The organism is Undibacterium sp. TJN19, assembly GCF_049339485.1.
Classification (GTDB): domain Bacteria; phylum Pseudomonadota; class Gammaproteobacteria; order Burkholderiales; family Burkholderiaceae_D; genus Undibacterium.
Window position 1 is genome coordinate 1 of sequence record NZ_JBMPPL010000005.1, and the last position, 115,343, is coordinate 115,343.

The 115,343-nt window shown below is 50.1% G+C and carries 93 protein-coding genes and 2 pseudogenes (1 of these 95 running past the window's edge); 49 read left to right on the forward strand and 46 right to left on the reverse strand.

What is annotated here, in order from left to right; translation table 11 throughout:
• The first annotated feature begins 833 nt into the window (after positions 1 to 833).
• The gene (locus ACO0LH_RS15235) at positions 834 to 2,444 is read left to right on the forward strand and encodes an NAD(P)/FAD-dependent oxidoreductase (protein WP_422941964.1); all 1,611 of its coding nucleotides are present in this window, start codon (positions 834 to 836) and stop codon (positions 2,442 to 2,444) included.
• A gap of 77 nt (positions 2,445 to 2,521) precedes the next feature.
• Here ACO0LH_RS15235 and ACO0LH_RS15240 read toward each other — a convergent pair whose 3' ends face one another.
• Both ACO0LH_RS15240 and ACO0LH_RS15245 read right to left on the reverse strand, forming a co-directional pair.
• Positions 2,522 to 3,349: an HDOD domain-containing protein gene (locus ACO0LH_RS15240; RefSeq protein ID WP_422941965.1), complete on the reverse strand. Its 828-nt coding sequence runs from the start codon at positions 3,347 to 3,349 to the stop codon at positions 2,522 to 2,524.
• 283 nt (positions 3,350 to 3,632) lie between these two features.
• The gene (locus ACO0LH_RS15245) at positions 3,633 to 3,779 is read right to left on the reverse strand and encodes a hypothetical protein (protein WP_422941966.1); all 147 of its coding nucleotides are present in this window, start codon (positions 3,777 to 3,779) and stop codon (positions 3,633 to 3,635) included.
• Positions 3,780 to 3,864: 85 nt separating this feature from the next.
• Here ACO0LH_RS15245 and ACO0LH_RS15250 point away from each other — a divergent pair, with 85 nt between their 5' ends.
• The 4 genes from ACO0LH_RS15250 to ACO0LH_RS15265 all read left to right on the forward strand — a co-directional run bounded on the left by ACO0LH_RS15250 (position 3,865) and on the right by ACO0LH_RS15265 (position 7,158).
• Positions 3,865 to 4,350 (forward strand): CinA family protein, encoded by a 486-nt coding sequence (locus ACO0LH_RS15250; protein WP_422941968.1) that lies wholly within the window; start codon positions 3,865 to 3,867, stop codon positions 4,348 to 4,350.
• Between the two features lies 1 nt (position 4,351).
• Complete coding sequence (locus ACO0LH_RS15255) at positions 4,352 to 5,083, forward strand: response regulator (RefSeq protein ID WP_422941969.1); 732 nt, start codon at positions 4,352 to 4,354, stop codon at positions 5,081 to 5,083.
• Complete coding sequence (locus tag ACO0LH_RS15260; RefSeq protein WP_422941970.1) at positions 5,080 to 6,123, forward strand: ATP-binding protein; 1,044 nt, start codon at positions 5,080 to 5,082, stop codon at positions 6,121 to 6,123. Before ACO0LH_RS15255 ends, ACO0LH_RS15260 begins: the two co-directional genes overlap by 4 nt.
• A gap of 135 nt (positions 6,124 to 6,258) precedes the next feature.
• Positions 6,259 to 7,158 carry an EF-hand domain-containing protein gene (locus ACO0LH_RS15265; RefSeq protein WP_422941971.1) on the forward strand — a complete coding sequence of 300 codons (900 nt, stop codon included), beginning with the start codon at positions 6,259 to 6,261 and terminating at the stop codon, positions 7,156 to 7,158.
• An 87-nt stretch (positions 7,159 to 7,245) separates the two neighbouring features.
• On the opposite strand, the gene ACO0LH_RS15270 is transcribed toward ACO0LH_RS15265, so the two are convergent.
• The gene (locus tag ACO0LH_RS15270) at positions 7,246 to 7,935 is read right to left on the reverse strand and encodes a flagellar basal body-associated FliL family protein (RefSeq protein WP_422941972.1); all 690 of its coding nucleotides are present in this window, start codon (positions 7,933 to 7,935) and stop codon (positions 7,246 to 7,248) included.
• Positions 7,936 to 8,247: 312 nt separating this feature from the next.
• Here ACO0LH_RS15270 and ACO0LH_RS15275 point away from each other — a divergent pair, with 312 nt between their 5' ends.
• Positions 8,248 to 9,330: an acyltransferase family protein gene (locus ACO0LH_RS15275; protein ID WP_422941973.1), complete on the forward strand. Its 1,083-nt coding sequence runs from the start codon at positions 8,248 to 8,250 to the stop codon at positions 9,328 to 9,330.
• A 36-nt stretch (positions 9,331 to 9,366) separates the two neighbouring features.
• On the opposite strand, the gene ACO0LH_RS15280 is transcribed toward ACO0LH_RS15275, so the two are convergent.
• From ACO0LH_RS15280 to ACO0LH_RS15300, 5 genes are all read right to left on the reverse strand, one after another.
• Positions 9,367 to 9,975: a lysophospholipid acyltransferase family protein gene (locus ACO0LH_RS15280; protein WP_422941974.1), complete on the reverse strand. Its 609-nt coding sequence runs from the start codon at positions 9,973 to 9,975 to the stop codon at positions 9,367 to 9,369.
• Between the two features lie 172 nt (positions 9,976 to 10,147).
• A complete protein-coding gene (locus tag ACO0LH_RS15285) occupies positions 10,148 to 10,759 on the reverse strand; it encodes a ParA family protein (protein WP_422941975.1) in 612 nt (203 codons plus the stop codon).
• A gap of 128 nt (positions 10,760 to 10,887) precedes the next feature.
• A complete protein-coding gene (locus tag ACO0LH_RS15290; protein WP_422941976.1) occupies positions 10,888 to 11,601 on the reverse strand; it encodes a pseudouridine synthase in 714 nt (237 codons plus the stop codon).
• Positions 11,602 to 11,651: 50 nt separating this feature from the next.
• The gene (locus tag ACO0LH_RS15295; RefSeq protein WP_422941977.1) at positions 11,652 to 13,589 is read right to left on the reverse strand and encodes an ATP-binding protein; all 1,938 of its coding nucleotides are present in this window, start codon (positions 13,587 to 13,589) and stop codon (positions 11,652 to 11,654) included.
• A gap of 81 nt (positions 13,590 to 13,670) precedes the next feature.
• Entirely contained in the window at positions 13,671 to 14,507 is an 837-nt protein-coding gene (locus ACO0LH_RS15300) for a substrate-binding periplasmic protein (RefSeq protein WP_422941978.1), read from the reverse strand.
• Between ACO0LH_RS15300 and ACO0LH_RS15305 the strand changes: the two genes are divergently transcribed.
• Entirely contained in the window at positions 14,488 to 14,670 is a 183-nt protein-coding gene (locus ACO0LH_RS15305; protein ID WP_422941979.1) for a hypothetical protein, read from the forward strand. The two genes, ACO0LH_RS15300 and ACO0LH_RS15305, sit on opposite strands and share 20 nt — an antisense overlap.
• 181 nt (positions 14,671 to 14,851) lie before the next feature.
• On the opposite strand, the gene ACO0LH_RS15310 is transcribed toward ACO0LH_RS15305, so the two are convergent.
• The 4 genes from ACO0LH_RS15310 to ACO0LH_RS15325 form a co-directional block, all read right to left on the reverse strand.
• Positions 14,852 to 16,045, reverse strand: coding sequence for a PLP-dependent aminotransferase family protein (locus tag ACO0LH_RS15310; protein WP_422941980.1), 1,194 nt, complete (start codon positions 16,043 to 16,045; stop codon positions 14,852 to 14,854).
• A gap of 54 nt (positions 16,046 to 16,099) precedes the next feature.
• Positions 16,100 to 16,558, reverse strand: coding sequence for a RidA family protein (locus tag ACO0LH_RS15315; RefSeq protein WP_422941981.1), 459 nt, complete (start codon positions 16,556 to 16,558; stop codon positions 16,100 to 16,102).
• A gap of 202 nt (positions 16,559 to 16,760) precedes the next feature.
• Positions 16,761 to 17,630: a DMT family transporter gene (locus tag ACO0LH_RS15320; protein WP_422941982.1), complete on the reverse strand. Its 870-nt coding sequence runs from the start codon at positions 17,628 to 17,630 to the stop codon at positions 16,761 to 16,763.
• A gap of 86 nt (positions 17,631 to 17,716) precedes the next feature.
• Positions 17,717 to 18,328 carry a LysE family translocator gene (locus ACO0LH_RS15325; protein ID WP_422941983.1) on the reverse strand — a complete coding sequence of 204 codons (612 nt, stop codon included), beginning with the start codon at positions 18,326 to 18,328 and terminating at the stop codon, positions 17,717 to 17,719.
• A gap of 251 nt (positions 18,329 to 18,579) precedes the next feature.
• Between ACO0LH_RS15325 and ACO0LH_RS15330 the strand changes: the two genes are divergently transcribed.
• On the forward strand, positions 18,580 to 20,001 hold the full coding sequence (locus ACO0LH_RS15330; RefSeq protein ID WP_422941984.1) for a PLP-dependent aminotransferase family protein: 1,422 nt from the start codon (positions 18,580 to 18,582) through the stop codon (positions 19,999 to 20,001).
• Positions 20,002 to 20,022: 21 nt separating this feature from the next.
• On the opposite strand, the gene leuE is transcribed toward ACO0LH_RS15330, so the two are convergent.
• Positions 20,023 to 20,679 (reverse strand): leucine efflux protein LeuE, encoded by a 657-nt coding sequence (gene leuE, locus ACO0LH_RS15335; protein ID WP_422941985.1) that lies wholly within the window; start codon positions 20,677 to 20,679, stop codon positions 20,023 to 20,025.
• 61 nt (positions 20,680 to 20,740) lie between these two features.
• The gene (locus tag ACO0LH_RS15340; protein ID WP_422941986.1) at positions 20,741 to 21,832 is read right to left on the reverse strand and encodes a GGDEF domain-containing protein; all 1,092 of its coding nucleotides are present in this window, start codon (positions 21,830 to 21,832) and stop codon (positions 20,741 to 20,743) included.
• Between the two features lie 361 nt (positions 21,833 to 22,193).
• On the opposite strand from ACO0LH_RS15340, the gene cysS reads away from it, so the two are divergent.
• Positions 22,194 to 23,567: a cysteine--tRNA ligase gene (gene cysS, locus ACO0LH_RS15345; RefSeq protein WP_422941987.1), complete on the forward strand. Its 1,374-nt coding sequence runs from the start codon at positions 22,194 to 22,196 to the stop codon at positions 23,565 to 23,567.
• A 98-nt stretch (positions 23,568 to 23,665) separates the two neighbouring features.
• Positions 23,666 to 24,295 carry a hypothetical protein gene (locus ACO0LH_RS15350; RefSeq protein ID WP_422941988.1) on the forward strand — a complete coding sequence of 210 codons (630 nt, stop codon included), beginning with the start codon at positions 23,666 to 23,668 and terminating at the stop codon, positions 24,293 to 24,295.
• Positions 24,296 to 24,318: 23 nt separating this feature from the next.
• On the opposite strand, the gene ACO0LH_RS15355 is transcribed toward ACO0LH_RS15350, so the two are convergent.
• Both ACO0LH_RS15355 and ACO0LH_RS15360 read right to left on the reverse strand, forming a co-directional pair.
• A complete protein-coding gene (locus ACO0LH_RS15355) occupies positions 24,319 to 26,493 on the reverse strand; it encodes a TonB-dependent receptor plug domain-containing protein (RefSeq protein WP_422941989.1) in 2,175 nt (724 codons plus the stop codon).
• 267 nt (positions 26,494 to 26,760) lie between these two features.
• Positions 26,761 to 27,522 carry a transporter substrate-binding domain-containing protein gene (locus tag ACO0LH_RS15360; protein ID WP_422941990.1) on the reverse strand — a complete coding sequence of 254 codons (762 nt, stop codon included), beginning with the start codon at positions 27,520 to 27,522 and terminating at the stop codon, positions 26,761 to 26,763.
• 327 nt (positions 27,523 to 27,849) lie between these two features.
• Here ACO0LH_RS15360 and htpG point away from each other — a divergent pair, with 327 nt between their 5' ends.
• Positions 27,850 to 29,757, forward strand: coding sequence for a molecular chaperone HtpG (gene htpG, locus ACO0LH_RS15365; protein ID WP_422941991.1), 1,908 nt, complete (start codon positions 27,850 to 27,852; stop codon positions 29,755 to 29,757).
• Positions 29,758 to 29,825: 68 nt separating this feature from the next.
• Here htpG and ACO0LH_RS15370 read toward each other — a convergent pair whose 3' ends face one another.
• Together ACO0LH_RS15370 and ACO0LH_RS15375 are read right to left on the reverse strand one after the other, a co-directional pair.
• The gene (locus ACO0LH_RS15370) at positions 29,826 to 30,332 is read right to left on the reverse strand and encodes a DUF3016 domain-containing protein (protein WP_422941992.1); all 507 of its coding nucleotides are present in this window, start codon (positions 30,330 to 30,332) and stop codon (positions 29,826 to 29,828) included.
• Between the two features lie 227 nt (positions 30,333 to 30,559).
• Positions 30,560 to 31,012: a glycine zipper domain-containing protein gene (locus ACO0LH_RS15375; protein WP_422941993.1), complete on the reverse strand. Its 453-nt coding sequence runs from the start codon at positions 31,010 to 31,012 to the stop codon at positions 30,560 to 30,562.
• A 238-nt stretch (positions 31,013 to 31,250) separates the two neighbouring features.
• Here ACO0LH_RS15375 and ACO0LH_RS15380 point away from each other — a divergent pair, with 238 nt between their 5' ends.
• Positions 31,251 to 31,736 (forward strand): DNA-deoxyinosine glycosylase, encoded by a 486-nt coding sequence (locus tag ACO0LH_RS15380; protein WP_422942250.1) that lies wholly within the window; start codon positions 31,251 to 31,253, stop codon positions 31,734 to 31,736.
• 69 nt (positions 31,737 to 31,805) lie between these two features.
• On the opposite strand, the gene ACO0LH_RS15385 is transcribed toward ACO0LH_RS15380, so the two are convergent.
• On the reverse strand, positions 31,806 to 32,753 hold the full coding sequence (locus tag ACO0LH_RS15385; RefSeq protein WP_422941994.1) for a hypothetical protein: 948 nt from the start codon (positions 32,751 to 32,753) through the stop codon (positions 31,806 to 31,808).
• 232 nt (positions 32,754 to 32,985) lie between these two features.
• On the opposite strand from ACO0LH_RS15385, the gene ACO0LH_RS15390 reads away from it, so the two are divergent.
• The 5 genes and pseudogenes from ACO0LH_RS15390 to ACO0LH_RS15410 all read left to right on the forward strand — a co-directional run bounded on the left by ACO0LH_RS15390 (position 32,986) and on the right by ACO0LH_RS15410 (position 38,453).
• Entirely contained in the window at positions 32,986 to 33,804 is an 819-nt protein-coding gene (locus ACO0LH_RS15390) for a spermidine synthase (protein WP_422941995.1), read from the forward strand.
• Between the two features lie 20 nt (positions 33,805 to 33,824).
• Positions 33,825 to 35,606, forward strand: coding sequence for a GspE/PulE family protein (locus tag ACO0LH_RS15395; protein WP_422941996.1), 1,782 nt, complete (start codon positions 33,825 to 33,827; stop codon positions 35,604 to 35,606).
• A gap of 153 nt (positions 35,607 to 35,759) precedes the next feature.
• Positions 35,760 to 37,049: pseudogene (locus ACO0LH_RS15400) on the forward strand (CHASE domain-containing protein); the annotation flags it as partial.
• A gap of 168 nt (positions 37,050 to 37,217) precedes the next feature.
• Positions 37,218 to 37,919, forward strand: a pseudogene (locus tag ACO0LH_RS15405) (histidine kinase dimerization/phospho-acceptor domain-containing protein); the annotation flags it as partial.
• Positions 37,920 to 37,934: 15 nt separating this feature from the next.
• A complete protein-coding gene (locus ACO0LH_RS15410) occupies positions 37,935 to 38,453 on the forward strand; it encodes a sensor histidine kinase (RefSeq protein WP_422942251.1) in 519 nt (172 codons plus the stop codon).
• Here the strand turns inward: ACO0LH_RS15410 and ACO0LH_RS15415 are convergent.
• A complete protein-coding gene (locus tag ACO0LH_RS15415) occupies positions 38,369 to 39,295 on the reverse strand; it encodes an NAD-dependent epimerase/dehydratase family protein (RefSeq protein ID WP_422941997.1) in 927 nt (308 codons plus the stop codon). The genes ACO0LH_RS15410 and ACO0LH_RS15415 overlap by 85 nt on opposite strands.
• A 12-nt stretch (positions 39,296 to 39,307) precedes the next feature.
• On the opposite strand from ACO0LH_RS15415, the gene ACO0LH_RS15420 reads away from it, so the two are divergent.
• Complete coding sequence (locus ACO0LH_RS15420; protein ID WP_422941998.1) at positions 39,308 to 40,333, forward strand: CDP-6-deoxy-delta-3,4-glucoseen reductase; 1,026 nt, start codon at positions 39,308 to 39,310, stop codon at positions 40,331 to 40,333.
• 303 nt (positions 40,334 to 40,636) lie between these two features.
• Positions 40,637 to 41,833 (forward strand): acetylornithine transaminase, encoded by a 1,197-nt coding sequence (locus ACO0LH_RS15425; RefSeq protein ID WP_422941999.1) that lies wholly within the window; start codon positions 40,637 to 40,639, stop codon positions 41,831 to 41,833.
• A 5-nt stretch (positions 41,834 to 41,838) separates the two neighbouring features.
• Here ACO0LH_RS15425 and ACO0LH_RS15430 read toward each other — a convergent pair whose 3' ends face one another.
• A complete protein-coding gene (locus ACO0LH_RS15430) occupies positions 41,839 to 42,732 on the reverse strand; it encodes a LysR family transcriptional regulator (protein WP_422942000.1) in 894 nt (297 codons plus the stop codon).
• Between the two features lie 170 nt (positions 42,733 to 42,902).
• Between ACO0LH_RS15430 and ACO0LH_RS15435 the strand changes: the two genes are divergently transcribed.
• Positions 42,903 to 43,916 carry an NADP-dependent oxidoreductase gene (locus tag ACO0LH_RS15435; RefSeq protein WP_422942001.1) on the forward strand — a complete coding sequence of 338 codons (1,014 nt, stop codon included), beginning with the start codon at positions 42,903 to 42,905 and terminating at the stop codon, positions 43,914 to 43,916.
• Positions 43,917 to 43,980: 64 nt separating this feature from the next.
• On the opposite strand, the gene ACO0LH_RS15440 is transcribed toward ACO0LH_RS15435, so the two are convergent.
• On the reverse strand, positions 43,981 to 45,684 hold the full coding sequence (locus tag ACO0LH_RS15440) for a glycoside hydrolase family 44 protein (RefSeq protein ID WP_422942002.1): 1,704 nt from the start codon (positions 45,682 to 45,684) through the stop codon (positions 43,981 to 43,983).
• Between the two features lie 343 nt (positions 45,685 to 46,027).
• Here ACO0LH_RS15440 and ACO0LH_RS15445 point away from each other — a divergent pair, with 343 nt between their 5' ends.
• Both ACO0LH_RS15445 and ACO0LH_RS15450 read left to right on the forward strand, forming a co-directional pair.
• Positions 46,028 to 49,510, forward strand: a complete 3,483-nt coding sequence (locus ACO0LH_RS15445) for a S41 family peptidase (RefSeq protein ID WP_422942003.1) — start codon at positions 46,028 to 46,030, stop codon at positions 49,508 to 49,510.
• 211 nt (positions 49,511 to 49,721) lie between these two features.
• The gene (locus ACO0LH_RS15450) at positions 49,722 to 51,830 is read left to right on the forward strand and encodes a hypothetical protein (protein ID WP_422942004.1); all 2,109 of its coding nucleotides are present in this window, start codon (positions 49,722 to 49,724) and stop codon (positions 51,828 to 51,830) included.
• On the opposite strand, the gene ACO0LH_RS15455 is transcribed toward ACO0LH_RS15450, so the two are convergent.
• The 3 genes from ACO0LH_RS15455 to ACO0LH_RS15465 all read right to left on the reverse strand — a co-directional run bounded on the left by ACO0LH_RS15455 (position 51,820) and on the right by ACO0LH_RS15465 (position 54,118).
• The gene (locus ACO0LH_RS15455) at positions 51,820 to 52,806 is read right to left on the reverse strand and encodes an alpha/beta hydrolase family protein (protein ID WP_422942005.1); all 987 of its coding nucleotides are present in this window, start codon (positions 52,804 to 52,806) and stop codon (positions 51,820 to 51,822) included. The two genes, ACO0LH_RS15450 and ACO0LH_RS15455, sit on opposite strands and share 11 nt — an antisense overlap.
• A 71-nt stretch (positions 52,807 to 52,877) precedes the next feature.
• Positions 52,878 to 53,462, reverse strand: coding sequence for a TMEM175 family protein (locus tag ACO0LH_RS15460; protein ID WP_422942006.1), 585 nt, complete (start codon positions 53,460 to 53,462; stop codon positions 52,878 to 52,880).
• A gap of 275 nt (positions 53,463 to 53,737) precedes the next feature.
• On the reverse strand, positions 53,738 to 54,118 hold the full coding sequence (locus tag ACO0LH_RS15465) for a tautomerase family protein (protein ID WP_422942007.1): 381 nt from the start codon (positions 54,116 to 54,118) through the stop codon (positions 53,738 to 53,740).
• 441 nt (positions 54,119 to 54,559) lie between these two features.
• On the opposite strand from ACO0LH_RS15465, the gene ACO0LH_RS15470 reads away from it, so the two are divergent.
• Positions 54,560 to 55,285, forward strand: coding sequence for a substrate-binding periplasmic protein (locus tag ACO0LH_RS15470; protein WP_422942008.1), 726 nt, complete (start codon positions 54,560 to 54,562; stop codon positions 55,283 to 55,285).
• Between the two features lie 6 nt (positions 55,286 to 55,291).
• Here the strand turns inward: ACO0LH_RS15470 and ACO0LH_RS15475 are convergent, their stop codons facing one another.
• Positions 55,292 to 56,404, reverse strand: coding sequence for a DUF2855 family protein (locus ACO0LH_RS15475; RefSeq protein ID WP_422942009.1), 1,113 nt, complete (start codon positions 56,402 to 56,404; stop codon positions 55,292 to 55,294).
• Between the two features lie 266 nt (positions 56,405 to 56,670).
• Between ACO0LH_RS15475 and ACO0LH_RS15480 the strand changes: the two genes are divergently transcribed.
• From ACO0LH_RS15480 to ACO0LH_RS15505, 6 genes are all read left to right on the forward strand, one after another.
• Complete coding sequence (locus ACO0LH_RS15480; RefSeq protein ID WP_422942010.1) at positions 56,671 to 57,327, forward strand: hypothetical protein; 657 nt, start codon at positions 56,671 to 56,673, stop codon at positions 57,325 to 57,327.
• A complete protein-coding gene (locus ACO0LH_RS15485) occupies positions 57,324 to 58,001 on the forward strand; it encodes an ABC transporter ATP-binding protein (protein ID WP_422942011.1) in 678 nt (225 codons plus the stop codon). The genes ACO0LH_RS15480 and ACO0LH_RS15485 overlap by 4 nt, the downstream gene beginning before the upstream one ends.
• Positions 57,998 to 59,215, forward strand: a complete 1,218-nt coding sequence (locus ACO0LH_RS15490; RefSeq protein WP_422942012.1) for an ABC transporter permease — start codon at positions 57,998 to 58,000, stop codon at positions 59,213 to 59,215. The genes ACO0LH_RS15485 and ACO0LH_RS15490 overlap by 4 nt, the downstream gene beginning before the upstream one ends.
• A 16-nt stretch (positions 59,216 to 59,231) precedes the next feature.
• The gene (locus ACO0LH_RS15495) at positions 59,232 to 59,972 is read left to right on the forward strand and encodes an outer membrane lipoprotein-sorting protein (protein WP_422942013.1); all 741 of its coding nucleotides are present in this window, start codon (positions 59,232 to 59,234) and stop codon (positions 59,970 to 59,972) included.
• Between the two features lie 2 nt (positions 59,973 to 59,974).
• Positions 59,975 to 61,243 carry a hypothetical protein gene (locus ACO0LH_RS15500; RefSeq protein ID WP_422942014.1) on the forward strand — a complete coding sequence of 423 codons (1,269 nt, stop codon included), beginning with the start codon at positions 59,975 to 59,977 and terminating at the stop codon, positions 61,241 to 61,243.
• A 63-nt stretch (positions 61,244 to 61,306) separates the two neighbouring features.
• Positions 61,307 to 61,906 (forward strand): hypothetical protein, encoded by a 600-nt coding sequence (locus ACO0LH_RS15505; protein ID WP_422942015.1) that lies wholly within the window; start codon positions 61,307 to 61,309, stop codon positions 61,904 to 61,906.
• Between the two features lie 4 nt (positions 61,907 to 61,910).
• Here ACO0LH_RS15505 and ACO0LH_RS15510 read toward each other — a convergent pair whose 3' ends face one another.
• The 4 genes from ACO0LH_RS15510 to ACO0LH_RS15525 form a co-directional block, all read right to left on the reverse strand.
• Complete coding sequence (locus ACO0LH_RS15510; protein WP_422942016.1) at positions 61,911 to 62,894, reverse strand: GGDEF domain-containing protein; 984 nt, start codon at positions 62,892 to 62,894, stop codon at positions 61,911 to 61,913.
• A gap of 185 nt (positions 62,895 to 63,079) precedes the next feature.
• Positions 63,080 to 63,628 (reverse strand): GNAT family N-acetyltransferase, encoded by a 549-nt coding sequence (locus ACO0LH_RS15515; RefSeq protein WP_422942017.1) that lies wholly within the window; start codon positions 63,626 to 63,628, stop codon positions 63,080 to 63,082.
• A 54-nt stretch (positions 63,629 to 63,682) separates the two neighbouring features.
• Positions 63,683 to 64,789 carry an HD-GYP domain-containing protein gene (locus ACO0LH_RS15520; RefSeq protein WP_422942018.1) on the reverse strand — a complete coding sequence of 369 codons (1,107 nt, stop codon included), beginning with the start codon at positions 64,787 to 64,789 and terminating at the stop codon, positions 63,683 to 63,685.
• An 84-nt stretch (positions 64,790 to 64,873) separates the two neighbouring features.
• The gene (locus tag ACO0LH_RS15525) at positions 64,874 to 65,962 is read right to left on the reverse strand and encodes a DKNYY domain-containing protein (RefSeq protein ID WP_422942019.1); all 1,089 of its coding nucleotides are present in this window, start codon (positions 65,960 to 65,962) and stop codon (positions 64,874 to 64,876) included.
• Between the two features lie 366 nt (positions 65,963 to 66,328).
• Here ACO0LH_RS15525 and ACO0LH_RS15530 point away from each other — a divergent pair, with 366 nt between their 5' ends.
• On the forward strand, positions 66,329 to 67,393 hold the full coding sequence (locus tag ACO0LH_RS15530; RefSeq protein WP_422942020.1) for an SAM-dependent methyltransferase: 1,065 nt from the start codon (positions 66,329 to 66,331) through the stop codon (positions 67,391 to 67,393).
• Between the two features lie 82 nt (positions 67,394 to 67,475).
• Here ACO0LH_RS15530 and ACO0LH_RS15535 read toward each other — a convergent pair whose 3' ends face one another.
• From ACO0LH_RS15535 to ACO0LH_RS15565, 7 genes are all read right to left on the reverse strand, one after another.
• Positions 67,476 to 70,337 (reverse strand): M16 family metallopeptidase, encoded by a 2,862-nt coding sequence (locus ACO0LH_RS15535; protein WP_422942021.1) that lies wholly within the window; start codon positions 70,335 to 70,337, stop codon positions 67,476 to 67,478.
• Between the two features lie 175 nt (positions 70,338 to 70,512).
• On the reverse strand, positions 70,513 to 72,618 hold the full coding sequence (gene lpdA / locus ACO0LH_RS15540; protein WP_422942022.1) for a dihydrolipoyl dehydrogenase: 2,106 nt from the start codon (positions 72,616 to 72,618) through the stop codon (positions 70,513 to 70,515).
• A 14-nt stretch (positions 72,619 to 72,632) separates the two neighbouring features.
• Positions 72,633 to 73,973, reverse strand: coding sequence for a dihydrolipoyllysine-residue acetyltransferase (aceF, locus tag ACO0LH_RS15545; RefSeq protein WP_422942023.1), 1,341 nt, complete (start codon positions 73,971 to 73,973; stop codon positions 72,633 to 72,635).
• A gap of 123 nt (positions 73,974 to 74,096) precedes the next feature.
• Positions 74,097 to 76,793 (reverse strand): pyruvate dehydrogenase (acetyl-transferring), homodimeric type, encoded by a 2,697-nt coding sequence (gene aceE, locus ACO0LH_RS15550; protein ID WP_422942024.1) that lies wholly within the window; start codon positions 76,791 to 76,793, stop codon positions 74,097 to 74,099.
• Positions 76,794 to 77,115: 322 nt separating this feature from the next.
• The gene (locus ACO0LH_RS15555; protein ID WP_422942025.1) at positions 77,116 to 79,131 is read right to left on the reverse strand and encodes a PQQ-binding-like beta-propeller repeat protein; all 2,016 of its coding nucleotides are present in this window, start codon (positions 79,129 to 79,131) and stop codon (positions 77,116 to 77,118) included.
• Between the two features lie 141 nt (positions 79,132 to 79,272).
• Entirely contained in the window at positions 79,273 to 79,593 is a 321-nt protein-coding gene (locus tag ACO0LH_RS15560) for a DUF2322 family protein (protein WP_422942026.1), read from the reverse strand.
• Between the two features lie 272 nt (positions 79,594 to 79,865).
• Positions 79,866 to 82,655, reverse strand: a complete 2,790-nt coding sequence (locus ACO0LH_RS15565; RefSeq protein ID WP_422942027.1) for a TonB-dependent receptor — start codon at positions 82,653 to 82,655, stop codon at positions 79,866 to 79,868.
• A 473-nt stretch (positions 82,656 to 83,128) separates the two neighbouring features.
• Between ACO0LH_RS15565 and folD the strand changes: the two genes are divergently transcribed.
• The 6 genes from folD (at position 83,129) to ACO0LH_RS15595 (ending at position 89,050) form a co-directional block, all read left to right on the forward strand.
• Entirely contained in the window at positions 83,129 to 83,974 is an 846-nt protein-coding gene (folD, locus tag ACO0LH_RS15570; RefSeq protein WP_422942028.1) for a bifunctional methylenetetrahydrofolate dehydrogenase/methenyltetrahydrofolate cyclohydrolase FolD, read from the forward strand.
• 1 nt (position 83,975) lies between these two features.
• Complete coding sequence (locus ACO0LH_RS15575; protein ID WP_422942029.1) at positions 83,976 to 86,033, forward strand: M3 family metallopeptidase; 2,058 nt, start codon at positions 83,976 to 83,978, stop codon at positions 86,031 to 86,033.
• Between the two features lie 34 nt (positions 86,034 to 86,067).
• Positions 86,068 to 86,682 carry a glutaredoxin family protein gene (locus ACO0LH_RS15580; RefSeq protein ID WP_422942030.1) on the forward strand — a complete coding sequence of 205 codons (615 nt, stop codon included), beginning with the start codon at positions 86,068 to 86,070 and terminating at the stop codon, positions 86,680 to 86,682.
• A gap of 5 nt (positions 86,683 to 86,687) precedes the next feature.
• The gene (locus ACO0LH_RS15585) at positions 86,688 to 87,107 is read left to right on the forward strand and encodes a DNA polymerase III subunit chi (protein WP_422942031.1); all 420 of its coding nucleotides are present in this window, start codon (positions 86,688 to 86,690) and stop codon (positions 87,105 to 87,107) included.
• 1 nt (position 87,108) lies between these two features.
• Positions 87,109 to 87,594 (forward strand): hypothetical protein, encoded by a 486-nt coding sequence (locus ACO0LH_RS15590; RefSeq protein ID WP_422942032.1) that lies wholly within the window; start codon positions 87,109 to 87,111, stop codon positions 87,592 to 87,594.
• Positions 87,595 to 87,748: 154 nt separating this feature from the next.
• The gene (locus ACO0LH_RS15595; RefSeq protein ID WP_422942033.1) at positions 87,749 to 89,050 is read left to right on the forward strand and encodes a D-amino acid dehydrogenase; all 1,302 of its coding nucleotides are present in this window, start codon (positions 87,749 to 87,751) and stop codon (positions 89,048 to 89,050) included.
• Between the two features lie 170 nt (positions 89,051 to 89,220).
• On the opposite strand, the gene ACO0LH_RS15600 is transcribed toward ACO0LH_RS15595, so the two are convergent.
• Positions 89,221 to 89,730, reverse strand: a complete 510-nt coding sequence (locus ACO0LH_RS15600) for an Lrp/AsnC family transcriptional regulator (protein WP_422942034.1) — start codon at positions 89,728 to 89,730, stop codon at positions 89,221 to 89,223.
• Positions 89,731 to 89,876: 146 nt separating this feature from the next.
• Between ACO0LH_RS15600 and ACO0LH_RS15605 the strand changes: the two genes are divergently transcribed.
• Positions 89,877 to 91,022, forward strand: coding sequence for a branched-chain amino acid ABC transporter substrate-binding protein (locus ACO0LH_RS15605; RefSeq protein ID WP_422942035.1), 1,146 nt, complete (start codon positions 89,877 to 89,879; stop codon positions 91,020 to 91,022).
• A 168-nt stretch (positions 91,023 to 91,190) separates the two neighbouring features.
• Here the strand turns inward: ACO0LH_RS15605 and ACO0LH_RS15610 are convergent, their stop codons facing one another.
• Positions 91,191 to 91,499: a c-type cytochrome gene (locus ACO0LH_RS15610; RefSeq protein ID WP_422942036.1), complete on the reverse strand. Its 309-nt coding sequence runs from the start codon at positions 91,497 to 91,499 to the stop codon at positions 91,191 to 91,193.
• 133 nt (positions 91,500 to 91,632) lie between these two features.
• Between ACO0LH_RS15610 and ACO0LH_RS15615 the strand changes: the two genes are divergently transcribed.
• The 4 genes from ACO0LH_RS15615 (at position 91,633) to leuA (ending at position 96,084) form a co-directional block, all read left to right on the forward strand.
• A complete protein-coding gene (locus ACO0LH_RS15615; protein ID WP_422942037.1) occupies positions 91,633 to 91,866 on the forward strand; it encodes a TIGR04438 family Trp-rich protein in 234 nt (77 codons plus the stop codon).
• A gap of 97 nt (positions 91,867 to 91,963) precedes the next feature.
• Positions 91,964 to 92,866 carry a LysR family transcriptional regulator gene (locus ACO0LH_RS15620; protein WP_422942038.1) on the forward strand — a complete coding sequence of 301 codons (903 nt, stop codon included), beginning with the start codon at positions 91,964 to 91,966 and terminating at the stop codon, positions 92,864 to 92,866.
• Positions 92,867 to 92,874: 8 nt separating this feature from the next.
• On the forward strand, positions 92,875 to 93,681 hold the full coding sequence (gene lgt, locus ACO0LH_RS15625) for a prolipoprotein diacylglyceryl transferase (protein WP_422942039.1): 807 nt from the start codon (positions 92,875 to 92,877) through the stop codon (positions 93,679 to 93,681).
• Between the two features lie 645 nt (positions 93,682 to 94,326).
• Positions 94,327 to 96,084 (forward strand): 2-isopropylmalate synthase, encoded by a 1,758-nt coding sequence (gene leuA, locus ACO0LH_RS15630; RefSeq protein WP_422942040.1) that lies wholly within the window; start codon positions 94,327 to 94,329, stop codon positions 96,082 to 96,084.
• A gap of 35 nt (positions 96,085 to 96,119) precedes the next feature.
• Here leuA and ACO0LH_RS15635 read toward each other — a convergent pair whose 3' ends face one another.
• Positions 96,120 to 97,631: a PLP-dependent aminotransferase family protein gene (locus tag ACO0LH_RS15635; protein ID WP_422942041.1), complete on the reverse strand. Its 1,512-nt coding sequence runs from the start codon at positions 97,629 to 97,631 to the stop codon at positions 96,120 to 96,122.
• Between the two features lie 98 nt (positions 97,632 to 97,729).
• Between ACO0LH_RS15635 and ACO0LH_RS15640 the strand changes: the two genes are divergently transcribed.
• From ACO0LH_RS15640 to ACO0LH_RS15665, 6 genes are all read left to right on the forward strand, one after another.
• Positions 97,730 to 98,191, forward strand: coding sequence for an OsmC family protein (locus tag ACO0LH_RS15640; protein ID WP_422942042.1), 462 nt, complete (start codon positions 97,730 to 97,732; stop codon positions 98,189 to 98,191).
• Positions 98,192 to 98,195: 4 nt separating this feature from the next.
• Positions 98,196 to 98,840 (forward strand): FMN-binding negative transcriptional regulator, encoded by a 645-nt coding sequence (locus tag ACO0LH_RS15645; protein WP_422942043.1) that lies wholly within the window; start codon positions 98,196 to 98,198, stop codon positions 98,838 to 98,840.
• A 19-nt stretch (positions 98,841 to 98,859) separates the two neighbouring features.
• Positions 98,860 to 99,327 (forward strand): GNAT family N-acetyltransferase, encoded by a 468-nt coding sequence (locus tag ACO0LH_RS15650; protein WP_422942044.1) that lies wholly within the window; start codon positions 98,860 to 98,862, stop codon positions 99,325 to 99,327.
• 74 nt (positions 99,328 to 99,401) lie between these two features.
• On the forward strand, positions 99,402 to 99,773 hold the full coding sequence (locus ACO0LH_RS15655; RefSeq protein WP_422942045.1) for a hypothetical protein: 372 nt from the start codon (positions 99,402 to 99,404) through the stop codon (positions 99,771 to 99,773).
• Between the two features lie 117 nt (positions 99,774 to 99,890).
• Positions 99,891 to 101,951 (forward strand): M13 family metallopeptidase, encoded by a 2,061-nt coding sequence (locus ACO0LH_RS15660; protein ID WP_422942046.1) that lies wholly within the window; start codon positions 99,891 to 99,893, stop codon positions 101,949 to 101,951.
• 252 nt (positions 101,952 to 102,203) lie between these two features.
• Entirely contained in the window at positions 102,204 to 103,499 is a 1,296-nt protein-coding gene (locus tag ACO0LH_RS15665; RefSeq protein WP_422942047.1) for a GAF domain-containing protein, read from the forward strand.
• A gap of 56 nt (positions 103,500 to 103,555) precedes the next feature.
• On the opposite strand, the gene ACO0LH_RS15670 is transcribed toward ACO0LH_RS15665, so the two are convergent.
• The 5 genes from ACO0LH_RS15670 to ACO0LH_RS15690 are packed head-to-tail and all read right to left on the reverse strand — an operon-like array spanning position 103,556 to position 113,533.
• Entirely contained in the window at positions 103,556 to 104,446 is an 891-nt protein-coding gene (locus ACO0LH_RS15670; protein WP_422942048.1) for a hypothetical protein, read from the reverse strand.
• A 42-nt stretch (positions 104,447 to 104,488) separates the two neighbouring features.
• Positions 104,489 to 106,327 (reverse strand): adenylate/guanylate cyclase domain-containing protein, encoded by a 1,839-nt coding sequence (locus ACO0LH_RS15675; RefSeq protein ID WP_422942049.1) that lies wholly within the window; start codon positions 106,325 to 106,327, stop codon positions 104,489 to 104,491.
• A 14-nt stretch (positions 106,328 to 106,341) separates the two neighbouring features.
• Positions 106,342 to 109,506: a filamentous hemagglutinin N-terminal domain-containing protein gene (locus ACO0LH_RS15680; protein ID WP_422942050.1), complete on the reverse strand. Its 3,165-nt coding sequence runs from the start codon at positions 109,504 to 109,506 to the stop codon at positions 106,342 to 106,344.
• Positions 109,507 to 109,550: 44 nt separating this feature from the next.
• Complete coding sequence (locus ACO0LH_RS15685; protein WP_422942051.1) at positions 109,551 to 111,896, reverse strand: CHAT domain-containing protein; 2,346 nt, start codon at positions 111,894 to 111,896, stop codon at positions 109,551 to 109,553.
• Between the two features lie 11 nt (positions 111,897 to 111,907).
• Positions 111,908 to 113,533 carry a ShlB/FhaC/HecB family hemolysin secretion/activation protein gene (locus ACO0LH_RS15690; RefSeq protein WP_422942052.1) on the reverse strand — a complete coding sequence of 542 codons (1,626 nt, stop codon included), beginning with the start codon at positions 113,531 to 113,533 and terminating at the stop codon, positions 111,908 to 111,910.
• Between the two features lie 347 nt (positions 113,534 to 113,880).
• Here ACO0LH_RS15690 and ACO0LH_RS15695 point away from each other — a divergent pair, with 347 nt between their 5' ends.
• Both ACO0LH_RS15695 and ACO0LH_RS15700 read left to right on the forward strand, forming a co-directional pair.
• The gene (locus ACO0LH_RS15695) at positions 113,881 to 114,258 is read left to right on the forward strand and encodes a GFA family protein (protein ID WP_422942053.1); all 378 of its coding nucleotides are present in this window, start codon (positions 113,881 to 113,883) and stop codon (positions 114,256 to 114,258) included.
• A 21-nt stretch (positions 114,259 to 114,279) separates the two neighbouring features.
• Complete coding sequence (locus ACO0LH_RS15700) at positions 114,280 to 114,921, forward strand: LysE family translocator (protein WP_422942054.1); 642 nt, start codon at positions 114,280 to 114,282, stop codon at positions 114,919 to 114,921.
• 5 nt (positions 114,922 to 114,926) lie between these two features.
• Here the strand turns inward: ACO0LH_RS15700 and ACO0LH_RS15705 are convergent, their stop codons facing one another.
• Positions 114,927 to 115,343 carry the 3' portion of a GNAT family N-acetyltransferase gene (locus ACO0LH_RS15705; protein ID WP_422942055.1) on the reverse strand. It continues 45 nt past the right edge of the window, so the window shows 417 of its 462 coding nt (coding positions 46–462); its start codon lies beyond the right edge, outside the window — the gene reads right to left on this strand; its stop codon occupies positions 114,927 to 114,929.

Below are 115,343 nucleotides of genomic sequence, written 5' to 3' on the forward strand. Positions count from 1 at the left end.
ACATTTATTGACTGTTAATTGTTAAAGAACCAAAATCTTTTCTACTCAACCGGACTACTTATTTACCCAGTTTTGCGTCGCAGCGTTGTGTGCGTCAGCAGCAGAGAAACGAGATTATGAAGCACTTCTTTTCCGCTGTCAACACCTGCAACTCTTTTCGTTTATCCCGTTCTTTCGAACCAGCCAAACCGTTGCAATCTATTCACAGCTTCCAGCCTTCCGCAGTTCTTAACTCCCCCGCTCAGACTCCAGCTTTACTTCACTTCCCAACCCCGCTCTTCAGCGGGAGGCGAACTATAGCAAACTACTACCCTGCTTTGCAAGTGGTTCGGGGAAATTATTTAGCTTGTTTTTAGTTTGTTTATTGAAAGACAAATATTTGTCTGTACAGCGCACTGCTGCTTCTAGATGGGTGTCGTGTGGCTCTCTTGCTAGCTTCCCGGCTCATCCGCGGACGACGCCAGGCTCCGGCCTGCGCAGGAGCGACAATTTGCGGGGCCATCTATATTGATCCTATTTCGCTTATCGGCCGAAAACCATCCCCATCCCTACGTTCCCCTTAAAGGGGAAGGAGTTTCACGGCTTTGCGAAACCCCGACGACATCCCCCTGAAAGGGAGCGAATTTTACGGCTTGGTGAAACTCATGCGGCATTAAAGAACGTAGATCACATATCTGGTTCTGATCCATTTTCTGCGTAAGGAAATCCTTACATCAAAGCACATGCGGGTAAAATAGCGGATTCATCAAATCACTAATCAAAACATCTGCCTATATATTGATGTAAGTGATGTAAGCAGTTTATTTGCGATTAGTGTTATCCGGACCGAATTTATGTTGCGCATTACCGATTTACAACTCCCACTGGACCATGCAGAAGATGCGCTGAAAACAGCCATCCTGAAGGAATTGGGGATAACAGAAAAAGAATTGATCAACTTTACGGTTTTTCGCCGTAGCTATGATGCGCGTAAAAAGACGGCCATCATCCTGATCCATACGATAGATGTGGAAACGACGAATGAGCCAGCCTTGTTGGCCAGCCACAGAAACCGCACAAAATTATGCGAAACACCAGATACCTCGTATAAGTTTGTTACGCATGCGGACAGCAAACCCTTCAAACGTCCGGTGGTCATAGGTTTTGGTCCTTGTGGCCTGTTTGTGGCCTTGCTGCTGGCAGAGATGGGCTTTTGCCCTATCGTGCTGGAACGGGGTAAGAATGTCAGGGAGCGCACTAAAGATACCTGGGGCCTGTGGCGCAAACGTGAACTGCAACCGGAATCAAATGTGCAATTTGGCGAAGGTGGCGCCGGTACTTTTTCAGATGGCAAGCTATATAGCCAGATCAAAGACCCAAAACACTATGGTCGCAAGGTATTGATGGAATTCGTCAAAGCCGGTGCACCCGAAGAAATCATGTATGTCAGCAAACCACATATAGGCACCTTCCGTCTGGTGAAGATGATAGAGGAGATGCGCGGCAATATAGAAGCTTTGGGTGGCGAGATACGTTTCCAGCAAAAAGTGACGGATATCGATATTGTCGATGGCAAAGTCAAAGGTGTGCGTTTGAACGATGATGCTTATCTTGAGACTGAGCATGTCGTGCTGGCGATCGGGCATAGCGCGCGTGATACCTTCCAGATGATTGCTGATCGCGGTGTCTATATAGAGGCAAAACCGTTTTCGATTGGTTTCCGGGTAGAGCATCCGCAATCGATTATCGATAAAGCGCGCTTTGGACCGAATGCAGGCAACAAAATTCTTGGCGCAGCCGACTATAAACTGGTGCATCACGCAAAAAATGGCCGCTCTGTCTATAGTTTCTGTATGTGCCCTGGCGGTACAGTCGTGGCAGCAGCATCTGAGCCGGGCCGGGTTGTGACAAATGGCATGAGCCAGTATTCACGCAATGAACGCAACGCCAATAGCGCTATCGTGGTGGGTATTACACCGGCAGATTACCCTGGCAACCCACTGGCAGGCATAGACTTGCAAAGAAAACTCGAAGAAGCAGCGTATGAAGTAGGCGGCGGAAATTACAACGCGCCAGGACAGCTGATAGGTGATTTTCTGGCGGCGCGCCCGTCTACTGCACTGGGCAGCGTGGAACCCTCGTACAAACCGGGCATTACCTTGTGTGACCTCGCAAAAGTCTTGCCTGAATATGCCATTACAGCAATACGTGAAGCTCTGCCGGAGTTTGACAAGAAGATCAAAGGCTTTGCCATGAACGATGCGATATTGACCGGCGTCGAAACGCGTACTTCGTCACCAATACGTATCAAACGCAATGACGACGATCTGCAAAGTTTGAATACGCGGGGATTATTTCCGGCGGGTGAAGGTGCAGGCTATGCGGGCGGGATATTGTCTGCTGCGGTGGATGGGATCAAGGTTGCCGAAGCAGTAGCACTGGATATTCAGGCAGCAGGCAGATAAACAGGCAGTACCGGCATCAAAACTTAAGGGCAAGCAGTGCTGCGTTCGTAAAATGCAGCGCTGCTTGCCTGAATCAATTATCCGAGCAAATCTTCGAGACCTGCCGCCAACTCACTTAAAGGCGGCATTTCTTTCAAAACGACTTCAGGCTTCAGACCCAGTTTCTGAGCTACTTCTGTTGGGAAAGTGGCTTCTTGTTCTTCCGGCGTATAGTGGCTCTCATGTCCCCTCGCACACCACGCGGCAATATGGACGACAGCGCCAATCTGGTCAAATTCTGCCTGTTGCAAAGGAGCGCCACAAGCTTTGATGGCACTGGAAAACGCGTCTGGAAATCTCCAGCGTTTTGCCAGCTCTGCACCAACATCATAAAAATCATAGCCAAAGGATGTTTGCTCAACATCCGGCCTGCGCACATCCAGTGCCGCAGCGATCTTGTCAACTTGCAGCATTTGCTCAGGCATGCCGGCATGCATGACCAGTTGCCCAATAGCGTGCATCAAACCAGTGGTGAAGGCAAAATCGGAATTACCATGTACTTTCTTGGCCAGCCATTTCGACACGACTGCAGTATGCAGGCTATAACGCCAGAACTGCTTGAGATCGACACCCGGCATGGATTTAAAGCCGCTGGTCAGTCCACTGCTGACCACCAGGGTGCGGACGGTCATGAAGCCCAGCATCAATACCGCATCATCGACAGAACCCACGGTTCTTGAAGCATGGTAGTAGGAGGAATTCGCCAGGCGCAATAATTTTGCACTCAAAACCTGGTCTGCCGAAAGCTTTCTGGCTATCTCATCAATAGAAACGTCGTCGTTATTAAAGCTGTCGATGACTTCTTGTACGACTTTGGGAATCGACGGCAAAGCATTTTGTTGCTGAAACAGGGCGTCGATTTTCATAGGGCATCTCCTTTAGTGATGAAGGCACGAAAGATACAGGTGCTTGTTAAGACGTTTGTTGGTTTGTGTTTGTTGGTTTGATGATTTGTTATAGGGCTTATGTTCGCTATGTTGCTTAATGTTGCCTTATATTTGGCTGCGCATAAAAATTGATAAACAGCTCAATCAATTCACTTCCAGGGTGAAAAGGATTTGCTGCTCTGTAAAAAATCATACTCTGATATTGGTTTTTCAGAAATGGTTTTTTGAGACAGGTACAGCCTTCAAAATACAAATCCAGGATTTACGCGCCAAAATACACCGTGCGGGCATACTTTGCCTGCACGGATGCGGTAAAGTCAGCCATATGCCCCCTGCGCAAACGAGAAATGCCAAGGCAGTTTGCCTTGAGGTAATTGGCGACAATATTGCCTATTCGCTTTCGCAGCAACTTCTTTGCTTCACTTCCGGGCTGACATGATGGTAAAGTAAGTTTACAGAGATTTATGTCAGAGTAAGCAGACGGGAGACACATCATGCAAAATGCGATAGAACTTGCAGCACAAGTCGGTGAAGAACTGAAATCCAGAAAATTAATACTGACCATTGCAGAATCCTGTACCGGGGGTGGCGTTTCTCATGCCATCACAGAAATCGCTGGCTCATCAGAATGGTTTGACTGCGCCTTTGTGACCTATTCCAATTCATCCAAGACAGAATTGCTGGATATCCCGGCAGCGCTGATTGCCCAGCATGGCGCCGTCAGTGAAGAAATTGCTGCAGCGATGGCACAGGGTGCGCTGGCAAATTCCGAAGCACATATTTCCATATCAACCACTGGCATTGCCGGCCCGACGGGTGCCGTGCCTGGCAAACCTGTAGGCACTATCTGTTTTGGCTGGCATGTCGGTGGCATTACCCATACAGAGCGCCGTGTATTTACAGGCGACAGACAGTCAGTTCGCGAACAGACCGTGGTGCACGCACTGGACAGGCTATTAAGGTACGTCAAGGAGCTGTAAATTGTCCGACAATGCCAGCCGCATTCATGTTTTATTGGTCGATGATGACGAAGAAATATGTGCTTTACTGTGCACTTATCTTAAAAAATTCGGTATAAGCTGTAGTGCTACCCATAATGGGGTGGCGATGCGTGCAGCACTTGAACAACATCATTTTGATGTTATTCTGCTTGATTTGATGCTGCCAGATGAAGATGGGCTTTCATTGCTGCGACAACTACGTCGCCAGGCAAAAACCCCTGTCATCATGCTGACTGCCAGGGGTGAATTTTCTGACAAAATCCTGGGGCTGGAGTCTGGTGCAGACGACTATCTGATCAAGCCTGTCGACACACGCGAACTGGTGGCACGCATACAAAGTGTGCTTAGACGTAGCGCAACTTCATCACGCCAGTTGCATGATCAGCCAGTGCATCAAACTACCGAGCTGCATTTTGGATCATGGACTTTGACCTTGGCGACACGCCATTTGTGCAGCCCGGATAAAATGGTGATCCCTCTTTCAAATGCTGAATTCCGGCTCTTGTATGCCTTTGTCCACAGGCCGGGACAAATACTCAGCCGCGATCAGTTGCTGGATTTTGCCCGCAACAAATCCAGCGAAGTGTTTGACCGTAGCATAGATCTGCTGGTATCCAGACTGCGTCAAAAACTGGGGGATGACCCGCGTCATCCCACGTTATTGAAAACCGTACGCGGTGAAGGCTATATGTTTACTGCCAGCAGCAAATGAAGCGACTACAAAAATTCAGACAACTGTATAGAGATACCATCTTCAGCCGCCTGTTTGGCCTGGCCATGGCAGCAGTCATTCTCAGTCATGTCGCGACTTTCATACTTTTATTCGTATTTTTGGGGGATCACCGCCCTCCCCCACGCCCGAACGCGCATTTGCTTCACCATTCCCCCCACGATTTTTTGCACAGTCCTTATCTTGGCTTTACGCTGAGCATGTTATTGCAATTATTTTTGCTCGCCCTTGCCGCCTGGCTTGGCTCACGCAGCCTTGCCAGACCCATGCAAAAACTGGCCGCGGCGGCCAGCACACTGGGTGACCATCACGAACCCACCCCCATACCTGAAACCGGCCCCGAAGAAGCGCGTCAAAGTGCCATCGTATTTAACCAGATGCAAAAAAGGCTGCATCTGCAAATGGAAGAAAGAGCGCGTTTTCTGGCAGCGGTATCACATGATCTGAGAACCCCGCTGACCCGGATGAAACTGCGTACAGAACAATTAGATCAACAGGAAGGTGCTGAAAAGCTGTTGCAAGACATAGAAGAAATGCGCCTGATGCTCGATGCCACTCTGGATTATTTAAGGGGCAGTGAAGAACAGATGCAACTGCTTGACATGACATCACTGATTGCTGCCATCGTCGACAATATGCAGGACGAAGGCAAGGCTGTCAGCATGCTTGGCCAGGCCCGCCCCATACTGGCGATGTCAAATGAATTGCGGCGTTGCATCAGTAATCTTTTGGAAAATGCTGTCTTTTACGGTAAATCTGCTCAAATCAGCCTGGCTGACAGTGATACCGAATTGCAAATCACTGTCACCGACGAGGGGCCGGGCATTCCTGAGAAAGATCTGGAAAAGGTATTCGCCCCCTTTTTTCGTCTGGCCGCGTCCAGAAGCAAGAATACCGGTGGTGTTGGCCTGGGTTTAAGCATCGCACGTGAAGTCGCCAGAAGGCACCAGGGCAGCCTGATATTGAGAAACAACCCCGCCGTCCCTGGGTTGATCGCTGAATTAAGATTGCCGCGAACATAAACTTGCTACACTGATTGCAAAAGATTGCAAATTACCAGTTTTGTGTCAATGTCGATACAAAGCAGACACAAGCAGGCAACATCGAACTGTGACACTGAAGATCAGCTTCATGTTTTTGATTTTCAGGGGAACGCGATGAGTGGCATAAACAGCATAGGTAGCAGTAGTTCATATTCATACACCGGTAACGTGCAAAGGCAGGGTCGCGACCAGTCCAAAATCGCAGACAGCGTTTTTTCAAAGCTGGATACAAAGAACCAGGGCTATCTTGAAGTGTCAGACCTGGAAGCAGCATTCAGCAATATCGGCTCGTCGGCGTCATCATCAACTACAGGCACTAGCAATGCTACCAACACTGGTAGTACTACTGGTACGACGGCTACCGGTAGTGCCAGTGGCAACAGCGCCAGTATTGACGATCTATTCAAAAAACTAGATAGCGATGGTGACGGAAAAATCACCAAGGATGAATTTAGCGCTGGCATCAAGAATTTAAGCAGTGCGCTGGACAACCAGTTCCATGCACGCCGTGCAGGCGGCGGCCATCGCCCACCGCCACCACAAGATGGTGGTGGTGGCGATAGCGGTGGGCTGGATAAGACACAACTCGGCGACCTGGCAACAACGGTAGGTAAATCAAATAGCGCCGCAGGGGCCGCACTGACACAAGTAGCGCAAAATTTTGATGCGGCAGACACCAATCAGGATGGCAAGGTCAGTTTCGCCGAAACCCTGGCGTATCTGGAAAAAACCGTGACAAATACACAAACCGCTGCGTCCACTGCCAGCGGTTCCACTAGTACTGCCAGCAGCGCCAGCACTACTGCTACCAACAGCATTGCCAGCCTGACATCACCAACAAGTGCGACCACCTCTGCTACGGCAAACAGTTCCAGTAGCAGTAATAGCGATAGCGGTAGCAATAGCAATAGCAGTACGGATGCTGCACTATTCAAAAAAACCCTGCAATTATTGCGCGCATACAGCGCACCACCAGAAGCAAGCAACGGCCAGGGAATTTCTGTCAGCGCATAGAAGTGGAGATCTCTGGCATTCTCGCCAGCTCGGGCAGGCCCATGATTTTCATGTGCCTCCTGATGAACTGATCGTCGGACAAGGGTTTTATTCGCTGCGATTTTGCATGAGTAATTCGTTAATCAGTACAGATTCTATTTTGTCTGTCTGCATGGATTTGTTCAGCCCTGCTTTCAACTGTGCCCTGACCAGTTCAAATCCTGTCTCGGAATGCAAATCATCCGGATTGACTTTGCCAAGCTCAATTTGAAACAGGTTGGCCAGGGATTTTTTGTTTTCCGATAGCCATTCACTGTCTTCATCCCTTACCTGGATAGTGATCTGCATGCGCACAACCTGCCCATCAACATTGGCAACTTGCTGCGGCAACGTAGCATAGGCAAGCCCTGCAGCGTTGTAATTCACCGTCCTGACATAAAAAAACAATGCCAGCATAATCGCGAGACCCAACAATACGATAATTGCTGCGTAAATACCAAAACGGTCGCGTGCCTGGACACCTTTCCTGGCGGATGTTTTTGTTACCGAGGCAGTTTTTTTGGCAGGTGCAGACTTGACGGCAGGACGCGATGTCCTGGTACTGGTGCCGGACCCCGATGTTGACGCTAATGATGTATTAGCAGGCTTATTCATTGTCGCGGCAGTAGAAGCTCCAGCAGACGTCTCTGTCTCAAAATTCAAAGCAGCGCTATCTGGCACCTTGGGATTGCTGCCATCAACGCCTTCAAAATCCAGTTGCTCGCTTAATATGCTCGCCCTTGAGCGGTCTTTCGGCATAACTACCTCTTCACCTAAGCAGTGTAGGCTTAGATTTTATATTAAAAATTGCCACGGGGAAATTTTAAACCTGCGTGCTAACCTCCCTATTCTACTAAAAATCAAGTGTTCAGAATATAAGGCAGCATACTCAATGCAGCATCGATGCCAGACAGGCATTTCCTTTTGGCAACTTCATTATTTTCTTATACGCTAACCATCAAATTCTGGGAGTGTAATAAGGACAGATCTAAGTTTCGTTACAAACAAAGGGTATAAAAGCCTGAGCGATTTCGCTATCATGACGACATTTCAAGTATCCATAATTGCGGCATGTCCAATCCCACCACTCCCTCAGTCAGAAATCCAAGCATAGACAATATCAAGGCGATCTTGATATTTTTTGTGGTTTTCGGGCATCTGATCGAAATTTATGTCGGTGAAGACCATGTGCTGCGCTCCATCTGGCTTTTTGTCTACGCCTTCCACATGCCCATGTTTGCGCTGATCTCAGGCATGTTTTCCAAGGCGCACTGGAATGATAAAAATGCCACGCAATTGATCTCTACCGTGTTGGTTCCCCTGATCGCTTTTGAAATTATCTACGAGGCGACAGAATTTTTCTTGAAAGGCAATCTCAGCGTGTATGGCAATATGATTGCGCCTTACTGGATGCTTTGGTATTTGCTGAGCCTGCTGTGCTGGCGTTTATTGTTGCCTTTGTTTGCGCGCATGCAATTTGCAGTAGCGCTGGCACTGGGAGTATCGCTGATTGCCAGTTATTCAGAGCATGCCGGCTATTTCCTCAGTATATCCAGGACACTGGTATTTTTCCCGTATTTCTTGCTTGGCTGGCAATTAGGGCAAAGGCCCTTCGCGGACAAGAAACAGGGTAAAGTGGTTCTCAGCGCCCTGATCGTGCTGGCTGCCCTGATAGGCGTGTTTTTCCTTAAAACAGATTTTGACTATCGCTGGCTGTATGGCAGTTATTCCCTGCACCGACTGGAAATGGCTAATCTGACAGGTACGTTCTACCAATTATTGCAGTATGCAGCGTCCACGATTATCGGGCTGGCAATCTTGTATTTGCTGGCACAAAAAGACTTGCGCCTGGCCCACATAGGCCAACGCTCCATCTATGTGCTGGTATGGCATGGGATGGCGCTGATCATCTTGCAGGAAACGGGTGTATTGCGCCATATCTTCAAGTTTGACAATGTCACGGCCTTACTGATTTCTGCGCTGGTGTCTGCCGCTATCGTCTGGCTATGTTCACATGAAAAATGTGAGCGCTTTACCAAACGTTATCTTTTGGCGCCGGTAACCTGGTTGCTGGTTTCGCAATTGGGAACCAGACAGGCAGAGCTGCCTGTACCGGCAAAATCAGTGGAAGCAAGGGTTCAGCAAGAACCCTGAATAGAAGATCTTGCCCTTTGCTAACGAAGGTAAAACCTAGTCTTTACGGTTGACCTGTATTTTTTCTTCATCAAAATGCTGAGGGTTCTTACCGGATACGCCACAATAAAATTGGCGTATCGCGGCCATATCTGCCTCGATCTCACCTGTCAATTCAAACATCTTGCCTATGCCACCGGCCTTGCGCTTAAAATCCAGGTAGCCCAGGGCAATCGGCACCTTTGCACCAAGCGCAATGTAATAAAAACCGGTTTTCCAATGGCTGACCTTACCGCGTGTTCCTTCCGGGGGAACAATAACCGTTAGTCGCTGATTGGCTTGAAAGGCATCGACTGTACCCTGAACCAGATTGCCAGATTTGCTACGGTCAACGGGTATGCCGCCTAACCAGCGCATGATGCCACCAAGAAGCGGTGGAAAAAGGCTGGACTTGCCCATCCAATAAACCCGGAGGCGCAACGCAAAGCAGATCATCAAAGTGAAAGGGAAATCCCAGTTACTGGTATGTGGCGCAGCAATCAATACATATTTTTGCTCTACAGGAGTAATCCCTTCGACCTTCCAGCCTGCCAGTCGCAAACACAAGACCGACAACCAGCGCATGAGTGTATTAATGACAGGGGTTTCAAAAATGGTAAGATGCATGCCGTAAGTATTTGATAACAAAAGAGAATTTTGCATCTCTTCAAGCAAGCGGCATTATAGTGATGTAGCTTAAATCTGGGGGTCAAATATCCTTAATTTTCGAAATTTAACGAAGATTCTGATTATTTTCGATTATTTTTCTTTATTTCTCTTTATTTCTCTTTATCTCTGATCATTTCGCTATCCAGGTCAGTAGCTCTTCCCATTGGGGCAAATCTTTTTCCACCTTCGAAGGGGCGACATCCCATAAGGTTGCCCCGTGTGCAGCCAGTTGTATGTAATTTTGCGTGTCACGCAAAAAACCCAGTACCGGCAAACCCAGCTGCCCGACATAATGCCCCAACTGATCAGCTGCACGGCTGCGCGTATTCACGCGCATGCCCAATACGCCAATCCGACCATTCAGCTTCAATTTGGCCAGTGATTTCAAAAATTCTTCGGTTGCCAGGATATCGAAAATGGAAGCTTGCAAGGGAACAATCACTTTGTCAGCCAACTTAAGAACGGCTTCAAGCTTGTTGCCTTTCAATCCGGCGGGCGTGTCCAGCACGACATGGGTCGTACCCTTGGGTGGTTTCAATACATTGCCATCTGCAATATCCCAGGCATGTATCTGTGGCAGATTGGCCGGCCGCAATGACAGCCAGGTACGGGACGACTGCTGGATATCGGTGTCCCCCAGCATGACTTTATGCCCTTGCGATGCAAAATAACCAGCCAGGTTGGTGGCAACGGTACTTTTACCCACACCACCTTTGGGATTGACTATGGCAATGACCGGCATGTCTGCTCCTTTTATCCAATTCGCGCAAGCCGAACAAGATCAGAGGATCATGAAGGCTTAGGTATTCCATGTACAAAAATGAAAAGCAACGGGTACATCAAAGCATATCAACATAAAGACAGTCACAATCAGGGTACCAGCAAGCCTAATTGTTCAGGTGCCAGGTAGCACCAGTCACCCTCTTCCAAAGCCAGCGAAGCCAGCGTCAACCGGCCTATTGCCGTCCTTTGCAAGGCGGCACAATGATTGCCGGCAGCGGCAAGCATGCGCTTGACCTGATGGTATTTGCCCTGTTCCAACACGATTTCAAGAAGGTTTTCATCAAGTTTCTGGCAAAAAATGGCTGCCAGGGGCGCAGGTTCATCATGCAGCTTGACACCTTTTAGCAAGGTGTCAACCAATTCCGCAGTCACCGGGTCTGCGGTACGGGCCTGGTAAACTTTGGGTACATGCCGCTTTGGTGACGATTGAGCGTGAATAAACGGCCCGTCGTCAGACATCAGCAACATGCCTGTCGTATCATGGTCAAGACGCCCTACTGGTTGCACATCGCGCCAGCTGAATTGCTCAGGCAACAAGGTCAGCACGCCAGGGTGATGGCTGGGCTTGCGTGAGCATTCAAAATTCGCTGGCTTGTTGAGTACGATGTACACACGCTCGCGGTAATCCCAGTCTTCATCGAAAATCCTGAACTGCAGGCCAGCGGTTTCAAACGCCAGCTTGCAACTGCGTATCACTTCACCATTCACACTGACTTCGCCGTCTTCGACCAGATCGCGGCAATATTTACGGGTTCCGAATCCTTGCGATTGCAGAATTTTATCTAAGCTAAGTTTTGTCATTCCGCGACTTTATCAGATGTCCCCGACCTGCGGCTAGCCACAGACTGAAATCATTCTATGTAGCCGGACTCGCCTTCATTCAATTTCGGCGCGCTGGGCAGGTTGATTCTGAATGTCGTACCCTTACCCAATTCGCTCTCCACCACGATATTGCCACCCAATACGCCGGTCACCAGGTTATAAACAATATTCAAACCCAGACCACTACCCCCCTGCCCCAGCCTGGTGGTAAAGAAAGGGTCAAAGATGCGGCCCAGATTGGCAGTAGGAATGCCCTTACCGTTATCGCTGACCAGGATTTCCACGACATCTTCGTCCACAGTACGCGCAAAAATACTGACCGTTCCACGAAAATCGCCTTCAAAGCCATGAATAAATGCATTATTGATTAAGTTGGTCAGTACTTGTCCTAACGGTCCGGGATAACTATCCATCATCAGTTTGGGTGGCACTCTGGATTCAATATCATGACGGGTCTTGCGTATAGTCGGGCCGAGGGTCACGATCAATTCAGACAACATTTCATCCAGGGCAAACATCCTGCGATTGGCACTGGTACGGTCAACTGCCACCTGTTTAAAGCTGATGACCAGCTCTGACGCCTTGCTCAGATTGCGTAACAACAAATCAGCACCCGTCTTGGCATTTCTCAGATATTCCTCCAGCACTGAACGACGCATGCCTTTATCAAGCGCAAACAGGACCTCGTCAGTATGCTGCGCCAGAGTGCTGGCAACGGTTACGCTAGTACCTATAGGTGTATTGAGTTCATGCGCGATACCGGCCACCAGCGAACCTAATGCCGCCATTTTTTCTGTACGCAATAATTCTCTCTGGGCGCGCTGTAAATTTTCCAGCACAATGGTCAGTTCACTGTTGGCGGCCTCCAGCGCCTGGGTTCTTTCCGAAACCCGCCGCTCGAGCGTGGTGTTCATATTGCGGATTTCCTGCTCGTTCTGGCGTTTCTCGGTGATGTCTTCCTGTACCAGGATAATCAGTGGTTCATTCCCCAACCGTATCATGCGGCCCGATATCTGGCAGAGGATGATTTTTTCCTGGTGGCCGCAGCTTAGCCAGGCTTCGTAGTCATGGATTTCACCGTCACGCTCAAGGATACGCAGTATCTCAAAGAAATCGTGCTCGTTTCTCCATAGCGCCTTCTGGGTTTCGCTATCCCCCAATATTTCATCATGCGACCAGAAAAACTGCCTTACCCAGGCATGGTTGACATCGATCATGCTGTAATACTGCGCTTTGCGCAGTACTGTCATCGCCACAGGCGACGCCTGAAAGATGCCGATGAATTTTTCTTCCGTCACCTTCAAAGCCTGCTCTGCGCGCAAACGCTCATTGAGTTCTTGTTGCAAGGTGATATTTTGCGCTTCACGCTCGGTAATCAGGCGCCCCAGGTTCAGGCGCATCTTGTCTAATCCCTGGGCCAGATTGCCAATTTCATCCTGGCGCAACCATTCGAGCGGTTGATCGAGCTTGCCACGCGCCAGCCTGACGGTAGCCATTTGCAGTTCCAGTATGGGCCTGACGATACGACGCTCAAACAGCAACCAGATCAGGATGAAAGAAAAAACCACCTGCACCAACAGTGCCATACCCAGCTTAAGGAAATCAGCCCACAATTCTTTTTCTATGTGCTCGGTGGTCAATTCCAGCATGATGGTGCCGATGACTTTGGTTTCGAGCAAAATCGGACGCTCTTCACGCAAAAACTTGGCATCAATTTTCTTGAATTTGGCACTGCGGACAAAAATCGCCTTGGACTCGTCATAGACTTCGACACTGACCACTTCAGGGTTACGCATGACAGCCTGAATAAACTGATTGGCAACCGCTTTATCGAGCGTCCAGACCGGTACTGCCATGGCACGCGACAGCATATCCGCATATTGCGACATGGGGTTGCGCACCCTTAATTCCAGCTCGCGCTCGTAGCGGTCTTGTACCAGAAATCGCCCCAATACGATTGCAGGCAACACAATCCCTACTACAACACCAATAATAAGTATTTGCCGGAGTGAGAGCGTACGCAAAGTTTGGCCTGTATATTGCCGCAATTACTTGGCCTGCTGCTTGCGCCACAGCTGGATGTTGGAGGCAATCAGCTTGTTCATGACATTTTGCTTATCAAGTTTGTAGACGGCTTTTGCTATCCGGCCGCGCATTTCCGGTGTATTGCATGGTGACTTGTGCGAAAACGTCAGATACAGGTTTTCATTGGTGATTGGTGGGCTAACCGTTTTCAAGCCGGTAATATTGAGTTTGGCCACATAGGCCAGGCCAGGATCTTCTTCGTAAATCAGATAATCAGCACGGGATAAGCTCAGCATTTTCAGGGCTTGTTCCAGGCTGGGAACCATGGAAATTTTCAGCGATTCTTTCGCGTAGCGGTCAAATTCTTCACCAAAACTATTATTGATGACGGTAACACCTTGCCTTCCCGCCAGGTCTGCCCATTTTTTATAGGGCAAATTGAAATTGCTGCGCGTCCAGATCACTGTACGGGTCTCGCGGAATGCCGGATAAAAATAATCCATGTATTCCAGTCTGGGCAAAGTAAAAAAAGCACCCGCTAATAGATCAACACGCCCGAGTTTCGCCTCTTCCTGCACCCGGCCCCACGGGCCTACATATTTAACTTCAACGGGGATGCCGATTTCTTTGCCCAGCAACTGTATCCAGTCAGCGTTAGCCCCAACCAGGTGATTTTCGTCTTCCGGGTCACGCCAGAGATAAGGGGGATATTCAGGATTGCCAGTCACCAGCAAGCTCTTGCAGGTTTCATTCGCGTAAACAGGCGCGCTTACAGCAGCCAATACCGATAGTGCCAACAGGAAGGCCAACTGCAATCTGGCAGTAATGGAAGGAACAGCTATGCTAAAACAGACCTTCATGGCGCAACCTTCTCAGCAGGAAAGGGAAATTAGTCACTTAAGTCTAACTGCTGGAATTGTGCTTGGCAAGAAACTAGTGGCGGCTAAGGAACGGTTTCCAAAAAGAAAATATCTTTACGTTTTTCAATGCGTTCTGGCTGCAAGATTTGGCAAACATACATGACAATGATCATATGCTGGCTATTTGTGCGTCGCCTGCTCAATAATCAAGGCTTAGGAAGTCGTCGTACCAGCTCATAGCCACTATCTGCATTGGCATGCAGATAATCCTGGAACATGAGGATGATGACAAACAATGAAAAAACCCGCCAGCAGGCGGGTCAGTAACACTTCAAGACACAGGATTACATACGGGCTTTGATCAGCTTTCCTATTTTTTCTATTCCCTCATAAATACGTTCAGGTGAAACCGTAACAAATGACAGGCGCAGAGTATTTGTTTCAGGGTTATTGGCGTAGAACGGCCCGCCCGGAACAAATGCGACATTCTGCTGGATGGCTTCATCGAGCAATTGTTTGCTATCCATGTGTTTAGGCAGGGTCACCCAGACAAACATGCCACCTTCAGGTTTGGTCCAGCTCACGCCTTCAGGGAAATGCTTGCTCATTGCGTCAAGCATGACACTGCACTGTTTCGCATAGAAAGAACGTATGGTCGGGATATGTTCACCAAGAAAACCATCTTTGATGACTTCATACACCACCATTTGTGTCAGTTGGGCTGTGTGCAGATCAGCCGCCTGCTTGGCTTGCTCGAGCTTGCGTATCAGGGCTGTCGGGCCAACGACGTAACCCAGGCGTATGCCGGGTGTCAGCACTTTGGAAAAAGAACCCATGTAAATGACGCCACCGGGGTTCATATTGAGCATCTTGGGCAAAGGCTCGCCGCTATAACACAGGTCGCCGTAGGGATTGTCTTCAATCAATGGTATGCCCATGCGTGCACAGGTTTCTACCAATTCAAAGCGGCGCTCGACAGATAGAGTGCGCCCGGTCGGATTCTGAAAATTAGGCAAGGCATACATCAGGCGCGCACCCTCGCCCTTGGCGGCGACTGAAGCAGGAATGACACCATGATCATCTGTATCAACTGACTCAAACTGAGGGCGATAAACCGAGAATGCCTGCAAGGCACCCAGGTAGCTGGGTGTTTCCACCAGTATCTTGCTGCCTTCATCGACCAGCACTTTACCAAGTAAATCCAGGCCCTGTTGTGAGCCTGACACCATCAACAATTGTTCAGGCAAAATTTTTGAATCGCTGGTAGATAAAGAGTCTGCCAGGAATTCACGCAAAGGTGCATAGCCATCTGTCGGCCCGTATTGCAGGGCTGATTTGCCTTGTTGCGTCAACACCTTGTCAAACGCAGCACGCATGCGATCGACCGGGAAAGTTTCAGGGGACGGCAATCCTCCAGCGAAAGAAATAACTTCAGGACGCATGGTCACTTTTAGAATTTCCCTGATCGCCGAGCTTTGCAACTGCTCGGCACGTTCGGAAAATTTCCAATCTATGGGGCTAGGATTTTCAAGTTTCATGCTGGTCTCACTGTAAGGATTGCCGATACTGGCAAATTGATGTTTTTATAAAATTCAGGCGATTTCGGCGATCAGTTCAATTTCCACGCAAGCTCCCATCGGGATTTGGGCAACACCAAAAGCGGAACGTGCATGTTTGCCTTGCTCACCAAAAATTTCACCGATCAATTCAGAAGCACCATTCGTTACCAAATGCTGCTCGATAAAGTCAGGTGTGGAATTAACCAGGCTCATGACCTTGACAATACGTTTGACGCGGTTCAAATCACCACCGCAAGCAGCTTGCAAGGTAGCGATCAGATCAACAGCGACTGCACGTGCAGCCAGTTTGCCTTCTTCAGTAGAAATGTTTTTACCCAACTGACCTACCCATGGTTTGCCATCTTTTTTGGCAATGTGGCCAGACAAAAACACGGTATTGCCGGTTTGCGCATACATGACGTAAGCAGCAGCAGGTGTTGCGACGGCAGGCAATTCAATATTCAGTGCTTGAAGCTTTTCATAAAATGACATGACTATTTTCCAGGGAAATAGCGAACCAGCCCTCACTGATGCGCCAGATTAAATTAATTTTTTATTATTATGAGGTTGCCACGTTCACTATGCAGCCTCTTATGTAAGTCCTCTATTGTAAGCCCGCGCCTTCCCGATTAACACCCCCTATACAGGGGTGAGCGACAGATTAAATTTGGTTATGCTGTGCCAGGATGCGAAATTAACGTTGAATGTTCATGCGCCGCCCCAGACCCACTACCGCAATCACTGCCAGTGCAAAAAAGATTTCCGTGCCATTCAAGGCTTCTCCCATGATCAGGGCTGCGCCAAGCAAGCTTAAAAAGGGTTGCAGTAATTGTACCTGGCCAACCCTGGCAATGCCGCCGAGCGCCAATGCCTTGTACCAGAAGAAAAAACCGATAAACATGGAAAACACGGAAACATAGGCAAAACCAAGCCAGGCTCGAGGTGAGGCCTGCACGCCGTAATGCCAGCCAAGCCAGACCGTCACCGGCAACAGTAAGGGCATGGAAAGGACCAGGGCCCAGGAAATTACTTGCTGCCCTCCCATGCTTTGCGCCAGTTGGCCACCTTCGGCATACCCCATGGCACCAGCAATCACGGCCATCAATAGCGCCAGATCAGCCCATTGAAATGAACCACCGCCCTGCATCAGGGCAAACAAGATCACCAGAGCACTACCCAGCATTGCCATCAACCAGAAGCCTGTCGATGGCCGTTCATGTGAGCGCATTGCACCAAATATAGCTGTCGCCAAAGGTAAAATACCCAGGACAATGGCACCATGTGAAGCCGGAACATAAGCCATGGCGACGGAAGAAAAAACCGGGAAACCAATCACGACACCACCAGCTGTCAATAACAAAGACCTGATCTGGGCTCGATCAGGCCAGCTCGCGCGGGTGGCCCACAATAAAATGGCAGTGCAGGCAGCGGCAACCACCGCGCGCCCAAAAGCGACAAACACGGGGTTAAGTTCAGCTACGGCCATGCGGGTAAATGGCAAGGTCAGACTAAAGATGGCAACACCCACCATCCCCAGAAACATACCCTCGCTGTCTTTTGTCATTGAAGCCTGCTTTCCGTTTTTACTTTTCATTACAAGTTGTCAGTACATAGCAACTGAATCAAAACATTTGCGCCACGCAATAGCTATCACGCAACTGTCAGCATGGGATACAGCGACGACACCAGCAACAGGGCCATGCCATAGTTAAATATCCTGAGATTGCGCTCGATTTTAAGCAAATGCCTGACCTTGGCACCAAACAATGCCCACATCCCGACGCTTGGCAAATTAATGACTGCAAACAGACCTGCGGCCAGTATCACTACCTGAAAGCCGCTGGTGGCAGGCACATAGGTACTGAATGCGCCGAGTGCCATGACCCAGGCTTTGGGATTAATCCACTGAAAGGCTGCGGCACTCCAGAAATTCATGGGGCCAGTTTTATGCGCATCTTCTTTGCTACCGCTATCTATCGGGCCGGAATGAGCGATATTCCAGGCCAGATACAGCAAATAAGCTACGCCAGCCCATTTCAATACAACATATAACCAGGGGAAAACCGCAAACAAGCCTGCCAGCCCGAAGCCCACCGCCAGAACCAGCACCATGAAACCAATACTGATGCCCAGCATATGAGGCAAAGTCGCACGAAAACCAAAGTTCACGCCAGAAGCCAGCAACATCAAATTATTTGGTCCTGGGGTAATTGAAGAAACCAGCGCAAACAGGGCAAATGCCATGACGGTATCGATAGTCATATCAAGCAGCCTGTGAATTAGCGATTGATCTGGCCACAGGTGCTGCGCCCCTGTGATGGCCGGCGGGGTGTGTATCCTGGCGTCGTATCCTGTCCATTACATCTCCTCTAAGTTCTTGTCTGTTTCTGCTGAATATGCTGAAGTGTTTGTGCTATCCTAAACGCAAAAACCAATACAGTACCAATACAATAAAACCGATAATATTCATACTGTAATGGACATTTATCCATTACAGATTTGACGGAGACACCATGCTGACACCCACTTTTTTTATTTCACGTGACTCTGGCGGTTCACTTGTTGAGCAAATCGTCAATGCTGTCGCCAATCGTATTGATGACAAGCTCCTGCGTACCGGTGCACGCATGCCATCGATACGGCAATTTGCTGATGAACAAACGGTGTCACGCTTTACCGTGGTGGAAGCCTATGACAGGCTGGTTGCCAAGGGTTACCTGGAATCACGTCGTGGTGCGGGTTTCTTTGTGCGCGAGCGTGCCTCCATGCTCAATAATGTGCCAGTTACAGCACAAATTGCCCCTGTTACCCAGCAACTTGATGTGGTGTGGCTGGTACGCAATATGTTTCGCCAACTGCCACCGCAAAAAATGCCAGGCTCCGGTGTGTTACCGCATGACTGGCTGGATGGCGAACTGGTCGCCAATGGCCTGCGCGCCATCAGCCGCCTCAATCAAAACCTGTTGCTGCACTACGGTACCCAGCAAGGCTTCCTGCCACTGCGTCAGCAATTACAACTGAAGCTGGCAGAGCTGGAAATTGCTGCTGCACCCGAGCAAATCGTCATGACCAGCGGCGTTACGCAGGCGCTGGATCTGGTGGCGCGAGAATTTACCCAGCCTGGTGACACCATCTTTGTTGACGACCCAGCGTGGTTTCTGATGTTTGGCTCATTTGCCATACTGGGCACCAAGGTCATCGGCATACCACGCCTGCATGACGGACCGGATGTCGCCAAACTGGCTGAACTGGCGGCCTTGCATAAACCCAAGCTGTATATCATCAATTCTGTCCTGCACAATCCAACTTCGACTTCGCTGTCGGCAGCGAAAGCCTTTCAGGTTTTGAAGGCGGCGGAAGAACATGATTTCATGATCGTGGAAGATGATGTCTATTGTGATATGCACCCTGGCCCGGCGGTGCAGGCAGCCACGCGGATTGCGGCACTGGATCAACTTAACCGCGTGATCTACCTTGGTGGTTTTTCAAAATCGCTGGCAGCCAATTTGCGCGTAGGTTTTATCGCCACATCGCCGGAACTGGCTATTCGCCTTGCCGACAGAAAAATGCTGTCCACCCTGACGACGACAGAAATTGGTGAGCGCGTGGTTTACAAGATTTTATCAGAGGGCCATTACCGCAAGCACGTAGACCGTATACGCGTCAAACTTGATGGCGTACGTGACGACATCACCAAGCGGCTGGAACAATATGGGATGAAGGTTGATTACCGCACACCGGCAGGGATGTTTTTATGGACAGAAACCGGCTGCGACACCAATAAACTGACTGAAAAAGCGATGGAACAAGGTTATCTGCTGGCACCGGGCAGCCTGTTTTCTCCCAGCCAGCTTCCCTCCACCAAGATGCGCATCAATATAGCGGCAATGTCGGACCCTGGCGTATGGGAATTTCTCAAGCGCGAAATAGGATGATGAATACGCTATTCATCAATCTCAATGCAGGCTGGCATTCGCCAGCTTGACGCCAAACCAGACAAACAGACTGCCAACGCCACTCGACAGGCTGGCAGACAGACGGCGACGCTGGCTAAAGCCTTTTGCAAGACGGGCACCAAGAAAAATCAGTATGGACAGGTACAGTGAACTGAATACCATCACTACCGAACTCAAAATCAGGAAAGGGATGGCTGGCGTCGCATAATTCGGGTCTATGAATTGTACGAAGAACGATAATAAAAACAGGATCGCTTTGGGGTTCAGCAGGCTGATGACCAAAGCACGCCTGAACGGGTTTTGCATATTGATCGCCGCAGACTCGGTGTCGATCACAGTTGTTGTCTTGTTGCGCAATTTCTGTACCGCAGCCCAGATCAGCGTCAGACCCAGCCACCCCAGATAAGCCGCCCCGGCATATTTGACCACCATGAACAGGGCCGGATAAGCACGCAGCAAGCTTGCTGCACCCAGGGCTGTGAACATCAGCAAAATACTGTCACCGACAAAAATCCCCAGTGCGCCTTTATAGCCTTCACGCACGCCGCGTGCTGTTGCCACTGCCAGTACATAGATGGAATTTGGCCCGGGCAGCAAAACAATACCAAGGGCACCGAGGACATATGTCCATAAATCTGTCACACCATAAAAATTCATTTTTCCCTGCTCCTTTAGCCAAGCATTACTTGGCTTCACCACAAACCGGAAGAAACCGTTTTTAAACTGATACAGCTTCAAGGTTACCAGTTTGTTCGCGTTCCTGCTTGCCGCTGGGCTGGCTTTCACCTGCGCGCTGCAACAGGCTGGAGGCAGTATCACCTTCACGCAAGGTTGCGGTACGCACTGTTGCGTTGACCTTCATCTCGCGGCCTGATACAGAAATCGGCATGGCAATCACGGTAGCGCGTGTGCGGTCAGCAATTCTGCGCGCATCCTGGGCCGATGCTTCTGGCAATAACACACAGAATTCTTCACCGCTAAAGCGGGCAATGCAGTCATAGGAGCGCATGACGCGTTTGACACGCCGGCTGACTTCGACCAGGATCACGTCGCCCACCTGCGGGCCATGCAGATCATTGATGTGCTTGAAATCTTCCAGATCCAGCACCAGCATTGACAACTGCTTTCCCAGCCGTAAATGACGCTGTAACTCGGCATCCGATATGCGCATGAATTCACGCCAGTTGGCTACGCCTGTTACCGGGTCACAATTGGCCTGTCTTTCCAGCTCCTGTTCTGCGCTCAATAACTTTTTTCTGTATCTGTGCACATAGGCAGCAATTGCATGGCCGGTAATAGCGATGGCAGGCAAGATCAGCACCACGCTTGCGGCTTGAGAAAAAGTCGATGACTGCTTATATAAAACCAGAAAACACGAAGCGGCAACAAATACAAACAAGGGAATGCGCAAGGCTTGCAATGCCAGTGGCAAGGAAATAAAGGCCATCAACACCAGCCAGGCATCGACCATGTAATGGCCGAAATAATCTGTCGGCAAACAGGTATTGCTGATGAACTGGGTCAGTAATACCAGCACGATCCAGCGCAGGGCGTAACTATCGAGCAAAGGCACATTCTCTATCGTGCCATATTGCCTGATCAGCCATAAGGAATAGACAAAAACGGGCACGCGCATGATAACCAGTGCTGCCAGTGTCAGATCAAAATCATGAAACAGCACATCCACCAGCATCAGTGGTATAAAAGCCCACAACATGATGCGCACCACCTTGCGCACCTGCGCCCTGTCCTGTTTGATATATTGGGAACGGTAATTCTCTTCGCTGACGTCTTTATAATTCGTTTGCATTCTTACACCGTTTATTTTGCATCTGCTGACTGGCTGCATAAGCAATCATCATCACTTATACCGGTCTGGTCAATTTGATCAGTTTTGGCCATCTGTGCATATCTATGCTACATTCTTGTCCTGAACACCCAGACACCTCAGACTTGATTATATGCCCCACGTGAACAAGCAATATGTTAAAGATTGCATAGACGACACGCCTGCACCAGGCATGTCTGCGCACGTCCATATCCATATTTTCAACTCAACCTGTTGCTGTTGTTGAGTCTGCACATTTAAGCGCAGGCAGGCTATTGCCCTGCCATAACGCGCCAGCCAATTTAGCTTTTACCGAATTTTCACTTCATATTTTTTGACCAAGATGGACATACTTCTCTACGATAACTGGGAACGCCGCCTGCGCCCTTTCACCCCGCTGAATCAGGAATGGGTGGGCCTGTATTGCTGCGGCCCTACCGTGTATGACTATGCCCATATCGGCAACCTGCGCACCTATATGTTCGAAGACATCTTGCGCCGCACACTGGAATGGAATGGCTATACCGTGCGTCATGTCATCAATATTACGGATGTCGGCCATCTGGTATCTGACGGCGACGATGGTGAAGACAAGATGGAAAAAGGCAGCCGCAAGGCTGGTGAATCGGCCTGGCAGATTGCTGACCGCTTCACGGCTGCATTTAAGGCTGATTTGCAAAGCCTGCACGTGCTGGAACCGGCAATCTGGTGCAAGGCAACGGACCATATTGCCGAACAAATCGATTTTATCGCCATCATAGAAAAAAATGGCTATACCTATCGTACCAGCGATGGCATTTATTTTGACACCAGCAAGCAGGATGATTACGGTTATCTGGCACGCATCAAGCGCAATGCCATCAAGGCTGGCAGCCGTGTTGAGTTAGGTGAAAAAAAACACGCGACCGATTTCGCGTTGTGGAAATTCAGCCCACCGGATGAACAGCGGCAGATGGAATGGGATAGCCCGTGGGGCCGCGGCTTCCCTGGCTGGCATATAGAATGCTCGGCCATGTCGGCAAAATACCTGACGCCATGGTTTGATATTCATTGCGGCGGTGAAGACCATATAGCCATCCACCATAGCAATGAAATTGCGCAAAACCAGGCATGCCACGGCACCCATCTGGCGAATTACTGGATGCATGGCTATTTCCTGCAAATTGACTCTGGCAAAATGTCCAAATCCAGTGGTGAATTTTTGCGCCTGCAAACCTTGCTGGATCAACATATTGACCCGCTGGCTTATCGCTACCTGTGCCTGACTGCGCATTACCGCAGCCAGATGCAGTTCAGCTTTGAAGCCTTGCTGTCAGCTCAGACTGCCCTGCATCGCCTGCGTGAAACTTATTTCTCGTGGCCACAAGGCGGCGCCGTCAGCGCTGATTACATTGAAAAATTCACTGTCTTCGTCAATGAAGATTTGAATGTGCCGCGCGCGCTGGCACTGGTCTGGGAAATGCTGAAGGCAGATTTGACCGACGCCGACAAGAAGGCAACGCTGACAGAATTTGACCGTGTTTTTGGCCTGGGCCTGGCGCAGTGGCAACCCACTGTGCTGGCGATACCGGCAGAAGTACAGAACCTGGCAGAACAACGGCAGGCTGCACGCAAGTCAAAAAACTGGGCAGAAGCTGACCGCCTGCGCGGTGAACTGCATGCGCTGGGTTACGAAGTCGAAGACAAGGCTGAAGGCATGCAGATCAAGGCACTCTAAGCCAAAGCATGCTTGCCAGAGCAGTAATATGAACCAGGGTGGGAGACATAATATGTCACCCACCCTTTTTAACACCAACATCTGAACCGGGATTTGAAATGCCTGAAAAAACCAGACCGCATGCCAATACCACGCGCATTTTTGCCAGCATATGCCTGAGCCTGCCTTTACTTTGTCAGGCAACTGACTATATCGAAGGCAAAGATATACCGGCTGATCTACGTCCCTTCATACTGCCCGGCACAAAGTTGCTGGCCTTTGTCGCAGCAGACTTGAACGGTGACGACAAACCCGATTATGTCTACATCCTAGAAAAGCAACCCAGGCATGCGGGTGACGAACCTATTGATACAGCCCAGCGCCCGCTGAGCATTGCCATCCGACAGGCAGATGGCAAGCTCAAACTGGTCAAGACCAACGAGAAAATTGTTTTTTGTTCGACTTGCGGCGGTGTATTTGGCGACCCTTTTGCCGATCTGACGGCAGAAAAGAAAAGCTTTGCCGTTTCTCACTATGGCGGCAGTGGCTGGCGCTGGTCCAACACTTTCCAATTCAACTACTCAAAGAAAGACGATACCTGGCAACTGGTGATGGTATCGGAATCGTCTTTCCATGCGTCGGAACCGGACAAAGGAACAGAAAAAATCTACAAGCCGCCCAGGCATTTTGGCAAAATCGACATTGCCGATTTTGATCCCGAAAAATTCAAGGGTGTAGGTGCAAAATAACAAGTTGACGGACAGGCAGAAATTTACAGATTTTTTTCAAACACGAGACGGATCGTGGTGTTTCCCGGTGTAGTGACCAGTCGTCGTGTTTTGCCAGTGGCATCACTAAACAAGGAAGCCTGTAAATTATCCTGATGCAGCAGATTATTGATAGTCAGGCGAATCTGCGCTTTCTGTTCCAGCTTCCATAACGCATACAAATCGACGTTACGGCTGACACCGCTGTAAGTGCGCAAGCCTGGTGTCACCTGTACTACCCCGCCATTCTGAAAATTCATATTGAAGCCAACAGTCTGCTTGTCTGTCATCTTGTAGTCAGCACCGAGATTCGCCGTCAATGGCACCTGGTCTGTTAATCGATTGTCTGGCCCCGGTACTGAATTCAGTCTTGACCAGTTGCGGGCGGCATTCATGCGTACATCGACAGCAGGCGCATGAGGGAACAAACTGCTCAGTGCGAATTTACTGTCAAATTCAATGCCAACTACATTGGCTGTGCCGTCGTTATAAGGAGAAGAAATCCATACCCCGTTTTGCTGGTACAGGTTTTGTACTGTCACATCCTGTACACGTTTTGCATACACCGAAAGACTGACCATGCTTTCTTTCGAAAAATAAGTTTCATACGCGACGTCAAGACTCCAGGCAAGTTCTGGCAACAGATGCGGGTTACCCTGAAAATCTGGATTATTCGGTCCGTTATCATTATTGGCCGTGTAACGGCGCGGTACCAGGTTACGTGTTGTGGGTGCCTTGTACGTGCGTGACAGCGCAAAGCGCAATTGATCTTTTTCACTATCAGGCAACTTCCATAAAAATTGCATGACCGGACTCCACACACTGGACCGCGTCTGAACTGCGGTCATCAACCGCCCTTCAGTTTCAGTATTCAGGCCTTCCCAGCGCAACCCCAGATAGGCTTGCAAGCGCGAAGTCATATCCCATTCATCCTGGGCAAACAGCGCCAGGCGACGCACATGGGCCTGATAATCTTCATCAAGTTCGTCGATCAGACTGGCGTAGGGCTGCCTGTCGTATTGCACGCGTGCTTCGCTACGCTGTATCAAGGCAGCATCCCAACCCAGGGCCAGGCTGTGCTCATCAAATATCCGGCTTAAGTATTTGCCGCTGCTGGTAAAGCTGCTGTCGATAGCATTCGAAACCACATGACGCACAAACGGTGAATCAACATTCAAACCAAACCCGTTGAAAACATAGTCGGTATTGCGTTTATTGTATTGCAGGCCAAGCTTCAGATTCAGTTTGGCATCGGCATTGAGCCTGTGCGCCCAGTTCACATCACTGCGCAGCATGACGGTATGGGATAGAGCCAGATAATTATTCGCGGGATACTGCGTACTCTGTCCTGATAGTGTCGTTTCATGGTCACCGCCCCAGTTATCGTTATGGTAGTAATCAATAAAGCTTTGCCATGATATCGTGTCGCCATTTTCCAGGCTCCAGTTCAGGCGAGGTGTTGCACTGATGCGCTTGAAGTCGGCGATATTACGCTGGTGCAGCAGGCGGTCTGCGATCAATTTTCCATTGGCGTCATACACGCGTTCATTGACCAGCGGATCCGTCTCATAGCCTGTACGCGACAGGTTAGCGGTGAGCGCATCGGAAAATCCGTCAGTCTTGTCTGCTACTTCCAGACCCAGCGCCGGGTTCCAGTTATGCTGGTCATGGGCAAGAGAAAATTTAAATTCTTTTTTTGCCCTGCTCACATTTTTTTTCAGAATGATATTAATGGTGCCGGCTATTGCCTGGGCACTGAATTCTGCAGTCGTCGTGCGCAAAATTTCCACGCGTTCTATCAGGTCCGGCGATATCGAGTCTATCGAAAACCCTGGCGCAACGGCGTCACCATTCACCAGTATCTGTGTATAACCCGCGCCCAAACCGCGCAGGCGCAACTCATTAACAACCACTGAAATACCAGGCTGGCGTCTTAATACACTCGATAATTCATTGTCGCCAAAGCGCTGCAATTCATCGCTAGTGATGACAATTTTTGCTGCCGTTTCATTACGGCGCTGAGCATTAGCCCGGGGGCCTGCAACTTCGACCGTCTGCAAGGGTTCTGCCGCTTTAGCTGGAGCATCAGCCGCTAGTGCAAGCGAATCAGGGAAGCCAGCCGAGGTAAAAAACAGGAGGAAAACTGGTGAAAATTTTCTTTTCAAGACAAGCATAGACATGGAAACGCATTCTGAATGGAAAGGTGATTGACGGTGTTTTGCGGTACAGGCTGAATTCAGTGAAAATTAACTGCATCGGGTGATGCTGTATCACTGGAATGAGTATGTCTGGGAGGGAGTGAAAACCGAAGTGACTTGTGACAAAAACCCGAAAACAAGTGACTATTGAAGGAGCAGAAAAACAGGCTCAAGCACGATGTGCCCTATCAGGACCTTCACATCTCTCTGATACCTGAATGATCACTGTGAGAATAAGAGATGATGAATCTACTTCACCTGTGTCAATCCAGGTTTTGGCACTTTCATAAATTCATCAAGTATGCGGGAAATGCTGCCATCGCTCTTCATTGCAAGAAAAGTAGTCGTCAATACTTTTGAAGTCTGGCTGGCGGTAAAATCAGGGCGAACCCGCATGACGTGAGCACCATAAGCAATAATGATACTGGGACCAAGCAAATGACTGAATGCATTTTTTTCTGCTGCAGCAAAAATCCCCGGCTGGCTGCCGACGATACCGGAAATACGTCCAATTTCCAACATGCGCAAACCGTTTTCCAGCGTGCTGATTTCCACCTTTTTGACACGCTCATCCTGGCCAAAACCACCATAGCTTAATCTGCGCATGACCCCTATGCCCTTGTCTAACGACAGCGAAATCAAATCTTCATAGGTTTTCAACACGGCACCACGTTGGGCGACAGCGACTATCGGATACTGGGTAACTTCAAATAAAACACTGCCGTCCTTGTCTGTGAAATTATCAGTCTGGGAAATACTGTAAGCCTCTTTATCTGAGGGAAACATGGTGACATGCCGGGCACTGGGCACAATAATCAATTCAATCGGCACACCTGAACGTTTGACCAGTTCATTGACGATACGCACATTGATTCCATCGTAATTCCCCTTGCCATCCTTGCTGAAAGCAAAGGGGGCAACTTCAGTCAGATACAGGTTGACTGCCCACGCACAGGATAGCTGGCTGCAAAACAAGCAAAAAATCAAGAAATGCCGAGCTTTAAACAACATCTCTATCACTCCATTTTATGCAGGAAATTACAAAACAGCATTGGTTTGCGCTAATTCAGAAAATTGTCTGAATTATTTCCGACATAAATAAGTATTGTTCATATCTCAACAAAATGACACTATTATTTTGTAATACGTCGTAAGAAAGGAAAATTTCTGTAAAGAAATAATTTACTCATTCATAGATGAAGAATCAATAATTTGCCTTGAAATCTACAAAATCAGCCTCATTTCTGTGCTTGCTACAGCAATGTTGTTCGTTTTTATTAAAAGTTCACAAAACGACATACAAACTGATCACCATTATTGAAATCTTTGAGGGAAACCATGTCAGAAAAACAAACCCTGGGCTTTCAGGCCGAAGTCAAACAACTCTTGCAGTTAATGATCCATTCCTTGTACTCCAACAAGGAAATCTTTTTGCGCGAGCTGATCTCGAATGCGTCTGATGCATCCGACAAATTGCGTTTTGAAGGCATCAATGACGCCAGCCTGTTTGAACACGACCCTGATCTGCAAATCCAGGTCAGTTTCGACAAAGCGGCACGCACAATTACTATCGCAGATAATGGCATAGGCATGAGCAAGGCCGACACGATTGAGCATCTGGGCACAATCGCAAAATCCGGCACCAAGGAGTTCTTCGGCAAACTGTCGGGCGATCAACAAAAAGACGCGGCCATGATAGGTCAGTTTGGTGTTGGTTTTTATTCTGGTTTTATTGTGGCTGACCGCATCACCGTAGAAACCCGTCGTGCCGGTCTGCCAGCAGACCAGGCTGTACGCTGGGAATCCGAAGGTGCTGGCGACTTCAGCGTCGAAGATATAGTGAAAGAAGGTCGCGGCACCAGCATCACCTTGCACCTGCGTGAAGGTGAAGATGAGTTCCTGTCAGCCTGGAAGCTCAAGTCTGTCATCCGCACTTACTCCGACCATATCTCTCTGCCTATCAAGATGCAGAAGGAAGAATGGGATGAAGAAAAAAAAGAACAGGTCTTGAAAGATGAGCTGGAAACCATCAACCAGGCAAGTGCCTTGTGGGCACGCAGCAAGTCTGAGATCACGCCTGAGCAATATGATGAGTTCTACAAGCATGTCTCGCATGATTACACAGCCCCGCTGACGCATACGCATAACCGTGTGGAAGGTCGCAGCGAATATACGCAATTGCTGTACATCCCGGCACGTGCGCCATTTGATATGTGGGACCGCAACAAGCGTGGTGGCATCAAACTGTATGTCAAACGCGTTTTCATCATGGATGATGCAGAGCAGTTGATGCCGGTCTACCTGCGCTTCGTCAAGGGTGTGATTGATTCCAATGACCTGCCCCTGAACGTATCACGTGAGATTTTGCAGGAAAGCCGCGATATCAAGGCGATCCGCGAAGGTTCAACCAAACGTGTATTGGGTATGCTGGAAGACCTGGCAGACGCCGAGGGTGACGATGCACAGGAGAAGAAAGACAAGTACGCGATATTCTGGAAAGAATTTGGTCAGGTGTTGAAAGAAGGCGTAGGTGAAGACAATGCCAACAAGGATCGTATCGCCAAGTTATTGCGCTTCGCTTCCACCCATAATGACAGCGATGTGCAGAATGTCTCACTGGCAGATTATCTGAGCCGCGCCAAAGAAGGCCAGGACAAGATTTACTATGTCACGGCTGAGAGTTATGCAACAGCAAAGAATAGCCCGCACCTGGAGATTTTCCGTAAAAAGGGTGTGGAAGTACTGTTGCTGACTGACCGTGTTGACGAATGGATGTTGTCCTTCCTCAGTGAATTCGAAGGCAAGGAACTGGCTTCCGTTGCCAAGGGTGGGCTGGATCTGGGCCAACTCGAAGACGAAGCCGAGAAGAAACAGCATGAAGAAACAGAAACCGAGTTCAAGGATCTGGTCGAGAAAATGAAAACCGCGTTGGCTGACAAGGCCAAGGACGTGCGCGTGACTTTCCGCCTGACCGACTCACCAGCCTGCCTGGTCGCTGACGAACATGATTTGTCAGGCAATCTTGCACGCATGTTGAAGGCAGCGGGCCAGGCTGCGCCAGAATCCAAACCGATTCTGGAAGTGAACCCGGATCACCCGCTGGTGCAGAAACTGAAATACGAAGAAGCCAAATTCAGTGACTGGTCACATTTGCTGTTCGACCAGGCTCTGCTGGCAGAAGGCGGTACCTTGAGCGATCCTAGCAGTTTCGTTAAACGCCTTAATGAAATGCTGTTGAGTAAATAAGCGTCTGTATGTGAAAAATGCCTCTGCATACCAAGTATGCAGAGGCATTTTTTATTCCCTCAATACCATTATCTGGAAGGAAATATTTTTTCCTTCTGCTGGGTATGAAACCAGTCTCTCAGCATCTGTTCTTCATACTGAAAGCTGTTATGGCCACTCGGTATGTTTGTCCGCATGAGAAATGCCATGTCCTTGATATCTTCCTTGCCTGAGGCAACGCTGTTACCCTGCGCATCTTTCAGCTCAAAATTAAATGACATGCGTGGCCAGTACAATTCCTTGATGACGCGGATTTCATTATAGGACGCATGAAAAAAGGGCCTGACATCGCCTGCCAGGTCGACATCAGTGACGGTCACATCCCACTGGTAACCGTCTGGCAGTTTTTTTGCCAGCTCGGCAAACATCTGATCAAATTCCTTGATCAACCTGCTTTGAAAATCGGAGGCTCTTTCATTAGAAGGCCGAATATCGGTAAATTTCTCTGGTTCCTGCCATGACACCCTGACTTCACCAGCTGAAACCTGCCCGGAAAGCGCTGCCAGAAAAAACAAGGCAATACACATTTTTTTCATTTTTTTCTCCTTGCGAAACCATTCAAAACTTATCATAACAGCTATGCGTCAGCCTTACTGCATGCCTCAAATTCTTCCCTGAATTTATTTGAAAAACAGGATGAATACCTGTCTCCAGCATAGACGATGAAAACAAAAACGACCAGACTAGCCGGTCGCTTTTTGGTATCAGGTTTGTTACAAGATTTTTCAGACTATGTCTGTCATGAAAGACCAGCGTCCCAGTATCAATGCGTAACCCGGGTGGTTCTGCCATTTGACAATAAACGCACTCTTTCACCGACGCGAAACGCTTCATCGGCATCCTGGGTGATGGCTCTGAGTTCGCCATTATCAAGCTGCACGGTAATTTCTATGCCGGGTACGTGCGTCATGTCTTTTTCCATGCTACTGCCTATCATGCCACCGGCGATGGCACCCACTATGCCTGCGGCCAGCGAGCCATTCCCTTTACCGATGGCAGAACCTGCAGCAATACCACCCAGCGCCGCGCCAGCAGCAGTGCCAACACCACTCTGACCTTTGTTGATGCTTACTTCTCTTATCGATTCAACATAGCCCATGCGCACGGTTTGCTCATTTTGCGTCTGACGTGCATTATAGACACTGCCAGAATTGCCCGGATTGACTGCACAAGCGCTCAGGCAGGTAATCGCGGCTAAAATAATGATGCGTTTCAAGATAAACTCCTTCATCCAGCGTCTGGATATCTGGTTAGCGCCGCCTGAATGGCGGTATGCGTGCAACTGTGTGCGGTTAACGCACAGGCAAAGATTTGGTTGACGAAACGCATTGCAAACACGGCCGTCTGCAAAAAAACAAGCTGGCTTGTTACACTTGCAGCACCATCCATTGCGAGAAATGGCGAGAGCCTGAATGAAAGATAAAACACCACCTGTCGCCTCAGACACAGCTGCCTTGTTGCAAGGGTTTCCCCCTGTCGTGAATGAAAAAACACATACCTTGATACTGGGCAGCTTTCCAGGTGAGACTTCTTTACATGCCTACCAGTATTATGCCTACAAGCAAAATCAATTCTGGCGCCTGATGTCAGCCTCACTGGAGCTTGATTTGATTAATCTGGAGTATGAACAGCGGCTGAACAGCTTGCTCGCGCACGGCATAGGTTTATGGGATGTATTTCATTCCTGCATCCGTTCCGGCAGCCTGGATTCGGCTATAAGACAAGGCAAACTCAACGACTTCACCAGCCTGCAAGCCAACCATCCTCAATTGAAAAAGCTGTATTTTAACGGCCAGACCGCAGGGAAAATGCAAGCCTACTTTCAAGAACGGGGTTATCTGACGGCGATATTGCCTTCTTCTTCGCCAGCCTATGCCATGCGAAGTTTTGATGAAAAATTAAAAGACTGGCAGAAAGCCTTGCGGGCTGACATCAGGTGATGAGCACAATCAACATAGCGCATCCCATTCGTAACAAGATGTAAGCGCCATACACTTTGCCCCTTGATTTTATTTTCCCTCCTTTTTCGCGCTGCTGGCAGCGCCTGTTTTGTGGAACACTGTCTCACCTGCGTTGTTGACAAGCTCGTCAGAAACTATGCTGGCACTTTTAAGGCCTGGATCGCGACTGAGTTTATATCCGTTCGCGGTACGCACAAAATACTTATCACCAGTCTTCTCCACCTTACTGGAATCAGGTTGATCGCTGGTTTTTTCATTACTGGTAGTGGTCAACTGCAGGACAAAGTATGCATCTGCCGGATTTTGCTGCAAAAAACTGAGTTTCGCTACCCGTTCCCAACATGCCTGCAAGCCACTTTCTTCCTGTTCTTTCTGGTCCTCACTGCACGTGCCACTATTACTTTCCCCCATATCCAACTCCAGCACTTTGGCAGGTTTGGGATCGCTTAAAGAAATCACGAAAGCATAGTCATTGGTATAGCCCTGATGGATATCGCCACCCTTGAACAGCAAGCCATATCTGTCCTGCCCCAGACGAATCAGTTTTCCGCCAGGTGCGTTGCCATGCGCCCCAGCTTCGGTAACTTCTTTCTTACCTTTCTCAAATACCCATTGCTGACCATTGAAGGCAAATACATACACTGAAATTACCGCTGCCGTAGCATGACTTTCTTCGACGACACCTTCAAACATCTGCTGACGTTGCAGCGCGAGCACAGCCATTTTTCTACCTGCTTCGGTATAGGTAGCCGTAAATAGTGCAGTGGCCATGGTATCTGCTTGCGCCACATCCCAGTTCTGGGTAGTTTGTTCTGGCAGTAATACCCCCTTATGCTGATCGTTATAGGTGCCAAATATCGCCAACATGGCAGTATCTGCATTAAAAACTTCGGGTTTGGCATTGTCAACAGCCTTGTGCTTGAATAAGAAGTAGCCTGCGCCCCCTAGAAAAATCAAAGCGATGGTCAGCAAGATGACTGTTTTTTTGTATTTCATCAATACGCGTAAAAGTGAATGATAGTAGTCAGGCAAGTGCTGCGGATTTTACTCCAGGCCTTGTTTGAAATGTCGACCATGCCATTACAGAAAACAGCAATTCGTTCACGCCAGGATCGCCGTTATCGTAAAAATGGGGCTTTTTTGAGAATTTCTTATCAAAACTTATTCCTTCATACATGAATCATGTAAATTTGCTTTCCACGGGCTTGATGGAGGTTAAAATAAGCGCATGCTAATTAAACGTAAATCTATTGAAGCCGAGGCCAATTACCGCTCCGGCCCCAAGGCTGCGGTAACGCAAAAAGCCCGCCGTAAACCCAAGTTTGCCCCTGTCACCCTGTCAGAGCTGGATGGTGTGCGCTTTTTACATTTTGGTACTGAATGGGTACAAGGTGCAATGCGCCTGCGCAAACCTGATGCGATTGAACTGGAATATGCACAGCAGATGATGAGCTGGATGCTGTTCATTCAAGAACCCCAACATCTGGTGCAACTGGGTCTGGGCACAGGAGCCCTGACCAAGTTTTGTTACCGTCAGTTCGAAGCCGCCCAGGTAACCGCAGTAGAACTGAACCCTTCCGTCATCGCCATTTGTGAAAGCATGTTCAAATTGCCGCAGAATGATGAGCGCCTCAATGTACTGGAAATGGATGCCATGGATTTCGTCAACGACGAAAATAATCATGGCCATTTCGATGCGATGCAGGTGGATTTGTATGACGCCACTGCGCGCGGTCCGGTACTGGATAGCGCCGAATTTTATCAAGCCTGTGCAAATTGTCTCAACGATGAGGGTATTTTGACAGTCAACCTGTTTGGCGACCATCCAAGTTATGCGCGCAACCTGAAGGCATTGCGCTTTGCTTTTGATGAAGTATTGTGCCTGCCCGAAGTACATGATGGCAATGTCGTCGCGATTGCCTTCAAGCAGAAAAAGAAACTGGACTTTACCGCCCTGTATGAGCGTGCCAACGATATCAAGGCCAGTACCAGATTGCCTGCGAAATCCTGGGTAAACGGCCTGAAAGCGGCCTGTGATCCAAACTGATTTTTTGAATAGCCAAAAAAATGAATAAACCCGCGCACCGCAGCTTAAATTTACAGCAAATTTATACCTGGTTAATGGCAGACGGCATCATCCCGAAAGAAGAAGCCAAAACCCAGTTTCACGCCAGCCAGGGGATATTGAAAAACGGCCCGGCGTCCATGCATCCGCTGACGGCAGTGGCACAGACCAAGCTGCACTCAGCGGTCGCACCCCACATTCTTTTGACGCTGGACTGGCTCACAGAATGGGCTGCAGGCAAGGTTGACCTGCCGTTCTACCGCATCGACCCGCTGAAGATCGATTTTACCCATGTGTCTGACGTGATGTCGTCGTCGTATGCCACACGGTTTAACATCTTGCCGGTAGAGTCCACGCCCGGCATGGTCGTCATTGCCACGACTGACCCCTACAATCTGGAATGGCAGCAGGAAATACTGAAGTTCACCCGCAAGGAAATTCGCCTGGTACTGGCGAACCCGCTGGAAATTTCACAATACATCGTACAATTTTTCTCGCTGGCGAAATCCATCAAGGATGCCCGCAAGGCGAATAAAAATGATGCCGCACTGCGTCAGAACTTTGAGCAGCTGGTGGAGCTTGGCAAGGCCAACAAGCAGGTTGATGCCAATGACCAGCACATCGTCAATATCGTTGACTGGCTGTGGCAGTTCGCCTTCGACCAGCGCGCATCGGATATCCATCTCGAACCAAAACGTGATATTTCCGTTATCCGTTTCCGTATCGATGGCGTTTTGCATCAGGTTTATCAGGTGCCAGCGACGGTCATGATGGCCATGATCGCCCGTATCAAGCTGCTGGGGCGTATGGACGTCATTGAAAAACGCAGGCCACAGGATGGTCGTATCAAAACCAGGACCAGTGAAGGCCAGGAAGTGGAGTTGCGTCTGTCAACCCTGCCCACCGTCTTTGGTGAAAAAATGGTCATGCGTATTTTTGACCCGGAAGTCGTGGTCAAGACCTTGCCTGAACTGGGCTTCCCCATCAATGATGCAAAGCGCTGGGATCACCTGACTGGCAAGCCGCACGGCATTATCTTGGTAACCGGGCCAACCGGTTCAGGTAAAACCACCACGCTCTACACCACCCTGAAAGCGCTGGCAACACCAGACGTAAACGTCTGTACCGTTGAAGACCCTATCGAGATGGTGGAAGGTTCTTTCAACCAGATGCAGGTTCAGGCATCCATCGATCTTGGCTTTGCGGACGGTATCCGCGCACTGATGCGGCAAGATCCTGACATCATCATGGTCGGTGAGATCCGTGACTTGCCTACCGCAGAAATGGCCATCCAGGCAGCACTGACAGGCCATCTGGTCTTGTCCACCCTGCATACCAATGATGCGCCCTCTGCCATCATGCGTTTGCTGGAACTGGGCGTACCTTACTATCTGCTGGAAGCCACCATCATCGGCATCCTGGCGCAAAGGCTGGTACGTACTCTGTGCATACACTGTAAATCCGCCGATGGTGAAATGCAGGATGCCGTCTGGGAGACCCTGACCGAAAACTGGGGCATACCGAAGCCGCAAACTGTCTATCGCCCTGTCGGTTGCCCGGAATGTCGTCAGACCGGCTTCCTTGGTCGTACCGGCCTGTATGAATTACTGACAGTAACCATCCCTTTCAGCAAGCTGATCACCGAAGAATCGGATATTCATGCCCTGCGTGCGCAAAGTATCAAGGATGACATGAAGCCCTTGCGCATTGCCGGTGCTTATAAGATCATCGAAGGCATGACCACAGCAGATGAAGTATTGAAGGTGACTTCTTCCCTGATTTAGAAGCCATTTCGTTTTTGCAGCAATTACTTTTCGCATTTTGGTAACGCGTTTTAGCAATTTATTGATGCCTGGTGCTTACATCAGTGCATAAATTAAGGGCCGGCAGAAATGCAATCAGCACAGGCAGGCAATATACGACAGCTTCTCCAGCACATGCTGGTCTTGGCTGCCGTATATGCGTTGCTGGGCAGGTTATCCCTGTTGCTGGCCATCCCTCCCGGCTACTCCATTGCCATTTACCCGCCAGCAGGCATCGCGCTTGGCATGGTGCTGACTGGCGGTTACCGTCTGCTACCCGGTGTTGCAGCAGGTGCCTTTCTCGCCAATATACTCATCAATATAGAGAATTTCGGTGCCCTCACGCCACAGGCGATCACCATCTCGGCAATCGTCGCCCTGGGCGCCTGCTTGCAGGCTGCTATTGGTTGCAGGCTGATACGCAAAAAACTGGGTAACGATCTTTCGCTCGGTACTGACAGGGCCATTTTCCAGTTTTTTATCCTGGGTGGCCTGCTTGCCTGCCTGACCAACGCGACCATAGGGGTGACATCACTGGTTCTGTTCGACATCCTGCCCTGGTCAGAATTCATCAACAACTGGATAGGCTGGTGGACGGGGGATACCTTCGGCGTGCTGACGATCGCACCGATTGTCATGGTGATCTACGGTAAACCGCGCGAAATCTGGTATGCCAGGCGCTGGAGCGTCATGCTGCCTTTATTGATCTGCCTGCTGCTGGTGGTCACCGCCTTTACCTTTACCCGTTACCGCGAAGAACAAAAGCAGCAACTGGAATTTCGCCTGAAAGCAGAACGGGTCGGCCAGAACCTGCAAAACAAACTCGACAGTCACTCAGACATCATGCGCAACATAGAGCGCCTGTATGCCAGTTCCAACATGGTCACGCGCAGTGATTTTGCGACCTTTGTCAGTCACACCATACAAAATCAAAAAGCGATTTCTTTTTTGTCCTGGGTCCCCAAAGTAAATCACCAGCAAAGAGAAAATTTCGAGATATCCGTTTTACGAGAAGGCTTTGCCAGCTTCCAGATTCAGGAAATGGATGAGCAGTTACACGACATCGAGGCAAGTGTCAGGGATGAATATTATCCTGTCCGTTTCATAGAGCCGTTTGCCAGTAATCACCAGCTATTTGGCTACGACATGGGTTCCAGCGTGGTGCGCCGGAATGCCATAGAAGACGCACGTGACAGTGGCAACCTGACCGTCACTGACCCATTGATTTCATTAAAGGCCGGTGACCAGCAACTGCACGTATTACTGTTTGCCCCAGTTTATGAAAATGGTAAGCCACTAGGAAATATAGAACAAAGAAAAACCGCTTTTTCCGGTGCAGCCGTCAGCATGATCCGAATGGGTGACGTAGTCAAAGATATCCTCTCAAATGAAGACCTGAGCAATGTACGCATCAAGTTTTATGACCTGTCGTATCCCGGTAAAAAAGGGATTTTTCTTGACAACATTGAGCGTGTAGATAACCGCTATCTTTTTCAGTCAACCATTAATTTCGGTGGCAAGCAATACGCTTTCCTGGCACAACCGTCATCGGAATACTGGAAGACACACGTCGCCTGGATCACCTGGATTACCATGATAGGCGGTCTTTTGTTTACCGGCTTGCTGGGAGCCTATCTGCTGGTGGCTACAGCACATACCTTTGGTATTGAAAACCTGGTGGCACAAAGAACTGCGCAATTGCACAACAGCGAAGGCCGCCTGCGTACCATACTCGACAATGCAGCAGAGGGCATATTGACTTCGGATGAATTTGGCGTCATCGAATCAGCCAACCGCTCGGCAGAAGTCTTACTCAATTACCCCCATGGTGGCTTGCCTGGCACGGGCATGTTCAGCCTGTTTCCCGATCCTGACTCCAGGGTGTTTCTATCGCGGCACTTGCGCAGCACTTCCTGGGAATTATTTCCTCAGCCATCCGGTGATGAGCCTGACCGTGCAGATCGTGAAGAAGTCGTCGCGATGAAAAAAGATGGCAGTGAAGTCCCTGTAGAACTGGCCATCACTACGGTCAAATTGGGGCAACAGACTTTACTGGTCATCATCATGCATGACCTGTCGGAAAAGAAACGCATAGAAAAACTGAAAACCGAATTCGTTTCAGCGGTTTCGCATGAATTGCGCACGCCACTGACATCCATACGTGGCGTGCTTGGTTTGCTGGTGGGAGGTGTTGCTGGCGACATACCGGATAAAGCCAGGGGCATGTTGATGATGGCCAATGACAATGCGACAAGGCTGACCACGCTGATCAATGATTTACTCGATTTTGAAAAACTGGAATACGGCAGCATGCAGTTTCACTTCGAGACCGTGGCACTGGGCGAGCTGGTGCAGAAAACCGTGCAATCCAATCTTGGCTACGCACAGAATTTCGGCGTAGGTATTGCTTATGAAATGTCGGCTACACAAGAAATCAATGTCAGGGTTGATGCACAGCGATTTATCCAGGTATTGTCAAACCTGCTGTCGAACGCAATCAAGTTTTCGCGTGAAAAAGGTCACGTCGACTTGCGCGTCTTTGTTGATGATGACCAGGCGAGGGTCGAAGTGCAAGACTATGGCATAGGCATTTCTGAAGAATTCAAGAGCAGCATTTTCCAAAAGTTTACTCAGGAAGACGCCAAGGCAGCACGCAAGTACGCGGGCACCGGCCTGGGCTTAAGCCTGAGCAAGACCATGATAGAAAAAATGGGCGGGCAAATCGGCTTCTCCAGTGTGGAAACTCAGGGCTCTGTCTTTTTTATCATTTTGCCTATTTTCTCTGTTTCCAATAAAGCAGCGGCGATGCCCTCTGCCACTGACGCATAACGCAGGCGCGCGCCCAGTTCCAGCTTGATGCGCTGATTGTGCATGCGCCGCGATTCCGACATGAATGACAACAAGACAGGTGATACCTGCTGCGCCAGTTGCGGCCTGGGCAAACGCGGTGGCCGTGGTAAAGAAAAATTGTCAGCCACCAGGTCAAAATAGCTTGCCATCTTCATGTCACTGTCATCAACCGCATGATAGACACGATTTGGCGCAGCACGAAACAATGCCAGCTGTATCAGTCTGGCGAGGTCATCAGCGTGAATGTGGTTGGTGTAGACATCATCTGCCTCAGTCAGGGCTGGTGTGCCCTTTTGCAAACGTTCCAGTGGCAGCCGGCTGGCCGCATAAATGCCTGGCACGCGCAGTATGGACAGGGATGATTGCGTGCGTCTGGCCCAGGCGCGCAAGCATTGTTCGGCGGCGATCCGGCGTACCGCTCTTGCGTTTTGTGGTTGTACTGGCCTGGTTTCATCAAACTGTGCACCGCCACAATCACCATAGACACCCGTCGTGCTGACATAAACAAGGCGGCACTTGTCAGGTAAAATGGCGGTCAAATTTTGTGTACGGATGTCGCGCTTACCCTCGGCCTGTGGCGGGGCCAGATGCACTACCCAAGCAGCCAGACCTGCTAAACTTGCCAGACTGTCAGGCTGATCGAGGTTGGCAAGTACGGGGATGGCACCGGCGGCACGCAACTCTGCAAAGCGCGCCGTCTGACTGGTCACTGCAAAGATGCGAAAGCGTTCACGCAGCAAGGGTAACAAACGCATGCCGACATCGCCACAACCTATGATCAGCAAGCGCGGCTTGCCAATTTGTTTAAACTGTTTTTTCATGTTCAGGATTGTATGACTTTTCAAGTAACTGTCACCCCTAGTGGTCGTCAATTTAGCTGTGACGAAGGTGAAACCGTATTATCCGCTGCTTTGCGTTCTGGCATAGGCTTGCCTTATGGCTGCAAAAACGGTGCCTGTGGTTCCTGCAAGGGCAAGATCATCAGCGGCAGCGTGTCCCACGGCCCGCATCAGCAACGTGCCCTGCCAGAGACTGAAGAAGCCCAGGGTATGTCATTGTTTTGCTGTGCCCGGCCAGATTCGGATCTGACCATAGAAGCACGCGAAATTGTTTCTGATGGCGATTACCCCGTCAAAAAAATGCCCAGCCGCATTGCAAAACTGGAAAAATTATCTGCCGATGTCATGCTGATAGCCCTGCAATTGCCTGCCAACGAACGTCTGCAATATCGTGCCGGGCAATACATAGAATTCATGTTAAGAGATGGCAAACGTCGTAGTTACAGTATGGCGAACGCACCTCATCTGGATGAACACATCACCCTGCATGTGCGCCATATGCCCGGTGGCTTGTTCACGGACCAGGTATTTTCCACGCTAAAAGAACGCGACATCCTGCGGTTTGAAGGGCCGCAGGGTACATTCTTCCTGCGTGAAGATAATGAAAAACCCATCATCCTGCTGGCCTCAGGCACCGGTTTTGCACCGATCAAGGCGCTGGTTGAGCATTTGATACACACAGAATCGACTCGTCCGGTGAGCTTGTACTGGGGTGGCCGTCGCCCGGCTGATCTATATATGCATACCTTGTGCCAGCAATGGGAGCAGCAATTGCCGCACTTTAAATATGTGCCCGTCATTTCTGACGCCTTGCCAGAAGATGGCTGGACAGGTCGTGGCGGTTTTGTGCACCAGGCCGTCATCGCTGACCATGCTGACCTGTCTGCCTACCAGGTGTATGCGTGTGGAGCACCTGTGGTTGTGGAATCGGCCAAGCGTGAATTCACTGCCTTATGCCAGTTGCCTGCTGAAGAATTCTATGCAGATTCATTTACTTCAGAGGCCGATTTGGTCAATTAATCAATATTGCCTGTCTTCATGCATGAAATGACGGGCAAAAAATATTTTGACGCAGTGCGCAAAAAGTCCTACTATCCGTTTTATGAAAATCTTTACTGATATGTCCTCACCAAATATTGCGCGACGTCGTGCCTCGCTTTGCGAGCCTGGGCCGATGTGCGAGTGAGCGTGCGCGTAAGATAAGCTGCACCACAAGTATCCAGCCACAGGCATAGCCCTGTGGCTTTTTTTTACCTTGCAGTAAGTACTCATCACATACCCGTTAATTTTTGTTACCACTGTAACGACCTTAGGAGTCTTGAAATGGAATTCAGTCAGTACAACGTAAATTCTCTGATGTACATCACACCCCGTCCTGAACTGGTGTTCACCGAAGGCAAAGGCATGTGGCTGACTGATCACAAGGGCAAGCGATATCTGGATTACCTGCAAGGCTGGGCAGTCAATAGCCTCGGTCACTGCCCTGCGGTGATCCATGATGCCCTGGTCGCACAATCACAAAAATTGCTGAACCCGTCGCCAGCGTTTTATAACGCCCCGATGATAGAGTTCGCGAGTTTGCTGACCCAAAACTCCTGCTTTGACCGTGTATTTTTCACTAATAGCGGTGCAGAAGCCAATGAAGGCGCAGTCAAACTGGCGCGCAAATGGGGGCAGTTGAACAAAAATGGCGCTTTTGAAATCATTACCTTTGACCATGGTTTCCATGGCCGTACGCTGGCCATGATGTCAGCATCTGGCAAACCTGGCTGGGATACCATTTTTGCACCGCAAGTCAGCGGCTTTCCCAAGGCTGATCTGAATGATATTGCTTCAGTAGAAAAACTGATCACAGACAAAACCGTCGGTGTCATGCTGGAACCGGTACAAGGTGAAGGCGGCGTATTGCCGGCCAGTCCGGAATTCATGCAAGCCTTGCGTGCACTGACCAAAAAACATGGCTTGCTGCTCATCGTTGATGAAGTGCAGACCGGCATGGGCCGTACTGGCGATTTGTTTGCACACCAGTTGTCCAATATCGAGCCTGACATCATGACACTGGCGAAAGGCATAGGCGGTGGCGTGCCACTGGGCGCCCTGCTGTGCCGTGAAGAAATCGCCTGCTTTGTGCCTGGTGACCAGGGTGGCACCTATAACGGCGCACCACTGATGACAGCAGTGGGTATTGCCGTATTCAAGGAGTTGACCAAGCCAGGATTTCTGGCCTCAGTCAAGGAGAAAGGCGAATACCTGAGCAAGCAGCTTCAGCAACTGTCAGAAGAATTTGGCATGCAGGGTGAGCGCGGGTATGGTCTGTTGCGTGCATTGAAACTGGGTGAAAACATCGGCGCACAACTGGTAGAAACTGCCCGTGACATGGAACCAGTAGGCTTGCTCATCAATTCCCCCCGCCCTGACCTGCTGCGTTTTATGCCAGCGCTGAATGTCAGCACGGAAGAAATTGACCAGATGATCAGCATGCTGCGTGAAGTGATCAAAACGGTTAAAGCAAAGCAATAATTTCTTCAGATATTGCTGAACAGGCGCTCCTGCAAGAAGGCCACGAAAGTGGCCGTCTTCAGCGCCAGCCAATCACGTGCCGGATAAACCGCGTACACCGGTGACCCGACAGGCAGTTGATAATCCGCCAGCACCGGCAGCAGATCCCCACTCTGCATATGCCTGACAACCAACAGTTTATCAATCAGCAAAATGCCCGCCCCGGAACAGGCAGCGGCCACCAGTGCCAGACCATTATTTGACTGGAAGCGCCCACTGACCCGTGCCACATGGTATTGACCATCTTTCAGCAAACGCCATTCTTCATTTACTCTTCCGGCATTCACATATAAAAGACAGGAATGCGTAGCCAGATCTTCTGGTTTCACAGGTATGCCTGCATCTTGCAGATAGGCGGGGGCCGCACACAGCACGCGCTGGCTTTCCACCAGTTTTCTGGCAATGAGATTGGAATCATCAAGGTGGGCGACACGGATGGCGACATCGATCTGTTCGGCAATCAAATCAATCAAACGGTCTTCCACTTGCAGCACGAAATCAATTTGCGGATAGCGCTGGCAAAACTCCATCATCACCGGTACCAGCCGCCCGACGGCGGGCATGGGGCAAGTGACACGCAAGCGGCCTTTGACTTCTTGCTGGTGCTGCCCTGCCATCTGTTCTATATTTGCCAATGCGGCATCAATACGCTGCGCCTCATGCAAGACCTGTTCGCCTATCTCGGTCAGGGTCAGCTTGCGGGTGGAACGTTGTATCAAGCGTGCACCCAGGTCTTGCTCAAGCTTGGCCAGCTGCCTTGACAGCAAAGACTTGCCACAACCAAGCTGGGTTGCGGCCTTGCTGATGCTGCCAGCGCGGATAATTGCAGAAAAGATGGCAAGATGTTGTGGATTAAGCATAAATCTCCTTTATTCCCGCATTATTACCCATTTATTGTCTCATTATAGACAACAATATTGTGCGCGCAAGCTATCTTATCAGGCAACAATTAGCGACCTATACTGCTGTTCATGGTCAGCGCCTGCTGACTCCAACAACAGATACTCGGTTAATCAGATAGGGACTCACCATGAACGCCATCAATCATCAATTCAAACTTGCCGCCCGTCCACAGGGTAGTGTCAAAGCCAGCGATTTTAATTACGTCAGCGAGCCTGTGCGTGATCCGGCTGCTGGCGAAGTGGTCATCAAGAACCTGTACATCTCACTGGACCCGGCAATGCGTGGCTGGATGAATGAAAGCAAAAATTCTTACATGCCGCCGGTTGAGATTGGTGCCGTCATGCGCGCCCTGGCGGTTGGCCAGGTGGTCGCCTCCAGCAACGCCAGGTTTGCGGTCGGTGACCATGTCAGCGGCATCCTTGGCATGCAGGAATATGCTTACTCTGACGGCAACGGCATCACCAAGATAGACCCCAAGCTGGCTCCTTTGCCGCTCTACCTGAGCACCCTGGGCATGCCAGGCATGACAGCCTATTTTGGCTTGCTGGAAGTGGGCCAGCCTCAGGCAGGTGACACAGTCGTCATTTCTGGTGCCGCAGGTGCAGTTGGCACTATCGTCGGCCAGATCGCCAAGATCAAGGGTGCCCGCGTAGTGGGTATCGCCGGTGGTGCTGACAAAGTACGCTATCTGGTCGATGAGCTTGGTTTTGACGCAGCAATCGATTACAAGAGTGAAGATGTTGCGGCGGCCCTGAAACAGCATTGCCCTGATGGTATCAACGTGTATTTTGATAATGTCGGTGGTGACATCCTGGATGCGGCGCTGGCACAACTGGCCTTTGGTGCCCGTGTAGTCATATGCGGTGCGATTTCCCAGTACAACAATACGACCCCGATCAAAGGCCCATCAAATTACCTGAACCTGATGGTCAAGCGCGCAACGATGAAGGGTGTGATGGTGGCTGATTTTTATCCACGCGCCATGGAAGCGGCAATGGTCATGGGGGGCTGGATCATGTCGGGCAAATTGAAAAGCCGTGAAGACATCGTTGAAGGTCTGGAGCAATTCCCTGAAACCTTCCAGAAACTGTTCACTGGCGAAAACAATGGCAAGCTGATTTTGAAAGTAGCGAACGCCTAAGATTGTCGTCTCATAAAAAAGCCACCTGCGTGCAGGTGGCTTTCTTCATTACAAATACCAAAAATCAGGGACGCAAAACAAAGTGCAGCACTGAACGCGCAGGCAAGCTATAGCTGAATTTATTTTGCGCAATACTATTCAAGCCGCTTCTACTGGTAATGGTGGTATTGTTGCCACTGACACCCCAGACCTGCGCAGATTTCAGGCTCACAGGATGGCTGATCTGGAAACTGCTGTTCAGGCTGCTGCTCAGGCGGTTGATGGCAATCACATGCACAGTATTGGGGTCAGATGCACTGACCGCAGCGTACACTGCCGCATTGGCATTATTGCCTGACAAAGCCTTGACAGAGATTTCTGGGAAGACCGATTTATTGCCATCGTAATTTCTGAATATCTTGAAACCGGAAGCAATAAAATTTTCTGCATCACCAAAATAAGTTGCCAGGTACACGCCCTGCTTGCCGAAAGCACCGAGTGCATCAGCTTGTGCAATAGCACCGGTAATATCGGTTTTACCGCCGAAATCATACTCGGTCACAGCCAGCTTGGTACCTGGGTAAAAATCATTGATTGCCTGCTGTAATTTCGGCAGCATTTGCAAGCCACGGCCATCGGTAAAACCATTGCCGCTTTGCGTGATCCAGCTTGGTTCCACATACGTGCTGTCCCATAAGCTGCGCGCTGCGTGCACCCGGTCTGTGGCATTGTAGGATGCCTGCGGATAATAATGGAATGAAAAAACATCCAGCAAACGGCGGCCTGCGCCTTGCGATGCCTGCTGCATCCTGGCCAGATAGGCAGTTGCCATCGTCATGCCATTGTAGCGATACCGGTCACCGGTATTATTGCTGGCATAAGGTTCGACATTGAACTGTGCCCAGTCCGCAGGCTGGTGGGATTGCGAACCGTCCCACACTGCCCACAGGCTGAACAGCCCAAGATAACCACTGAGTGCAGGACCATAGGTTTCAGCGCTGGCGTCCATGCGTTTCACTGTGGTTGCCAGCGCGATATTTCTCAAGATGACATCGGTCACCGTCGTCACTTGCGGATACAGGTTGGCATGCGTGCCGCTGTCGCCACTCGATGTTGTCCAGTGATGCCAGAGATCAGGCTCATTATCGAGCTCATAGCCCTTGATGCCATTGGCTGATGCCGCCGCACCATATTTTTGCGTCAGGAAATTAATTTCTTCGTCTATATAGACAGCGCCATCGTTCACGCCGGGGCTAAGACTCAGCGCACCGGCCGCAGCAGGCTTGTCATTGACGATATTGACCCAGCGACCAACATCGACATCCGATGGCCCCGCTGTACTTTGCCACAATTGTGAGCCCATGCAGGTGCCTGGAGGGTTCACGTTAACGATATCTTTGGGTAACTTGCCGGCGGCGGGTAATTGCAATAAGGAATAAGTACCCAGCACCAGTGACTGATCCTGGAAACTTTGCAATGCCGCACCGGGAGCGTAATACGCCAGGCCATTGCTTTGGCTGGGGTTGCCTGCACCTGCAGTCGCACTGACCCCGGCATTGGATGAATTGCACCAGTCAGCACCGGAATTGCTGACACCGTTTTCCCAGTTATAGCTGGTCATGTTATTGCCGCCCAGGCGGCGTGAACGTAAATTCAGGCTTTGCAGGCTGGCCTGCCCGCCCTGATTTGCCCAGCCTGCACGCCCGGTGCCATCGGCATAAGCGTTATAACCGTACACCAGAGGGCTGATGTTTTTGCGTTCAGCCTGCGTATCGATGGAAAACGTCACATTCTGCGCCGATGATGCTGAAAATTCTGTAGAAATAAATAGAATTACAAGAACTTTGTATAAGCTAAATTGTCTCATCATGCACCTCTGGCCTATCCGCAAAGCGATATTTCCACTTGGAAACATCTATTTTCCAAGTATGCCAGAACTTCCTGACTTAACATTGCTTAACATTTGTAAGAATTTGTATTTTCAGGTATTTGGCGTCGTTTTCCGGCAAAATCATTCAAAAAAATTAAGCCTTTTTATCAAAATCAGTCATTTCCGCATTAAATATTTTGTATCAATTATTTTTGTATCAATTCGCACAACCGGACCAATCCACCTACCTTCACAACAAATAATGAGACTCTCTAAACTTGCGCTTTCACTCAGCCTGATGGGCTTGATGGCTACGGCTTATGCCGCACCCGCTTATTATCGTTTTCCCAGCATACGCGCTGATGCCGTCGTATTTACCGCTGAAGGCGATTTGTGGAAAGTGGCCAGTAGCGGTGGCCAGGCACAAAGGCTGACGACCCACCCTGCGGCAGAGACCTTGCCGGCGATCTCGCATGACGGCAAATGGCTGGCGTTTTCGGCCGCTTATGAAGGTGCAACTGAAGCGTATGTCATGCCCATGACAGGTGGCGTACCCAAGCGCATCAGTTTTGAAAATGACGGCGTTAGCGTACTGGGCTGGACGCCATCAGGGGAAGTGCTGGTCAGCACGCTCAATAGTACCGGCCCGTCGTCGCACAAGATTGTCGCGGCGATAAACCCGCAAACCATGCTGCGCCGGGTTTTCCCGGTAACGGATGCGAATGAAGCTGCGCTGGACGACAGTGGAAAGTTTTTGTATTTCACGCGTTTTGGCCTGCATGTCACTGGTGACAATGCCAAGCAATACCGCGGTGGTGCGACAGCGCAGGTCTGGCGTTATGACATCCAGGGCAAGACCGAGGCCGTACAATTGTTTGCCAATGACAATAGCAATAACCGCAGCCCCATGTGGTGGAAAGGCCGCCTGTATTTCGTCAGTGACCGCAACGGTGCCTTCAATTTGTGGACGGCAAACCCGGACGGCAGCGACGCACACATCCTGACGCAACATAAAGAATGGGATGTACGAAATGCCAGCCTGGGTGATGGCAAAATCGCTTATCAACTGGGTGCTGATTTACAGGTATTCGATATCGCCAGTGGCAAAGACCAGATGCTGAATATCGACCTCGTGTCTGATTTTGACCAGCAGCGTAAACGTCAGATCAAATCCCCGCTGGATTACCTGACCGATGTGGAAGTCGCTGGAAAAGAAGAACGCCTGGTATTTACCGCCCGCGGTCATCTGGCAGTCGCAGGCAGCACTGCCCAGCGCCGCATAGATTTGCCGATACCAGAAAATGCTCGCGCCCGCGCCGCCGTGTTTTCGCATGACGACAAATATGTCTATGCAATCGTTGATACAACTGGTGAAAACGAGATATGGAAATTCCCGGCAAATGGCCTTGGCACACCAGAGGCACTGACCAGCAATGGCCATGGTCATCGCTTCCACATTTATCCGTCGCCTGATGGAAAATGGCTGGCACATACCGACAAGCAGGGCAAACTGTGGCTGCTGGATCTGGCAACCAAGAACAATCAGGTCATTGATGATGCTGGCAAGATAGGTGCAGAAAAGCAGGACGAAATTGTATGGTCGCCAGATGGCAAGACCATCGCCATCGTCAGGGGCAATACCAAGGTACAGCGTTCACAGATCGGTCTGTACGATATCGCCAGCAGGCAAATTCATTTCGTCACCAGTGACCGCTACACTTCAGGTTCGCCGGCATTTTCACCAGACGGACGCTGGCTGTATTTCTTCTCTGACCGTAATTTCCAGGTCAGTAACCGCGCGCCCTGGGGCGATCGCAACATGGGGCCGTATTTTGAAAAACGTGCAGGCGTTTATGCACTGGCCCTGCAAAGCGATAACCGCTTCCCGTTCAAGGCAGATGACGAACTCAGCAAATCAGGCAGCAAACCTGGCGACAAAACGACGGATAAAGTGACCGATACGTCGACGGATAAACCCGCCGTCAAAACTGTCGAAGAGCCGAATGACAGACCCGCTGAACAGCCACTGACAAAACCTAACGAAAGACCAACTGAAAAGCCGGTAGAAAAACCGGTGGAGAAACCAGCGACGAGTCCTGCAAACAAGCCTGCTGACAAGTCAGACGCGAAACCCGCTGATAAATCCACAGACAAGTCTGATGACAGCAAGAAAGCCGCCAAATCTGGCTTGCCTGCGATTCAATATGCAGGGCTGGCTGAACGCCTGTATCAGGTCCCGGTCGCATCCGGTAATTATCGTGGTCTGGCAGTTGATGACAAACGCCTTTATTTCACCGAGCAGGACGGTAACGATGGCAAGGCCACACTGAAAACCCTGGCCATCAGCAAAACCAATCCGCAGCCGGAAGTTTTTGCCAGCAATGTGCGCCAGTTTGATTTATCTTCAGACAAGAAACACATTTTCTACCGTGTCCAGAACGGCCCGGGGGCAGGTGATTTCATTATCGTTGAAGCAGGTGCCAAGCAGCCTGGCGATATCAGCAAAGCCAAAGTGAATATCAACGACTGGAGTTTTTTCCTCAGTCCTAAACTCGAATGGCAGCAAATGTTCGGTGACGCCTGGCGCATGCACAGGGACTACCTGTTCGATGAAAAAATGCGTGGTGTTGACTGGAACAAGGTCCGCAGCAAATACGCGCCACTGGTGGACCGCATCACTGACCGTGCAGAGCTCAATGATGTACTGGGCCTGATGGCCAGCGAAGTCAGTACCCTGCATTCCCAGTTCCGCACTGGCGATGTACGCCGTGCAGCACCGGAAGGCCAGGCTGCCACTTTAGGCGCGGTACTGAGCCGTACTACGAGTGGTTACCGCATCGACCATATCTACCATACCGAAGCTGAACTGCCAGGTGAACGTGCACCCTTGTCACAACCCGACCTTGATGTCAGAGAAGGCGATATCATCACCGCCATCAACGGTCAGGCAGTGCTGGAAGCGCGTGACATTTCTGATTTGCTGATCAACCAGGCAGACAAGCAGGTGTTGATGCACATCAAACGTGGTGAACGTGCACCACGTGCCGTCATAGTCACGCCGGTTAATATGCAAAAGCATGCGAACCTGCGTTATAGTGACTGGGAAGAAAGCCGTAGCGAACGTGTCAATGCCGCATCGCAGGGCCGCATAGGCTATCTGCATTTGCGTGCGATGGGCGCGCAAGACATCAACAGTTTCGCCCGTGATTTCTACAGCAACATAGAAAGAGATGGTTTGATCATTGACGTCAGGCGCAACCGCGGCGGCAATATCGATAGCTGGATTATCGAAAAACTGCTGCGCAAGGCGTGGGCATTCTGGGCTTCGCCTACATCAGCCCCGTATACCAATATGCAACAGGCTTTCCGTGGGCATCTGGTTGTTTTGATCGATGAACTCACCTATTCTGACGGTGAAACCTTTGCAGCCGGCATAAAAGCTTTGAATCTCGGCCCTCTGGTTGGCAAACGTACTGCCGGCGCTGGCGTCTGGCTGTCTGATGGTAATTCCCTGTCAGACAATGGCATGATACGGGCGGCAGAAAATCCACAGTTCGGCATGGATGGCCGCTGGCTGGTAGAAGGCGTAGGGGTAACACCGGATGTTGAAGTCAGCAACCTGCCACATGCCACCTTCAATGGACAGGATCAGCAGCTGGAAACAGCAATCCAGCTGCTTGAGAAGAAATTGAAAGAACACCCCATCAAACCCTTGGTACCGCAAGCTATTCCACCACTGAAATAGAGTTTGTAAAACACAAGAAAAGCCCTTCAGGTTTGATCAGTGAAGGGCTTTTTAGTTTATTTCTGCATAACGCATTTCATCAATACCGGCCAAAATAATCTGGCAATTGATTTCCGCAGGCATTCTCTAAGTTAGATAACGTACAGACGAGGGCAACATGAAAGCTTAGTTTGGAATTCAAATTATCTCTGCTATCAGGAAAGCTTTAATCATGGATATCTCCCCCATCACGTTAGCCGCCGTGTCTGCCGTAGAAATAACACCGGCCGCCAATATACAGACTAATTCTTCAGCCATTGATGCGCTGACTTTGCCTGGTGCAGGTGGATTAAACGGACAGGCTAGCATCGTTGACGTTTCTACAATGGGGCAAATACTGGCAGCAACCATCACCTTGCTGGAACAACAAAAAACCAATAACGATGCAGCCAGCAGCAAGATAGCGGCGCAGGATAATGCCAGTATCAGCAATGATGTGGCAAACAAAAAACTAAATGATTTTTCCAATATCGCCACTGCGGCTCAACTGTTTGTCAATGCGTTCAATACTTTCCAGGATGCGAATAATGACGGCCTGCAAAACCCATTGAGTGCTTCTTTTGAAAACAGCTTGCAGCAGGCCATTGATAAGCAAACTGACAGTGATACAGGCCAGACACTGACTGCCAGCCTGGCGCAAATTGGTATCGGCACGCAATCAGCTGTTCTGACTGGTGCCAGCGAGAACAGCGGGCAAATTGCGGTGGACTTGCCGGCATTACAAACAGCTTTCAATACTGACCCGGCGCAAACCCTGTCTGTCGTTACCCAGGCGTTACAGAGTCTAGCTCAGGTAGAGACAAGCTTTCTGAGTCAGGATTTAAGCGCAAATCCGGCAGATGTTGTCAGCGCTACAGTCCCTACCGCAACTACATTGGCAGTCACACCTACGGCTTACAATTTGCCACTTGCTACAACGGCAGCGAATGACCAGGCTGCTACGGCTGTTACTACACAAACAGGAACAAATACAGGTGTGCAGGTAAATCCGGAGAATCCTGCACCTGCAGCAGAGATCATTAATGCGAACGCCACTTTGCAGGCAGAGTTAAGTGATGAAGCACTACAGGCTGCAATAGAAGCCAGTCAAACGGCCACGGTCGATAGCAACAAGGATCTTGCAAACCAGGCAGCGACACCTCCCGACGCTACCGTAACGGAAGAAACACAGGCTGGCATATTGCCCACCGTATCGGCTACACCAGATGTGGCGGCGGCATCCACAGATAACACCTCAGCGGCTGTAGAAAACCAGGTTGACGTGAATGCCTCAGCAATAAACGAAGCCACGTCTGGTGACACGACTGCGGTGCAAGCCAGTCTTTTTCCTGATACGACAAATACGACAGACGCGACAAATACAGGAGCAAGCACTGATCTCAATCAGGCCGGAGCGCAAACAGCAAATCCAGACTTGACCGATGCCGCCAAGCTGCAGGCAGCCGCTGATGAGGCCGCGCAAAATGCACAGACCATCCAGAATACAGCAGCGAAATCTGCCATTGATACCCAGGCCCAGCTCACGAATGATGTCCTCAATACCATCGCATTGGCAAATGCCAGCGCAAATGCAGAACAACAGGCAAATGCCTTAACAACGAATGCCGCCAATGCAGCATCTTTTGCAAATGCGATTGAGACTGAAGCCACCAATGCTGCGGTCGTGGCAAATTCATTGACGGCTAACGCCAGCAATAGCAATGGCAGTAATACCAGCAACACAGCACAGTCGACGCAGCAGGCGACAACAGCGGCAGAGGAGAACGCGCAAAATTCTGCAACAGTAGTTGCTACAAATTCAGTGGCTACCAATGCAGTCAATACGCCTGCACAGACAGAAGGGCCAGAAGAAATCGTGCCCTCACCACAAAACCCGGTAATTTCCGCCAGCAACACAACTACAGTGACAACGGATACCAGCGCTACCGATAATAGCAATACACAGGCTCAGCTAACTAATCAACAGTTGTGGCTGCCGTTTGCTATCAGCAACCCGGCAAATAACCCTGCTATTGCGGCTGCCGTCGCGGCGTACCGCATGGGTGATAGTATCTTCCATACCTCGACAGAAAATACGGGGGATGACAGCACCGAAGAAGTTCCTGATGTTGACGCGGTTGACCGGGTAGAGGCCGTGGCACTTGATCCACATGATCAGTCAGACAATCAAAGCCGCAACGAAGCGGCCTATGAAGCCGCGCATTTACAGGATCAAAACCAGGCAGGCAGTACCTACCCTCGCCTGCGCACCCAACCCACGCCCGTCGATGTCAGGGTCTAGAAGCCTGAGTCATGTTTTTGCGCAGGAAACTCGTCAGGGCTTCTGACAGTTCAGGTGACAAGGGCAAAGCGGGGTCGGTGTAAGACGCCATTTGCTGTGCCATGTCGCCTGTCACTGTTTTCAAGACATGATTCATGTTATGAACGACCACTAGACTGGCATCCGGTTTTGCTGCCTTTAAGGCATTGGCCTGTTTCACAGCGACCTGGATATCATTATTACCCTGCAATAACAATACCGGGCAAGTGAGCTTGCGTATTTCCTGTTCCGGTGTGTAATGAAACCAGGAGATCAGATAAGGCTGTACGCTGTCACGGTACATTGATTTCAATTCCGCAGGCGCATCAGACACAAGTTTTCCCGCTTGCAGGGAACTCAGTAGTTCTTCATTTTTCTGCGCCAGCAGAGGTGGCAATTTCCCCTGGAATTGCTCACGCAAAATATCCGCTGCATTTTGTGCCGGGCCAGCAATGGACACCAGGGCTTTCACTGTCTGCTGCTGTGCGGCCATCATGGCAATCAGCGAACCTTCACTATGGCCCAGTATGGCGACTTCAGTAAAACGCGCATCGGCTTTCAACATTTTCAGCCAGGATGTCGCATCCTGCACATAGGTTTCAAACCGCAAGGCAGATTCACTGGTGGCCGCAGCACCGCTGGCGGCGATACCGCGCTTGTCAAAACGTACCGAGGCATAACCTGCCTTTGCCAAAGCTTGCGCCAGCATTTTCAGGGAATTGTTCTGGCCTTTCATGCCTAGCGAGTTGCCATCCCTGTCGGTCGGGCCAGAACCGGCAATAATCAGCACCACAGCAGGTTTTTCAATTTTTTCCGGCAAGAGCAGGCTACCTGAGATTTTTCCTGAATCAGTCTCAAGGATGATTGCCTGCTCATTCGCGACTTCATCGGCAGCCAGGGTGGGAAGAGAAAAACTGAAGCTGGAGATTACCAATAGAACATAAAGAAGTTTGCGCATACGCGATGTATCGAAGTTGATGAGGGTTGACGAAGGTTGATTAAGGTTGATTAAGGTTGATGACGATGAGCCTATACTTCGTGGCTTTTTAATACTTTTTCTATACGTCGGTCAGGTATCAGCCAGATCAGGGCCATAAAAACATATAGGCCCATGGACAACAAGGGAAACCAGAAGGCCAGTGGTATCGCCGTCGCATAAGTAATAGGCGACAGCTTGCCTTTCCAGTCATTGCCCACTGCTTTTTTCAGGATGGAATCGTCGCCCTGGGTGGCAATGATCATTTGTTGCAAGATAAAATAAGCAATCGCTGCCATTAACAAAACCACGCCGTACAAAGCCGTAGGTGCCGAAGCGAAATGATTTTCTCCCACCCAGCCAGATGCAAACGGGATCAGCGACAGCCAGAACAGCAGATGCAGGTTCGCCCATAAAATCCCGCCTGTCACTTTGCGGCAGGCATGCAGCATGTGATGATGGTTATTCCAATAAATACCAACATAGATAAAACTGAGGACATAGCTGAGAAACACTGGCAGCACAGGTAATAATGTATCCAGAGAAGCGCCATGCGGCACTTTCATTTCCAGCACCATGATGGTAATCAGGATAGCGATCACGCCATCGCTAAATGCTTCCAGTCTGGTTTTGCCCATTATTAAAACCTCGTCCTTCACTTGGTATGGAATATTTATTTGCCGCCACCAGCAAGCTGCTATGGCGCGCGCCTCAATCTGCCTGACATGGTCGCAGATTCCAAAGTGCAAAGCAAATTCAAGCTGTTTTGCCTGCATGGTCATGCCATCCTTGACATGCCTTGAGATGCTTAAGACATACGGTTGCATGCCTGACCTGACGTTCAGGCACACCCAGACACCTGCCTTTGCCGGCATAATCAATACGCATTTCCACATGCGTCACAACACCGGTATCAGGTGTGCAGTAATCGCCCACCTGCAAATGACCAGTTTTCCCAGGCGGTTTCCCTGAAGCAGACCATGATGTTTTCTGGATTCATGCTCTTGTCGCTGAGTCGCTTCATCAGGCTGTCCAGCAATTTTTTCTTGACATTGACACTGCGGCCTACCGACCAGAGTATCTCTATCAGGACAAAGTCCTGGTTACGGTTTTTATGCAGATCAGGATAATGTGGATCAAAGCGGAAATTCTCAGTATCCAGTTCCAGGATACGCTGAAACTTGTCCGTCTCCGGCACACCCGCTTCGACCAAAGCGCAATGTACGGCATTCAATACCGTTTCTTTGAAAAGCAGGGATTTGGGTTTGCAGACTGTGATTGTGACTAAGGGCATGATGTCTCCTTTCCACGCAAGTTGTGGCACACCAGACGACGCTGGATCAAAGATAACATCGCCCGGCAAGCCTTAAGCTGAAGTAACTCATTTCCTGTAAAGGAATGAGTATTACCATTTTATCAAATTATTGAAAATCATTTCAGCTTTCACAATGCGAAGCTCTGTCACCAGGCAAAGTGCTCTCCAAAGTGCTATCAATAAGCAGAATGTGTTAATTTGCATCAACTTTCGTAGCTGTGAAAAGACGGCCTACAATCCAGTCTGTGCTGCTGGTATGATCAGGACATCGCTCCAACAAGAGAAGATTACATGCAAGACAAGTCGTCTCCTTATTTCTGTGCTTATTTTCGTACTTATTTTCGTACTTATTTTTGTACTTACCATGCTTATGCAAGTTGGCTAGTGCTTCTGCTTTTGATTTGCTGCTCTTGTACCCAGTTGACGGCGCATGCCAAAAACATACAGCCTTTGCTTCTGGCAGAAAATCGTGATGAAAATGGCGAGATTTCGCCTATACGCCCTGAAAACCAAAAAATCCTGAATTATTTTGAACATGCGCTGGATATAGAGTTCGATATCCGCCGCTACCCCTTACCGCGTGTGATCGAGAATATAGGCAAGGGCGAGGGTCTGGGCTTTGGCCTGTCCAAGAATACCGAAAGACTGAAAACCATGCGTTATTCCGAGCCGGTGTTTTCTGACTTTGTCTGGGTGGTGGCGCGGGATGACAGCAAGATGCAATATGCAGGCATCAAAGACCTGAAAGACAAATCAGTAGGCATAGTCAGGGGTATACGTTTTGGTGACGACATAGACAGCAAACGTAATATCTTGTTCAGGGTCGAGGAAGATCAGCCACAGATCAGTTCTCGTCTGAAAAAACTCTTGTCTGGCCGCATGGATGTCATGCTCTTCAATTCGCGCATGTCGAATGCCAAAGATGTGGAAGCCGAGCTGAATCAATATCTGAGCGATAAAAACATACGCACTGAAATTCAAACCAGCTTTGGCATCAAGGTGTTCAGCAAGCCTTTCCTGATCGATGATATTCACTTTACTTCTGGTCTCGAAACCAGGCGCGACATCATAGAAAAAATCAATGCCGCCATCGTCAAGGGCAGGAAGTCCGGTGACTTGCCTGCGCTGTGGAAATCTGACCGCTAGCCGGCTCTAATTTGTCAGGGAAAGAACATTACCCTGATCTGGCCGCGCGCTGCCGCCAAGCATGGCTTCATAGACGCGGCGCACATCGGCCTCGCCTTGACCATGTATCACCTGCATCCAGGGCTTTTCTGATGCCATGACCGGCTGCATGAATTGTTGCCAGGCTTGTGCAAGCCGCGTCTGTACGCCATTTGGCCCCCAGTCTGCCATGCGTTTCTTGATTTGCGCAGGCGCAAAGAACAGCGTTGGCCTGGCACCTGGCAGGCCGGAAGCACCGCTCAGTTCTTCCCAATGGGTACCACCCACAGAACAGCTATACTTCATATTGTCATTGAAATGGTGATGCAAGGTGCTGCGTAACTGGCCGTTGCCAGCCATATCCACATAGACCACGGCCTGGTCAGCTGGCAAAGTGGTGACCTCGTCGTAACTGATCACCTCATCATAAATACCCATGGCTTTGACGAAAGCGACATTTGCCGCTGAAGTCAGCCCTGTGACTTTGCAGGTTTTGTCCTTGCGCAAGGACAGCATGAATGCCAGGCCATAGGCAGTCTTGCTGGATGCACTGGAAATCAGAATGGTTTGCGCATCAAAGAACTGGTTGTCTGCCAGAAAATCATCAATCATGAAAGAGGTGATAAACAGTGGCCGCAATAAGACCTGGACATCTTCCGATTCCTTCGTATAGCCAGGATCAGTGCTGGTCCTGACGTAATGATTGTATAAGCCATGCATGGGCTGGCGGTGTCCAGCCGTATCCACGAAACCAGCGTCAGTGACCCTGCCAGCGGTGACAGTCAGGTGCGTCGCCATGGGGTAATAGCCATAAAAACGCTCGCCCACAGCAATACCATCAGCCCTGGACAGGATGACATCGGCAAAACCCCAGACCGGGATATTGCCCCAACCTTCTTCGGTAGGAAAGAAATTCCAGTATTGCATGGCAGTGCCAAATGCCGCATAAGTCACGTTATTGGACGTGAACGCAAACCTGTCTATCTGCAACAGCACTTGCCCCTCACCCAGCCCAGTGGCATCAGGAACAGGCAAAGGCCGGAACCTGGATTCCAATAAGTTGCTCTTATTCACGATAAATTCTGATGGCAGGGTTTTCATGATGTCTTGATGGGTGTTTAAAAAATCAAGTATTACATGATTCGGGATTTTTTTCCGCTACCTCGTGATACAGAATGCACCGAAGGCCCAGAAGGCCCAAAACCCAATTCATCGCCTGCAACTCGCGCCATTTCTGATACCGCTTGCGCCCGCTTCCTCCATTTCGTCGCATAGCAATTGTGAGTGTGCACAGCGAGATTTATTCTGCGCCTGTGCTCACGTTCATACCCTACACCCTTTCACACAACACCGTACAGGAGATCATCATGGCAGTGTCATCAACAATAATCGTCAAAAAATTCCTGCTCACCAGCAGCCTGTTTTTCGCAGTGACTACAGTGACTACCCAGGCCATGGCTTTTTCAGAACCACAGTTCCAGGCAGCGTTCCAGCAATTCACGGCAGCGGGAAGTGGCAATGAAGAAAAAACTGCTTCCGCATTTAACGACTTGCTGAAACAGGAACCTGGCAACCCCTTGCTGATGGCGTATGCCGGTGCCAGCACTGGCAAACTCGCGACCACCACCATCTTTCCATGGAAGAAAATGGCCTTTGCAGAAGAAGGCATGGCCATGCTGGACAAGGCCCTGCAACTGGCAGCCAGCAATGAGAATGCACAATCGCATGGCAGTACACCGGCTTTGCTGGAGGTGAAATTTGTCGCCGCCAATACTTTTCTTGCTGTGCCCGCTTTCATGAATCGCGGCCCGCGCGGTATCAAGTTATTGAACGAGGTTCTCGACAACAAACAGCTTGAAAAAGCGGAACCGGGTTTTCGCGGTGCCGTGCTGATGCGTGCAGCCAGCCTGGCAACAGAACAAAAGCGTAGCGAAGATGCCAAGCGTTACCTGAATGAAGTGATACAGCAGAAAGCACCGCAAGCCGAAGCCGCCAAAGCCATGCTGAAAGGAATCACATCATGAGCCAGTCACCGGCAATAGAACTGCGTGCAGTTCATAAGACCTATCAGTTGGGTGCGCATGTGGTCAAAGCCCTGCAGGGCGTGGATTTAAGTCTGCAACGCGGAGAAATGCTGGCGTTGACCGGGCCATCAGGTAGCGGCAAAAGTACGATCCTGAATTTATGCGGCCTGATTGACCATGCCGACGCTGGCGATATCCTGCTCAACGGTGTCAATATCAATCAATACAATGACACCCAGAAAACCCTGCAAAGGCGCGACACCATAGGCTTTATCTTTCAAAGCTTCAACCTGGTGCCAGTCATGACAGTGGCCGAAAATGTTGATTACCCCTTATTCCTCACCGGTGTGCCTTTGGCAGAACGGCGGGAACGGGTTGCTGCACAGTTGAAAGCCGTCGGTCTGCATGACCATGCGCAGCACTTGCCAGATGCCCTGTCTGGCGGACAACGCCAGCGTGTGGCGATTGCGCGAGCCCTGGTCAAACGCCCCAGCCTGGTGATTGCCGATGAACCGACTGCCAGTCTCGATTCACAAACCGCAGATCAGGTGCTGGACCTGATGCGCGAACGTGGTCATGCCGAAGGTGTGGCCTTTGTGATAGCCAGCCACGACAGCCGCCTGACGACACGCTGCGACCGCATCGTCGCTTTACTGGATGGGAAACTGCAATGAAACTGACCTGGATAAAATTTGCCTTCTATAACACCCTGCGCAATCGCCGCCGTTCACTGATTACAGTGACCGTGGCGGCGCTGGGCACGGCTGCCATTTTGCTGGCAGGTGGCTTCGCCTATTCAACCTATGAAGGTCTGGCGCAAATATCGGCACGTGCCACCGGCCACCTTATCATAGGCAAACCCCAGCATTTCACGGACGACCAGGATGTGCCATTGCAACACGGCATAGAAAACGCGGCTGCGCTGCAAACCAAAATCCTGTCCGACCCTGCCGTACGCTATGTATTGCCACGCATCGACTATAACGGCCTGATCAGCAATGGCGACAAATCCACCATCATGATGGCGATTGCGATTGATCCTGATGCAGAATTTTCTGTCAAAGGCCCGACGCTGACATTGAAAGAAGGTGAACTGATACAAACCGAAAGCAAGGAAGCAGAAATCGTCATCGGTGATGCCCTGGCCCGTAGCCTGAAAGCCAAACCCGGCAGCAGCCTGACCTTGATGGCCAGCACGACAGATGGCGCATTGAATGCAATTGATGTCACTGTCAGGGGACTGGTCTCCACTGGTGTGCCAGATCTGGACAAACGTCTCGTCTATTCAAACATCAAGACAGCACAAAAACTGTTGAATACCCAGCGCATTTCCAGCCTGGGAGTGTTTTTGAATTCCATGGAAGCGACCTTGCCCGCACAGGCGAGACTGGCCAAAGCCCTGCCCGACATGACAGTGCAAAACTGGCTGGAACAGGCTTTTTTCTATAAATCAGTAAGGGATTTGTACAACCGCATTTTCGGTGCACTGGGAGCCATCATCAGTATCATCGTCGTGTTCGTGGTCGCCAATGCAATGGCCATGGCAATTATCGAACGTACCCGTGAAGTAGGCACCTTGCGTGCCATGGGTACACTGCCAGGCCAGTTGATACGCAGCTTTTCTTTTGAAGGCATGTTACTCGGCGGCAGTGGTGCTGTCGTCGGCGCAGCCCTCGCCATCAGCATTGCATTGCTGCTGACAATCTTCCCCGTGCAAATGCCGCCACCTCCCGGCCGTTCTGTCGGTTACCCATTGATGGTAACCATCGATGCGGGCTTATATCTTGTCACCATCGGCATGATGATCGCCCTGTCGATGCTGTCATCTGCCTTTATCGCCCGCAAGACCTTGCGCCAACCCATCGTTGAAGCGCTGGCACACAATTAATATCAAGGAAGACATCATGAAAAAAATTACCCTCCTGTCGCTGGTTTTACTGGCGGCTTTTGGCAACATCGCCCATGCCGATGAAGTCAATGATCTGTTGAAAACTGCCGACCAGTTCCGCGTCGGCACCGAAAGCACCAAGGTGGAAACGCAGATCACTACGTTTGCCAAGGATGGCACGGTAGAAAAGGAACGCAACTACATCGTGTTTTCCCAGCCCAATCATCAATCCCTGGTATTGATGCAAAGCCCGGCAGAGAAAGGGCAAAAGGTATTGATGCTGGGCGACGATTTCTGGATGGTTCTGCCAGGCAGTCAGCGTCCCTTGCGTATCACACCCATGCAGAAATTGCTGGGTGATGCTTCCATCGGCGATATCGCCACCATGAGCTGGGCACAGGACTATACCGGCACCATCGTTGGCGAAGAAAAATGCAATGACAAAGCCTGCCTTCACCTGAGCCTGAATGCGGTACGCAAATCTGTCGCCTACCAGCATATCGATTTATGGCTGGGGAAAAGCCGCCATGAACCCATCAAGGCTGACTTGTATGTGCAATCAGAAAAACTCGCCAAGCAAGCCAGTTTCATCATGGACAAGCCACAAGCGCCTGCTGCCGTTTCCGAAATGCTGTTGCTGGATCAACTGAGCAGCCATAAAGAAACCCGCGTGCGCTATGTGAGCCGCAAACAGAAAACCGTACCTGAACAATGGCTGAACCCGATGTTCCTGGCAAAAAATCCGAACCTGGAGTGAGCATGTCTTTTTTTATACTGCGCGCCCTGCCCTCTGCGATTGCGGCCCTCCTTTTATCAGCCAGCCAACTGACGATGGCGCAGGAAACGGATTTCAGCGGACAGATCAGGGGTTTGTGGAATACGTCATCCGCTAACACCAGCAGCCCGGCCGGCATGGTCAATCAACTTGTGCCCGGCCTGATTGCCCACGATACACAAAGCGGCGTGGCTGAAGCTGAACTGCATCTCAGTGGCAAGGGCATAACCGCCATCGCTACCTTGCAGGGGCAGATGAATGACAGTGGCAATACCCGCGCCAGCGGCTGGCTCAATGAGTTATACGCAGCCGGTGGTGAAGGCGCCTGGCAATACAGCGCAGGCAAGAGAGTCATTGCCTGGGATGTTGGTTATGGTTTCCGTCCAAACGACGTGGTAGCGCAGGAAAAGCGCCGTTCACTGATCAGCACGACATCCATAGGCAAGCCATTGGCCAGTGTTGAATATTTTAACGCCAGTTCTTCTGTATCAATGGTGTGGGTCAACCCTGGTCATGCACCAAGCACCGACATGGCTGAGGAACAGGCATTTGCTGCCCGCGTGTATCACCGCATGGGCAGCCTGGATCTGCATGGCTTTGCCCGCTATGGTCAGGAAAACGGGGCCAGCCTTGGCGCAGCCGCAGCCTGGGTTGCCACTGATGAAATGGAGTTGCATGCCTCATTGCGCTATCTGCGTAAAAATACCGGCTTGCGCATGAGTACAGACAGCAGCGCACTCAGTAATCTGATACAACGCAATTCACCGTGGCAAGATGCTTCACAGAATAATGCAATGCAAGTCATGCTGGGTGCCAATTACACGACAGAATCCCAACACAGCTTTTTCCTGGAAACCTGGTGGGATGGTACGGCCATGTCGGACAGGCAGTGGCAAGACTGGACTACGCGTAATCAAAGTCTGCGCGGCAGTATTGCCTACCTGCCGCAATTGCAAAAGGAAATTGGCTATAACCTGGCCTGGCAAAACCAGGCCCTGTCGACCTCAGGCAACCTGCGCCGGAAAAATGTGTTCGTGCGCTGGAGCTGGCAAGACAATGGCTGGCAACCTGCGATCGACCTGTTATGGACGCCGGAAGACAATGGCCGTATCACAACAGCATCACTGGGCTGGCAAGGTGACCGTATCACAATCAATGGTGGTATCCGTATCTATGGCGGGCCAAATAAAGCAGTCATGGCACAACTGCCCGATAGTAAAACTGCCTATATCTCTGCCACCTGGGCTTTTTGAAATGACCAGTCCATGCCAAGTAAGCGATAATAGCGAAGTTCCTCTTGTCGCTGAAAGAAAGTCATGTCCAAATCACACGTTGACGCCAATTACCGCTTCATCGCTGCCAACCAGGAAGTCAATACCCGCATAGCACAAAGACATCAGTCGCTGGCTTTGTATGTAACGCTGGTGGTCAGCCTGCTGGCCGCCCTGGTGGCATTAAAACCGGGAGAACCAAATAGCAAACTGCCAATAGAATGGCTGGTATTGGGTTTCCCGGTCGCCTCGATCTGTCTGGCGTTTTTAAATTACAAGGCAGAGCGATCCATCACGAATTTGCGCCACTTTCTGGCAACACTGGAAAGACTGGAAAATGCGCACCTGACACTACCCAGCTATAACACGGACCCACGCTGGGCCAGAAGTGCAAACAAGGCCAGGCGCTTTCAGGATTATGCCAGCGCGGTGCTGGTTGCTTCCGGTAATGCCATCGGTCTCGGTGCGGTTATCCGGATTTATCCTGAACGTATCGCCGCCAATCAGTTCGTCATATGGATTACAGCCTTCATTGCACTGGCTTCATTATTTGTTTTATTGTTCATGCCGGCCTGGAGTTATCGCCCCAGTGATGACATCATCAATCCAGCCGACGACGTGCAAAACCCGCCTGCAGAAAATTGATATTTCAAGCCAGCTCGTCTCTGTCAGCAGCGACCCGCACAGCGTTTCGCCCTGACAGTTTCGCGTCATAGAGCATGGCATCTGCCCGCTGGAACCAGTCAGCGCTGCTTTCGCCGTCGCATTTTCGCGCAACGCCTATCGATACCGTGACAGGATAATCCCGGATCAGGATGGCTTTTTCAATGAGTACGCGTAACTCCTCTGCAAAACGGGCGGCAGCAATGCTGTCAGTGCCGATTGCCACGACCACAAATTCTTCACCACCATAGCGGAACAGGCTGTCTATGGAGCGAATCCTTGCGCGCAGCAAGGCACAAAACTGTATGAGTACATCATCACCTACCGTATGGCCAAACTGGTCATTCACATTCTTGAAATGGTCCAGGTCAAGTATCAGCAGACAGGCATCTTTATGAGGGGAACTATCGTCACAGATATCTTGCAGCTTACGATCAAAGGCGCGGCGGTTACCAACTCCGGTCAAAAAATCTTTTTCAGCTTGCTGGTTCAATTCATGATGCTGAAGACTGGTGCGATGCGAAAAAATGTAAGAAAATAAATTGATCAATATCAGCGTTACGATCAGCGTAGACAGATCCAGCAACGACATTTTGGCATGCAGGATGCCGACCAGCAGTAACAATGACACACTGTTGATCGCCAGCGCTTCTTTTGCCTTGAGGATGAAAAATGCCGCAATCATGGTCGGATATACCCAATAGACAATGCCCGGCCCTTTCAGATAAATGGCTGCCAGCATGCCCAGCGAATAGAAGACGGTGACAGCAATCCCGGCAAGGCGTATGCGCCGCGTGCGCCAGACAAACAACATGATGCATAGCATGCCAGTAACGATTAACAGATCGACAGCGGCCAGCAGCAAGTTGTTTTGAAATAAACGAATGATGCCAAAAGGAAGTATGCTGGGTATGCTTAAACCACATAGCATCAGCAAGATGACTTCTTCTTTTGAACGTTTTAAAAACATGCTGGTTTCCCCGGGCAGCTCAGACTGGCATACGACAAGTCATTTCAGCGTAACCCATACGCAGACAGACTGTCCAACATAAACTCATGAAGCCGCCATGAAAAAAACAATGTTTTTCATTCTGATATTTATCTGCAACATGGGATACAACCCGGCTATATGAAAACCTGTAAAAAGAAGCCTGTTTATTTACTTGCAAGACGTGGGTGTAGCAATGAATACATCCAGAAATTCCCTGGCTGGCCCCTGACCATGCGGAATGCGCGCAGATATCCTTCACGCTCAAAACCCAGCCTCTCAAGTACCTTGCATGAATTGATGTTGCTATCCAGCGCTGTTGCCTGGATGCGGTTTAAATCAAATTCATTGAATCCCCACTCACACAGCGCCTTGGCTGCCGCTTGTGCAATGCGCCGGCCCCAGTAAGCAGGTGCCAGGTCATAGGAAATCTCTGCGCTGTGATTGAGAGTGGAAATGGTATGAAAACCGATGGTACCGGCAAGTTGCTGGTTTGCAGTATCGATAATCGCCAGCTTGATGCCAGAATTGACGGCATCTGATTCAAAGCTATCAAACTGAAGCAGCAGGTCATCAATGAATTGTAGATTCCAGCTAGTGTGCAAAACTACTTCGGGATTTTGCAGATAGGCATACCATTGCCTTGCATCTTCCCTGTTTAGATTACGTAATTCCAGTCCCTGGAATTTGATATGCGGTACTTTTGATATTTGCATAGTAAGGCGATGATTTGCGCATGCGGCGCGTGGTCAGCGTGAATTACCTTATTGCTACTGTTTGGCGATCAGTTTGCGTACTACTTCATTGAATACTTCGACCATGCGCGGGTCAAACTGGCTATCGCTATTGGCATTGATTTCTGAAATCGCACTTAACAGGCTGCGTTTATAGCTGCGGTCTGAACGCTCATTGGTTACGGAACAAAAGGTGTCAACGATGGAAAGTATGCGTGCGCCAGGGTGTATCTGCTCACTGGCCAAGCCATTTGGATAGCCGGAGCCGTCAAAGCGTTCATGGTGATCGAGCACCATGCGTGCCGCATCATTCCAGACACCAAAACGCAGCAATAGCTGGCTGCCCGTTACCACGTGCTCCTGTATCTTGCGTACTTCTTCTTTGGAAAGCTGGCCTTCCTTGTTGAAAATATTATGCGGGATAAAGCTCATGCCTACATCGTGCATCAGGGAAGCCGCATGCAATTGCGCCGCATCAACAGGAAAACCCAATGTCTCGTTGAGAAGTTCTGTCAGTTGCACTACCTGCTCGCTACGATTTTTGCGATAAATACTCAGATTATCGATATGCAATGACAGCTTGCGCATCAACTCGAGGTCATCTGGCAACTCCAGTTGTACCTTGGGTGATTTTGTTACGCCATTATCGTCTTCCACTTTACCGTCAAGCAGGGCAATCGCATCCTTGAATTGTTGAGGTGCGAAGGTGCCCAGGCTGTTTTGTTGCAAGACATCGCAAATGTCATACAGTTTTTTACGGCGCGCATCGCTGGTGCGGCCATTCGCAATCAAGTCCTTGAGCAAGTCTTCGACTTCGTCCGTTGCCAGTAGCAGGAATTCACCTAGTTCACGAAAATAAGGGTCTTGCTCTGCGCGTACCCTGGCGACAATTTCTTCGACCTTATGCAGCAAATGCGTGAAAGGTGCCAGACCTACCATCTGGCAATTGCCTTTGAGTGAGTGCATGGCACGAAACAGGCGATGGATATAGGCTGTACCGCCATCGTTATCGAGTGCCTTGACACAGGTCTCGGCCTCTTCGCATGCTTCACGCGTGCAATCGACGAAATCGTCGATGATGCTACGCTCCATCGCCAGAAACTCGGGACAAGTGAAGGTGTCAACACTATTGGCTGTATTCATCTCAATTCGTCCCAGGTTGTATGTCAATATGACTTAAAATTATAGTCGCAACTGTTGCAGGATACGTATTTAAACTGTACCTGCTTATTTTTTTGCTGTCACCAGCGCACCACCAAGATAATAGTGCGTGTGGTCATGTGCGTCAGAGCCAGTGGCATTATCGTAATTGCCAGCGACAAAACTGGCCGCATGCGCAGCCTCAAGCAAAATCATTTTACGCAAACTGGAGTCCCGATAATAGACCCGTTTGTTATCTTTCACATAAGCTCTTTCCAGCAAACTGAATGAAGCCGGATCAGCATCCACGACAAGCTGCAGCGGGTCTTCCGCACCAAAAAATACGGCATACACGTGTTGCCCGTCCGTCGCGTAAACTGCCAGATCCTGATCCGTCAACAAACGGAACTGCGAAGCAGGCGCATTCAGCTTGCATGCCTTGTCTAAGACAAATACCAGCTTGTCATCCTTCGCCATATTGGGATTCAGCAATTGAAAGCTGGCCGGGTCTGCGCCTTCTAAAGCTTGCCAGCCATAGTAGACCTGCTGGCTATCGCTGCCGTAACGGCCACCCAGATGCCTGAATTCTGCTGGCCTGGCACCTGACAGGGTATGCCCCTCTATGTAAACATGGGTCTTATCTTTCCAGAACAGAGGGTTACCCTCGTCTTCTGGCTGGCTTTTAGGATGGCTGATGCCGGTAAAGCTGGCGGGATCTGCGACGTCGATCAGCTTGCCATTAAAGTAGACATGCTTTTCATCCGTTGCATATTGCTGATATTGCTTGCCGATGACCTTGAAGCTAGCAGCCTGTGCACCGCCTATGGTTTTGCCATAGTAATAAACCTTGTCTTCTTTCACAAAATAACCGCTACTGGGTATGCCTGCCATCGTGTTCATGATGAACCACGGATAGTCAAACAGCAGCGCGATCAGCACAGTCAGCACGACGCTAGTGACCAATGCCTTGTTTGCAGAAATACGGAAGTAAGTCATCCCAAACAGCTTGTAAGCTGCAAAAATAATGACGGGATAAAAGATGATGAAGAGCAGAAAACCCAGATTGGACTTGTTTGCTTCTGAACCAGGTGCATCAAACAACATGGCTGACATCATCATAAATAAAGGCCACACGATCAAAGCCAGGGTGCTCACAATATCCAAGAATAATTTCATTTTTACTTTCAAATTTCAGAAGCCAATTCAGAACCTGATAATGCGTACAAATGGGTAGCAAGAAGTACCAACGGGTAGGCATAAGCTCACGTAAAACAAATCCACATGAGCAACATAAGCCGCATTCGATAAATTTATCATCAATTTCGATGACTGGCTGATAAAAAAATGCGCGTTGCAGCACAGAGCATATAGATTGCGTAACTCGATGCCAGTACGCATGTCGAACCTGATACTCACGACGATTATTAAATAATTTAACAAACCAATTGCCATTGAGACAATATTAAGTTAGTCTTTCTTATTCGAGCAGCTTTATCCACGGTATGAATGTGGATGCAGCAATGTCACAGAATATTTGTCAAGATGATGAAATCCAGCATATTGAAATTCGCGTTGCCACTATGGCGCATGCTTCCCCTGGAATTGCGGCAAACCAATGCTGCGGCATGGGTCAGACAGCAATTCCCTTCTCAACGCCAGCAGGCAGTCACGATTCCCAAAGAAATTGACATTGTGAATGCAGGTGTTAACAACCCAGAAATAGAAAAAGAAGATGCCTTGCTGGCCGTAAAAGCATGGCAAGAGCGCTTTATACCAGCGCATGATTACCTGCAATCACCGCCAGCCGCGTCTGATGATTGGCTGACATCAGCAATTTGTACTGAACAACTGATGCGCACTGAACATTTCCAATACTGGACTGCGCGCATGCATGACCGCCCTGGTCACATGCACAGGAAGATCTGGGAATGGGCATTTATCGTACAGGCGCTGAAAGAGCGTGGCATGCTGGCAAGCGATAAGCTGGGACTGGGTTTTGCCGTTGGCACTGAACCCCTGACTGCCCTATTTGCAGCACATGGCGCCCGCATTGTCGCCACTGATTTGTTCACCGAAGAAGCCCAGGCCAAAGGGTGGGTAGAATCAACCCAGCATGCGAATGGTTTTGAAGCCATCAACCAGAGAAATTTGTGTGATGAACAGGAATTGCACAGACTGGTTGAATTCAGGTTTGCCGACATGAACCATATCAGTGAAGAACTGCACGGCAAATTTGATTTTCTCTGGTCTTCCTGCGCGTTTGAACATCTGGGCTCACTTGAGCATGGCAAGAACTTTGTCTATAACGCCATGCATTGCCTGAAGCCCGGCGGTTTTGCCATCCACACGACAGAATACAATATGTCTTCCAACACGGACACCGTAGACAGTGGTGCTACCGTGCTGTTCCGCAAACGTGACATAGAAGAAATCATCACCACGCTGCAATCGCAAGGGCATCTGATCGAGATGGACTGGAATGAAGGCGATGGTTATGCAGACGGCCATGTTGATCTCGCGCCATATATACAGGATACCCATCTGCGTTTACAGATAGAAAAATACGTCGTCACCTCTATCGGTCTGATCGTGCAAAAAGCACTTTGAAACTTCAGGACCAGGTAAAACCCTTCAACAAAAAAAGCCCTGCAACCATGACGGTTGCAGGGCTTTTCAATCTTGTTACTGTTTATTCAGCAAACACTTTTGTCGCGGGTGTAATACTGACGGCTTCTGGCCGTATATTCAATTTACGTTTGCCGATGACCTGATCTTCATCCAGCAATTCTTTGGGTTTTTCAGAATTGTATTTAATCGCCGAAAACTCATCGGCCACCAGTTTGTCCTTGAGTCCTGCCGCATCTTTGGCAATCATGACCACGGACATATTTTGCGCCGACAGATGTTTTTTCATGGCGGCATTCACATCCGCAACGCTGAGTTTGGCGAGCTTGTCACGCATCATCCTGGTGAACTCTGGCGTGCGATACCATTGCGCATCCAATGCATAACCGAGTTGCTGGTCTTGCGTCGCTGTCATCATAAAGACATTTTTCATCAGGTAGGTGCGGGTGATTTCAAACTGCTCTTTGCTCAGCCCCTGATTGACCAGTTTGTCGAGTTCAGCAACGGCAACGCGCAAGGCCATATGCGCGTTTTCTGGCGCAACCGGACGTATCCAGATTTCAAACAGTTGTGACTGACGCGCACGGTTAGGTGTAGGGAAAGACATGAACATGCCGCCAGGGAAAGCTTCGATATAGGCATAGTCACCATAATTCATGCCACGTATTTCACGTATGCGCTGATACAGATGAGAAGAACTGGAACGGTGTTCACCCAGCCAGGTTTTTGCCAGCCACAGCGCCGCAAAATCAGCATGTGAACGGGTGACCGCAATAGGGAAGCCCATCGAAATCGCCGTTGCCCGCGTATTCTTTTCTATGATTTCCACTTCCATGCCCTGGCTGGTTTTACCAACCGGGGCAGCAATGGCTGCCATGCCGGCACCATCCGGCAATTTGCTCAGGACCTGTTTGAGACTGCTCACCATCGCATCAGACACATCACCTGAAATACCAACCTTCAAGGCACCTGTGGTGTAGGCTTTTTTCCAGAACTGGCGGACATCATCCAGGGTGATCGCCTCTATACCCTTGACTGTTCCCAATACCGGATGCGCATACGCAGAACCGGCAAACACATTGGTCTGCAAACGTTCTTTGGCAAATTCTTCCTCATTGTTATCTTTGAGATCCAGCAACAAGGCATTTTTTTGCTCATCCTTGATGCGACGGAAATCATCTTCACGGAAACCAGGGGCCAGCAACTGAGGCAAGGCGACCTGGATGAATTCCTTCCATTTTTCCTTATGCACAGAACCGCTGAAGCTCGTCATTTCCTTGTCTGTTTGCGCAGAAAAACTGGCTGCCAGCGGGAACATGGATTTCTTGATTTCATCAATCTTGCGCTCTTTGGAACCGGCACTGTCTATCATTGCTGCAGTCATTCTTGCCAGCCCTTCCTTGCCCACCGGGTCTTGCGCCGAACCCGCAGCAAATACCAGCTTGAAGCGGATTTGCGGCAATTTCGATGCCTGTACCAGTACATCAAACTTGCCATCTACAGGTTTGTCATTGAAGCTGGCCAGTTTGGGCAGATTCGACAACTCTGCTGGCAAGGGTGTATTGGAAAGACTGGTGACGATCATGCCATCGTCAACCAGGTATTTCCTGGCGGCGGCCTGCAAGTCTGAGGGCGTCAGGCTGTCGATGACTTTATAAAATTGATTGATGGTGGCATAAGAGCGCTTGTAATGAACAAAACGCACAAGGGTTCCGGCTATCTGGTCGGTATTATCAAGACTGCGTATCAGGCTATATTTGAGCGCAGATTTCGCATCTGCCAGTTCCTGCTCTGGCAAAGGTGTCTGCGCAATACGGGCCAGCTTTTGCAGGATGGCATCACGTACATACACCGTGTCTTCAGCCTTCTTGACACGTGCACCTATGGTTGCCAGGCCCGGGTCAACATTGTCTGGGGTAAATTCAAATAACTGATCGACCTTTTGCTCATCTTGTTGCAGGCGCTTATAGATATCTGAAGTCGTGCCAAAAGACAGCGACAGCAGCATGCGCAGGGCTGCATGCTCCTTGCTGGTCACGGAAAAAGCCGGTGCATGGAAAGACACCGCAACATATGGCAGCGTTGTACTTGGCCACGATACATGCTTGTATAAGGCACCTGCTGGCGCCGGCTCAGCCGGCACGGGTGCCTGCGCCTTGCCACGCTGCCACTGGCCCCAGTATTTTTCTATCAGGGCGATGGTAGCTTTTGGCTCCACATCTCCAGCAACGATGATGGTCGTATATTCGGGACGGTACCAGCGGTCAAAGAAGACTTTTGAATATGCATATTGATTCGGCATATCCTCGATATCCTTGAGGAAGCCCATGGTCGTATGTTTATACGTATGCGTCTGGAAAGCCGCATCACGCATGACTTCAAACAGCTTGCTGACCGGGTTGGCACTGTTCTTGTTGTATTCGCCAAGCACGGCACGTGATTCCGTCTTGAAATCACTTTCGCTATAGGACAGGTGCTGGAAACGATCGGCCTCTATCCTCAATACCGTTTCCAGGTCTTCCTTGGAAAAAGTCGTATAGTAATTCGTCAGATCATCGCTGGTGTAGGCATTCTGGCGTGCGCCAGTGGCGGTAAGGATGTCTTTGTATTTGTCCGCCGGTATCTCCTTGGTGCCACGAAACATCATGTGTTCAAAGAAGTGGGCGAAACCGGATTTACCTGGCTCCACCTCATTGCGTGACCCCGTCTGCACTGGTATTTGTACAGAAACAATATTCGGCAAGCCAGTTGGCACGATAATAATTTTCAAGCCATTGGGTAGCAGTTTTTCTGTCGCCTGAAACGGCAACACATCTTTGCTGCCAGGTGCTTCTTTGACAGCCTTATTGGCTGTCACTTGCGCTTGCAGCGGCAATGTCAGACCAGCCAGTGCCAGTGCAAGCGTGGCAGGTAGTATTTTTTTCATTTTGTCTCCGACGGGAAATAATTGAGATAGACGATATTGTCGTGTTAAGACTGCCAATGCAAGAACAAGTTCAGCAAATACCTGGCTTTATGTGGCAAGTTAAAAGAAAAACCCCGGTACAGTTTCCTGTAACGGGGTTTTTGGTATTGCCGGGGCTTGGGTGCTTGCCAGGGCTTTATTTCTTGCGCTGCGGTGGCAAATCAGTACAGACGCCTTTATAGACCTCTGCAGCCATGCCTATCGATTCACCCAGGGTAGGATGTGGATGGATGGTCTTGCCGATATCGACTGCATCCGCACCCATCTCTATGGCCAGAGCGATCTCACCTATCATGTCACCGGCATGCGTGCCGACGATGCCGCCACCGACGATACGTTTGGTTTCTGCATCGAACAGCAACTTGGTGAAGCCTTCATCACGGCCATTTGCCACTGCACGGCCAGACGCCGCCCATGGGAAATGACCTTTTTCAAGCTTGACGCCTTTGGCCTTGGCTTCATCTTCCGTCATACCTACCCATGCGACTTCAGGGTCAGTGTAGGCAACGGATGGAATCACGCTGGCATCGAAGTAGGCTTTTTCACCAGATGCTGCTTCTGCCGCAACGTGGGCTTCATGCACGGCCTTGTGTGCCAGCATGGGTTGGCCAACCAGGTCACCAATCGCAAAGATATGCGGCACATTGGTGCGCATTTGCTTGTCGACATTGATGAAGCCACGGTCAGTCACGGCAACGCCTGCCTTGTCAGCAGCAATCTTCTTGCCGTTGGGGCTGCGGCCTACTGCAACCAGCACTAGGTCATAGACTTGGGGTGCTGGTGCAGTTCCACCCGCCTCGGCGGCTTCGAACGTGACCTTGATCCCTTCAGGCAGAGCTTCAACAGCAACCGTCTTGGTTTTCAACATAATGTTGTCAAAACGTTTTTCATTGAATTTTTGCCAGACCTTGACCATGTCACGGTCTGCGCCCTGCATCAAGCCATCCAGCATTTCAACGACATCAATGCGTGAACCCAGGGTGGAATACACAGTCGCCATTTCCAGGCCGATGATGCCGCCACCGATGACCAGCATGCGTTTTGGTATCTGACGCAGTTCCAGCGCGCCTGTACTGTCAACGATGCGCGGATCAGCCGGTACAAAAGGCAGGTTCACGACAGAAGAGCCTGCCGCAATAATCGCCTGCTTGAACTGCACAGTTTTTTTGCTGCCATCCGCCGCGGTGACTTCAATATGGTTAGGGCTCAAGAACTGGCCCACACCTTGCACTACATTGACCTTGCGGGCTTTTGCCATGCCATTCAGGCCAGTCGTCATTTTCTTGATGACGCCTTCCTTGTAGTCACGCAGTTTGTCGATATCGATTTCTGGCTTGGCAAATGTCACGCCATGTGCTGCCATGGATGCAGTTTCATCAATCACGGCGGCCACGTGCAACAGTGCCTTGGATGGAATACAGCCTACATTCAGGCAGACACCGCCAAGCGTGGAATAACGCTCGACCAGCACCGTATTCATGCCCAGATCGGCAGAGCGGAAGGCAGCAGAATAACCGCCAGGACCAGCGCCCAATACCATCATGTCGCATTCAACATCGACCTTGCCGGTGTAGCCAGAAGCGACCGGCGCAGGGGCTGCTGGTGCAGCAGTCGCGGCAGCCGGAGCAGCAGCAAAAGGAGCAGAAGCTACTTGGCCTGCGGCTTCGACCAGCAACAACAAGCTACCTTCAGCAACCTTGTCACCGACCTTGACCTTGATTTCTTTGACTGTACCGGCATGGCTGGATGGAATCTCCATGCTGGCTTTGTCAGATTCAACGGTAATCAACGACTGATCTACCTTGATGATATCGCCCACCTTGACCATGACTTCGATGACTTCAACTTCCTTGAAATCACCAATATCAGGCACTTTGACTTCGATGATACCGACTGGCCCGGCTGGTGCTGCAACTACAGAAGCGGCAGCAGCGGGAGCCGGTGTTGGAGCAGCCGCAACTGCGGGAGCGGCCTGAGCCGCAGGTGCTGCACTTGCCGCAGCGCCCTCAGTTTCAATCACCAGTAACAAACTGCCTTCGGCAATCTTGTCACCGAGCTTGACTTTCAATTCCTTGATGACACCGGCGTGGCTGGATGGGATTTCCATGCTGGCCTTATCGGACTCCACTGTCACCAGTGATTGATCAACCTTGATAGTGTCACCCACCTTGACCAGCAATTCTATGACTTCAACTTCCTTGAAATCACCGATATCGGGTACTTTGACTTCGATAGTGCTCATAGTATGGTCTCCGTTCACAGCAGGGTTTTGCGCAAATCAGCCAGTACATCAGCCAGATAAGCGGTGAACTTGGCAGCCATGGCACCATCAATGACGCGGTGGTCATACGACAGCGACAAAGGCAACATCAGGCGTGGCTGGAATTGCTTGCCATCCCAGACTGGTTTAATGCTGGATTTGGACAAACCGAGGATCGCCACTTCAGGTGCATTGATGATAGGCGTGAATGCCGTGCCACCGATGCCACCGAGTGAAGAGATCGTGAAAGTTGCGCCCTGCATGTCAGCTGGCTTCAACTTGCCATCGCGTGCCTGGGCAGACAACTCACCCATTTCAACGGCGATTTGCGACAGGGTTTTCTGATCTGCGTTTTTAACGACAGGCACGACCAGGCCATTCGGTGTATCAGCAGCAAAGCCGACGTTGTAATACTGCTTGAGGATCAGGTTTTCACCTGTTGCATCAAGCGAAGAATTAAATGCCGGGAATTTTTTGAGTGCAGCAACGCTGGCCTTGATGACGAAAGCCAGCATCGTCAGTTTGACACCGGATTTGACCAGGGCTTCGTTCGAAGACTTACGGAATTCTTCAAGATCGCTGATATCGGCTTCATCAAATTGCGTGACATGCGGGATCATGACCCAGTTGCGGTGCAAATTCGGACCACTGAGTTTTTTGATGCGTGACAAAGGTGAAGTCGTGGTCGCGCCAAACTTGCTGAAGTCCAGCGATGGCCATGGCAATACATCGAGGCCGACGCCACTGCCATTTTTTGCCGGAGCAGAAACCGCGGCAACAGCTGTGCTGCCCGCCATGATGCCCTTGACGAAGTTTTGTACGTCTTCTTGCGTGATGCGGCCTTTTTGGCCGGAACCGGCAACGCGGCTCAGATCGACACCGAGTTCACGCGCAAACTTGCGTATGGATGGTGAGGCATGGGCTTTGCCTGCGCTGGCAGTTGCTACAGGAGCAGATGCAGCCGCTGCAGCTGGGGCAGGAGCTGCGGCGGGTGCCGGAGCCGCTGGTGCAGGCGTTGCAGCTACTGGCACTGCCGCAGGTGCTGGTGCTGGTGCCGCCGCTGGTGCTGCGGTAGTTGCCGTAGTTGCCGCAGCATCAACCACGACCAGCAAGGAACCTTCAGCAACCTTGTCGCCAACCTTGACTTTAATTTCTGTGACCACACCCGCATGGCTGGATGGAATTTCCATGCTGGCTTTATCTGATTCTACGGTGATCAGTGACTGATCGACCTTGATGGTGTCGCCGACTTTGACCATCAGCTCAATGACTTCAACTTCCTTGAAATCACCAATATCCGGTACTTTGACTTCTACGCTACTCATAGTTTTCTCCATTGTCGCCCTGCGCTGTCACAAGGCGGTTGGGGTGAAGCCAGGTTTTACGCTGTCTTCACGCTCATCCTGCCACTCTCTAAAAATAAAAGAGGCAGGAAATGTTAGTGGGTGTCAGACGTAAAATTACACAGTAACCGGATTAGGTTTATCTGCATTGATACCGTATTTGGCAATTGCTTGCGCCACCACGGATGCAGACAAGGCACCTTCATCAGCCAGTGTCTTCAACGCAGCGATGACCACGAAGTAACGGTTGACTTCAAAGAACTCACGCAGTTTGGCGCGGGAATCAGAACGGCCAAAACCATCTGTACCCAACACTTTGTAGCTGCGGTTTTTCGGTATGAAGGCACGGACTTGCTCAGCAAAGGTGCGCATATAGTCGGTTGCGACGACGATAGGGCCTGCCGTGTCTTTCAGGCATTGAGCGATGTAAGGCACACGCGGCTCTGCAGTCGGGTGCAGCATATTCCAGCGTTCAGCATCCTGGCCATCACGGGCCAGCAAAGTGAAGGATGGTGCAGACCAGACGTCAGCAGCAATACCCCAGTCATTTTGCAGCAATTCAGCACCGGCAATCACTTCACGCAGAATAGTGCCTGAGCCCATCAGTTGCACGCGGTGCTTGGTGGTTTGTTCGGATTTTTGCAACTGGTACAGACCCTTGATGATGCCCTCTTCCTGACCGGCCTTCAAACCTGGATGGCTATAGTTTTCATTCATCAGGGTGATGTAGTAGAACACATCTTCCTGATTGGTGACCATACGGCGCAGACCATCATGCATGATGATTGCCACTTCATGTGCGAATGTCGGGTCATAAGGAATACAGTTAGGGATGGTGGATGCCAGTACATGGCTGTGACCATCTTCATGCTGCAAACCTTCACCATTCAATGTGGTGCGACCAGCTGTACCACCAAGCAGGAAGCCACGTGCACGCATATCGCCAGCAGCCCATGCCAGATCACCAATACGCTGCAGACCAAACATCGAGTAATAGGTATAGAACGGGATCATGACGCGGTTATTGGTCGAGTAGGAAGTCGCCGCAGCGATCCATGAACTCATACCACCGGCTTCATTGATACCTTCTTGCAAAATCTGACCAGCTTTATCTTCGCGGTAGTACATAACCTGGTCTTTATCGACAGGCTCATACAACTGACCAACCTGGCTGAAAATACCGATCTGACGGAACAGACCTTCCATACCAAAAGTACGCGATTCATCGACCATGATAGGTACCACGCGCTGACCCAAGCTGGCATCACGCAGCAAGGCTGTCAGGATACGCACATATGCCGCTGTCGTCGAAATTTCACGGCCTTCAGCCGTTGGTTCCAGCATGGCCTGGAAGGCTGTCAGTTCTGGCACCACCAGAGCCTCATCGGCTTTTTGACGGCGTTGTGGCAGGTAGCCACCGAGTTCTTTACGGCGCGCATGCAGGTATTGCATTTCTGGCGTGTCGTCAGCCGGTTTGAAGAATGGGATGGCTGGCAATTCAGAGTCAGCAATCGGCAACTGGAAGCGGTCACGCATGGCCTTGATGGCTTCGTCGTCAAGCTTCTTGGTATTGTGCGCAGTGTTGCGCGCTTCGCCGGATTTGCCAAAGCCAAAGCCCTTGATACTCTTCGCCAGAATGACGGTAGGCTGGCCCTTATTTTCCTGGGCAACTTTGAATGCAGCATAAATTTTGTGTGGGTCATGACCACCACGGGTCAGACGCCAGATGTCGTCATCCGACATTTTGCTGACCATCTCCAGCAATTTTGGATGCTTGCCAAAGAAGTTGGCGCGTACATAGGCACCATCCTTGGCTTTGTAGTTCTGGTATTCGCCATCAACGGTTTCCATCATCACTTTTTGCAGGATGCCGTCTTTATCTTTCGCCAGCAACTCATCCCAGCCGCTACCCCAGATGACTTTGACGACATTCCAGCCAGCGCCACGGAAATCAGATTCCAGTTCCTGGATGATCTTGCCATTGCCACGTACCGGGCCATCCAGGCGTTGCAGGTTACAGTTGACGACGATGACCAGATTGTCCAGCTGTTCACGACCAGCCATGCCGATTGCGCCCATGGATTCTGGTTCGTCCATCTCACCATCACCACAGAAGGCCCAGACCTTACGTTTTTCAGTATCTGCAATACCGCGTGCATGCAGGTACTTCAGAAAGCGCGCCTGGTAAATCGCCATCAACGGGCCCAGGCCCATCGATACGGTAGGGAATTGCCAGAAATCAGGCATCAGTTTTGGATGCGGGTAAGAAGACAGGCCCTTGCCATCAACTTCGCGGCGGAAATGCAGCAACTGCTCTTCAGTCAGGCGGCCTTCAAGAAAGGCGCGTGCATAGATACCAGGAGAAGAATGGCCCTGGATGTACAGCAGATCACCACCGTGATCTTCCGTCGGCGCATGCCAGAAATGGTTGAAGCCTATGCCCAGCATATTCGCTAGCGAGGCAAAACTGGACAGGTGACCACCAAGGTCGCCATCAACGCGATTAGCCTTGACCACCATGGCCATGGCATTCCAGCGCATATAAGAGCGCAGGCGCTCTTCGATTTCCAGGTTGCCCGGGCAATGCTCGCCTTGGTCAGCCGGAATGGTATTCACATAAGCAGTATTGCTGGAAAAAGGGATGTGGGCACCACGGCGGCGCGCCAGGTCAACCATGCGCTCCATCAGATAATGTGCACGTTCAGGGCCTTCGGCCTCTATGACTGCTTCAAGCGCATCCAGCCACTCGTTTGTTTCAACTACATCGGGATCATTGGCGGCCTGAGCCAGCACCTGGTCTATCTGGGGTGACATAGAAGGGGTCTCCTGTTATTGCGCGTTTGGGTGAAACGCGCGGGGCGAATCGACAAATTACGGCTAGTTTTTTGTTCTCGCAAGTATTTTAACAGGACTTTTTAATTTTTCAAATAGCGATATATGATTTCATAATGTGAAATTTAAGCTGCAGCGCAGCATTTTGCCCCCATACCACCATCCCAGAACGCTCATCTGATTCTTGGATTCCATCTACGATCTTAAGCTCTTGAAGCCTGATCATGGCGGAGCACTAAGGCAGCAGCAATATCATAAGCGGGCTCTTAAAGACAGGTACGCACAGGTACCTGCCGATTCCAGGCTATTTGGTATTGAACGCCATAAAACTGCCATAGCCACTAGTGCCTTTGTTCACATAAAGAATGCCATTTTTAGACAAGGTCAGATCGCCACCTCGTGGATAGGACCACACCGTTTGATGGCTACTCAAATCGACAGCAAATACGGAACTAAAAGAACCAACCAGTAAAACATTATTGGTAACAATCATGTTTTGCAGATAGCCATTTGCACCAATCGGCTTTTGATCATAGTAAATACCGTCCGGAAATTTCCACCGCCACAACAAGGCCCCGGAACTGAGTGAGCGGGCATCAACGCCATATCCATTGAGGATGTACAGAGTGGAACCAGCACAAACAGGATTACTATAAAACGTGTCTTTGACGGTCCATTTAATTTTTTGCGAAGCCAGATCAAAGTTCACCAGACTTAACCCGTTACTTGCAATCAATAAATTCACACCATCACACAGCGTAGGCTCTACCCTGGTCATTGATGCCTGAATATCAGGAGCAGCGATCAGCGTCGTCTGCTTGCCGGATTGACGATTAATCACCGCCAATCCGCCTGGCCCGCCACTAAATAACTTGGGGACAAACATATAAACGTAATTGGTATCTACCGCTGGTGACCAGAGTGCATCCATATTATCGGATGCAAAATTCCAGTTGCTGCTTAGCGTATCCGCCGATGAACTGGACAGGAATTGACTCTGCGCCCCATTTCGGCTGAAAACAGTTTGCCCATCAACCACCGGCGCATAAAAATAGCTACTTGTTGTGGTGACATTCGTTTTACCCAATCTATTGCCATTGGATTGATCCAGCATCCACAAACCCGAGCTTTGTGCACCAGTATTCATGAAATAAACTTTACCATTTTGCGCAGCAGGTGGGTTCACCCAACCATCAGCAACCGGAAACGTCCATTTGACCTTGCCATCAGATTCATTAACAGCGAATACCGCTCCACCACTTCCGCCATTTGCTGCCGGTGCTGAGAAATAGATTGTGTCACCCTGCGTAGTGATTTGCCCTTGCGCCATGTATTTGCTGTCGATTTCAAACAGGAATCGCGGCGAGAAGGCATTCACATTCAGGGTTACCGGCACGTAACCGGTATGTGCAACATTGCCCTGGTAGCCATTCCAGTCGGCCGCGCCCGGCGTTGGTGTCAGTGTGACGGTATTCGTTTTTACTTCCAGGTTGTAGGGTATTTTCCAGGGATTGATCTGATAGGGGAAATCACATGAATTAATATTCCCTCCGCACAAACGTACTTCCAGCGCCCCAACATATTTACCCACCGGCGGTTTTGAAGTCATCCTCAGAGTGGTGCGTATGGTGTTTTTATCGATGTTGGTCACTGCATTACCGTTGGTCAGCAAACCGGCTGGATCGGTGACACTGACACCAACACGATTGATGAAATCGATGCTTGCTTCACTTCTGATTTCAAGCTCAAATGACTTTTCTTCGGCAGGGACAAATGATGCCGTGATCTCCGCTGGGCTGATCGTAATACTTGGTGGTCTTACTTCAAAGCTGTATGGCAGCTTCCAGGGTGAGCCTTCGTGCGGCTGCGCACAACTATAGGGACTGTCCTTACATAATCTCACCTCCAGTATGCCGCTATATCTGCCCGGCTTAAGGCTTCTTGTCGTGACACTTGCCTGGTAATTATATTTATCAACCGCCTTGATCCTGATATCGTCGGTAATAACACCAGTTGTGTCGATTATCGCGACATTCACCACATCCGGGAAATTGCGGTTCGCACGTATGTCAAGCGACAAGGTTTTATTTTCGTAAGGCAAAATAGTTGCCGTCAAACTGGATGGCGTAAAGCTCAAGCCACCATCGTTGGATACTACCGGCAGCGTGTCAGCCGGATTACCTGTACTTGTGCCTGTACTTGTGCCTGTATTTGTACTTATATTCGTACCTGTCCCGGCACCGCCGCCAGAACCACCGCCACAGCCCGTCAAAAGCAAAGACAGCAACAGAAAGGATGTAAGTTTTTTGATGTTTTTCATAAAGATTGAGAAAATTTACCGCAGGTGAAAGCAAATGAAGTCATGTTGTGTACTGGCCATTGAAGCGCGAGGGATGTGCGGGAGAATCCCGCCTCGCCAATCAGGACAGATCCGTCCCTTGTATTGCCCATCAATACACAGTCAATGAACGATCAATTTCCCGGTCAGTTTCTTGCTGCCGGAAGCATCTGCCAGCAATACCAGCAGGCGATCAATATTTGGGTGCTTGCCCGGAAAAGCCCTGGCATCTGACGTATGTTCAGCGTACAACTGCAGGCCCTTTGCAGCGGCAGCGGTATTGATTTCGGCAAATTCCTGTAACAGGGCATGATAGACACGTACGCTACCAGCCGAGCCCGGCTTGTTATCTATTTGTGCGACCAGTGTTACGCCATCAAATAATTGAATGGCAGCCAGGTGATCAATGACAGGCAGGGTGAGCAGAATTTCGCTGAATTGCATGGATGTTTCCTTCAAAGTCATGTGATACGCATGAAAATTTTCGGCGCGGCCGTCAACAGGCGTGTTAAAAAAACTGCATTCTACGGGTTGGGCCGTTTTTTAGCTAACGGCATCGCTTGAAACAGACATAAAGCCAGGCAAAAATATCCACCGTCAAACGCATTATTGGCGGTGGATATGAAGATAAAAAAAGAGCGATGATTTCTCATCGCTCTTTATCGCTTCATCAGCGCAATCCGGCTTGCGTCGAATTGAACCTGGTTATCCAGCTATTATTTGAATTGATATTTCAGACCAACTTTGAAATAACGGCCAATTGCGCCGCTACCGTCCATAGGGTTGTAACCCATTGCACCGTAAGTCAAAGGATCCAGTGGTGCAACCTTGTCAAACAGGTTGGACACGGAACCAAAGATTTCCAGGTTTTTCATTGCCTTGTAGCGGAAAGACACATCCAGCGTAGTGAAGGATGCCAGAGTACAACCTGCTGGCGCATCAGTACCATCAACAAACTTGTTGGCACATGGCTGACCTTCTTCAGGAATATTTTTCAGGGAACCACGATAGCTGACGATACCAGTTACGTTCCAGTCGCCTTTGTCCCAGCCCAGTACAAAGTTAACTTTGTCTTTTGGTGTGCCAACGCAGTTGGAAGTATCGCAGTTACCATGTGTACCGGCATATTGATGCTGAACCGCACCGTCAACACGCAACCATGAAATCACGTGTGTCCAGTTCACGTCTGCATTCAAACGACCGTACTCACCCAGGTTGAAACGTTGTTTCGCGTTGAAATCCACACCTTTAACTTCGGTATAGCTGGAGTTGGCATAAGGAGCAGCGCCACCGATGATAGTACCTGTGTTTGGTGTCACTACGCCGTTGATGGTCAGGTTATTATCCTGACGCAATACGCCTGGCAAGCCAGCCGCTGTCTGGAAGGACATGGAGTTGATTTCGTTGTTACGACGGATCAACCAGCCATCAACTGCCAGATTGGTGTTAGGCAGCGGATCCCAGACCATACCCAGTGTGTAACCTTTGGATTTTTCTGGTTGCAAATTTGGGTTGCCAACTTTAAAGCCTGTGAAAGTTGTTGCGCAATCAGAGGATTGTGCGCCTGGCAATGGTGTGCCATTCGGGCAACGTACTGGATCACGGACTGTTGCAGTACCTGCACTGAAACTTTCTGTGCCGGATTCTGGTGCACTTGGCGCACGGAAACCTTCAGAGTAAGTGCCACGCAGAGCAAAAGTTTTCACTGGTGTCCACTTGGCACCAACTTTTGGTGTCACGGAAGAGAAGTGAGAGTATTTGTCGTAACGCAGCGCGCCGGACAATTCTACTGTCTTGATCACTGGAGCCAGTATCTCTGCATACAGAGCAGAGACTGTTTCATCACCTTTGGCAGCAACATAGCTGCTGTTGATGGAACCGTCTTTACTGCCATCCAGAGATGGCATGTTGTAAGACTCTTTACGGTATTCAGCACCAACCGCCAGACCCATCATACCGCCAGACAAAGCCATCAACTCGCGGGAAGCCTTGAAGTCAATGATATCCATCTTGGTTGGCGCATCCAGGGATGCTGTCTTGACCATGGCAGCATACAGGGCCGGATTGTTTTTGCTTGCCTGTGTACCGATATAGTATGGGAAGTATGGGCTCTTAGGATCGCCCAAGGCTGCTTTCAACACGTTCATGTTGATCATGTTGGTGTAATCCAGATGCAGCTTGGATTCGGAATGCAGGATCGCTGTGTCGAAATCCCAGCCTGCCATCGTGCCTTTCAAACCAGCAACAGCGCGATAAAATGAATTATCAGCGATACGGCGATTGGCACCCACGTCGAACATCGAATAACGAATACGGATAGGTACACCGTATGGGTTTTGCGGATGTTCTGCTGCCATTACGATGGCAGTACCGTAATTGATATTACCAGTCGGGCTGGCTGCGTTTGGCGGGAAGAAGACATTGGAAGATGTCGCTGGAGGCGTTACTGTGAAGGCTGCCTTACGTTGAGAATAACCAAATTCTGCATACGCTTGCAAATCTTCATTGATCTGGAATGTGCCGCGGCTGAACAGGTTCACACCGTCGATTTGTGGCAGCATCGAACGGAACTGATCCGCATACCACAAGCAACCGCCACCTGGATCTTGTACTTTAGTGGTCGACAAAGTCGAGCAACCTGGCAGCGATACATAATTCAGAGTTTTAGGATCGCGCAGCGAACCTGTAGGGCTTGGAGAAGCACTGTTATTACCTGCAATGTAACCATTGGTGAAAGAACCAACGGTGTTCATTGGGTAACCCCAACGACGCCAGTCGCCTGTACCGATCCAGTCACGGTCAGAACGCTGGGAATTCATCAACTCATTGGATTTGTAAGCTTCTGCATTGAGGATGATGTTGTATTTGTCTTTTTCCAGATTACCAAAACCGGCAGTAATCGAGGCTTTTGTCTGATTCGCATCGCGTGAACCGGATGTACCAGCTGTCGCGCTGACAGTGATACCTTCATAATTCTTTTTCAGGATGATGTTGACGACACCGGCAATCGCATCTGCGCCGTAGATAGAAGAAGCGCCATCTTTCAGGATTTCGATGCGTTCAACCACTTCCATAGGGATAGTGGAGATATCAGTAAATGCTTTTTGACCGTCATCAGCACGACCAAACTGTGCCATACGGCGACCGTTGAGCAATACCAGTGTGGAAGTTGCGCCCAGACCACGCAGAGAGATGGCAGTAGAACCAGCAGCAAAACCGTTACCGAAGCTGGTTGGCAGGGAACCTGCGCCGTCAGCTGTCAAGGTTTGCAGGTATTCGGCAACCGTTGTTTTACCAGCTTTGTCGATATCGGCACGGGTGATAATTTGTATTGGGGATGCTGTTTCAGCTTCTGCACGCTTGATGCTTGAACCTGTCACTTCAACTCTTTGTACCTTTGCATCATCTTGTGCAAACGCCGGTTGTGCCACCAGGCCAGCAGTCATCATCAAGCCGCCTGAGAACATCACGCGCAATGACCTCGAAATTACCTTTTCCTTCAACATACTCATCTCCTGTAGATTTGTTTCGAATTTGTTCTGGATCTTTTTTAAAACTTGCGCTCAAGCGTGAATCTTGCAAAGCGCTGATCAAACGTTAAATATTTTTGAAAACTAATTTTCATAATTGGTATCAAGCCATTATTGAAATTTGCTGTCAATCGCAACCATAGGAATGCGGACAGAAAACAACAGACTTGGCGTGATTCATAACCAAAAAAGAAAACTATTTTACAAAAAAGAAATTGATTAAACTTAACTAGTTATTAAATATACAAACTATTTATCCGGAATTTGCGCTCATTTTTCTGACTGGCAGGCAAGCAAACGGGGTGGCATTTTCGCCTGTTGCACACTCAAATACAGGTGAAACTCAAGCGACATACGCGATTTTTGAATGGCCTGGCTTGCTGCATTTACATTGTGGCCACGTGCATCATTTATAATCTGGGCTTGTTCTTCATTAGCGATCCCTTATCATGACTGCTCAAATTATTAGCGGAACCCAACTTTCACAACAAATACGCGCTGACGTAACGCAGCGTGCGGCGGCATTGACGGCGAAAGGCAAACAACCCGGACTGGCCGTGATACTGGTTGGCGAAAATCCTGCATCACAAGTCTATGTGCGCAACAAGGTCAAAGCTTGTGAAGACTGCGGGTTTTATTCGGTGCTAGAAAAATACGAAGCAGATTTGAGCGAAGCTGCACTGCTGGCACACATAGACAGACTGAACCAGGACCCGAAAATTAACGGCATACTGGTACAACTGCCCTTGCCTGCGCACATCAACGCCAACAAGGTTATTGAGGCCATTGCCGCTGAGAAGGATGTGGATGGTTTCCATATCAGCAATGCTGGTCTGCTGATGACAGGTCAACCGCTGTTTCGCCCCTGTACCCCCTATGGTGTGATGAAGATGCTGGAATCCATAGCTTATCCCGTGCGCGGTGCCAATGCCGTGGTCGTCGGCGCGTCCAATATCGTTGGCAAACCCCAGGCCATGCTGCTCTTGCAAGCGGGTGCTACCGTCACCATCTGTAACTCCAAGACCCGTGACCTGGCAGCCCATACACGCAATGCAGATATCCTGGTAGTGGCGACCGGCAAGCGCAATATTGTGACTGCCGATATGATCAAGCCAGGCGCTGTCGTCATTGACGTTGGCATGAATCGCGATGATGAAGGCAAACTCTGCGGCGATGTTGATTATCTGCCAAGCAAAGAAGTTGCGGGTTACATTACACCAGTACCAGGTGGCGTTGGTCCAATGACCATCACCATGCTGCTGGTGAATACGATTGAAGCTGCTGAAAGAATTTAATATGACGAATCCCCTGCTCGATTTTAGCGATTTACCACGTTTTGCCGATATCAGGGCTGAGCATGTCAGCCCCGCCATTGCTGCCCTGCTGGCAGAAAACCGCACCGTGATCGAACAACTGGAAAAAAGCGGGGAAGCGGTGCAGTGGGACAGCTTTGTTGAACCTTTGGAAAACGCCACCGAAAAGCTGGGCCGTGCCTGGGGAGTCGTCGGCCATCTGAGCGCCGTTGTTGACACACCAGAATTGCGCGCGGCCCATAACGAAAATGAACCGGCCATTACCGAGTTCTGGACAGAGCTGGGACAAAATCTGGCCTTGTTTGCAGGCTACAAAGCACTGCAAAATGCACCAGATTTTGACAGCTTGCCGCAGGCAAGAAAAACCATCATTCAAAATGCGATACGCAATTTCCGTCTAAGTGGTGCCGAACTCGCAGACGACAAGAAACAGCGCTACGCCGAAATCCAGGAAAAACATGCTGCGCTGTCGACCAGGTTTTCAGAAAACCTGCTTGATGCGACGAACGACTATGCCTTACTGATAGAAAACCTGGCAGATCTGAAAGGTTTGCCAGATGATGTCGTGCAGTCTGCAAAATCAGCAGCAGAAGCGGATGAGAAAACCGGCTACAAATTCACCCTGCATTTCCCATCCTATTTCCCCTTGCTGCAATACGCCGAAAACCGTCAGTTACGCGAGACCATTTATCGTGCCAATGCCACCAAAGCTTCTGAGCTGGGTGCAAAGCCGGAATGGGATAACAGCGAAATCATGGCTGAACTGCTGCGCCTGCGTAAAGAGGAAGCGACTTTGCTTGGATACCGCAATTTCGCAGAAGTATCGCTGGTCAGCAAAATGGCAGAATCACCAGCACAAGTCAGCCAGTTTCTGGAAGACCTGGCAGCACGTGCGCGCCCTTATGCTGAAAAAGACCTGGCAGAGTTGCGCGCCTTTGCCGCAGAGCAGTTGGGCATCAGCGACATGCAAGCCTGGGATACTACCTATGCAGCTGAAAAATTGCGCCAGCAGCGCTATGCGTTTTCAGAGCAGGAAGTCAAAGAATACTTCCCTGAACCTCAGGTGATCAACGGCCTGTTCCGCGTGATCCAGACCTTGTTCGCGGTAGAAATCAAACCTGATCAGGCAGCCACCTGGCACCCTGACGTGAAGTTTTACCGCATTGAAAAAGACGGCAAACTGGTGGGGCAGTTTTACCTTGATCTGTATGCGCGCAATGGCAAGCGTGGCGGTGCCTGGATGGATGACGCACGTGGCCGCAGGCTGACCAGCAAAGGCATACAAACCCCGGTGGCTTACCTCACATGCAACTTCAGCGCACCAGTCAGTGTCAACGGCATCAGCAAAGCCGCGACCTTTAGCCATGATGAAGTAATTACCCTGTTCCATGAATTTGGTCATGGCCTGCATCATCTGTTGACCAAGGTAGATGACTTGTCAGTTTCCGGTATTTCTGGCGTTGAATGGGATGCCGTGGAATTACCTTCACAATTCATGGAAAATTTCTGCTGGGAATGGGATGTCTTGCAACATATGACGGCCCATGTCGATACCGGTGCATCCCTGCCCCGCGCCTTGTATGACAAGATGATTGCGGCAAAAAACTTCCAGTCTGGTTTGCAGACCTTGCGGCAAGTTGAATTCTCGCTGTTTGACATGCGCCTGCATGATGCCTTCGAACCGGACAGCGGGCAAACTGTGCAAGACATATTGCGCGCTGTACGTGAACAGGTATCGGTATTGCATCCGCCAGAATTTAATCGCTTTCAACACTCCTTCAGCCATATTTTTTCAGGTGGCTATGCTGCTGGCTATTACAGTTATAAATGGGCTGAAGTATTATCCGCAGATGCTTATGCTGCATTTGAAGAACATGCCAATGTGGAAGGCAGCACGCTGTCTCGCACGGTGGGTGAAAGATTTCAAGCAGAAATACTGGAAGCCGGTGGTGCACGCCCTGCGCTGGCATCATTCAAGGCATTTCGCGGACGCGAACCTGTCATTGATGCCTTGTTGCGCCACAATGGCATGAGCGCGTGAATGTAGAACCGTATTCGTCTAAACGGAGAAAAATATGAAAGTAACTGCAAAAATCCTGATCTGCGCAGCCTTGCCAGCCATGTTCATGGCCAACCAGGCGCAGGCACAAATGTATAAATGGGTAGGCTCAGATGGCAAGGTCACTTATAGCGACCAGCCGCCACCTGCGAACCAGAAAAAAGTCGAACAAAAGAATTTTTCAAGCGGCACTGATGTCAGTAACCTTCCAGGGGATTTGGCCCTGGTAGTGACGAAAAACCCGGTGACTTTGTACACCACCACGAATTGCGCCCCCTGTGACGCAGGCCGCAGTTTTTTGAAAACCAATGGTGTGCCGTTCGCTGAAAAAACTGTTGGCAACGCCGCCGATGCCGACAAACTCAAGCAAGTCGGTGGTGATTCACAGCTACCTTTGATGGTGATTGCCAACGTCAAGTTTCATGGCTTCAATAACGAAGACTGGAAAACCGCTATCAATAGCGCTGGTTATCCAGCCACCAGCAAACTGCCGAAGGACTATCGGTATCCTGCGCCAGAGCCAGCGGCCCCACCGCCACCTCCGCCAGCCACAAAAGAGGCAAATGCGCCGAAGCCGCCTGCCACGCCAGCACCAGCCAAACCCGCTTCTGACAATGGTATTCGCTTCTAAGACGTATGACACGAATTGATTTTCACAGCAATGTGGCGGACAAGCTCAACTACACTTGCCGCCTCATACGCAAAGCACACGCTGCCAACTGCAAGATGGTGGTGTTTCATCATGACCAGGCCTATTTGCAAAGCTTGAATGAAGCCTTATGGACCTTGACCGAGGCAGATTTTTTGCCGCACGTGATGCTCACTGATCCGCTCTCATCATGCACACCTATCGTGCTTAGCCACGATGAAAGCGCAGCCTGCCCGCACTATGAAATTTTAATCAATCTGACAGCAAGAACGCCACACAATTTTACCCAGTTCCAACGCATGATAGAAGTGATCTCTGCCGATGAGGCCGACAAGCTGGCCGGGCGCGAACGTTATCGCTATTATCAGCAACAAGGCTTTAGCCTCACTCACTCAGTCGCGAAATAAAATGAACAGTCAAATTGATGCCAGCATCCCGGTTCTCACCGAAATCATACGGCCAGAACAACTGGCAACCGTGCCTGCTGAAAAAGCGGTCAGGTTACCGGAAAAAACAGTAGCATCACCTTCAGCAAAAGCCAGTGCGACTATGCCGGAGAAACAGCCGGCAAAACCCTCCGAACTACCATCACTGGGCGTAACCAACACGATTGCGCCACACAATGACGGCGTCGCCGCTATCAACATCGCAGCAATCAGTGAAGAAGACTGGCAGACGCTTGAGCAAACTCTGAGAGAAAACGTCTTGCGTCAGGTGCTGGCACGCGTCGACTTTGTACTTGAACATCGCGTACGTGACAATCTGGCTGACGTTTTGCAAATTGCAGTAGAAAAATTATCGGTAGAAATTCGTTCAGGTTTGCACAAAACGTTGGAAGAAGTCATCACCCGTGCCGTAACGCAAGAAATCACCAAGGCAAAATCCCAAAAATAATCAAATTAAATAATAATATTTTTATTTTTAAACACAAAACTTCAATTCGCTTTCAAAAATAAAAAAATTTGTATCGCTTCTGATTACCTGGAAAAGCAAAGTATTTCTACAATCTCCTTAATCAAACAAAGATTAAAGACAGGAGATTTCCAGCATGAAAGTCATCGTTCTCGGTTCAGGCATCATCGGCACCTCATCAGCATGGTTCCTGAAAAAACAGGGTCATGATGTCACTGTGATCGACCGCCAGCCTGGGGCTGCTCAAGAAACCAGTTTCGCCAATGGTGGCCAGATTTCGGTGTCACATGCTGAACCCTGGGCGAATCCCTCGGCGCCGATGAAGGTCTTGAAATGGCTGGGTAAAGAAGATGCGCCATTGTTGTTCCGGCCACGCGCAGAATTACTGCAATGGCTGTGGGGTTTGCAATTCTTGCGTGAATGCACGCCAGCACGTACCGCAGACAACATCCGTCAGATCGTGGCGATTTCAGAATACAGCAGGCAAACCCTGCGTGCCCTGCGCGCTGAAACCGGCATCAGCTATGATTGCCTGACCAAGGGAATCTTGCATTTTTATACAGATCAAAAGGAGTTCGATGCGTCCTTGCCTGCTGCGCAACTGATGCGTGACCTGGGTTGCCCGCGTGTCTCAATCAATGCTGACGAAGTGGTTCGCAGAGAACCGTCACTGGCTCGCATACGTGACAAAATTGTGGGTGGCGATTTTACCGAAACCGATGAATCTGGTGATGTCTATCAATTCACCACAGGCCTGGCAGACAAAGCAGCCGGCGCCGGCGTGCAGTTTCAATTCAATACCACGGTCACCCGCCTGCTACATGAAGGCACAGGCGCAGCGGCAAAGATCACCGGCGTGGAAATCATCGATGCGACAGGCAGGCATCAGGTATTGAAAGCAGATGCCTTTGTGATTGCCATGGGCAGCCATTCACAGAGTTTGCTGAAACCTCTGGGCATTAACCTGATGATTTACCCGGGCAAAGGCTATTCAGCAACCTATCGCATTATCAATCCTGAGCAGTCACCCGTCATCTCACTGACAGACGACGGCTATAAGCTGGTGGTGTCACGTCTGGGGGATCGCTTGCGCGTAGCGGGCACCTGCGAAATCAACGGATATAGCCGCGAACTGAATACTGCGCGTTGTGAAGCCATTACGCGCCGCACCCGTGAACTGTTCCCGCATGCCTGTGATTATGACAATCCCGTGTATTGGACAGGTTTGCGCCCACTGACACCGTCGAACGTACCTTATATAGGCAAAAGCAAGATTTCCAATCTTTTCCTCAATACCGGTCATGGTACTTTGGGCTGGACCATGGGGGCAGGATCGGGTCGCGCCATCGCCGATATTGTTTCTGGCCTGACACCCGATCTGGACTTTGCCTTTACCGGGATGGAACGCGTCGTAAAAACAACACTGCTACCAGCCTGAACCGCAAATGCGGTATGTCAAATTCACCAAATTAGAATGTAGCCGCACGGAAACAGTGCGGCTTATCTCGTCGTTTTCCCCTCACGCAAGTTGCTGCATAGAATTTTTATATGCACTAACTTGCGTTTTTTTGTCATCCTTTACGACCACCCGTGCGTTATCTGTATAAATCATTTCGCGATGCGTACAGGTAATTCTGATGCTTTTTCATCAAAAGCAATACGTGTCGAAAATTTGGCTCGTTTCATGGGAAAGCGTGAATGAAAATGACGGACATTGCCAGAACCCGAAATAGCGCGCCGCACAAACTGGTAATAGGCGTCCATGTCAATGATGTGCACGACCAGAAAATAATCATACTCGCCAGACACAAAATAGCATTGCATGACCTCGGCCTCCTTGTTCATGCGGGCTTCAAATTCACGCATGAATTCATCGGTCTGATTGATCAGCGATACTTCCAGAAATGCCAGCATGCCATAGCCCAGCGCAAAGCTGTCTACCATCGCTACTTCAGCGCTGATAACACCCGCTTCGCGCAGTTCGCGGATACGCCGCAAACAGGTCGGTTGCGAGATGTGTAGTTTGTCCGCCAGTACCCTGGTGGGTATCTGATTATCTTTTTGAAGGAGGTTCAAAAGCTTGCGATCGAGCTTGTCAAGAGTGCGATATTGGGGCATATAAAAAACGTCAGTTTTGAGAAAAAACCACACAAAATAGCTTTGCGAAATATTTTTTCTGTTGTACCTTCTTGCTGTTCAGTTATCTGAATAAGTCAGAGATGCAGTATGGTTATCCTACTTTTTAATCCCTTAGGAGTATGTTCATGTCGTTCAAAACTAAAATGATTCCACTGGCTGGCGCAATTGCATTCGCTTTCGCTGGTGCTGCGGCAGCTCAAGATCTGGTTGTAAAAATTGGTCACGTTGGCCCTATCTCAGGCGCGATCGCCCACTTGGGTAAAGACAATGAAAACGGCGCCAAAATGGCGATCGAAGAACTGAACGCCAAAGGCGTCATGATCGGCGGCAAAAAAGCCAAATTCGAATTGCTGACTGAAGATGACGCTGGCGATCCAAAACAAGGCACAACCGTAGCACAAAAACTGGTTGACGCGAAAGTAAATGGCGTTATCGGTCACTTGAATTCTGGTACAACCATTCCAGCTTCCAGTATCTACAATGCAGCTGGTATCGTTCAAATCTCCCCATCCGCAACCAATCCAAAATACACACAACAAGGCTTTAAAGGCGCGTTCCGTGTAGTGGCTAATGATGGTCAATTGGGTGGCACACTGGGCCGTTTCGCTGTTCAAATCAATAAAGCGAAAAAAGTCGCTGTTATTGATGACAAAACAGCCTACGGTGAAGGTGTAGCTGCTGAGTTTATCAAAGGCGCCAAAGGCAAGGGTGCAGAAGTTGTTGTGCAAGAACATACAACTGACAAATCCACAGATTTCAGCGCCATCCTGACCACAATCAAAGCTAAAAACCCAGACGTTATTTTCTTCGGTGGTATGGATGCCGTTGCTGGTCCTATGCTGCGTCAGATGAAAGCACTGGGCATTACAGCCAAGTTCATGGGCGGCGACGGTATCTGCTCCGCTGACTTGGTTAAACTGGCTGGCGACGCTATCGGCGAAGGCCAGGTAGTTTGCGCTGAAGCAGGCGGTGTTCTGGATGCACAGAAAAAAGCCAGCGATGACTGGAAAGCTGCTTACAAGAAAAAATTCGGTCTGGACGTTCAGATCTACGCACCGTATGTCTACGATGCAGTCATGACGATGGTTGATGCAATGGTCCAGGCTAAATCTGCTGAACCAGCAAAATACCTGCCTTTCCTGGCTAAAATCAAGCACAAAGGTGTGACTGGTGACATCGCATTTGATGACAAAGGCGACATCAAAGACGGTACACTGACTTTGTACACTTACAAAGGCGGTAAACGCGATTTGCTGCAGGTTGTTAAGTAATAACTTGTCGTAAATGAAAAATGCTGCCAGCTCCGGCTGGCAGCATTTTTTTATTGCAGACGCAAAAAAACCCGGCATCAGTTAACGCTTATGCCGGGCTTTTTAATCTACAAGCAATCAACGGCTTGCATTTTTCAATTCACATCCAGGACGCTGTACTACGCCAGCTTATTTAGTATTCAAAACCCATTTGACCAGGGTTTTTGCTTCAGCCTCACTGACCTGCGCATTGGCAGGCATGGGAACGACACCCCAAACACCACTACCACCCTTGATGACTTTTTGCACAAGCTTGGCTTCTGCAGTTTTGTCACCAGCATATTTCTTGGCGACGTCTTTATATGCAGGGCCAACCAATTTGGTGTCGATGGCATGACAAGTCATGCAGTTTTTTGATTTCGCCAAATCCAGATTTGCCATTGCAGGGCCAGAAGCCATGATTGCCAACACCGAACCTACCAACAAAGAATATTTCATTGCTTTCTCCAGGTTAAAAACTGACTAACATTTTACCGCTATTTGTTACTGTCGTAAGTTTTAACGTCCAAAGCCACGCCGCCGTTGACCTGAAGTACAATCACTACCAGTCTGAGCTAAAAGAAAGCACATCATGTTCGCCATTATTGTCTTGTTCTTGTTACTTGTATTAAAGGTGGCCGAAATTTCTATTTTTGCCAATATGTCATGGTGGTGGATAGTAGGCGGTGCGATAGCGACTTTTTTCTGGTTTGAAGTTTTTGAACGCGTGTTTGGCCTGGACAAGCGCAAAGATCATGCCCATTTTGAAAAAATCCGCAAAGAAAGGGTCAAGCGCGCTTTTGAGAAAAAGACTGGCAAACGTTGAAACACCTGCCTTATCCAAGTTGCGCGCTGGCTGATACCAATGCAGCTGCTACCGGGTGTGCTATTGCCCATCAGCAGCAAATTGCTTGACAGCTGTCATGACCATCGCAGAAATACGAAATCTTGAATTGCGCCAGTTGCGCTATTTCCTGGCGGTTGCCGAGGAATTGCATTTTGGCCGGGCTGCCGCCCGCCTGCACATGACACAACCGCCCCTGTCGCAAGCGATACAGGCTCTGGAAGCCCTGCTCGGGGCCGACTTATTCATCCGCAATACACGTAATATTTCTTTGTCATCGGCCGGACTGGCACTGCTACCCGAAGTACGCCGCCTGCTACAACAGGCACAAGCCTTGCCGGCAATGGCGCAAAGAGCTGCCAGTGGTGCCAGTGGGCACTTGTCGCTGGCTTTTGTCTCCATTGCCGACTACAGCATCTTGCCGCCCACCCTGCGTGAGTTTCGCCGCAGTCATGCCAGCGTCAGCATAGAATTGCGGGAAGCAACCACAGATGTGCAATTGAACGCCCTTGAAAAGGGGGAAATCGATGCCGGTTTCGTTATCCCTCCGATACCGGAAAAATTGCAGGACTTGCTGGTATATCAAAAAATCCTGTCCGAGCCACTGATACTGGCAGTGCCGGAAAGTCTGGCAAACGGCCGCAAAAAAATGACATTGGCTGATTGTGAAAACATGCCGCTGATACTTTTCCCGCGCAAAATTGCTCCCGCCTTGCACGATGCCATCCTTGGCTGCTTCCACGCGGCGGGCCTGACGCCGGCAATTGGTCAGGAAGCCATACAGATGCAGACCATCGTCGGTCTGGTATCGGCTGGCATGGGTATCGCACTTGTGCCACAATCCGTCTCAAACTTGCAACGCCCCGGCGTACTGTATTTTGATTTGCCCGGCATCAGTGCTTGCGTAGAAATTGGCCTGGCCTGGCGCAAGGGCAATCATTCTGCGGTACTGGAAGCGTTTGTGAATCTGTTCAACCAATAATCTTATTCATGCTTACCCATCCCAACCCAGATCCCATTGCATTCAGTTTAGGCCCCGTATCCGTTCACTGGTACGGCATCATGTATCTTGTGGCCTTTGCCCAGTTCATTGCTCTGGGTCGCGTACGGCTCAAACAACCTCATATCGCGGCCAAGGGCTGGACACGCGAGCACATAGACGACATGCTGTTTTTTGGCGTGCTTGGCGTCATCATTGGTGGCCGCCTGGGTGAAGTCTTCTTCTATGGCTTTTCGTATTATATGTCGCACCCGCTGGAAATTTTTGCAGTCTGGAAAGGCGGCATGTCATTCCATGGTGGGTTCATCGGTGTGCTGATCGCCATGTCTTTATGGGCGCGCAAGGCCAAATTCAACCTGGCAGATGTGTATGATTTTATTGCACCACTGGTGCCGCTGGGTTATGCGGCTGGGCGTATCGGTAATTTCATCAATCATGAATTGCCAGGGCGTGTGGCATCAGCCGACCTGCCCTGGGCAATGATGTGGCCGGGTATCAGTTACCCGGTTCATCCATCACCGATTTATCAGGCACTCGTCGATGGTTTGCTGGTCTTCGTCATTTTGTGGCTGTTTTCCCGCACAGCCAGACCACGCCTGGCTGTTGGCGCGTTGTATGTGATGCTATATGGCTGCACCCGTTTTTTCACCGAATATTTCCGTGTGCCGGATTACGAAGTGAACTTCATCGGTTTCACCATATCAGCAGGACAAATGCTGTCTTTACCTATGGTACTGGGCGGGGCGCTGCTCTTGTTCCTGGCCTATAAGTATGACAAGAAACCGGGTAAAAAATAAAGTTGCATGGTTTGGCTGACAAAAAGGACACTACGCCAGTGTCCTTTTTTACTAAGTACCTGCAAATTTTTGATCCATTTACAGGTGTGCATAAAACAGAAAATCAAATTCTGCTTGACGAACAAGTTCGCTTTCTTTTACAGTGCTTGCATGACTTCATCTTTGACATCTTTGTTTGCTGCGAAAACAACTGCTGACAGGAACTTCCTGCAAGCAGCACTAGCACGCATGTCAGTCACACTGCCCCTACTATCAACGCTATCACTACTAGCTGCGCTATAAATTTAGCCCTGCTTAGTATCGATAAGCGCATCAGTTTTACGTCTGGCCTCAGGGCTACCCAAGTTTGTCACCCATTTACAGTGTAATTTTCAGATCATTTCTGAGCCTAAAAAAATCATGACGCAATACACGCAATTTCTGTTCAAACCTGCTAGTGATTTCTTCACTGCGGTTTGCATTGCGCGCGCCTTGTCTGTGAATACTTCAGACCTGCTAAGGCTACGACTACCGATCGGTTAATCGGCCTCGTGTTTGCTATCGTGGCCGCCGGTTAGCCCGCCCGCCACTTTAAAACTTGCAAAATCCATTGAATTCATCAGTACGTTGCTGAGGCTGCGTGCTAAGTCACGCAAAGAGAAAACCATGATCGCCGATCCAATTAAAAAATATGCTCCGTTTCCAGCTATTGCACTTAACAACAGACAATGGCCCAGCCGTACCATCAACAAACCACCAGTCTGGATGAGCACTGATTTGCGCGATGGTAACCAGGCCCTGATCGAACCCATGGATGCTGCAAAAAAACTGAAATTTTTCAATATGCTGGTTGCCATTGGCCTCAAAGAAATTGAAGTCGCCTTCCCTTCTGCATCAGAAACCGATTTTGCCTTTGTCAGGAAGCTGATAGAAGAAGACCGCATTCCTGAAGATGTCACGATAGAAGTCTTGACACAATCACGTGAAGATCTGATACGCCGCACCATAGATTCAGTTCGCGGTGCGCGTCGTGCCATCGTCCATTTGTACAACCCTATCGCACCGGCATTTCGCCGCATCGTCTTTGGCAAATCGCGCGAAGAAGTCAAACAGATTGCCACCGATGGCACGCGCCTTATCAAGCAGTTGACGGATGCCATGCCAGAGACTGAATGGGTATTTGAATATTCACCCGAAACCTTCAGCATGGCCGAACTGGATTTCTCCAAGGAAGTCTGTGATGCGGTTGCTGCCATCTGGTGCCCGACACCAGAGCGCAAGATAATCATCAACTTGCCGACCACGGTAGAGTGCGCAACGCCGAATGTGTATGCCGACCAGATCGAATGGATGCATACGCATCTGGCGCAACGTGACGCCATCATTCTCAGCGTCCACCCACACAATGACCGCGGCACCGCCGTTGCTGCTGCTGAGCTGGCCATCATGGCAGGCGCAGACCGTGTTGAGGGCTGCCTGTTCGGCAATGGTGAACGTACCGGCAATGTCGATCTGGTGACGCTGGCATTGAATTTGTATACGCAAGGCATACATCCGGGCCTGGATTTTTCTGACATCGACAGCGTGCGTCAATGCGTGGAAGAATGCAATCAATTGCCGGTACATCCACGTCACCCGTATGTGGGTGATCTGGTACACACGGCATTTTCTGGTTCACATCAGGATGCGATCAAAAAAGGTTTTGCCCAGCAAAAAGAAGACGCGATCTGGGAAGTACCTTATTTGCCTATCGACCCCGCAGACATAGGCCGCAATTATGATGCCGTGATACGTGTCAACAGTCAGTCAGGCAAAGGCGGCATGGCTTATTTGCTGGAACAGGAATACCAGATCAGTCTGCCACGCCGCCTGCAAATTGAATTCAGCAAAACCATACAACAGGCAGTAGACCAGAGCGGCAAGGAAATGACTGCCAGCCAGATTCACGCCATTTTCAGCAGCGCCTATCTTGCGCCTGCTACCCCCATCAGTTTTCAGGCATATCGTGCAAACAGCGTCCTTGACCACAGGACTATGCCATCTGATCAGTCACAAATACCTTTGTGTATTGATCTGCTGTACCAGCATCAGCCACGAGCGATTTATGGTACAGGCCATGGTAATTTTGAAGCGCAGATACAGGCGTTTACTTCGCTTGGTTATACGATACGTGTGATGGACAGACAAGAGCAAACCACGACGCGTAATGGTGTAACGGAATACATGTGTTTTATTGAAGTGCGTATTGACGACAGCATCACACAGCATGGCGCAGGCATGGACGCAGATGCCAATATCGCCAGCATCAAGGCCATCATCAGTGCACTTAACCGTCATCATCAATTTGCTGGTGACGACAGGGATCAAACCGCAGCCATAACTTCACCCTCAAGGCAGACTGTCATGGACGCAGTCAACGCTTAACCGCCGCAGCAAGGGATACTGTATGCAATGTGCATTCAGTATCCGCTTGCAAATAATCCAGCCAACTGTTTTACGCTACGCTCTATTTCCGGTATGTCCAGTGCAGCAAAGCCCAGTAGCAAACCCGATGGACAATGCGCCGGCCTGATTGAGTGTCCCGGCAAATCGGCATAATGGGATAAGCCGCGCAACTCCATATTATTGTCTAGCCCGGCCTGCAGGAGTGCCTCTTCATCAATCGCTTTTTTAAAGTACACGGCAAGGTCAAGGCCGCCGTCAAGCGCCCCACATTCCAGTTCGTCCGCCAGATGTTTTTGCAAGCCAGCTATCAGCGCCGACTGTCGCCCAGCATAGATTTTCCGTGTGCGTTTGATATGCCGGCCAAAGTGGCCTTCAGAAATAAAATCTGCCAGTGCCATTTGCGGCAATACCGCCGTATGCTTGTCGATCACGGCTTTCGCCTGTGTTACCGGCTCCAGCAATTTTTCCGGCAAGACCATATAGGCCAGACGCAAACCGGGAAACAATACTTTTGACAAAGTACCGACATAAATCACGCGCTGGTGTTTATCCAGACTTTGCAAGGATGCCAGCGGAGAGCCAGAAAAACGGTACTCACTGTCGTAATCATCTTCGACTATCCAGCCATGATGTTGATGCGCCCATTCAAGCAGGGCCATGCGTCTTTGCAGGCTCATTGTCATGCCCAATGGCATCTGGTGCGATGGTGTGACAAACGCTATTTTCGCTTCAGGGAAATGACTGACGGCGTAGTTGATGTCCATGCCTTCATCATCAACCGGCACAGCACATATTTTCGCCTGTGCTGCATGCAGGGCGGCGGTTGTTCCACGATAACAGGGCGATTCCACCCAGGCGCTGTCTCCACGATCGAGCAACATGGTACTCAGCAAATACAGTGCCTGTTGTGAGCCTGAGGTGATGATGATCTGCTCAGGTGAACAATTTACACCGCGTGCAGCCTTGAGGTATACCGCCAGCAATTCACGCAAGGGAATGTAGCCAGCTGGATCACCATAGCCCAATTGTCCTTTGGGGTGGCGGCAATGACGCGCTTCCAGCCTGGCCCAGACATCAAAAGGAAATAGCCGCAAATCCGGCATGCTGACACGGAAAGCCCGTACTGGCCCCTGATGAAAGCGGGTACTGCCACGCGGATCAATGTAATGCTGGCCACGCCTTGAAATCTGCACAGGCAGGCCGGGCGCACTGACAACGGTCGCCTCATTCATGGCAGATGAATTCTGGCCGCGACTCGATACTGGCAGGCTTTCATTCACAAACGTGCCCTGCCCCACGGAGCCGCGCAGATAGCCTTCGGCCAGTAACTGCTCATACGCATTCAACACCGTTTGTCTGGAAATATTGAGAGCACGGCAAAAATCCCGGCTGGGCGGCAATTGCATGCCCGGCAGCATTTGCCCGTTCAATATCGCCCTGCTGATTTCGCCATACAGTTGACGGTACAGTGGTGTGCCAGCATTTCTTTCCAGCCGTAAGGTGCTGATCATTTGGGAGATGTGCATGAATCTATATTGGCATTTAAATTTTTATCAAAATTGGTACTTTTAAATGACCAATATCAAGACTAAGATTAGCGCATTCAAAGGCAAAGGGGCAAGCAATGCATCAATATCAGGCAGAAATTTTATGGCAGCGCGGTAACCAGGCGTTTACCGATAACCAATACAGCCGCGCCCATCAATGGCAATTTGATGGTGGACTGGTGGTACCAGCCTCATCGTCCCCTTTGTCGGTTCCCTTGCCTATGTCGGCAGCAGGCAATGTCGACCCGGAAGAAGCCCTGGTCGCGGCACTGGCATCCTGTCATATGCTGTTCTATCTGTCGTTTGCCTGCAAGCGCGGCTACGTCATTGATGAATACAAGGACCTGTCTGTCGGTGTCATGAGCAAGAACGCAAAAGGCAAGATGGCAATTACCCATATCCACTTGCGGCCAAAAGAGATTTATACCGGTGAGAAACAGCCGGGCAGGCAAGAGCGTGAAGACATGCATCACCTGGCCCATGAACAATGTTATATCGCCAATTCCATCATCGCTGAAGTCATCATAGAGTTAGAGTAAAACCATGTACATGCCAGAACATTTTTCAGAACAGCGTATCGACATCCTGCATGCGCTGATACAAAGCTATCCACTGGCCACACTGGTCACACATGCGGAAGATGGTTTGAATGCCAACCATATCCCATTTTTGATCAGCCCTCCAACTGCCGCTGCGCCTTATGGCCTGTTGCGCGGCCATGTGGCACGCAATAATCCCATTTGGCAAAGCGCCGCAAATGGCGGCGAAGCCCTGCTGATCTTTCAGGGTGAGCAGGCTTATATCAGCCCGCGCTGGTATGAAGAAAAAAAACGCAGTGGCGAAGTCGTGCCTACCTATAACTATGCCGTGGTACATGCTTACGGCACCCTGCAACTGGTTGAAGATGAAACACGTTTCCTGGCCTTGCTGACGGACTTGAGCAATCACTTTGAAAGCACCATGCCACAACCGTGGAAAATCAGCGACGCACCAACCGACTACATCAGCCGCATCATGGAACTGATCGTTGGCATAGAAATACCGATACAGCGCATCACTGGCAAATGGAAAACCAGCCAGAACAAAACCTCGCAAGACCGCATGAATATCGCGAATGGCTTGCGCGAGCAAAATGCCAGCAATACAGTTGCCATGGCAAGCGTCATGGAAAACCAGTTATTCACCTGATGAAAGACAAACCTTAAAAATGACAACTATCAATCTAATCGTAAGGGCATTGAAAAGAGACGACCGCGCACAATGGGCTGTTTTATGGGAAGGCTATAACACTTTCTACGAACGCACCGGCGCTAACGCCTTGCCGGAAGAAATCACGGAAGCAACCTGGAACAGGTTCTTTGATGACAGCGAACCAGTCCATGCGCTGGTTGCAGAAGAAAATGGCCGCCTGCTGGGCCTGGCACACTATCTGTTTCACAGAAGTACCAGCCGCCTGGACAAGGTCTGTTATCTGAATGACTTGTTTACCGCGCCAGATGCGCGTGGCAAAGGTGTGGGCCGCGCCCTGATCCATGCCGTTTATGAGCAGGCGAGACTGGCTGGGTCACCCGTCACTTATTGGCAAACCCACGAAACAAATGAAACCGCCCAAAAGCTGTATAGGCAGGTGGCAGAAAAGTCCGGCTTTATTATTTATCGGCAGAACATGAAATAATCATTTGCAGCCAGTGCGCTTCAAAGAGGCTTGAGGGTAAAATCTGAGATTCCTCCAGCCTCACTATAAATCTTTTGAAAAATTATACTTTCCTGGCATTTGCAGCAATCAGTTTTGTGTATGGTATCTGGCATTTACGCATGCGCTTCTGGCCCAAAATACAGGTGCATGTGCTTTCTACCCGGGAAGAAATTACCGGACACGATGATGGTTTTGCCACAGGCTGGTTGCATGCCAAGCTCGAATACTGGCATGCTTCAAAAAAATATAATGTGAGCTGGCGCGGTGACTTAAGCGAACATAACTTCCTGCCAGAAGCAATCTGGATGATCATCCCGCCTACGGAACCTGAAAATCCGCGTTTCCAAGGCAGCCTGGCGAAACCTGTTTTTGCCTTATGCATATCAGTGTTGTCTGTATTTTGTTACTTTCACAGTTTTTCCTGAGTCGTCTTCTCAAATTTGCTACGCTGCAACACAAGTTTCTGCAATTTCGCTGAACTTTGTCGATCTGCACCTATCTATTGCTGGGACCATCCCAGAATCCATCCTATAGGAAAACCCATGAACCGCTCCCTCATTTCCCTCGCTCTGGCGGGCCTGTTTGCATCTGCCCTTACTGCACCGGCCTTCACTGCTGGCGCCGCAGAAGCTGTTACCGCAACACGCGCCTCGGGTATCGATTTGCAATGGATGGATAAAAGCGTGCGTCCGCAAGACGATTTCTTCCAGTTCATGTCAGGCAAATGGCTGGCAACCGCAGAAATACCGGCAGACCGCGGCCGCTTTGGTTCCTTTGACCAGTTGCGTGAATTATCTGAGCAACGTTCTTACGATATCGTCAAGGCACTGGCCGATAGCAATCAACTCAAAGCAGGCAGCAACCAGAAAAAAATTGCTGACTTGTACAATAGTTTCATGGATGAAGCCGGGATCAACGCGCTTGATATCAAACCGCTGCAAAGCCAGTTTGCGCGTATCGATGCCGTGACTGACAAGTCAAAATTGCCGGCCCTGATGGCCGACCTGAACCGTATCGGTGTGACTACGCCAGTACAGGCTGGTATTAACCAGGATGCGCGTGACGCTACCCGCTATGCGGTCTACCTGACGCAGAGCGGTCTGACCATGCCTGACCGCGATTATTATCTGAAAGATGAGGATGCCAAACTCGTGGGTTTCCGCGAGGCGTATCTACAGCATATGGAAAAAATGCTGGGCATGAGTGGCCAGGCAGATCCTCAGAAAACAGCCGCTGCCATCCTGGCGCTGGAAACCGCCATCGCAAAAATACAGTGGACCAAGGTGGAAAACCGTAATCCGGTCAAAACCTATAACAAAACCGATTTGAAGCAACTGTATCAGTTATTGCCAGGCTTTGACTGGTCCTCTTATTTCAAAGCCAATGGCATGAATGGCAAACTCGATTATGTCATCGTACGCCAGCCTGAATTTTTGAGTGGTCTGGCAAGTGTGCTGGCCAATACCTCACTCGATACCTGGAAAGCCTATCTGAAATGGCAAACGCTGAACGCCTACGCACCATTTTTGAGCCAGCGCTTTGTTGATCAGGATTTTGAATTCACCAGCAAAACCTTGCGCAGCGTGCCTGCCAATCAAGCTCGCTGGAAACGCGCAGTGGCCAGGGTAGAAGAAAGCATGCCCGAAGCACTCGGACAGCTCTATGTAGAGAAATATTTCCCGCCTGAATATAAGGCACGCATGCAAAGCCTGGTTGAAAATGTACTCGTCGCATACAAGCAAAGCATAGAAACCCTGAGCTGGATGGGGCCGGAAACCAAGAAAGAAGCACTTAGCAAACTGGCCAAGTTCACGCCCAAGATCGGCTACCCGGATCAGTGGCGTGATTACAGCAAGCTGATGATTTCCAAAGACGACCTGGTCGGCAATGTCATGCGTGGCCGCGAACATGAATACCAGCGTCAACTGACCAAGCTGGGCCAACCCGTCAGCCGTAAAGAATGGGGCATGAGTCCGCAAACAGTGAATGCCTATTACAACTCCAGGCAAAACGAGATCGTTTTCCCTGCCGCCATTTTGCAGCCGCCTTTCTTTAACCCGGCGGCGGATGATGCAGTTAATTATGGTGGTATAGGTGCTGTCATCGGCCATGAAATCAGTCATGGCTTTGATGATTCTGGCAGTCAGTCTGACGGTGATGGTAACCTGCGCGACTGGTGGACCAAGGAAGACAAGGCCAACTTCGGCAAGCTGACTGCTGCCATGATTGCTCAATACAATGCCTACAGCCCCTTGCCTGGCTATCACATCAATGGTGCGCTGACCCTGGGTGAGAATATCGCCGACAATTCAGGCCTCGCGATTGCCTACAAAGCCTATCAAATCTCGCTAGCTGGCAAGCCTGCACCTGTCATTGATGGCTTTACTGGCAACCAGCGCGTCTTCATGGGCTGGGCGCAGGTCTGGCGCGGTAAATCACGTGACGGGGAAACCATACTCCGCATCAATACTGACCCGCATTCACCTTCCATGTTCCGTGGTAACGGTCCATTGACCAACCTGCCTGAGTTTTATTCAGCCTTTGGCGTCAAAGAAGGCGACAAGATGTATGTTGCGCCCGAAAAACGCGTCACCATCTGGTAAGTAAACCTCCCCTCAGAATAGGGCTGTGCTTTGCCTGTTCTGAGGGTTTCATTCCCATATGCGTCATTTTTGACATTTCCAAAGACGCGATTTGGTGAAATTGCAGGCAAATCATGTCTATTTCGCCAAAGAAATTGTTGAACTTCTGCATTTTTTCCATACGCCCTGTTAAGCTTGTCAGTGTCACAACGACTAGGCCGTTCAGCTGTGGCAAAATAGACGGGAAAATGTTCAATCTATGAAAGCGAATTTATGAGTTTTGTGCGCCGCATCCAGCAAGATAAGTATGATGTCTATGATAAAGACGACGTGCATGCTCGCTTACATTTTTTCAAGAACCTGCAAACCATTACCAATGCGATTCATTCGACCAGCAATATCGAGCAAATCATGCTTGATCTGTCGCAAAGCATTTGCGAACTGTTCGATTGCGAACGCCTGACTTTATATTCTGTTAATTTCAGAAAAAACGCCATAGAATCAAAAGTCAAGACGGGTCTGACTTCATTCAAAGATTTCTCCTTGCCGATATCAGAAAAAAGTATCGCCGGTTTTGTTGCCATGAGCAAACAAACCATGAACATCATCAATGTCTATGACGATGTCGAACTGAAATCCCATTCGCCCAAGCTGGAATTCTTGCGCCGTGTTGACCAGCGCACAGGCTTTCGCACCAAGCATATGCTGGTTGGTCCGTTGATTCATGAACAAAGCAATGAATTGCTGGGTGTCTTGCAACTCATCAACAACCGCAATGATTGCCAGTTCCCACCTTTGCTGGAAGAAGGTTTCAAATACCTGCGTAATACACTGGCAGTTGCTTTTGCGCAACGTCTGATGTCGCCCCAGGTTATCCATACCAAGTTTGATTCCCTGATCAAGTCATCGGTGCTGTCGATTCCTGAACTGGGTCTGGCTGCGCGGGCAGCACGCCGCAAAGGTGTCGATGTAGAAGATATCCTGGTTGATGAATTTGAAGTCAAACTGGCAGATATAGGCAATTCGCTATCCAGCTTTTTTGAATGCCCTTACCAGCCTTTTGTGCCAGACCGCGTCAGGCCAGATGTGCACAAGAATTTCAAACGTGCCTATGTGGAAGACCATCACTGGATCATACTGGAAGAAAATGCTGATGGACTGACCATCATGACGACCGACCCGGAACGGGTCATGGCGTCGCGCATTGTGCACAGTCTCTTCCCTATCGCCAAGATCAAATACTGTGTGACAACCCAGCGTGAATTCAGGCAAACAGTAGACCAGTTCTTCGGCGAGACAGAAAATACCGTCACCAATACTGAACAAGTAGCGCAAGATGCCATTGATACCGTTTCCGCTGCCGAAAGCGCCTTGCTGGCCCAGGTGCGTGAAACCATCGTCAATTCATTCGCAAAAAGCCATCCAGAATTTCAGATCGATGTACGCTCACGCGATGACAAGACTGTCAGCCGCATGCACAAGGATGGTTCGGTGCAGCGTATTGCCGGCCAGGTCATCGTCGATTTCCATGTCGACTTTCTCGACACCGGCATGAACACGCCTATGTAAATCCATTAAATACGTTACATACATTTAACTGCTGCTGACCAGTGCAGCAGCAGTTTTTATTGCATTGTTTCAGGCAATTTCAGCAAATCCGGGCGCTGCCTGGCAATCAATTGCCATACCGCTCTGGCTTCTGCATAAGCACGTTTGTTTTGCAGCATGGCCGCATACAATACCCATTCTTCCAGTGCAGCATTTTCTTCCGGTTTCAAATCCAGCAGGCTGGCGGCATCGGCTTTGCTGGCCAGCCTGAATTCTGCCCTTGCCGTATACGATTTGCCATCTTTCGGCGAGACATAAGAGATTTGCCAGCGATAAGCAGTACCATCTTCCAGCACAAGCTTCTCCGGTAACTGCCAGTTGTTTTCTTTTACTTTTTCAGTAACGATCAGTTTGTCTTCCAGATCATAGATACTGACTTCATATTCAGCCACCTCTGCCGCTATCCAGTTAAAGGCAGGATGTTTTGCTATCAGCAGTGAATTGGCTTCAGGCGTGACCAGCAAAATACGTGGCGGCAATTGCCGCATGCGCACGGCACCAGCGATGACATTACTGGTTTCGGCAGCCCGTACCAGTTTTTCTGCCATCGCTTTGACGACTACTTTTTGCCCCTGCAGACTGACCACGCTATCCTTTTCAACCGTCACCACGGCAGGCCCGGTGACTTGATAAACGGACCGTGTCGCATACAATGACAGCGATGCCCTGGCACCCGCATCCACCGTAATCTGCATCCTGGGTTGCAGGTAAGCCAGCAATTGCAGTTTGCTGCTGACGCCATTCACGTCTATCTTGCCACTGCCCTGCAAATCCAGCACCATACCTACTGCCGTATCTGCATGGGCCATCGCCGTGGTCAGTAAAAATAACAGACCGGCGACAAAGGCGAAACCGGCATTAAAAATAACGGAAGACCGGTACAGGAAATAAGCTGAATTTTTATTCATGCTGGACATAATGTGTTTTTTCATAAAATCAAAATCTGCTGGTCAAATAACTGCTGCTTCAGGCCCAGGTGGCAACTGCCAGCCAAATACAGCAAGCGCTGATCGCCCCTTCAGGTGTTTTTCACCCAGAGTGACAAAAGACGACGCATCTGACAGTTTCGCCATGACTGCGTCAGAACATACCACTGGATAGCCAACATCCTTGCATAAGCCTTCTATACGTGCAGCGGTGTTGACTGTATCACCAATTGCCGTATATTCATGCCGCTCTTCTGATCCAACCTGGCCGATGACAGCATCACCGCTATGCAAACCTACACCGATTTGCAACGTGTGCTTGCCTTCAGCCTGTAATTCCAGATTAAGCACAGCCAGGGCATGCAACATTTCGCGTGCAGCATCGAAAGCGCTCTGTTCAGGGCAAGCCAATGCATTGGGCGCGCCGAAAAAAGCCATCAATCCATCCCCAATGAATTTATCTATGGTGCCCCCATGCTGATGCACGATCTTGCTCATGACAGCAAAATAGCGGTTGAGCAAACTGACCACATCTTCTGCCTGTGCATGCTCGCACAGGGTGGTAAATCCACGGATATCAGAAAACAGCACGCAAACAGGCAAGCGCCGGCTTTGCCTGTGCATGTCAACACGGCCTTCAACGATTTCCTGCATGACTGACGGGCTGACGCGCCCCGAGAAAGCGCGGCTAAGGCGCTGCTTGTCAATAAAATGCTGCCACGCCTGCCAGGCACTGCTGGCACCAAAAGCCAGTAAGCCGGTCAGCAGAACCGCACTTGGCGGCAACCAGAAATCATATTGCATGGCGACCGTGCTTGCAGTCAGCATGCCTGCAACCGCAACTGCGAAAATAAAAAATTTATAGCGCGTTGCCGTACCTGACCAGAACAGCGCAAACAAGCAGCACAGAGGAAACAATATCGATAAACCGGCAACCTCCACTAGCCGCTGGTTCAACATGCTGCGCAACAACTGAGCATGGGCTAGCACACCGGGATTGGGCTCGGTTTCCGGGAGCCATTTCGCCAGGGGTACCGGCAAGTCAACCAGGTCAACCGCTTCCAGCGTTGCACCCAGCAACACCACCTTACCGGCAAAAAGCCGCTTCAACTCAGCCTGATTGCCTTGAGCGGCCAGCTTCAATACCTGCTGTAAAGGGATGTAATCAAACCGCCCACCAAGGCGATAATTAATCAGGCCAGACCAGTCCTGGCGCATGCCAGCCGCTGCAGCCAGCTCACTGGCCAGGCCGCTGGCACCGCCATTTGGCTGACAATTGCGGCCAGGGAAGCGGCGTATCCGCTGGTCACTGTCGCGACAGAACTCCGCTGAGGCAATGGCCTGGAATTGCTCTCCCTGCATACCCAGCACTGCCGCATAATCAACCTGCATATTGCGAAAATGATGATGCTCCAGATCCCATATTTTTGCCACCACTACCGGTGTGCCCTGTATGGTTTCCAGCAGACCAGATAACAAGGCTTTGTGGAAATCCGTATTTTCCTGGCGGGTGGAAACGATGGTATCAAAACGTTTTTCCGGCAAACCCAGATCCATGCCTACCGCCCTGGCACCGGCCTGGTTCATGGTTTTTAAAAACTCGGCCAGATAGACATGGTTCAATACCAGCGGTTCATCCACCTGATCCAGGAAGGCTTCATTGATGCCGACTACTACGGGGTCAACCGCCACTGCTTGCGGAAAGTAGTGGCGCGATAACTTGAACTGCGCATCGAGGATTTTATTGTCGATTACAGCCACGACAGAAGAATGCAAAAAGAAAAAGGCAAGCGCCAGCAAAACCAGGAAACCCGTTACTTTTATCCAGTATGCGGGAGTGATTTTGGTAAAGCTCGCTGGCATTTTCATCATACGGATCAGGGTTTCAGCAAACCGCTGGAATTGGGCAACAGACCGCCTCGCCCAGCCACACTGAGGGAACTGCCACTGCCGATGCGGCATAAGTCCGCTGACAGATCGCCAAGTTCGACAGGCTGCGCAGCCAGCACCAGCAGGCTGGCAGAAAAATCCACCTGCGGGCTGCTTAATCTTATCACGCCGTTGACGCCATCCGGCGCTGCTGCCTGGATCAGGTTTTTGGAGACACTGCTGAACAATTGCGGTGGCCCGCCGACAAGCAGTTGATTGCCGCTGGCAATCGTCGCATCAACTTCAATATCGACATTGCCGCCGCTGGCTGCCGTAGCAGCCGTGTTCGCCTGTATGAAGCCATTGCGCAACACCAGCGCAGGAGCAGAAATATTGATATCACCGCCGTTACCAGTTTGCAGACCATTGACCGAGGTGGTGATTTGTGAACGGTCAAGTACCACAGGGCCACCACCGCGCAGGCTGATACTGCCACCGTTGCCGTCATGCGCACTGGTGGTGATGGCGCTGCCAGTAGCAAGCAGGCGCTGGGCATATTGGATACGAATATCACTGGCTGCGACATTACCACTTGCAGATGCCGTAATTTGCGCCTGCCGCAATTTGATGATGGGTGCATCCACAGCCAGCAAGGTTTTCGCCGGCGCAGTAGCCGTGGCAGACAACTTGACCTGTGCGCCATTACGAATGGAAAGCAGGCCTTGATCGAGGCTCAGGCTTTCTGTCGCCGTAATAGTGATATTGCCGGCATAACCGCTTGACGCGCTACCGGCTTCAGAACTGATCGCCGCATTGCTGTTGACACTGACCGTGGCAGCCTTCACATTCACCTCACCCGCTTTGCCTTTGGCATAGGCACTCGATGAAATTTGCGCTGCATTTTTCAAGCTGATATCGGTCGCGGTGACATTGACCGTACCCGCATTACCGGTCGATCTGCCGGTGACTTCATCGCCGGCATTGGCGCTGCTGAGTATGCCTGTTACCACCGGTGGCTTGTCTGTATCAACATTACCAGTTGCAGAGGTAACGGCCAATTTGCCATCCAGGTTGATACTGCCAGCATTGACTTTGACTGTACCAGCAGAACCATTGGTATAACTGATGGTGGAAGATGAAATTTGTCCGCCTTCACTTAAAGCCAGCTTGCCTGTGACATTCACGTCGACATTCCCGGCATTACCCTGCCCTTGTGTACCAACATCACTGTATATACCTGTGGCCTGTCCCTTGCCGTTGATTGTCAAACTGTTGACATCGACGCTGACGGATCCGGCATTGCCGATAAATCGCGTGGCCGAAGAAATTCTGCCGCTATTTTCCAATAGCAGGGCCTGGCTGGTTTTCAGGGCGATGTTGCCACCATTGCCGACACCTATGGTCTCTGCGAGTACACCAGAACCATCGCCATTGATGGCGACATTGGCAGCAGTGACTGTAATGCCACCACTATTACCGTTAGTGTAAGTCGTCGAAGAAATCCTGCCGCCATCGATCAAGTTTAATTTATCAGCAACGCTGACATCGATATTGCCGCCGTTGCCACCCCGAAAACTGGCCGAGGTACGGAAATCACCGGCATCGCTATAGATACCGGCGCTCAGTCCCTGTCCGTCTATGGTCATCGTATTCGCCACGACCCGGATGGCACCAGCATTACCCTTGTCAAAGGCTGAAGTGGCGATACCGCCTTCAGAACTGATGGTCACCGGTCCGCGTACATTGACATCCACATTCCCTGCATTGCCAGAGCCGCCAGAAATACTGTTGATGCCCGTCGATACGCCATCACCATTGATCAACAACTCAGAGGCACTGACTTTTACGTCTGCCCCCATGCCAGATGTATAGCTTGCTGAAGATATCTGCGCACTGCTGAGTATACTGATTTTCCCGTTGGCGCTGACATCGACACTGCCGGCATTGCCACTACCTTTATTGCTGGTACTGACAATACCGGTATCGGGGCCATTGGCCTGGCTGCCATCGAGCAGAATTTCATTTGCCGTGACATGCACACTGCCGCCATTACCTGCGGCATTGGTGGACGACGAAATCAGGCCACCGTTCAAAACCGACAGTTTTCCCTTGACAGAAAAATCCAGGTTACCCGCATTGCCATGCCCATCATTGGCCTGACTGAATACACCGGTCACGCTACCCTGTCCATCAAGCAGGGCGCTGCCGGCATCCAGCTTGATGGTACCGGCATTGCCATCGGTGAAAGTCGATGTGGAAATACGGGCACCATTCAATATCGATAGCTGACCGCTGGCCACAATCAGCACATCCCCTGATCTGGCACTGCCATCTTTGGCATTGCTGAATATGCCGGTAGCCTGACTCGCATCCTGTGCGTCAATCACCATGTCGCCAGCCTGCACACGTATCTGCCCGCCGTCCACATTGCCAGAACCTGGGCTGCTGATACTGCCGCCATTGACAATGCGCAAACCGCCATCTGATTTTGGCAATTCGCCAGTCAACCCTACTTCCAGTTTTGCATTACCTGTAGCGGCAACGCGTATATTGCCGCCTAGCGCCAGCACGCTGGCATTGTCTATGGAAATGTCACCAGCAATGATACTCACCGCCTGCTGGGGCCTGGTCGTTAATGCTGCGCCCTCTTTCAATGCCACACTGGCGCGGCTGTTGCCCAGAAAACCAAAGGCTTCCGGGGCAGCCGCCGACAAGGTACTGGCACGGGCAGTATCTACATAGAAATTGCCATCGGCAAATTTCAGATAATTTGCGGTACTGACATGCAAGCCGGCAGGTACATCAACAACAGCACCTGCACCAAAAATCACGCCAGCTGGATTGATGAAATAAAAATGCGGCTGATTGCCTATGCCAGGGCTGAGTTGCAAAAGACCATTGATGCTGGAAGCATTACCACCCGTAACACGCGCAATCACATTTTGCAAAGCCGTGCTGGTGGTAAAAGTAGCCGACTCACCACTTTCTATACTAAAGTTCTGGAAGCTGTGAAAAAGGTTGCCACCCTTGGTGGTTCCCAGGCTTTGCGGCACGACGAAATTGCCGGTCAGGGTTTGCACCGGTCCGACCGTGCCATCGGTTTTGGCACCGGCAAAGGCAAATGAAGATACTGAACCAAATGCAAGCAACAAACTACACTTCAACATACTCATGCGATGTTGTCTTTTATCTGCTGCTGATTGCAGGCTAGTACTGATCATAACCAGCTCCCGACCATGATAAATGGTGCCCAGTAAAAAGGATGATTGAAACTCTCATTGCTCAGCAATTCCAGCTGCGCCTTTTGCAGGGCCTGCGCCTTGCTCACGCCAGGCATCGCCAGATTGCGATAGAACTGCCCCATCAACATCGTGGCAGCATCATCCGATACCGGCCATAGTGAACCTAAAGCGCTTTTGGCATGGGCATTCAGAGCTGCGCCGCTCAAGCCCAATGGTGCCCTGTCATCACCTTCGGCCGTTTCGCAGGCAGACAGCGTCAGCAATTCCAGTTCCTTGTTTTTCATATTACCTGCACGCAGCAAGTTTTGCAGCTTATCCATATTGATCAGGTCATCGTGCGCCATCAAAAATGTATCTTCCGCATTGCCACCAAATACGCCATGCGAGGCAATATGCACGATCTGAAAATCACCAGTCTGTACTTTCTGACCAAAAGCAGCCACAGTAAAATCAGCATTCAGCAAGGTATTTCCCGGAGCCAGTTTTTGCAGGGTTTTGATTTCCTGGTCAACTCCGGCCAGCGCCAGCAATTGCTGTAACTGTTGATGCTGCTGTTTGTTCAAAGGCGACGCGGCATTGATTTTTACTTCAGCGGCAGAAGCAAAGTTGCGCTGGGTATTTCCACGCAGGCTTCTGGTCAGCACACCGCGTGCAATTTGTCGACCACCCGCGCCCGCCTGGGTATCAGTCGCCAGCAATTGCGTTACCATAAAATCGGGAAGTTTATCGACAACGGCGCCCGGCTCGCTCATGCCAGCCAGCAAGGTCTTGTAATGCTTGTCCGGATTATTGCTAATTACAGAATCGGTCAGTGTCAGTGCAGGTACCACGGCGATAGCGTATTTTTCCACGGCGTAGCGCTGCCCATCGTGCAAGGCAGCAAAAGGCAACATGCGCAAAACCCCATCCGGCACGATCACCAGCGTGCTGATTTTTTCCTGCTCAAGCAGTGCATCCACGGGCGCCAGCAAGCTGGCGTACATTTTTTTCGCCTGTGGTTTAACGGCCTGGCCACTTCGTAAATCGGCGATAAAATTTTCCACCTCCGCGCGTAATTTTTTTGATGACACGGCGACACTGCGATGCTGCAAGCCATTCGCGGTTTCCAGTAATAATTCCAGCCTGTCCGTAAAAATGACGGGATACAGAATGGCAGTGCCAGCCTGGATAGTCGCTTTCTTATGGTTCGCCCTTGCGCTTTCCACGGCACAGCGGTCACCCAGATAATCTTGCAGCTCGGTTTGCTTGCTCAATTCCAGCACAATGCGGGCACGTCGCAATTGCATATCTTTTTGCTCAGGCTCAAGCTTGTCTGCACTTTGCAGCAGCAGATCGGCCAGCGCCAGGTACACTGGTTCCAGGGTTTCGCGGAAAGAGGATTTACCATCCTGATATTCAACCGGGATATCAGAACGTATGGTCTCTATATGCACTACCGCTCTTTGATAGGCGGCAATTGCCTGTTCAGTTTGCGCCTGCTGACGCAAGATGCGGCCACGTCGCGATTCCAGATTCATCAGCAGTTCATAGGCGTTGACCAACTGCGCAGCCATTACGCCTTTGTCTGTCAATGCCAGTGCATCGATATTTCTCTGCTGGTCTTCATATAATTGTGCAAGATGATCAAGTGCCTCAGCCAACAGACGGTCATTATGCTTCGCACTGGCCAGTTCCCGCGCATTTTCAAAAGACGCATAGGCCAGGCTTAAACCTTCCTTGCCCAGGGCTTTTGCCTGCACTCCCAGATTGATATTAAAACGGGCACGGGCGTTCAGGTCTGCCAGCGCAGGCAAGCCCTGAGAGAGCGTTTGCAATTTTTGCAAACGCACAGGGATAGAGAGGCTTTTGGCATCAAGTTTATTTAAATTCAAACCCACGCTGAGTGAAATAGCCATATCATCTGGCGCCAGTTTCAACGCAGATTCATAGCTCAAGCGCGCCTGTTCAGCCTGGCCAAGGTTCTGCTGCCAGTTACCTAAAGATATCTCGTACTGTGCTTTTTCTACAGGTTTGGTGGCATTATCAACGGCAAAATGCAGATAAGTCCCTGCCTTTTCTGCCTGGTGTATCTGGATATAAGTCTGGGCAATAGCGACTGCTAACAGCACTTTTTCACCTTGATAGACCGTCCTGCCGTATACCATCAGCAAGCTTGGCAAGGCCTGCGCATAACTGCTTGACTGACAATACTCAAACGGCTTTCTCAGCGGCTCTTCGGCCAGTACCTGAGAGTGAATGCAAAAACTGGCAAGAGCTGCAAAACTGACCCTATAAAGTTGGGCAATGAGCAGATGAAAGCCTGAACGTTTGCGTATAGTCATGACAGGCGCTCTCAAAATAAATGGTAAGTGATCTGGAAATGCAGACCATGGTCTTGTAAATTGCCGCTGTCTATACCTGGCATGGTGTTCAATTTCTTTGCCAGAAAAAAATCGACAGCCCATTTCTTCCAGCGCCAGTTGAAACCGACACCAATGGAAGCCAGTTTTTGAGAAGCTTCATCCTTGTTCCATGCACTGGCAATGTCAGCAAAAGAAATCAGAGTCAGGTTTTGTCCATCGCCAGCATCTGCCAGAAAAGGGTAATGGATTTCTGCATTCATCAACCAGGCGCGGTCACGCACCAGCGCATTTTCACGATAGCCACGAACAGTAGCAACGCCACCCAGTGAAAAACGTTCAAGTGGTAACAGGCTGTCGGGTGTCTGTTGTGCCGAGCCGCGTAATATCAGTTGCGCGCCATCTTTAGCCAGATTTTTTACATACTGCAACTGCCCCGTCCAGATACGGTAATGCTGGTCTGGCACGGACACAGCAGGGTCGCTGTGGTCGGTGTTGTTGCTGCCAAAGGCAAAGACACTGCGGGCTGCCAATGCCTGGGTTTCCCAGCGCTCAGTCCAGTCTTGTGAAAAGCGCCATACCCTGGTTTTGGATACGCCATCGGGTTCGCCAGGCGTGAATGAAAACGCCTCGCCCAGCAAACTGGTTTTACTATCACGCTGGCTATAGCTGACACCCAGTTCGATCTTTCTTTGCAGGCTGTGTACCAGTGTTTGCGCATAGCCTGCTTCAAAGCCTGAACTGCGACTTTTAATGTCGATCGCCTTCAATGATTCACCGACCACGGAAGAACTGCCCTGGTCCACGCTCAAGCGCAGGCTACCACCCGTATTGGCGACAGGCATAGTCCAGGCCACATGCACAGGGTCAGCCCCTTCGCTATGGGTGACACTGGCTTCCAGAAAATCCCCCTGCCCGGTCAGATTGCGTGTCCAGGCAGACAGACCCAGGGTTTCAGCGCCTATGGATGGCGCCCGGTAATTATTGAAAAAGATATTGGCACCATAGGCTTTGGCACGCACGACATCAATATCCAGAATCGCCATGCCCGGCACGTCGCCCGGGAAAATGCGGCTATTGATTTTCTCGAATAAAGGGTCAGTCAGCAATAGCTGAAAACGCTGTTGCAATTGCGGCATATTCAAGACTTCCGGTTCTGCCACCAGGCGCTGCCGCAGGTATTGCTGCGCCAGCCTGCCTTCCCCTTTGATCTCGACCTGGCTGATTCTGCCTTCGATAAGTCGAAAAGGCACAACGCCACCCGGGTAAGGCTCATTGCCCTGTGCTGGTATCAATACCGCACCAGAGTTGATATAACCCTGGGCGATATACAAGCGGGTAATATGGGTACGCAGCTCTTCCAGTTCAGCATGGCTGACCAGCCGACCGAGATAAGGCCGTGCCAGGTCTTGTAAAACCTGGGTGGTAATAACAGTGTTACCTGTGAAACGAAATTCTTTGACATTCACATCTGCCAGCACATCTTGCACAACCGGCAGCTTGAACGCCGTGGGTGAAGCATCAGAGACAATAGTGACTTGCGCGTACACCGGTACAGCATAGGCCAGACTGGCAGCCACGGCCATCGTGCAAATAGTGCGCTGGGTAGAAAGTAACATAAGGAAATGTGAAGCAAGATGACCAGCGCTGATGTCGAAACCTGAGTTCAAACCCTATCCAAGCGCGAAGCAGGCATCTTAAATGTATTGCAAATTGAATACAATAATACAAAGGTATGGCTTACATTTGGACACACTTTAGGCATCATATGTTGCTATAAGACGCCAGATGCTGTTATTTAACTCACAAAACCATTTTGACAGACCTGATGGAAACAGGAACGAAAATTGTCACGGTAAAAACCCCATGACAGTATTCTGCTTATTCCGGCACTGTACCGTTACTGTATTGCCAGAGCAGATTAAGATCAGGGCATCATCAGAAAGATGCAGAAAGATGCAAAAACATGGAAACCAAAATACCCGGGCAACGCCCCATGCAAAATTACCAAGGCAGTTGCCATTGTGGTGCCGTGCGTTTTGAGATTGAAACTGATTTCCCTGAACTGACAATGTGCGATTGTTCTATCTGCCGTCGCAAGAATGCATTGATGGTAAAAGTGCATGAAAGTCAGTTTCGCCTTTTGGCTGGTGAGGATGCCTTAAGCGAATACCAGTTTCATACCCACACTGCACACCATTATTTTTGCAAAACCTGCGGCATCTACCCTTTCCACCGCAAGCGTGTCACGCCAGACAATTTTGGCATCAATGTGCATTGTCTCGAAAATTTCGACCCTGCCGGCCTCACTGTCAGGCGGGCGAGTGGCGCCAACATGAAATAACTTACAGAAAGCCTGATAAAAATGCATACCCAGACCTTGCTTGCCTTTACCGCGATTGCCAGCCTGTCCATACTCAGCCCTGGGCCGGCGATACTTTTATCGTTAAAAAATGGTGCCAGCTATGGCACACGCTCTGTCATGTATTCCGCATTCGGCAATGTCAGTGGCGTATTTTGTTTATCAACTGCGGCTTTCCTGGGATTGGGTGCTTTGCTCAATTCATCTGCGCTGCTGTTTTCCGCAGTCAAAATCATCGGTGCACTCTATCTCTTTTACATTGGTATCAAACAATTATTTGGCAAGGCCGTGCCGCTGGCACCTGACACCAGGGCATCACAGGCAATGATCAAGCCCAGTGCCCGAAAACTGTTTGGAGAAGCTTTTCTGACGGCGGCAACCAATCCCAAGGCCTTGATGTTTTTCACTGCGCTCTTCCCGCAGTTCATTGATGCTCACGAATCCCTGGCGCCGCAGTTTTTTGCATTAATGGCGATCTTCATGGCGCTGTCTTACCTGACACATCTGATGTATGCGCAGATCGCTGCCCGCGCTACCCATTTCCTGGTCAAACCGCAGTTTGTGAAATGGATCAATCGTGTCGTCGGCACGGCCTTTATTGCCCTTGGCGCGATGCTGCTATCACTGCGCAGGCAAAGCGCGTAGAGGATTCAGGCAAGCAGATTCTTTTCCATGAAGACGCTTAAAGGGTCTTCCTGATAATCGCCAAAACTGCTGCGTTCCATGTAACCGAGGCGCTGGTATAGCCCCAGCGCTTCTGGCTGACGGATGCCAGTTTCAAGGCGGGCAATGCGTATGTCATTGGCCAGTAAATAATTCTCAAGCGCCTGCATCAGACGCTTGGACAAACCCATGCCACGGAATTCATCGAGAACAAATACACGCTTGATTTCACCATAGCAGTTATCATCATCCATCATTTTTACAGCGCCACACGCTGCCAGCCTGTCGTCGACATAACAGCCCAAAAAAATCACATTCGGCTGCGCCAGCGCCCGTACACTTTCAAGATGATTACTTTCTGCCGGATACAGGGCCGCCACGTAGGTATCTGAGAGAGCGATCAG

What these genes read in the sequence shown, in the direction of transcription:
- ACO0LH_RS15235 (WP_422941964.1), top strand. Translation starts at nt 834, where the DNA reads ATGTTGCGCATTACCGATTTACAACTCCCACTGGACCATGCAGAAGAT.
- ACO0LH_RS15240 (WP_422941965.1), bottom strand. Translation starts at nt 3,349, where the DNA reads ATGAAAATCGACGCCCTGTTTCAGCAACAAAATGCTTTGCCGTCGATT.
- ACO0LH_RS15250 (WP_422941968.1), top strand. Translation starts at nt 3,865, where the DNA reads ATGCAAAATGCGATAGAACTTGCAGCACAAGTCGGTGAAGAACTGAAA.
- ACO0LH_RS15260 (WP_422941970.1), top strand. Translation starts at nt 5,080, where the DNA reads ATGAAGCGACTACAAAAATTCAGACAACTGTATAGAGATACCATCTTC.
- ACO0LH_RS15265 (WP_422941971.1), top strand. Translation starts at nt 6,259, where the DNA reads ATGAGTGGCATAAACAGCATAGGTAGCAGTAGTTCATATTCATACACC.
- ACO0LH_RS15270 (WP_422941972.1), bottom strand. Translation starts at nt 7,935, where the DNA reads ATGCCGAAAGACCGCTCAAGGGCGAGCATATTAAGCGAGCAACTGGAT.
- ACO0LH_RS15275 (WP_422941973.1), top strand. Translation starts at nt 8,248, where the DNA reads ATGTCCAATCCCACCACTCCCTCAGTCAGAAATCCAAGCATAGACAAT.
- ACO0LH_RS15280 (WP_422941974.1), bottom strand. Translation starts at nt 9,975, where the DNA reads ATGCATCTTACCATTTTTGAAACCCCTGTCATTAATACACTCATGCGC.
- ACO0LH_RS15285 (WP_422941975.1), bottom strand. Translation starts at nt 10,759, where the DNA reads ATGCCGGTCATTGCCATAGTCAATCCCAAAGGTGGTGTGGGTAAAAGT.
- ACO0LH_RS15290 (WP_422941976.1), bottom strand. Translation starts at nt 11,601, where the DNA reads ATGACAAAACTTAGCTTAGATAAAATTCTGCAATCGCAAGGATTCGGA.
- ACO0LH_RS15305 (WP_422941979.1), top strand. Translation starts at nt 14,488, where the DNA reads ATGCTAAAACAGACCTTCATGGCGCAACCTTCTCAGCAGGAAAGGGAA.
- ACO0LH_RS15300 (WP_422941978.1), bottom strand. Translation starts at nt 14,507, where the DNA reads ATGAAGGTCTGTTTTAGCATAGCTGTTCCTTCCATTACTGCCAGATTG.
- ACO0LH_RS15310 (WP_422941980.1), bottom strand. Translation starts at nt 16,045, where the DNA reads ATGAAACTTGAAAATCCTAGCCCCATAGATTGGAAATTTTCCGAACGT.
- ACO0LH_RS15315 (WP_422941981.1), bottom strand. Translation starts at nt 16,558, where the DNA reads ATGTCATTTTATGAAAAGCTTCAAGCACTGAATATTGAATTGCCTGCC.
- ACO0LH_RS15320 (WP_422941982.1), bottom strand. Translation starts at nt 17,630, where the DNA reads ATGACAAAAGACAGCGAGGGTATGTTTCTGGGGATGGTGGGTGTTGCC.
- ACO0LH_RS15325 (WP_422941983.1), bottom strand. Translation starts at nt 18,328, where the DNA reads ATGACTATCGATACCGTCATGGCATTTGCCCTGTTTGCGCTGGTTTCT.
- ACO0LH_RS15330 (WP_422941984.1), top strand. Translation starts at nt 18,580, where the DNA reads ATGCTGACACCCACTTTTTTTATTTCACGTGACTCTGGCGGTTCACTT.
- leuE (WP_422941985.1), bottom strand. Translation starts at nt 20,679, where the DNA reads ATGAATTTTTATGGTGTGACAGATTTATGGACATATGTCCTCGGTGCC.
- ACO0LH_RS15340 (WP_422941986.1), bottom strand. Translation starts at nt 21,832, where the DNA reads ATGCAAACGAATTATAAAGACGTCAGCGAAGAGAATTACCGTTCCCAA.
- cysS (WP_422941987.1), top strand. Translation starts at nt 22,194, where the DNA reads ATGGACATACTTCTCTACGATAACTGGGAACGCCGCCTGCGCCCTTTC.
- ACO0LH_RS15350 (WP_422941988.1), top strand. Translation starts at nt 23,666, where the DNA reads ATGCCTGAAAAAACCAGACCGCATGCCAATACCACGCGCATTTTTGCC.
- ACO0LH_RS15355 (WP_422941989.1), bottom strand. Translation starts at nt 26,493, where the DNA reads ATGTCTATGCTTGTCTTGAAAAGAAAATTTTCACCAGTTTTCCTCCTG.
- ACO0LH_RS15360 (WP_422941990.1), bottom strand. Translation starts at nt 27,522, where the DNA reads ATGTTGTTTAAAGCTCGGCATTTCTTGATTTTTTGCTTGTTTTGCAGC.
- htpG (WP_422941991.1), top strand. Translation starts at nt 27,850, where the DNA reads ATGTCAGAAAAACAAACCCTGGGCTTTCAGGCCGAAGTCAAACAACTC.
- ACO0LH_RS15370 (WP_422941992.1), bottom strand. Translation starts at nt 30,332, where the DNA reads ATGAAAAAAATGTGTATTGCCTTGTTTTTTCTGGCAGCGCTTTCCGGG.
- ACO0LH_RS15385 (WP_422941994.1), bottom strand. Translation starts at nt 32,753, where the DNA reads ATGAAATACAAAAAAACAGTCATCTTGCTGACCATCGCTTTGATTTTT.
- ACO0LH_RS15390 (WP_422941995.1), top strand. Translation starts at nt 32,986, where the DNA reads ATGCTAATTAAACGTAAATCTATTGAAGCCGAGGCCAATTACCGCTCC.
- ACO0LH_RS15395 (WP_422941996.1), top strand. Translation starts at nt 33,825, where the DNA reads ATGAATAAACCCGCGCACCGCAGCTTAAATTTACAGCAAATTTATACC.
- ACO0LH_RS15410 (WP_422942251.1), top strand. Translation starts at nt 37,935, where the DNA reads ATGCAGTTTCACTTCGAGACCGTGGCACTGGGCGAGCTGGTGCAGAAA.
- ACO0LH_RS15415 (WP_422941997.1), bottom strand. Translation starts at nt 39,295, where the DNA reads ATGAAAAAACAGTTTAAACAAATTGGCAAGCCGCGCTTGCTGATCATA.
- ACO0LH_RS15420 (WP_422941998.1), top strand. Translation starts at nt 39,308, where the DNA reads ATGACTTTTCAAGTAACTGTCACCCCTAGTGGTCGTCAATTTAGCTGT.
- ACO0LH_RS15425 (WP_422941999.1), top strand. Translation starts at nt 40,637, where the DNA reads ATGGAATTCAGTCAGTACAACGTAAATTCTCTGATGTACATCACACCC.
- ACO0LH_RS15430 (WP_422942000.1), bottom strand. Translation starts at nt 42,732, where the DNA reads ATGCTTAATCCACAACATCTTGCCATCTTTTCTGCAATTATCCGCGCT.
- ACO0LH_RS15435 (WP_422942001.1), top strand. Translation starts at nt 42,903, where the DNA reads ATGAACGCCATCAATCATCAATTCAAACTTGCCGCCCGTCCACAGGGT.
- ACO0LH_RS15445 (WP_422942003.1), top strand. Translation starts at nt 46,028, where the DNA reads ATGAGACTCTCTAAACTTGCGCTTTCACTCAGCCTGATGGGCTTGATG.
- ACO0LH_RS15450 (WP_422942004.1), top strand. Translation starts at nt 49,722, where the DNA reads ATGGATATCTCCCCCATCACGTTAGCCGCCGTGTCTGCCGTAGAAATA.
- ACO0LH_RS15455 (WP_422942005.1), bottom strand. Translation starts at nt 52,806, where the DNA reads ATGCGCAAACTTCTTTATGTTCTATTGGTAATCTCCAGCTTCAGTTTT.
- ACO0LH_RS15460 (WP_422942006.1), bottom strand. Translation starts at nt 53,462, where the DNA reads ATGGGCAAAACCAGACTGGAAGCATTTAGCGATGGCGTGATCGCTATC.
- ACO0LH_RS15465 (WP_422942007.1), bottom strand. Translation starts at nt 54,118, where the DNA reads ATGCCCTTAGTCACAATCACAGTCTGCAAACCCAAATCCCTGCTTTTC.
- ACO0LH_RS15475 (WP_422942009.1), bottom strand. Translation starts at nt 56,404, where the DNA reads ATGAAAACCCTGCCATCAGAATTTATCGTGAATAAGAGCAACTTATTG.
- ACO0LH_RS15480 (WP_422942010.1), top strand. Translation starts at nt 56,671, where the DNA reads ATGGCAGTGTCATCAACAATAATCGTCAAAAAATTCCTGCTCACCAGC.
- ACO0LH_RS15485 (WP_422942011.1), top strand. Translation starts at nt 57,324, where the DNA reads ATGAGCCAGTCACCGGCAATAGAACTGCGTGCAGTTCATAAGACCTAT.
- ACO0LH_RS15490 (WP_422942012.1), top strand. Translation starts at nt 57,998, where the DNA reads ATGAAACTGACCTGGATAAAATTTGCCTTCTATAACACCCTGCGCAAT.
- ACO0LH_RS15495 (WP_422942013.1), top strand. Translation starts at nt 59,232, where the DNA reads ATGAAAAAAATTACCCTCCTGTCGCTGGTTTTACTGGCGGCTTTTGGC.
- ACO0LH_RS15500 (WP_422942014.1), top strand. Translation starts at nt 59,975, where the DNA reads ATGTCTTTTTTTATACTGCGCGCCCTGCCCTCTGCGATTGCGGCCCTC.
- ACO0LH_RS15505 (WP_422942015.1), top strand. Translation starts at nt 61,307, where the DNA reads ATGTCCAAATCACACGTTGACGCCAATTACCGCTTCATCGCTGCCAAC.
- ACO0LH_RS15510 (WP_422942016.1), bottom strand. Translation starts at nt 62,894, where the DNA reads ATGTTTTTAAAACGTTCAAAAGAAGAAGTCATCTTGCTGATGCTATGT.
- ACO0LH_RS15515 (WP_422942017.1), bottom strand. Translation starts at nt 63,628, where the DNA reads ATGCAAATATCAAAAGTACCGCATATCAAATTCCAGGGACTGGAATTA.
- ACO0LH_RS15520 (WP_422942018.1), bottom strand. Translation starts at nt 64,789, where the DNA reads ATGAATACAGCCAATAGTGTTGACACCTTCACTTGTCCCGAGTTTCTG.
- ACO0LH_RS15525 (WP_422942019.1), bottom strand. Translation starts at nt 65,962, where the DNA reads ATGAAATTATTCTTGGATATTGTGAGCACCCTGGCTTTGATCGTGTGG.
- ACO0LH_RS15530 (WP_422942020.1), top strand. Translation starts at nt 66,329, where the DNA reads ATGATGAAATCCAGCATATTGAAATTCGCGTTGCCACTATGGCGCATG.
- ACO0LH_RS15535 (WP_422942021.1), bottom strand. Translation starts at nt 70,337, where the DNA reads ATGAAAAAAATACTACCTGCCACGCTTGCACTGGCACTGGCTGGTCTG.
- lpdA (WP_422942022.1), bottom strand. Translation starts at nt 72,618, where the DNA reads ATGAGCACTATCGAAGTCAAAGTACCCGATATCGGTGATTTCAAGGAA.
- aceF (WP_422942023.1), bottom strand. Translation starts at nt 73,973, where the DNA reads ATGGAGAAAACTATGAGTAGCGTAGAAGTCAAAGTACCGGATATTGGT.
- aceE (WP_422942024.1), bottom strand. Translation starts at nt 76,793, where the DNA reads ATGTCACCCCAGATAGACCAGGTGCTGGCTCAGGCCGCCAATGATCCC.
- ACO0LH_RS15555 (WP_422942025.1), bottom strand. Translation starts at nt 79,131, where the DNA reads ATGAAAAACATCAAAAAACTTACATCCTTTCTGTTGCTGTCTTTGCTT.
- ACO0LH_RS15560 (WP_422942026.1), bottom strand. Translation starts at nt 79,593, where the DNA reads ATGCAATTCAGCGAAATTCTGCTCACCCTGCCTGTCATTGATCACCTG.
- ACO0LH_RS15565 (WP_422942027.1), bottom strand. Translation starts at nt 82,655, where the DNA reads ATGTTGAAGGAAAAGGTAATTTCGAGGTCATTGCGCGTGATGTTCTCA.
- folD (WP_422942028.1), top strand. Translation starts at nt 83,129, where the DNA reads ATGACTGCTCAAATTATTAGCGGAACCCAACTTTCACAACAAATACGC.
- ACO0LH_RS15575 (WP_422942029.1), top strand. Translation starts at nt 83,976, where the DNA reads ATGACGAATCCCCTGCTCGATTTTAGCGATTTACCACGTTTTGCCGAT.
- ACO0LH_RS15580 (WP_422942030.1), top strand. Translation starts at nt 86,068, where the DNA reads ATGAAAGTAACTGCAAAAATCCTGATCTGCGCAGCCTTGCCAGCCATG.
- ACO0LH_RS15585 (WP_422942031.1), top strand. Translation starts at nt 86,688, where the DNA reads ATGACACGAATTGATTTTCACAGCAATGTGGCGGACAAGCTCAACTAC.
- ACO0LH_RS15590 (WP_422942032.1), top strand. Translation starts at nt 87,109, where the DNA reads ATGAACAGTCAAATTGATGCCAGCATCCCGGTTCTCACCGAAATCATA.
- ACO0LH_RS15595 (WP_422942033.1), top strand. Translation starts at nt 87,749, where the DNA reads ATGAAAGTCATCGTTCTCGGTTCAGGCATCATCGGCACCTCATCAGCA.
- ACO0LH_RS15600 (WP_422942034.1), bottom strand. Translation starts at nt 89,730, where the DNA reads ATGCCCCAATATCGCACTCTTGACAAGCTCGATCGCAAGCTTTTGAAC.
- ACO0LH_RS15605 (WP_422942035.1), top strand. Translation starts at nt 89,877, where the DNA reads ATGTCGTTCAAAACTAAAATGATTCCACTGGCTGGCGCAATTGCATTC.
- ACO0LH_RS15610 (WP_422942036.1), bottom strand. Translation starts at nt 91,499, where the DNA reads ATGAAATATTCTTTGTTGGTAGGTTCGGTGTTGGCAATCATGGCTTCT.
- ACO0LH_RS15615 (WP_422942037.1), top strand. Translation starts at nt 91,633, where the DNA reads ATGTTCGCCATTATTGTCTTGTTCTTGTTACTTGTATTAAAGGTGGCC.
- ACO0LH_RS15620 (WP_422942038.1), top strand. Translation starts at nt 91,964, where the DNA reads ATGACCATCGCAGAAATACGAAATCTTGAATTGCGCCAGTTGCGCTAT.
- lgt (WP_422942039.1), top strand. Translation starts at nt 92,875, where the DNA reads ATGCTTACCCATCCCAACCCAGATCCCATTGCATTCAGTTTAGGCCCC.
- leuA (WP_422942040.1), top strand. Translation starts at nt 94,327, where the DNA reads ATGATCGCCGATCCAATTAAAAAATATGCTCCGTTTCCAGCTATTGCA.
- ACO0LH_RS15635 (WP_422942041.1), bottom strand. Translation starts at nt 97,631, where the DNA reads ATGCACATCTCCCAAATGATCAGCACCTTACGGCTGGAAAGAAATGCT.
- ACO0LH_RS15640 (WP_422942042.1), top strand. Translation starts at nt 97,730, where the DNA reads ATGCATCAATATCAGGCAGAAATTTTATGGCAGCGCGGTAACCAGGCG.
- ACO0LH_RS15645 (WP_422942043.1), top strand. Translation starts at nt 98,196, where the DNA reads ATGTACATGCCAGAACATTTTTCAGAACAGCGTATCGACATCCTGCAT.
- ACO0LH_RS15650 (WP_422942044.1), top strand. Translation starts at nt 98,860, where the DNA reads ATGACAACTATCAATCTAATCGTAAGGGCATTGAAAAGAGACGACCGC.
- ACO0LH_RS15660 (WP_422942046.1), top strand. Translation starts at nt 99,891, where the DNA reads ATGAACCGCTCCCTCATTTCCCTCGCTCTGGCGGGCCTGTTTGCATCT.
- ACO0LH_RS15665 (WP_422942047.1), top strand. Translation starts at nt 102,204, where the DNA reads ATGAGTTTTGTGCGCCGCATCCAGCAAGATAAGTATGATGTCTATGAT.
- ACO0LH_RS15670 (WP_422942048.1), bottom strand. Translation starts at nt 104,446, where the DNA reads ATGAATAAAAATTCAGCTTATTTCCTGTACCGGTCTTCCGTTATTTTT.
- ACO0LH_RS15675 (WP_422942049.1), bottom strand. Translation starts at nt 106,327, where the DNA reads ATGCCAGCGAGCTTTACCAAAATCACTCCCGCATACTGGATAAAAGTA.
- ACO0LH_RS15680 (WP_422942050.1), bottom strand. Translation starts at nt 109,506, where the DNA reads ATGAGTATGTTGAAGTGTAGTTTGTTGCTTGCATTTGGTTCAGTATCT.
- ACO0LH_RS15685 (WP_422942051.1), bottom strand. Translation starts at nt 111,896, where the DNA reads ATGACTATACGCAAACGTTCAGGCTTTCATCTGCTCATTGCCCAACTT.
- ACO0LH_RS15690 (WP_422942052.1), bottom strand. Translation starts at nt 113,533, where the DNA reads ATGTTACTTTCTACCCAGCGCACTATTTGCACGATGGCCGTGGCTGCC.
- ACO0LH_RS15695 (WP_422942053.1), top strand. Translation starts at nt 113,881, where the DNA reads ATGGAAACCAAAATACCCGGGCAACGCCCCATGCAAAATTACCAAGGC.
- ACO0LH_RS15700 (WP_422942054.1), top strand. Translation starts at nt 114,280, where the DNA reads ATGCATACCCAGACCTTGCTTGCCTTTACCGCGATTGCCAGCCTGTCC.